The sequence below is a fragment of the Sinomonas flava genome, from assembly GCF_039531875.1.
Lineage (GTDB): Bacteria > Actinomycetota > Actinomycetes > Actinomycetales > Micrococcaceae > Sinomonas > Sinomonas flava.
In genome coordinates this window covers 138,927-254,269 of the sequence record NZ_BAAAQW010000002.1, presented here as the reverse complement: position 1 = coordinate 254,269, position 115,343 = coordinate 138,927, and the positions used below count along the sequence as shown (strand labels likewise).

100 protein-coding genes, 9 tRNA genes, 2 pseudogenes and 1 riboswitch are annotated in these 115,343 nt (G+C 71.2%); of the genes and pseudogenes, 39 read left to right on the top strand and 72 right to left on the bottom strand.

Going from position 1 to position 115,343, the window contains the following annotated elements; translation table 11 throughout:
* Positions 1-7: 7 nt before the first annotated feature.
* The 7 genes from ABD298_RS02040 to ABD298_RS02010 all read right to left on the bottom strand — a co-directional run bounded on the left by ABD298_RS02040 (position 8) and on the right by ABD298_RS02010 (position 8,792).
* Positions 8-1,054 (bottom strand): gluconeogenesis factor YvcK family protein, encoded by a 1,047-nt coding sequence (locus ABD298_RS02040; RefSeq protein ID WP_425564277.1) that lies wholly within the window; start codon positions 1,052-1,054, stop codon positions 8-10.
* Positions 1,051-1,974: an RNase adapter RapZ gene (gene rapZ, locus ABD298_RS02035; RefSeq protein WP_208712467.1), complete on the bottom strand. Its 924-nt coding sequence runs from the start codon at positions 1,972-1,974 to the stop codon at positions 1,051-1,053. The genes ABD298_RS02040 and rapZ overlap by 4 nt, the downstream gene beginning before the upstream one ends.
* Positions 1,975-2,005: 31 nt before the next feature.
* Entirely contained in the window at positions 2,006-3,937 is a 1,932-nt protein-coding gene (uvrC, locus tag ABD298_RS02030; protein WP_344297977.1) for an excinuclease ABC subunit UvrC, read from the bottom strand.
* Between the two features lie 29 nt (positions 3,938-3,966).
* Positions 3,967-4,632 (bottom strand): lysophospholipid acyltransferase family protein, encoded by a 666-nt coding sequence (locus tag ABD298_RS02025; protein WP_344297975.1) that lies wholly within the window; start codon positions 4,630-4,632, stop codon positions 3,967-3,969.
* Positions 4,626-5,339, bottom strand: coding sequence for an HAD hydrolase-like protein (locus ABD298_RS02020; protein WP_344297973.1), 714 nt, complete (start codon positions 5,337-5,339; stop codon positions 4,626-4,628). The genes ABD298_RS02025 and ABD298_RS02020 overlap by 7 nt, the downstream gene beginning before the upstream one ends.
* 46 nt (positions 5,340-5,385) lie before the next feature.
* Positions 5,386-8,271: an excinuclease ABC subunit UvrA gene (gene uvrA, locus ABD298_RS02015; protein ID WP_344298161.1), complete on the bottom strand. Its 2,886-nt coding sequence runs from the start codon at positions 8,269-8,271 to the stop codon at positions 5,386-5,388.
* A 140-nt stretch (positions 8,272-8,411) separates the two neighbouring features.
* Entirely contained in the window at positions 8,412-8,792 is a 381-nt protein-coding gene (locus tag ABD298_RS02010; RefSeq protein WP_344297971.1) for a GntR family transcriptional regulator, read from the bottom strand.
* Between the two features lie 43 nt (positions 8,793-8,835).
* Here ABD298_RS02010 and ABD298_RS02005 point away from each other — a divergent pair, with 43 nt between their 5' ends.
* Both ABD298_RS02005 and ABD298_RS02000 read left to right on the top strand, forming a co-directional pair.
* Positions 8,836-9,498 (top strand): MBL fold metallo-hydrolase, encoded by a 663-nt coding sequence (locus tag ABD298_RS02005; RefSeq protein WP_344297969.1) that lies wholly within the window; start codon positions 8,836-8,838, stop codon positions 9,496-9,498.
* A gap of 99 nt (positions 9,499-9,597) precedes the next feature.
* Positions 9,598-9,924: pseudogene (locus ABD298_RS02000) on the top strand (amidohydrolase family protein); the annotation flags it as partial.
* 45 nt (positions 9,925-9,969) lie between these two features.
* Here the strand turns inward: ABD298_RS02000 and ABD298_RS01995 are convergent.
* Positions 9,970-10,770, bottom strand: a complete 801-nt coding sequence (locus tag ABD298_RS01995; protein WP_344297967.1) for a trans-aconitate 2-methyltransferase — start codon at positions 10,768-10,770, stop codon at positions 9,970-9,972.
* A gap of 63 nt (positions 10,771-10,833) precedes the next feature.
* Between ABD298_RS01995 and ABD298_RS01990 the strand changes: the two genes are divergently transcribed.
* From ABD298_RS01990 to ABD298_RS01980, 3 genes are read left to right on the top strand one after another with little or no spacing between them, the layout of a single operon-like run.
* On the top strand, positions 10,834-13,404 hold the full coding sequence (locus ABD298_RS01990; protein ID WP_344297965.1) for a DEAD/DEAH box helicase: 2,571 nt from the start codon (positions 10,834-10,836) through the stop codon (positions 13,402-13,404).
* Positions 13,405-13,413: 9 nt separating this feature from the next.
* Positions 13,414-13,938: a GNAT family N-acetyltransferase gene (locus ABD298_RS01985; RefSeq protein WP_344297963.1), complete on the top strand. Its 525-nt coding sequence runs from the start codon at positions 13,414-13,416 to the stop codon at positions 13,936-13,938.
* Positions 13,935-15,293: an alpha/beta fold hydrolase gene (locus tag ABD298_RS01980; RefSeq protein WP_425564276.1), complete on the top strand. Its 1,359-nt coding sequence runs from the start codon at positions 13,935-13,937 to the stop codon at positions 15,291-15,293. The genes ABD298_RS01985 and ABD298_RS01980 overlap by 4 nt, the downstream gene beginning before the upstream one ends.
* Here the strand turns inward: ABD298_RS01980 and ABD298_RS01975 are convergent.
* The 3 genes from ABD298_RS01975 to coaE are packed head-to-tail and all read right to left on the bottom strand — an operon-like array spanning position 15,281 to position 19,428.
* Positions 15,281-16,636, bottom strand: a complete 1,356-nt coding sequence (locus ABD298_RS01975; RefSeq protein WP_344297961.1) for an MFS transporter — start codon at positions 16,634-16,636, stop codon at positions 15,281-15,283. The genes ABD298_RS01980 and ABD298_RS01975 overlap by 13 nt on opposite strands.
* Positions 16,629-18,740, bottom strand: coding sequence for an excinuclease ABC subunit UvrB (uvrB, locus tag ABD298_RS01970; protein ID WP_344297959.1), 2,112 nt, complete (start codon positions 18,738-18,740; stop codon positions 16,629-16,631). The genes ABD298_RS01975 and uvrB overlap by 8 nt, the downstream gene beginning before the upstream one ends.
* 52 nt (positions 18,741-18,792) lie before the next feature.
* Entirely contained in the window at positions 18,793-19,428 is a 636-nt protein-coding gene (gene coaE / locus ABD298_RS01965) for a dephospho-CoA kinase (RefSeq protein ID WP_344297957.1), read from the bottom strand.
* 43 nt (positions 19,429-19,471) lie between these two features.
* Between coaE and ABD298_RS01960 the strand changes: the two genes are divergently transcribed.
* Positions 19,472-20,149, top strand: coding sequence for an IMPACT family protein (locus ABD298_RS01960; RefSeq protein WP_344297955.1), 678 nt, complete (start codon positions 19,472-19,474; stop codon positions 20,147-20,149).
* Here the strand turns inward: ABD298_RS01960 and ABD298_RS01955 are convergent.
* The 4 genes from ABD298_RS01955 to polA form a co-directional block, all read right to left on the bottom strand.
* On the bottom strand, positions 20,146-20,577 hold the full coding sequence (locus tag ABD298_RS01955; RefSeq protein ID WP_344297953.1) for a flavodoxin family protein: 432 nt from the start codon (positions 20,575-20,577) through the stop codon (positions 20,146-20,148). The genes ABD298_RS01960 and ABD298_RS01955 overlap by 4 nt on opposite strands.
* A gap of 237 nt (positions 20,578-20,814) precedes the next feature.
* A complete protein-coding gene (gene rpsA / locus ABD298_RS01950) occupies positions 20,815-22,290 on the bottom strand; it encodes a 30S ribosomal protein S1 (protein WP_344297951.1) in 1,476 nt (491 codons plus the stop codon).
* Positions 22,291-22,490: 200 nt separating this feature from the next.
* Positions 22,491-23,852, bottom strand: coding sequence for a GNAT family N-acetyltransferase (locus tag ABD298_RS01945; RefSeq protein WP_344297949.1), 1,362 nt, complete (start codon positions 23,850-23,852; stop codon positions 22,491-22,493).
* Positions 23,849-26,620 (bottom strand): DNA polymerase I, encoded by a 2,772-nt coding sequence (gene polA / locus ABD298_RS01940; protein ID WP_425564275.1) that lies wholly within the window; start codon positions 26,618-26,620, stop codon positions 23,849-23,851. The genes ABD298_RS01945 and polA overlap by 4 nt, the downstream gene beginning before the upstream one ends.
* On the opposite strand from polA, the gene ABD298_RS01935 reads away from it, so the two are divergent.
* On the top strand, positions 26,619-27,218 hold the full coding sequence (locus ABD298_RS01935) for a hotdog fold thioesterase (protein ID WP_344297947.1): 600 nt from the start codon (positions 26,619-26,621) through the stop codon (positions 27,216-27,218). The two genes, polA and ABD298_RS01935, sit on opposite strands and share 2 nt — an antisense overlap.
* On the opposite strand, the gene ABD298_RS01930 is transcribed toward ABD298_RS01935, so the two are convergent.
* The 4 genes from ABD298_RS01930 to ABD298_RS01915 form a co-directional block, all read right to left on the bottom strand.
* A complete protein-coding gene (locus tag ABD298_RS01930; protein WP_344297945.1) occupies positions 27,203-27,742 on the bottom strand; it encodes a dihydrofolate reductase family protein in 540 nt (179 codons plus the stop codon). The genes ABD298_RS01935 and ABD298_RS01930 overlap by 16 nt on opposite strands.
* 35 nt (positions 27,743-27,777) lie before the next feature.
* Positions 27,778-27,996, bottom strand: coding sequence for a hypothetical protein (locus tag ABD298_RS01925; RefSeq protein ID WP_344298158.1), 219 nt, complete (start codon positions 27,994-27,996; stop codon positions 27,778-27,780).
* Between the two features lie 2 nt (positions 27,997-27,998).
* Positions 27,999-29,192 carry an inorganic phosphate transporter gene (locus ABD298_RS01920; RefSeq protein WP_344297943.1) on the bottom strand — a complete coding sequence of 398 codons (1,194 nt, stop codon included), beginning with the start codon at positions 29,190-29,192 and terminating at the stop codon, positions 27,999-28,001.
* 200 nt (positions 29,193-29,392) lie between these two features.
* Positions 29,393-29,474, bottom strand: a tRNA-Leu gene (locus tag ABD298_RS01915).
* A gap of 130 nt (positions 29,475-29,604) precedes the next feature.
* On the opposite strand from ABD298_RS01915, the gene ABD298_RS01910 reads away from it, so the two are divergent.
* Positions 29,605-30,228: an ANTAR domain-containing response regulator gene (locus ABD298_RS01910; RefSeq protein ID WP_208712446.1), complete on the top strand. Its 624-nt coding sequence runs from the start codon at positions 29,605-29,607 to the stop codon at positions 30,226-30,228.
* A 79-nt stretch (positions 30,229-30,307) separates the two neighbouring features.
* Here the strand turns inward: ABD298_RS01910 and pyk are convergent, their stop codons facing one another.
* The 11 genes and pseudogenes from pyk to hisI all read right to left on the bottom strand — a co-directional run bounded on the left by pyk (position 30,308) and on the right by hisI (position 45,463).
* Positions 30,308-31,816 (bottom strand): pyruvate kinase, encoded by a 1,509-nt coding sequence (gene pyk, locus ABD298_RS01905; protein WP_344297940.1) that lies wholly within the window; start codon positions 31,814-31,816, stop codon positions 30,308-30,310.
* 112 nt (positions 31,817-31,928) lie between these two features.
* Positions 31,929-33,386 carry a glutamate synthase subunit beta gene (locus ABD298_RS01900; RefSeq protein ID WP_344297938.1) on the bottom strand — a complete coding sequence of 486 codons (1,458 nt, stop codon included), beginning with the start codon at positions 33,384-33,386 and terminating at the stop codon, positions 31,929-31,931.
* Positions 33,379-37,986 (bottom strand): glutamate synthase large subunit, encoded by a 4,608-nt coding sequence (gene gltB / locus ABD298_RS01895; protein ID WP_344297936.1) that lies wholly within the window; start codon positions 37,984-37,986, stop codon positions 33,379-33,381. The genes ABD298_RS01900 and gltB overlap by 8 nt, the downstream gene beginning before the upstream one ends.
* Positions 37,987-38,455: 469 nt before the next feature.
* Positions 38,456-39,358: pseudogene (lgt, locus tag ABD298_RS01890) on the bottom strand (prolipoprotein diacylglyceryl transferase); the annotation flags it as partial.
* A 2-nt stretch (positions 39,359-39,360) separates the two neighbouring features.
* Positions 39,361-40,170, bottom strand: a complete 810-nt coding sequence (gene trpA, locus ABD298_RS01885; protein ID WP_344297934.1) for a tryptophan synthase subunit alpha — start codon at positions 40,168-40,170, stop codon at positions 39,361-39,363.
* The gene (gene trpB / locus ABD298_RS01880; RefSeq protein ID WP_344298157.1) at positions 40,167-41,501 is read right to left on the bottom strand and encodes a tryptophan synthase subunit beta; all 1,335 of its coding nucleotides are present in this window, start codon (positions 41,499-41,501) and stop codon (positions 40,167-40,169) included. Before trpB ends, trpA begins: the two co-directional genes overlap by 4 nt.
* A gap of 145 nt (positions 41,502-41,646) precedes the next feature.
* Positions 41,647-42,474: an indole-3-glycerol phosphate synthase TrpC gene (trpC, locus tag ABD298_RS01875; protein ID WP_344297932.1), complete on the bottom strand. Its 828-nt coding sequence runs from the start codon at positions 42,472-42,474 to the stop codon at positions 41,647-41,649.
* Complete coding sequence (locus tag ABD298_RS01870) at positions 42,474-42,737, bottom strand: HGxxPAAW family protein (protein WP_344297930.1); 264 nt, start codon at positions 42,735-42,737, stop codon at positions 42,474-42,476. Before ABD298_RS01870 ends, trpC begins: the two co-directional genes overlap by 1 nt.
* A 75-nt stretch (positions 42,738-42,812) precedes the next feature.
* Complete coding sequence (locus ABD298_RS01865) at positions 42,813-43,463, bottom strand: Trp biosynthesis-associated membrane protein (RefSeq protein ID WP_344297928.1); 651 nt, start codon at positions 43,461-43,463, stop codon at positions 42,813-42,815.
* On the bottom strand, positions 43,456-45,021 hold the full coding sequence (locus ABD298_RS01860; RefSeq protein WP_344297926.1) for an anthranilate synthase component I: 1,566 nt from the start codon (positions 45,019-45,021) through the stop codon (positions 43,456-43,458). The genes ABD298_RS01865 and ABD298_RS01860 overlap by 8 nt, the downstream gene beginning before the upstream one ends.
* 55 nt (positions 45,022-45,076) lie before the next feature.
* Positions 45,077-45,463, bottom strand: a complete 387-nt coding sequence (gene hisI / locus ABD298_RS01855; protein WP_344297924.1) for a phosphoribosyl-AMP cyclohydrolase — start codon at positions 45,461-45,463, stop codon at positions 45,077-45,079.
* An 89-nt stretch (positions 45,464-45,552) separates the two neighbouring features.
* On the opposite strand from hisI, the gene ABD298_RS01850 reads away from it, so the two are divergent.
* The gene (locus tag ABD298_RS01850; RefSeq protein WP_344297922.1) at positions 45,553-46,197 is read left to right on the top strand and encodes a TIGR03085 family metal-binding protein; all 645 of its coding nucleotides are present in this window, start codon (positions 45,553-45,555) and stop codon (positions 46,195-46,197) included.
* Between the two features lie 39 nt (positions 46,198-46,236).
* Positions 46,237-46,761 carry a hypothetical protein gene (locus tag ABD298_RS01845; protein ID WP_344297920.1) on the top strand — a complete coding sequence of 175 codons (525 nt, stop codon included), beginning with the start codon at positions 46,237-46,239 and terminating at the stop codon, positions 46,759-46,761.
* Positions 46,762-46,798: 37 nt separating this feature from the next.
* On the opposite strand, the gene hisF is transcribed toward ABD298_RS01845, so the two are convergent.
* The 15 genes from hisF to ABD298_RS01770 all read right to left on the bottom strand — a co-directional run bounded on the left by hisF (position 46,799) and on the right by ABD298_RS01770 (position 57,810).
* Entirely contained in the window at positions 46,799-47,572 is a 774-nt protein-coding gene (gene hisF, locus ABD298_RS01840; RefSeq protein WP_344297918.1) for an imidazole glycerol phosphate synthase subunit HisF, read from the bottom strand.
* A gap of 13 nt (positions 47,573-47,585) precedes the next feature.
* Positions 47,586-48,434, bottom strand: a complete 849-nt coding sequence (gene hisG / locus ABD298_RS01835; RefSeq protein WP_208712434.1) for an ATP phosphoribosyltransferase — start codon at positions 48,432-48,434, stop codon at positions 47,586-47,588.
* Between the two features lie 81 nt (positions 48,435-48,515).
* On the bottom strand, positions 48,516-48,779 hold the full coding sequence (locus ABD298_RS01830) for a phosphoribosyl-ATP diphosphatase (RefSeq protein WP_344297915.1): 264 nt from the start codon (positions 48,777-48,779) through the stop codon (positions 48,516-48,518).
* Between the two features lie 98 nt (positions 48,780-48,877).
* A complete protein-coding gene (gene ribH / locus ABD298_RS01825; protein ID WP_344297914.1) occupies positions 48,878-49,351 on the bottom strand; it encodes a 6,7-dimethyl-8-ribityllumazine synthase in 474 nt (157 codons plus the stop codon).
* Positions 49,352-49,408: 57 nt separating this feature from the next.
* The gene (gene ribA / locus ABD298_RS01820; RefSeq protein ID WP_344297912.1) at positions 49,409-50,086 is read right to left on the bottom strand and encodes a GTP cyclohydrolase II; all 678 of its coding nucleotides are present in this window, start codon (positions 50,084-50,086) and stop codon (positions 49,409-49,411) included.
* Positions 50,083-50,730, bottom strand: coding sequence for a 3,4-dihydroxy-2-butanone-4-phosphate synthase (ribB, locus tag ABD298_RS01815; protein WP_344297910.1), 648 nt, complete (start codon positions 50,728-50,730; stop codon positions 50,083-50,085). Before ribB ends, ribA begins: the two co-directional genes overlap by 4 nt.
* Positions 50,727-51,350, bottom strand: coding sequence for a riboflavin synthase (locus tag ABD298_RS01810; protein WP_344297908.1), 624 nt, complete (start codon positions 51,348-51,350; stop codon positions 50,727-50,729). Before ABD298_RS01810 ends, ribB begins: the two co-directional genes overlap by 4 nt.
* Positions 51,350-52,393, bottom strand: a complete 1,044-nt coding sequence (gene ribD, locus ABD298_RS01805; protein WP_344298156.1) for a bifunctional diaminohydroxyphosphoribosylaminopyrimidine deaminase/5-amino-6-(5-phosphoribosylamino)uracil reductase RibD — start codon at positions 52,391-52,393, stop codon at positions 51,350-51,352. Before ribD ends, ABD298_RS01810 begins: the two co-directional genes overlap by 1 nt.
* Positions 52,394-52,449: 56 nt before the next feature.
* The gene (locus ABD298_RS01800; protein ID WP_344297906.1) at positions 52,450-52,584 is read right to left on the bottom strand and encodes a hypothetical protein; all 135 of its coding nucleotides are present in this window, start codon (positions 52,582-52,584) and stop codon (positions 52,450-52,452) included.
* Positions 52,585-52,665: 81 nt separating this feature from the next.
* Positions 52,666-52,806, bottom strand: a riboswitch (FMN riboswitch).
* Between the two features lie 111 nt (positions 52,807-52,917).
* On the bottom strand, positions 52,918-53,583 hold the full coding sequence (gene rpe, locus ABD298_RS01795) for a ribulose-phosphate 3-epimerase (RefSeq protein ID WP_344297904.1): 666 nt from the start codon (positions 53,581-53,583) through the stop codon (positions 52,918-52,920).
* The gene (locus ABD298_RS01790; RefSeq protein WP_344297902.1) at positions 53,584-55,158 is read right to left on the bottom strand and encodes an RsmB/NOP family class I SAM-dependent RNA methyltransferase; all 1,575 of its coding nucleotides are present in this window, start codon (positions 55,156-55,158) and stop codon (positions 53,584-53,586) included. It lies immediately after the preceding gene.
* Complete coding sequence (fmt, locus tag ABD298_RS01785; protein WP_344297900.1) at positions 55,155-56,075, bottom strand: methionyl-tRNA formyltransferase; 921 nt, start codon at positions 56,073-56,075, stop codon at positions 55,155-55,157. Before fmt ends, ABD298_RS01790 begins: the two co-directional genes overlap by 4 nt.
* Entirely contained in the window at positions 56,072-56,659 is a 588-nt protein-coding gene (gene def, locus ABD298_RS01780; protein WP_344297898.1) for a peptide deformylase, read from the bottom strand. The genes fmt and def overlap by 4 nt, the downstream gene beginning before the upstream one ends.
* A 43-nt stretch (positions 56,660-56,702) precedes the next feature.
* Positions 56,703-57,641, bottom strand: coding sequence for a cytochrome (locus tag ABD298_RS01775; RefSeq protein WP_344297895.1), 939 nt, complete (start codon positions 57,639-57,641; stop codon positions 56,703-56,705).
* A gap of 97 nt (positions 57,642-57,738) precedes the next feature.
* Positions 57,739-57,810: transfer RNA gene (locus tag ABD298_RS01770), tRNA-Val, on the bottom strand.
* Between the two features lie 316 nt (positions 57,811-58,126).
* Between ABD298_RS01770 and ABD298_RS01765 the strand changes: the two genes are divergently transcribed.
* The 8 genes from ABD298_RS01765 to ABD298_RS01730 all read left to right on the top strand — a co-directional run bounded on the left by ABD298_RS01765 (position 58,127) and on the right by ABD298_RS01730 (position 59,186).
* Positions 58,127-58,199, top strand: a tRNA-Gly gene (locus ABD298_RS01765).
* A 38-nt stretch (positions 58,200-58,237) separates the two neighbouring features.
* Positions 58,238-58,308 (top strand) — tRNA-Cys (locus tag ABD298_RS01760).
* A gap of 32 nt (positions 58,309-58,340) precedes the next feature.
* Positions 58,341-58,412, top strand: a tRNA-Val gene (locus ABD298_RS01755).
* Positions 58,413-58,434: 22 nt separating this feature from the next.
* Positions 58,435-58,507 (top strand) — tRNA-Gly (locus ABD298_RS01750).
* A 32-nt stretch (positions 58,508-58,539) separates the two neighbouring features.
* Positions 58,540-58,611: transfer RNA gene (locus ABD298_RS01745), tRNA-Val, on the top strand.
* Positions 58,612-58,633: 22 nt separating this feature from the next.
* A tRNA-Gly gene (locus ABD298_RS01740) sits at positions 58,634-58,706 on the top strand.
* A 32-nt stretch (positions 58,707-58,738) separates the two neighbouring features.
* A tRNA-Val gene (locus ABD298_RS01735) sits at positions 58,739-58,810 on the top strand.
* A 145-nt stretch (positions 58,811-58,955) separates the two neighbouring features.
* A complete protein-coding gene (locus ABD298_RS01730; RefSeq protein WP_344297893.1) occupies positions 58,956-59,186 on the top strand; it encodes an antitoxin in 231 nt (76 codons plus the stop codon).
* 98 nt (positions 59,187-59,284) lie between these two features.
* Here the strand turns inward: ABD298_RS01730 and zapE are convergent, their stop codons facing one another.
* Positions 59,285-60,319: a cell division protein ZapE gene (gene zapE / locus ABD298_RS01725; protein ID WP_344297891.1), complete on the bottom strand. Its 1,035-nt coding sequence runs from the start codon at positions 60,317-60,319 to the stop codon at positions 59,285-59,287.
* Between the two features lie 276 nt (positions 60,320-60,595).
* On the opposite strand from zapE, the gene ABD298_RS01720 reads away from it, so the two are divergent.
* The 3 genes from ABD298_RS01720 (at position 60,596) to ybaK (ending at position 62,617) form a co-directional block, all read left to right on the top strand.
* Positions 60,596-61,510 carry a sulfurtransferase gene (locus tag ABD298_RS01720; protein ID WP_344297889.1) on the top strand — a complete coding sequence of 305 codons (915 nt, stop codon included), beginning with the start codon at positions 60,596-60,598 and terminating at the stop codon, positions 61,508-61,510.
* A 92-nt stretch (positions 61,511-61,602) separates the two neighbouring features.
* Positions 61,603-62,076 (top strand): SufE family protein, encoded by a 474-nt coding sequence (locus ABD298_RS01715; RefSeq protein WP_344297887.1) that lies wholly within the window; start codon positions 61,603-61,605, stop codon positions 62,074-62,076.
* A 1-nt stretch (position 62,077) separates the two neighbouring features.
* The gene (gene ybaK, locus ABD298_RS01710) at positions 62,078-62,617 is read left to right on the top strand and encodes a Cys-tRNA(Pro) deacylase (RefSeq protein ID WP_344297885.1); all 540 of its coding nucleotides are present in this window, start codon (positions 62,078-62,080) and stop codon (positions 62,615-62,617) included.
* 45 nt (positions 62,618-62,662) lie between these two features.
* Here ybaK and ABD298_RS01705 read toward each other — a convergent pair whose 3' ends face one another.
* Positions 62,663-63,940 (bottom strand): alpha/beta hydrolase family protein, encoded by a 1,278-nt coding sequence (locus tag ABD298_RS01705; RefSeq protein WP_344297883.1) that lies wholly within the window; start codon positions 63,938-63,940, stop codon positions 62,663-62,665.
* A gap of 35 nt (positions 63,941-63,975) precedes the next feature.
* On the opposite strand from ABD298_RS01705, the gene ABD298_RS01700 reads away from it, so the two are divergent.
* From ABD298_RS01700 to ABD298_RS01660, 9 genes are all read left to right on the top strand, one after another.
* The gene (locus ABD298_RS01700) at positions 63,976-64,467 is read left to right on the top strand and encodes a hypothetical protein (protein WP_344297881.1); all 492 of its coding nucleotides are present in this window, start codon (positions 63,976-63,978) and stop codon (positions 64,465-64,467) included.
* 14 nt (positions 64,468-64,481) lie between these two features.
* On the top strand, positions 64,482-64,925 hold the full coding sequence (gene msrB, locus ABD298_RS01695) for a peptide-methionine (R)-S-oxide reductase MsrB (protein WP_344297879.1): 444 nt from the start codon (positions 64,482-64,484) through the stop codon (positions 64,923-64,925).
* 185 nt (positions 64,926-65,110) lie between these two features.
* A complete protein-coding gene (locus tag ABD298_RS01690; RefSeq protein ID WP_344297877.1) occupies positions 65,111-66,505 on the top strand; it encodes a DUF6421 family protein in 1,395 nt (464 codons plus the stop codon).
* Positions 66,502-67,275 carry an SDR family NAD(P)-dependent oxidoreductase gene (locus ABD298_RS01685; protein ID WP_344297875.1) on the top strand — a complete coding sequence of 258 codons (774 nt, stop codon included), beginning with the start codon at positions 66,502-66,504 and terminating at the stop codon, positions 67,273-67,275. The genes ABD298_RS01690 and ABD298_RS01685 overlap by 4 nt, the downstream gene beginning before the upstream one ends.
* Positions 67,276-67,359: 84 nt before the next feature.
* Positions 67,360-68,445: a threonine aldolase family protein gene (locus ABD298_RS01680; protein WP_344298155.1), complete on the top strand. Its 1,086-nt coding sequence runs from the start codon at positions 67,360-67,362 to the stop codon at positions 68,443-68,445.
* 85 nt (positions 68,446-68,530) lie between these two features.
* The gene (locus ABD298_RS01675; protein ID WP_344297873.1) at positions 68,531-69,115 is read left to right on the top strand and encodes a DUF3000 domain-containing protein; all 585 of its coding nucleotides are present in this window, start codon (positions 68,531-68,533) and stop codon (positions 69,113-69,115) included.
* Positions 69,116-69,158: 43 nt separating this feature from the next.
* The gene (locus ABD298_RS01670) at positions 69,159-70,562 is read left to right on the top strand and encodes an HRDC domain-containing protein (protein ID WP_344297870.1); all 1,404 of its coding nucleotides are present in this window, start codon (positions 69,159-69,161) and stop codon (positions 70,560-70,562) included.
* Positions 70,563-70,607: 45 nt separating this feature from the next.
* Entirely contained in the window at positions 70,608-71,825 is a 1,218-nt protein-coding gene (locus ABD298_RS01665; RefSeq protein WP_344297868.1) for a thiolase family protein, read from the top strand.
* Positions 71,826-73,985 (top strand): 3-hydroxyacyl-CoA dehydrogenase NAD-binding domain-containing protein, encoded by a 2,160-nt coding sequence (locus ABD298_RS01660; protein WP_344297866.1) that lies wholly within the window; start codon positions 71,826-71,828, stop codon positions 73,983-73,985. It begins immediately after the preceding gene.
* A 36-nt stretch (positions 73,986-74,021) separates the two neighbouring features.
* On the opposite strand, the gene ABD298_RS01655 is transcribed toward ABD298_RS01660, so the two are convergent.
* The 12 genes from ABD298_RS01655 to ABD298_RS01600 all read right to left on the bottom strand — a co-directional run bounded on the left by ABD298_RS01655 (position 74,022) and on the right by ABD298_RS01600 (position 89,701).
* Complete coding sequence (locus ABD298_RS01655; RefSeq protein WP_344297864.1) at positions 74,022-74,633, bottom strand: hypothetical protein; 612 nt, start codon at positions 74,631-74,633, stop codon at positions 74,022-74,024.
* 98 nt (positions 74,634-74,731) lie between these two features.
* Positions 74,732-76,294, bottom strand: a complete 1,563-nt coding sequence (locus ABD298_RS01650) for an ABC transporter ATP-binding protein (protein WP_344297862.1) — start codon at positions 76,292-76,294, stop codon at positions 74,732-74,734.
* Positions 76,291-77,082 (bottom strand): energy-coupling factor transporter transmembrane component T, encoded by a 792-nt coding sequence (locus ABD298_RS01645; RefSeq protein ID WP_344298154.1) that lies wholly within the window; start codon positions 77,080-77,082, stop codon positions 76,291-76,293. The genes ABD298_RS01650 and ABD298_RS01645 overlap by 4 nt, the downstream gene beginning before the upstream one ends.
* The gene (locus ABD298_RS01640; RefSeq protein ID WP_344297860.1) at positions 77,075-77,896 is read right to left on the bottom strand and encodes an ECF transporter S component; all 822 of its coding nucleotides are present in this window, start codon (positions 77,894-77,896) and stop codon (positions 77,075-77,077) included. The genes ABD298_RS01645 and ABD298_RS01640 overlap by 8 nt, the downstream gene beginning before the upstream one ends.
* Positions 77,897-77,999: 103 nt before the next feature.
* Positions 78,000-79,010 carry a nucleoside hydrolase gene (locus ABD298_RS01635; protein WP_344298153.1) on the bottom strand — a complete coding sequence of 337 codons (1,011 nt, stop codon included), beginning with the start codon at positions 79,008-79,010 and terminating at the stop codon, positions 78,000-78,002.
* A 78-nt stretch (positions 79,011-79,088) separates the two neighbouring features.
* Positions 79,089-80,066 (bottom strand): aldo/keto reductase, encoded by a 978-nt coding sequence (locus ABD298_RS01630; protein ID WP_344297858.1) that lies wholly within the window; start codon positions 80,064-80,066, stop codon positions 79,089-79,091.
* Between the two features lie 40 nt (positions 80,067-80,106).
* The gene (locus ABD298_RS01625; RefSeq protein WP_344297856.1) at positions 80,107-80,664 is read right to left on the bottom strand and encodes a hypothetical protein; all 558 of its coding nucleotides are present in this window, start codon (positions 80,662-80,664) and stop codon (positions 80,107-80,109) included.
* On the bottom strand, positions 80,661-81,272 hold the full coding sequence (locus ABD298_RS01620) for a DUF402 domain-containing protein (protein WP_344297854.1): 612 nt from the start codon (positions 81,270-81,272) through the stop codon (positions 80,661-80,663). Before ABD298_RS01620 ends, ABD298_RS01625 begins: the two co-directional genes overlap by 4 nt.
* Positions 81,269-83,251 carry a 1-deoxy-D-xylulose-5-phosphate synthase gene (gene dxs / locus ABD298_RS01615; protein WP_344297852.1) on the bottom strand — a complete coding sequence of 661 codons (1,983 nt, stop codon included), beginning with the start codon at positions 83,249-83,251 and terminating at the stop codon, positions 81,269-81,271. The genes ABD298_RS01620 and dxs overlap by 4 nt, the downstream gene beginning before the upstream one ends.
* A 139-nt stretch (positions 83,252-83,390) precedes the next feature.
* The gene (locus ABD298_RS01610) at positions 83,391-86,228 is read right to left on the bottom strand and encodes an aconitate hydratase (protein ID WP_344297850.1); all 2,838 of its coding nucleotides are present in this window, start codon (positions 86,226-86,228) and stop codon (positions 83,391-83,393) included.
* A 123-nt stretch (positions 86,229-86,351) separates the two neighbouring features.
* Positions 86,352-87,731, bottom strand: a complete 1,380-nt coding sequence (locus ABD298_RS01605; protein ID WP_425564274.1) for a class I SAM-dependent RNA methyltransferase — start codon at positions 87,729-87,731, stop codon at positions 86,352-86,354.
* A complete protein-coding gene (locus tag ABD298_RS01600) occupies positions 87,728-89,701 on the bottom strand; it encodes an APC family permease (protein ID WP_344297846.1) in 1,974 nt (657 codons plus the stop codon). The genes ABD298_RS01605 and ABD298_RS01600 overlap by 4 nt, the downstream gene beginning before the upstream one ends.
* Positions 89,702-89,757: 56 nt before the next feature.
* Between ABD298_RS01600 and ABD298_RS01595 the strand changes: the two genes are divergently transcribed.
* Complete coding sequence (locus ABD298_RS01595; protein ID WP_344297844.1) at positions 89,758-90,429, top strand: potassium channel family protein; 672 nt, start codon at positions 89,758-89,760, stop codon at positions 90,427-90,429.
* Positions 90,430-91,155: a potassium channel family protein gene (locus ABD298_RS01590; protein ID WP_344297842.1), complete on the top strand. Its 726-nt coding sequence runs from the start codon at positions 90,430-90,432 to the stop codon at positions 91,153-91,155.
* Between the two features lie 6 nt (positions 91,156-91,161).
* Here ABD298_RS01590 and ABD298_RS01585 read toward each other — a convergent pair whose 3' ends face one another.
* The 4 genes from ABD298_RS01585 to dut form a co-directional block, all read right to left on the bottom strand.
* Positions 91,162-91,878, bottom strand: a complete 717-nt coding sequence (locus tag ABD298_RS01585; RefSeq protein WP_425564283.1) for a DUF3159 domain-containing protein — start codon at positions 91,876-91,878, stop codon at positions 91,162-91,164.
* Entirely contained in the window at positions 91,875-92,192 is a 318-nt protein-coding gene (locus ABD298_RS01580) for an OB-fold nucleic acid binding domain-containing protein (RefSeq protein WP_344297838.1), read from the bottom strand. Before ABD298_RS01580 ends, ABD298_RS01585 begins: the two co-directional genes overlap by 4 nt.
* Positions 92,185-92,907: a DUF3710 domain-containing protein gene (locus tag ABD298_RS01575; RefSeq protein WP_344297836.1), complete on the bottom strand. Its 723-nt coding sequence runs from the start codon at positions 92,905-92,907 to the stop codon at positions 92,185-92,187. The genes ABD298_RS01580 and ABD298_RS01575 overlap by 8 nt, the downstream gene beginning before the upstream one ends.
* 74 nt (positions 92,908-92,981) lie before the next feature.
* A complete protein-coding gene (gene dut, locus ABD298_RS01570; RefSeq protein ID WP_344297834.1) occupies positions 92,982-93,482 on the bottom strand; it encodes a dUTP diphosphatase in 501 nt (166 codons plus the stop codon).
* 60 nt (positions 93,483-93,542) lie between these two features.
* Here dut and ABD298_RS01565 point away from each other — a divergent pair, with 60 nt between their 5' ends.
* Entirely contained in the window at positions 93,543-94,025 is a 483-nt protein-coding gene (locus ABD298_RS01565; protein ID WP_344297831.1) for a DUF3093 domain-containing protein, read from the top strand.
* Positions 94,026-94,139: 114 nt separating this feature from the next.
* On the opposite strand, the gene ABD298_RS01560 is transcribed toward ABD298_RS01565, so the two are convergent.
* Positions 94,140-94,439, bottom strand: a complete 300-nt coding sequence (locus ABD298_RS01560) for a DUF4193 domain-containing protein (RefSeq protein WP_208712396.1) — start codon at positions 94,437-94,439, stop codon at positions 94,140-94,142.
* A gap of 308 nt (positions 94,440-94,747) precedes the next feature.
* On the opposite strand from ABD298_RS01560, the gene sepH reads away from it, so the two are divergent.
* Entirely contained in the window at positions 94,748-96,199 is a 1,452-nt protein-coding gene (gene sepH / locus ABD298_RS01555) for a septation protein SepH (protein WP_344297829.1), read from the top strand.
* Positions 96,200-96,250: 51 nt separating this feature from the next.
* On the opposite strand, the gene ABD298_RS01550 is transcribed toward sepH, so the two are convergent.
* The 4 genes from ABD298_RS01550 to ABD298_RS01535 form a co-directional block, all read right to left on the bottom strand.
* A complete protein-coding gene (locus ABD298_RS01550; protein WP_344297827.1) occupies positions 96,251-96,925 on the bottom strand; it encodes a thymidine kinase in 675 nt (224 codons plus the stop codon).
* On the bottom strand, positions 96,918-98,114 hold the full coding sequence (locus tag ABD298_RS01545) for an alkaline phosphatase family protein (protein WP_344297825.1): 1,197 nt from the start codon (positions 98,112-98,114) through the stop codon (positions 96,918-96,920). The genes ABD298_RS01550 and ABD298_RS01545 overlap by 8 nt, the downstream gene beginning before the upstream one ends.
* On the bottom strand, positions 98,115-98,804 hold the full coding sequence (locus ABD298_RS01540; protein ID WP_344297823.1) for a DUF5998 family protein: 690 nt from the start codon (positions 98,802-98,804) through the stop codon (positions 98,115-98,117).
* Positions 98,805-98,882: 78 nt separating this feature from the next.
* Positions 98,883-101,627, bottom strand: a complete 2,745-nt coding sequence (locus ABD298_RS01535; protein WP_344297821.1) for a bifunctional acetate--CoA ligase family protein/GNAT family N-acetyltransferase — start codon at positions 101,625-101,627, stop codon at positions 98,883-98,885.
* Between the two features lie 53 nt (positions 101,628-101,680).
* Between ABD298_RS01535 and ABD298_RS01530 the strand changes: the two genes are divergently transcribed.
* Positions 101,681-104,209 (top strand): DNA gyrase/topoisomerase IV subunit A, encoded by a 2,529-nt coding sequence (locus ABD298_RS01530; RefSeq protein WP_344297819.1) that lies wholly within the window; start codon positions 101,681-101,683, stop codon positions 104,207-104,209.
* A 196-nt stretch (positions 104,210-104,405) separates the two neighbouring features.
* Positions 104,406-104,924, top strand: a complete 519-nt coding sequence (locus tag ABD298_RS01525; protein ID WP_344297817.1) for a DinB family protein — start codon at positions 104,406-104,408, stop codon at positions 104,922-104,924.
* A 98-nt stretch (positions 104,925-105,022) separates the two neighbouring features.
* Here the strand turns inward: ABD298_RS01525 and cydC are convergent, their stop codons facing one another.
* The 3 genes from cydC to ABD298_RS01510 are packed head-to-tail and all read right to left on the bottom strand — an operon-like array spanning position 105,023 to position 111,075.
* On the bottom strand, positions 105,023-108,370 hold the full coding sequence (cydC, locus tag ABD298_RS01520; protein ID WP_344297815.1) for a thiol reductant ABC exporter subunit CydC: 3,348 nt from the start codon (positions 108,368-108,370) through the stop codon (positions 105,023-105,025).
* A 3-nt stretch (positions 108,371-108,373) separates the two neighbouring features.
* Complete coding sequence (gene cydB / locus ABD298_RS01515) at positions 108,374-109,432, bottom strand: cytochrome d ubiquinol oxidase subunit II (RefSeq protein WP_344297813.1); 1,059 nt, start codon at positions 109,430-109,432, stop codon at positions 108,374-108,376.
* Between the two features lie 11 nt (positions 109,433-109,443).
* Positions 109,444-111,075: a cytochrome ubiquinol oxidase subunit I gene (locus tag ABD298_RS01510; protein ID WP_344297811.1), complete on the bottom strand. Its 1,632-nt coding sequence runs from the start codon at positions 111,073-111,075 to the stop codon at positions 109,444-109,446.
* Between the two features lie 231 nt (positions 111,076-111,306).
* On the opposite strand from ABD298_RS01510, the gene ABD298_RS01505 reads away from it, so the two are divergent.
* Both ABD298_RS01505 and ABD298_RS01500 read left to right on the top strand, forming a co-directional pair.
* Complete coding sequence (locus ABD298_RS01505; protein ID WP_344297809.1) at positions 111,307-111,669, top strand: BlaI/MecI/CopY family transcriptional regulator; 363 nt, start codon at positions 111,307-111,309, stop codon at positions 111,667-111,669.
* A 19-nt stretch (positions 111,670-111,688) separates the two neighbouring features.
* The gene (locus ABD298_RS01500) at positions 111,689-112,675 is read left to right on the top strand and encodes a M56 family metallopeptidase (RefSeq protein WP_344297807.1); all 987 of its coding nucleotides are present in this window, start codon (positions 111,689-111,691) and stop codon (positions 112,673-112,675) included.
* A gap of 48 nt (positions 112,676-112,723) precedes the next feature.
* Here the strand turns inward: ABD298_RS01500 and ABD298_RS01495 are convergent, their stop codons facing one another.
* On the bottom strand, positions 112,724-114,829 hold the full coding sequence (locus tag ABD298_RS01495) for a DNA gyrase/topoisomerase IV subunit B (protein WP_344297805.1): 2,106 nt from the start codon (positions 114,827-114,829) through the stop codon (positions 112,724-112,726).
* A gap of 261 nt (positions 114,830-115,090) precedes the next feature.
* Between ABD298_RS01495 and ABD298_RS01490 the strand changes: the two genes are divergently transcribed.
* Positions 115,091-115,309, top strand: coding sequence for a DUF7455 domain-containing protein (locus ABD298_RS01490; protein ID WP_344297803.1), 219 nt, complete (start codon positions 115,091-115,093; stop codon positions 115,307-115,309).
* Positions 115,310-115,343 lie beyond the last annotated feature (34 nt).

Below are 115,343 nucleotides of genomic sequence, written 5' to 3'. Positions count from 1 at the left end.
GCGACGCTCATCGGCCACCCTGGGGAGCGCCGCCCCCCGTGAAGACCTCGTGGTACGCCCCGGCAAGCCGGAGCGGGTCGTGGATCGGCCTGTGGCCGGAAGACCTCACTCTATCGAAGTGGACCTCGGCGCCGAGTTCGGCTGCCACGCGCTCGAACTCCGCCCGGTCCGCCACCGTCGCCTCGTCGGCGATCACGGCGTCTGCCGTGAAGCCCGGCGCGACCCGCTGGAGGGCGCGCAGATGGTCCGCCGCGCTCATCCCCGTGGTCTCCTTGGTGTCCATCGTGAGGTTCATCGTGATGCACCTGCGGGCGGGGGTCGCGCAGAGCGCCTCGCGCATCTGGGGCAGCAGGAGGTGCGGGAGGACGGACGTGTACCACGAGCCCGGACCGAGCACGACCCAGTCCGCGAGCTCGATCGCCGACAGCGCCTCGGGGCAGGCCGGCGCATCGTCCGGCACCAGGCGGACCTCCTCGAGGCGGCCGGCGACGGCGCACGCCGCCTGTCCGCGGATCGTCTCCCGGCGGGGGGTGCCCCCGTGGGCGCCGGCCGCGGCGACTTCGACGTCGCCCTCGATCATGAGGGGCGTCCGGGACATCGGGAGCACCTCCCCGCGCGCGCCAAGCAGCGCCCCGGCCCAGCGCAGGCCGTCGACGACGTCGCCCAGCAGCTCCCAGAGCGTGACGATGAGGAGGTTCCCCAGCGCGTGGTTCTCCAGTCCGCTCATGCCGGTCGGGGACCGGAAGCGGTGCTGCATGACGTCACGCCAGGTCCTCCCCCAGTCCGTGTCGTCGCACAGTGCGGCGAGGGCCATCCGGAGGTCGCCCGGAGGGACGACGCCGAAGTCCTTGCGCAGGCGGCCGGAGGACCCGCCGTCGTCCGCGACCGTGACCACGGCGGTGAGGTCGGTGGTGAGGAGGCGGAGCGCTGACAATGACCCCGAGAGGCCATGCCCTCCGCCGAGGGCGACGACGGACGGCCCCTTGGGCGTCCCGCCGGTTGTCCCCGTGCCCGGCGGGATGAGCGGCAGCTGACCGGTGAACACCGCGTTCACTCCCTCCCGAGGTCGCGGTGCGACGTCGTCACCGTCACGCGGGGCTGCTGCGCGAGGCGCTTGCTGAGCTCCTCGGCGATCGCGACGGAGCGGTGCTTGCCGCCGGTGCAGCCCACCGCGATCGTCGCGTAGTGCTTGTTCTCCTTGCGGTAGCCGGCGAGCACGGGCTCGAGGGCCAGCACGTAGCGGTCCACGAACTCCTGGGCCCCGTTCGCGACGAGGACGTAGTCCCGGACATCGGGGTCGAGTCCCGTGTGGGGGCGCAGCTGCGGCACCCAGTGGGGATTCGGGAGGAACCGGACGTCGGCGACGTAGTTCGCGTCGGCGGGGAGCCCGTACTTGAAGCCGAAGCTCATCACGTTGAGCCTGAGCGTCACGGGGCCCTTCTCCGAGAAGAGCTCGGTGATCGCGGTGGCGAGCCCGTGGACGTTGAAGTCCGAGGTGTCGAGGACGAGGGTCGCGTGCTCCCTGAGCTCCGCGAGGATGGCGCGCTCCGCCGCGATCCCGTCCGAGATCCGCCCGCCGCCCTGGAGCGGATGGGGCCGCCGGCCCTGCTCGAAGCGGCGGATCAGCACGTCGTCCCGTGCATCGAGGAAGAGGACGCGGTACTCGGTGCCGCGCGCGCCCAGCTGCGCGAGCGCCTCGCGGATATCCGCGAAGAGCGCCTTGCTGCGCACGTCCATCACGACCGCGAGCTTCGGGATCTTCGCCGACGCGTGGCCGACCAGCTCCGAGAGCGTGCCGAGCAGCTGCGGCGGGAGGTTCTCCACGACGTACCAGCCGTGGTCCTCGAGCGCATTCGCGGCCGTGCTCCGGCCCGCGCCCGACATGCCCGTGACGATGAGCAGTTCGGAGGCGGCGGGCTTGACCGGGGTGAGTCCTGTGTCGTGGTCCGCCTCGGCGGCGCTCGTCTCCCTCATGGTCCCCAGCCTATCCAAGACCGGCGGCCAACTAGGACTCGATGATCTCGCCGGTCGCGTAGTTCACGGCAGGCGCGGCGTCGCCGAGGCCGTTCAGGCGGGCGTGAACTGCCGCGGCGAGGGCCGGACCGACCCCCTGAACCTCGGTGAGCTCGCCCAGTCCGGCGGCCTTGAGCCGCTTGAGCGATCCGAAGTGGGTCAGGAGGGCCTTCTTCCGTGCGGGCCCGAGACCGGGCACCTCGTCCAGGAGCGACGCCGTCATGCTCTTGCCGCGCTTCTGGCGGTGGAACGTGATGGCGAAGCGGTGCGCCTCGTCGCGGATCCGCTGGAGCAGGTAGAGGCCCTGGGAGGCCCGCGGCAGGATGACGGGGAAGTCGCCTTCGGGGAGCCACACTTCCTCGAGGCGCTTGGCGAGCCCGACGACGCGGATCTCGTCCCCGATGCCGAGCTCGGCCAGGGCCCGAACGGCCGCCGTGACCTGGGGCTGACCGCCGTCGACCACGACGAGGTTCGGCGGATACGCGAACTTGCCGCCGCGGTCGCGCTCCTCGACAGGCTTCTCCCGTTCGGCCAGGTAGTTGCGGAACCGGCGCGTCAGGACGTCGTGCATCGCGGCGGTGTCGTCCCGCGCGGCGTCGCCCGTGATGGAGAACCTGCGGTACTCGCTCTTCTTCGTGAGGCCGTCCTCGACGACGACCATGGAGGCGACGACGTTCGTCCCCTGGACGTGCGAGATGTCGAAGGACTCGATCCGCAGGGGCGGTTCCGGCAGCTCGAGGGCCTCCTGGAGCTCCTGGAGGGCGAGGGACCGGGTGGTGATGTCCCCGGCCCTGCGGCTCTTGTGCAGGCGCAGCGCCTGCACGGCGTTCTCGTGCACCGTCTTCATCAGCGCCGCCTTGTCCCCGCGCTGCGGGACGCGGAGTTCCACCTTCGCCCCCCGCAGGCCGCTGAGCCACGCGGTGAACTCGTCGGCGTCGTCAGGCATCGCGGGGACGAGGACCTCCCGCGGGAGCCGCCCGTCCGTCTCGGACTGCTCGCCGTAGATCTGGGTCAGCAGGTGGCCGATGAACTCCTGCGGCGTGGCCTCCTCGACCTTCTCGACGACCCAGCCCCGCTGCCCGCGGATGCGGCCGCCGCGGACGTGGAAGACCTGGACGGCGGCCTCGAGCTCGTCCTCCTCAACGGCGAAGACGTCCGCGTCGGTCTCCTCGGACAGGACCACGGCATTGCGCTCGAAGACCTTCTTCATCGCGATGATGTCGTCGCGCAGGCGGGCAGCGGTCTCGTAGTCGAGATCGGCGACGGCGTCCGCCATCCTCCGCTCAAGCTGCACGATGAAGCGCCTCGCCTCCCCGCCCATGAAGGCGCAGAAGTCCTCGGCGAGGGCGCGGTGGTCCTCCTCTGAGATGCGGCCGACGCACGGGGCCGAGCACTTGTCGATGTAGCCGAGCAGGCACGGCCGGCCGCTCTGCTCGGCCCGGCGGAAGACGCCGGCGCTGCAGGACCGGACCGGGAAGACCCGCAGGAGCGTGTCCATGGTCTCCCGGATGGCGCCGGCCGTGTACGGCCCGAAGTAGCGGGTCCCCTTGCGCCGCTCCCCGCGCATCACCTGGACCCGCGGGAACTTCTCGCCCATCGTGACCGCGAGGTACGGGTACGTCTTGTCGTCCCGGAAGGCCAGGTTGTACCGGGGCCGGAACTCCTTGATCCAGGTGTACTCGAGCTGGAGCGCCTCGAGCTCGCTGCCGACCACCGTCCACTCCACGCTCGCCGCCGCGTGGACCATCGCGTAGGTCTTGGGCAGGAGCGTCGCGGGGTTCGCGAAGTACGACGTGAGCCGCTGCCGCAGGTTCTTGGCCTTGCCGACGTAGATGACGCGCCCGTGCGGGTCACGGAACCTGTAGACGCCGGGATCGGTCGGGATCTCTCCTGTCCTGGGCCGGTAGCTCGCTGGATCTGCCACTGGTCCAGTCTAGTGAGCCGGGGCGGCTGCTACTGCGCGGGCGGCTTGTTGTAGCCAGCCGCGCGCTCCTGCCCGCTCAGGGCCGCGATGGCATCCATGATCCGGTCCGTCGCCTCGCGCCGCGCGGGAAGGGAGTGGTCCGGCCCGGTCCTGTCGAAGGAGAGCGGCTTCCCGACGATCATCTCGAAGTGCTGCGGCTTGATCCCGTTCGTGTCCGCAGGCTGGAGCTTCTCGGTCCCCCGCAGGCCCACCGGCACGACGGGCGCACCCGTCGTGAGCGCGAGCCACCCGACCCCCGTCCGCCCGCGGTAGAGGAGGCCGTCCCGTGAGCGGGTCCCCTCGGGATAGATCCCGATGCCGCGGCCCTCGTCGAGGATGTCGAGCAGCGTCTTGAGGGCGGCCACGCTTGCCGCCTGCTCGCCGCGCTCCACGGGGATCGACCCGACGCCCTCGAAGAACGACTTCATGAGCCTGCCCTTGACGCCCTTGCCGGTGAAGTACTCAGCCTTCGCGAAGAACGCCACGCCGCGCGGCATGAGGGCCTGGATGATCACCGAGTCGAGGAACGAGAGGTGGTTCGAGGCCACGATGAACGGTCCGGTCGTGGGCACGTTCTCGAGCCCAGTGACCGTGGGGCGGCACAGGCCCGCGATGAGCCCGCGGATGCTCTGGCGGGTGAGGGTGTAGATCAGCATGCGGCAGTCTCCGCGGCCGTGCCGGCCGTCTGGCGCGACAGCACAGCCGCGATCGCATCGCGGAGGGCAGCGGCGTCATCGACGATGCCGACGAGCGCGAGCGCCTCAAGCTCGCCGGCCGGGGCGAAGCCCCAGCGGACCCCGATGCAGGGGATCCCGTTGGCAGCGGCTCCGTGGGCGTCGTGGCGACGGTCGCCCACCATGACGGCCCGGGAAGCGCTGGCGTGGTTGGTGGTGAGGGCAGCGCGCACGATCCGTGCCTTGCCGTCCGGCGCCGGCGGGAGCGTCTCGTCGTCGGGCGCGCCATGGATGCTGTGGAAGTGCCGGTCCAGGCCGTGAAGCTTCAGGAGCTTCTCAGCGAGCGACTGGGGCTTCTGGGTTGCGACCGCGAGGTGCAGGCCTTCCCCGCGGAGCTGCGCGAGGAGCTCGGGGATCCCCGCGTAGGGCCGGCTCGCCGCCATGCCGTGCGAGATGTACCGCCTGCGGTAGGCGTGCACGACGGCGGGGAGCGCCTCCTCGGGCACGTCTGCCAGCCGGCGGAGCGACTCGAGGAGGGGCGGCCCGACCATGCTACCGAGGGTCGTGGCGTCCGGCACGGGCAGCCCGTGCGACTTGAGCGCGAAGGCGATGCCTGATGTGATGCTGCCCGCTGGGTCTACGAGGGTTCCGTCCAGATCGAAGATCACGAGTGCGGGGCTTTCAGTCACCGGGACAGTCTCCCATACCGGGAAACGGTGCCTGAAATCTGCGCCGTCAGCTCGCCCCGAGGATCTCCGCCAGGAACTGGCCGGTGAAGCTTCCCTCCGCCCGGGCAACCTGCTCGGGTGTCCCGGTCGCCACGACCCGGCCTCCGCCCGAGCCGCCGCTCGGACCCAGGTCGATGACCCAGTCCGCGCTCTTGATCACGTCGAGGTTGTGCTCGATGGTGATCACCGTGTTGCCCTTGTCGACGAGCGACTGCAGCACGAGGAGCAGCTTGCGGATGTCCTCGAAGTGGAGCCCTGTGGTCGGCTCGTCGAGCACGTAGGCGCTGCGGCCGTTCGAGCGCTTCTGCAGCTCGGCTGCCAGCTTCACCCGCTGCGCCTCGCCGCCCGAGAGCGTCGTGGCGGGCTGCCCGAGGCGGACGTAGCCGAGCCCGACGTCGACGAGTGTGCGGAGGTGCCGGGCGATCGGGGTGAACGCGGCGAAGAACTCGGCGGCCTCGTCGATCGGCATGTTCAGGACATCGGCGATCGTCTTGCCCTTGTAATGCACCTCGAGGGTCTCGCGGTTGTACCTCGCCCCATGGCATACCTCGCAGGGCACGTAGACGTCGGGGAGGAAGTTCATCTCGATCTTGAGCGTCCCGTCGCCGCTGCACGCCTCGCAGCGGCCGCCCTTGACGTTGAACGAGAACCGCCCCGGCTGGTAGCCGCGGACCTTGGCCTCGTTGGTCTCGGCGAACAGCCTCCGGATGTGGTCGAACACGCCGGTGTAGGTGGCCGGGTTCGACCGCGGGGTGCGCCCAATCGGGCTCTGGTCGACGTGGATGACCTTGTCGAGGTGCTCGAGCCCCTCGATGCGGGTGTGGCGCCCGGCGACCTGCTTCGCGCCGTTCAGGCGGTTCGCCAGCACCTTGTACAGGATGTCATTGACCAGGGTCGACTTCCCCGAGCCCGAGACACCGGTGACGGCGGTGAGGACGCCGAGCGGGAACGCGATGTCGACGCCCTGGAGATTGTGCTCGCGCGCTCCCACGACCTTCAGCTGCCGTTTGCGGTCGATCGGCCGGCGCTTCGCCGGGATGGGGATGGAGCGCCGGCCGGCGAGGTAGTCGCCGGTGAGGGACGCCCGGTTCTCCTTGAGCTCCGCAAGGGTCCCCGAATGGACCACCTCGCCTCCGTGCTCGCCCGCGCCCGGGCCGATGTCCACGATCCAGTCGGCCTCGTGGATCGTATCCTCGTCGTGCTCGACGACTATCAGGGTGTTCCCCAGGTCTCGCAGCCGCGTGAGCGTCTCGATGAGGCGCCGGTTGTCGCGCTGGTGGAGCCCGATGCTCGGCTCGTCCAGGACGTACAGCACTCCCACGAGCCCGGAGCCGATCTGCGTGGCGAGGCGGATACGCTGCGCCTCGCCGCCCGAGAGCGTTCCCGCCGCGCGTTCGAGGTTCAGGTACTCGAGGCCCACATCGAGGAGGAACGTGAGGCGGGCGTCGATCTCCTTCAGGACCTGTGCGGCGATCTGCTCCTCCCGGCGCGTCAGCTCCAGCGTGCTGAGGAACTCGCGAGTGTCGCGCAGCGGCAGGCGGCATGCCTCGGCGATGGAGCGTCCCCCCACGAGCACCGAGAGGGACGCCGGGTTGAGCCTGGCCCCGCCGCACTCCGGGCACGGGATCTCGCGCATGTACTCCTCGTAGCGGTCACGCGCGGAGTCCGACTCCGTCTCGAGATGCTTGCGCTGGATGTACTGCACGGCGCCCTCGAAGCCGGTGCTGTACTTGCGCTCGCGCCCGAAGCGGTTGCGGTACTGGACCACCACCTTGTGGTCCTTGCCGTACAGGACAGCGTCCCGCGCGTACTGGGGCAGGCTGTGCCACGGCGTGGTCATGGAGAAGCCCAGCTCGTCGGAGAGCCCCTGGAGGAGCCGGGTCCAGTATTCCTGGGTGGCAGTGCCGAGGGACCACGGCGCAATCGCGCCCTCGGAGAGGCTGAGGGCAGCGTCCGGGACGACGAGGTCCTCGTCGACTTCCAGCTTCGTGCCGATGCCGGTGCAGGCCGGGCACGCGCCGAAGGGGTTGTTGAACGAGAACGACCTCGGCTCGATCTCGTCGATCGCGAGGGGATGCTCGTTGGGGCACGCCAGGTTCTCCGAGAACGCACGGACGCGCGCGTCGTCGTCCGCTGCGAGGTCGACGAAGTCGGCGAGCACGCGTCCCTCGGCGAGGCCCAGCGCGGTCTCGACCGAGTCGGCGAGCCGCTGGCGGATGCCCTCCTTCACCACCAGGCGGTCGACGACCACCTCGATGGTGTGCTTGAACTGCTTGCCGAGCTTGGGCGGCTCGGCGAGCTGGATGAGGTCGCCGTCCACGCGCGCACGGGAGTAGCCCTTCGCCGCGAGCTCCTTGAACAGGTCCACGAACTCGCCCTTGCGCCCGCGTACGACCGGCGCGAGCAGCTGGAAGCGCGTGCCTTCCGGCATCTCGAGCAGCTGGTCGACGATCTGCTGGGGGGTCTGGCGCGTGACCGGCTCGTGGCAGACGGGACAGTGCGGCCTGCCGATGCGGGCCCACAGGAGGCGCATGTAGTCGTAGATCTCGGTGATCGTCCCGACGGTCGAGCGCGGGTTCTTGCTCGTCGACTTCTGGTCGATCGAGACGGCGGGCGAGAGTCCCTCGATGAAGTCCACGTCCGGCTTGTCCACCTGGCCGAGGAACTGGCGCGCGTACGCGGACAGGGATTCCACGTAGCGCCGCTGGCCCTCGGCGAAGATCGTGTCGAAGGCGAGCGAGGACTTGCCCGACCCGGAGAGGCCCGTGAAGACGATCATCGCGTCGCGCGGCAGGTCGAGGCTCACGTTGCGCAGGTTGTGCTCGCGCGCGCCCTTGACCACGAGGCGGGACTGGTCGGGGGCATGAGTGGGCTGCCGGAAGGCGTCGGGGATCTCCGCGGCCGACGACGGCAGTGGCGAGGAATCGTTCAGGGTGGAGAGACTCTGCACCTGTCCATGCTAGTCGACAGCGCTCGCATTCGAAAATGTCTTCGAAGTGAGAATGGTCGCGGCCCGCGGTGAGCCACGTCGCATCACATCGCGCGCTGGAAGGCAGCCCGCAGCAGCGCGACGGCCTCCTCGAAGGACGCGCCCTGCGAGCTCGCCACCCCGGCGAAGACCGCTGCTGCGGCCGCCAGATCCTCGTCCCGACGCGCCCTCGGGGCGACGGTCGTGCCCGCACGGCCCGCCGTCGCGAGGACCCCTGCCTCCTCGAGCTGACGGTAGGCGCGCGCGACGGTGTGCGGCGCGACGTCGAGCTCCCCGGCGAGCGCGCGGACGGGGGGCAGCTTCGCGCCGACGGCGAGCGCGCCCTCGTCGACGAGGTCGAGGATGCGGCGCCGCAGCTGCTCGAAGAGCGGCACGGCCAGCTCGGGGTTCGGGCGCCAGCGTCCCGGGAAGTCGTTCTCCGCCACACGCCCAGAGTACCTGCGACCGAGGCCCACCTAGACTGGCGCCATGAGCAGCCTCCTGCATGACCTCGACGACGTCACCGTGCGGCGGATCGCCGTGAGCTCGATGGACAACAACGTCTACCTGATCACGGCCAAGCAGTCCGGCGAGCAGGTCCTCATCGACGCCGCGGACGACCTTCCCGCCATCCAGGCCCTCCTCGCCGAGGGTGCTGCCGACGCGAGGGGCCCGGCGAGGCTCGCGCTCATCGCGACGACCCACCAGCACTGGGACCATGTCCGCGCCCTGGAAGGCCTCGTCGCCGCCACGCACGCCCCAGTGGCCGCCGGCCGCCAGGATGTCTCGGGAATCCCGGTCGGCGTCGACGTGGTGCTCGACCACGGGGACGTCCTCCCGGAGGCCGGAGCGGACTGGGGGTTCACGCTCGCGGCCGTGCACCTTCGGGGCCACACCCCCGGGTCCATCGCCTACGTCCTCGAGCCGAAGGACGTGCCGCCGCTGATCTTCTCCGGCGATTCGCTCTTCCCCGGCGGGGTCGGCAACACCCAGAACGACGCCGACCGCTTCTCGCTCCTCTACGCCGACGTCGTCGGACGGCTGTTCAACGCGTACCCCGACGACGCGGAGGTGCACCCGGGCCATGGCAGGCCCACAACCCTCGGTGCCGAGCGGCCGCACCTGGCCGAGTGGCGCGACCGTGGCTGGTAGTCCCACCGGCGCGGGCAACACCACGCCCGGGCCCCGCGCCGACCACGACGGAGCGCCGACCTCGCGCGGCGGGTCCCCGACGTCGTGCACTGCGCCACGATGTACCCCGAGCCGGAGGCAGGCGACTACGTGGGCCGGGCGCTCGCCGGCGGCGCCCGCCTCTTCAAGGTGCACCTCCAGGTCGGCCGGTTCGGGGCAGACGACCCGCTGCTCGAACCGGGGTGGGCACTCCTGGAGGACTCAGGTGTCCCGGTCGTGGTCCACGCGGGCTCCAAGCCGCTCGCCGGCGAGCACACCGGCCCGGAGGGGATCAGGCGGCTCCTGGCGGCCCACCCGGATCTGACCCTCGTCATCGCGCACCTCGGCATGCCCGAGTACTGGGAGTTCGCCGAGCTGGCCGGGCGGTTCCCACGCGTGCACCTGGACACCACGATGGTCGGGCCTCGCGCACTGACGCGGCCGGCCGCTCGCCTACGACGGCTTGCGGCCCACGCAGAAGATGCGGCGGAACGGGTACAGGGTCGTGAGGAGGCCGTCCCGTTCCACCGAGGGGTAGGCGTCGAGGAGCAGCTGGTCGTATTGCTCCTCGAACTGGGCGCCTTCCTCGGGCGAGAGCACGTCCAGCACGGGCCGGAGGCCGGTTCCGCGGATCCAGTTCAGGACGGCGTCCTCACCGACCAGCTGGTGGTAGTAGACGGTCTCCCAGACGTCCGCCTCCCAGCCGGCCTCGAGCATCAGCTCGAGGTAGGCCCGGGGCTCCGCCACCGCGTCGGTGTGGCGGAGGACCCCCCGGAGCCGGTGCTCCCACTGGGAGGACTCGGCCAGTTCGCGCATGAGCGTGTGCGACGGGGCTTGGAAGTTCCCGGGGACCTGCACCCCCAGCCACGCGCCCGGGGCCAGCTGGTCGAGCCACCGCCCCATGAGCCCGAGGTGACCGGGCACCCACTGGAGCGCCGCGTTCGAGACGACCACGTCGACGTCGCCCTCGGGCTCCCAGTGCAGGATGTCCCCATGGGTGAACGTGAGGCGGTCGCGTCCCGCGAACCGCGAGCGCGCGGCGTCGAGCATCTCCTCGGCGCTGTCGAGGCCTTCGATGAGGGCGTCCGGCCACCGCTGGCTGAGCGACGCAGTGAGCTCGCCGGGACCGCAGCCGAGGTCGACGACGCGGCGGGGAGCCTCGGCGGCGACGCGCGCGGTCAGGTCGTAGAACGGCCGCGACCGGTAGTCGCCGAACGCGGTGTACAGTGCCGGGTCCCAGGTGGGAGAGCTCATGGGACAACGCTAATGCGGACCCCGCCGGTGGGGGTAGCCCACTGCGGATAGTCTGGAGGCGCCATGCGACTCGATGCCCTCCTCCCCGCGCCCTCCTCGTCCGCCGACCGCGCCGGCCGTGACGGCTCCCTGCCCGACGCGGTCTACGAGGCCTTCGTCCGGTGGGCCGAGGGACGGGGCCTGACCCTCTACCCCGCCCAGGACGAGGCGGTGCTCGAGATCGTGTCCGGCTCGAACGTGATCCTCGCGACCCCCACGGGGTCCGGCAAGTCGCTCGTGGCGATCGCGGCGCACTTCCACGGGCTCGCCACAGGGCAGCGCAGCTACTACACCGCGCCGATCAAGGCGCTTGTCTCGGAGAAGTTCTTCGCCCTGTGCGACATCTTCGGCGCGGAGAACGTCGGCATGGTCACCGGAGACTCGTCCGTCAACCCGGACGCCCCGATCATCTGCTGCACCGCGGAGATCCTCGCGAACCACGCCCTCCGGGAGGGCTCCGAGGCAGAACTCGGGCCGGTCGTCATGGACGAGTTCCACTTCTACTCCGACCCCCAGCGCGGCTGGGCCTGGCAGGTGCCGCTCCTGGAACTGCCGCAGGCGCAGTTCCTCCTGATGAGCGCGACGCTCGGCGACGTGAGCCGGTTCGAGCGCGAGCTCACCGAGCGCACGGGGCGCACGACGGCGACGGTCGCCCACGCGGAGCGGCCCATCCCGCTGCACTACTACTACGAGGAGAAGCCTGTCCACGAGACGCTCGAGGAGCTGCTCGCGACGAAGCAGGTCCCGGTGTACGTGGTGCACTTCAGCCAGCTCGAGGCGATCGAGCGCGCGCAGCAGCTGATGAGCGTGAACATGTGCACGCGCGAGGAGAAAGACCGGATCGCCGAGCTGATCGGGCACTTCCGGTTCGCGGCGGGCTTCGGCAAGACCCTCAACCGGCTCGTGCGCCACGGCATCGGCGTGCACCACGCGGGCATGCTGCCGAAGTACCGGAGGCTCGTCGAGCAGCTCGCCCAGGCGGGGCTGCTCAAGGTCATCTGCGGCACGGACACCCTCGGTGTGGGGATCAACGTGCCGATCCGGACGGTCCTGCTCACCGCCCTGAGCAAGTTCGACGGCACTCGGACGCGGCACCTCAACGCGCGCGAGTTCCACCAGATCGCCGGCCGCGCGGGCAGGGCAGGATACGACACGGCCGGGACCGTCGTCGTGCAGGCGCCCGAGCACGTCGTCGAGAACAACCGCGCCATGGAGAAGGCCCGCGCGAAGTTCGGCGAGGACCAGCGCAAGCTGCGGCAGGTCGTGAAGAAGAAGCCGCCCGAGGGCTTCGTCTCCTGGGGCCGGCCCACCTTCGAGAAGCTCGTCGAGGCTGCCCCCGAGCCGCTGACCTCGAGCTTCACGGTCACGCACGCCATGCTGCTGAACCTCATGGCCCGCCCGGGGAACCCCTTCACCGCCGCGCACCGGCTCCTGACCGAGAACCACGAGCCGCGTCCCGTCCAGCTGCGCCTGATGCGGCGGGCGCTCGGGATCCTGCGCGAGCTCCTGGCCGCCGACGTCGTCGAGCGGATCCCCGAGGACGAGCTGACTCCCGAGCAGCGGGCCAGCGGCCACACGCTGCGCCTCACGGTGGACCTCCAGGAGAACTTCGCGCTCAACCAGCCGCTCTCGCCGTTCGCGCTCGCGGCCCTCGACCTGCTCGACCCCGAGTCGCCGTCGTACGCGCTCGACGTCGTGTCCGTCATCGAGGCCACGCTCGAGAAGCCGCGGCAGATCCTCTCCGCCCAGCTCAAGCGGGCCAAGACCGAGGCGGTCGCGGCCATGAAGGCCGAGGGCATGGAGTACGCCGAGCGCATGAACGCGCTCGACGCCGTCACCTACCCCGAGCCGCTCAAGGAGCTCCTCGAGGCGGCGTTCGAGACGTACCGGCGCCACGCCCCCTGGGTCGGGGACTTCGAGCTCGCGCCGAAGTCGGTGGTCCGGGACATGTACGAACGGGCGATGGACTTCGGCGAGTTCGTCCAGTTCTACGGGCTGGCGCGCAGCGAGGGCATCGTCCTGCGCTACCTGACCGACGCGTTCAAGGCCCTGCGGCAGACCGTGCCCCAGGACGCGCTGCGGGAGGACCTCGAGGACCTCATCGCCTGGCTCGGCGAGCTGGTCCGCCAGGTCGACTCGTCGCTCCTGGACGAGTGGGAGGAGCTCACGAGCGGCAGGGACCTGCACACCCACGATGCACCGCCCCCTCCCCCGCCAGCCCTCACCTCCAACGTCCGTGCGTTCCGGGTCATGGTGCGCAACGAGCTCTTCCGCCGCGTCGAGCTGTTCGCCGACGAGGATTCCGCGGCCCTCGCGGCGCTCGACGGGGAGGCCGGCTTCGGCGTCGAGCAGTGGGAGGAGACCCTCGACGCGTACTTCGACGAGCACGAGGACATCGGCACAGGCCCGGACGCGCGGGGTCCGCAGCTGCTCGTCATCGAGGAGAAGCCCGGCATGTGGCACGTGCGGCAGATCTTCGACGACCCGGCGGGGAACCACGACTGGGGCTTCTCTGCCGAGGTGGACCTCGGCCAGAGCGATGCGACCGGCACCGCCGTCATCCGACTGACGCAGATCGGTCGGCTCGACGGCTAGGTTAGGAGCATGAGCGTTTCCACCACGACAGTACTCCGGCGAGCTGAGCCGGCTGACGTTCCCGCGATCCTCGAGCTCATCCACGAGCTCGCGGTCTACGAGAGGGAGCCGGACGCGGTGAAGAACACCGCGGAGGACCTCACGGAGGCGCTGTTCGGCGACCACCCGGCGGTCTTCGCGCACGTCGTCGAGGACTCCGCTTCCGGATCCCCGGCCGTGATGGGCTTCGCGCTCTGGTTCCTGAACTACTCGACGTGGGAGGGCACCCATGGGATCTACCTCGAGGACCTCTATGTCCGTCCCGCCGCCCGGGGCCGGGGGTACGGCAAGGCGCTCCTCGCCGAGCTCGCCCGCATCGCTGTCGAGCGCGGGTACGCGCGCGTCGAATGGGCGGTGCTGAAGTGGAACGAGCCGTCCATCGGCTTCTACCGGAGCCTCGGCGCCCGCCCGATGGAGGAGTGGGACACCTTCCGCCTCACGGGTGAGGCGCTCGCGGCCTTCGGCACGGCGACCCGCGTGGGCGCGCCGTCGTGAGCACGACGCCGGCCCGCGGCCGTCCACGTCCGGGTGCCGCCGCCGCGGGCCACCACGTGGTGGGCCAGCACGAGTTCCGCGGGCTGCGGACGGTCGAGCACGTGTTCCAGGTTCCGCTCGACCACGGGCGGCCCGACGGAGAGCGGATCGAGGTCTTCGCGCGCGAGTACGCCGCGGCGGCCCACCCGGCGACTGCCGCCGAGCAGCTCCCCTGGCTCGTGTTCCTCCAGGGCGGCCCGGGCGGCCGGGGGAACCGCGTGACGAGCCTGGGCGGGTGGATGAAGGCGGCGGCGAAGGACTTCCGCATCCTCATGCTCGACCAGCGCGGAACCGGCCTGTCGGCACCGGCCGACCGGGTCTCGCTTCCGCTGCGGGGCGGCCCCGCAGAGCAGGCGGCGTACCTCGGGCACTTCCGCGCCGACTCGATCGTGTTCGACTGCGAGGCAATCCGGCGCGCCCTCGGCTCTGGCCCATGGACGGTGTTCGGGCAGAGCTACGGCGGGTTCTGCACCCTCACGTACCTCTCGCTCGCACCCGAGGGGGTGCGGCGGGCGCTCATCACGGGCGGCCTCGCGCCGCTGGAGGGCCCGGCTGACCGCGTCTACCGGACCACCTATGCGCGGGTCGCTGCCCGCAATGCCGAGTACTTCGGCTGGTACCCGGACGACCGTGCCAGGGTGAGCGCCGTCGTCGAGCATCTGAGGCGCCGCGACGAGCGCCTGCCGAGCGGCGAGCGGCTCTCCCCCGAGCGCTTCCAGCTCGTCGGGAGCCTCCTCGGAGGCAACACCCGCGTCGACTCCCTCCACTACCTGCTCGAGGACGCCTTCACCGGCGGACTGCGCGGTCCACGGCTCTCCGATGGGTTCCTCGCCCAGGTCCACGCGCTCGTGACGCGGGCCGCGAATCCGCTGTACGCGCTCATGCACGAGTCCATCTACGCCCAGGGCGAGGCGACCGAGTGGGCCGCGTGGCGGGTCCTCGACGAGTATCCGGACTTCCGGCCCGACGCCGAGGACCCGCTCCTGCTGGGCGAGATGGTCATGCCGTGGTACTTCGAGCAGGATCCGGCGCTCGTGCCGCTCGCGGACCTCGCCGACCTGCTGGCGCGCAGGACCGACTGGGGGCAGCTCTACGACCGGGGGCGGCTGGCCGTGAATGATGTCCCTGTCGCCGCCGCCGTGTACCGGGACGACATCTTCGTCGACCGGGACCTCTCGCTGGAGACCGCCGCCTCAGTCCGGGGCCTCCAGGTCTGGGAGACCGCGGACTTCCACCACGACGGGATCTCGGACGACGGCGAGGGCCTCTTCGCGCGCCTCCTGACGCTCGCGGATCCCGACGGTCAGGACCGGTAGGCCCTCCGGCCCACGACGGCGACGGCGAGCACCGCCACGCTGGTGAGTCCTGCGACGGCCGCGAGACCGGGGAATCCGATCAGGGCCATGACGATGCCCGACAGCCCGCCGCCCAGGGCGCCGGCGAGGCCCATGGCCGTGTCGCCGACTCCCTGCGCCTCGACACGGTGGTCCGGCGCCACGGACTCCGCCAGGAGCGCCGATCCGGCGATCGTGGCCGCGGACCAGCCGAGCCCCAGCAGCACGAGCGCCACGGTCACCGACGCCGGGCTGGCTGCGCCGAGCGCCGCGGTGGCCACTGCCCCGACGAGGGTGACGTGCCCCGCGGCGAGGACAGTGCGGCGTCCGACCCGGTCGGCGAGCCAGCCCATCAGCGGCGAGAGCGCGTACATTCCCGCAATGTGCAGCGAGATCACGAAGCCGATGAGGGCGAACGAGTCGGTGCCGACGTGGCCTCCGTGACCGCCGCCGTCCGCCACGCTGCCCACAGTCACCTGTTGGAGGTGCAGCGGCGTCATGGACATGACCGCGACCATGACCGCGTGCGCAGCCACCACCGCGGAGACGGCGAGGCCCGCGCCGGGAGACGAGCGGATCGCGCCGATGCCCGCGCGGAGGACGGCGCCCCTCGGCCGCTTCGACCCGGCCGGCTCCTGGGCTTCTCCCGAGATGCGGCGGGCCTCGAGGAGGGGGTCGGGCCGGAGACCCGTCCACAGCAGGACCGCCGCGACGGCCATCCCCGTCACCGAGATGACGAAGGGGCCCGCGGTCTCCGGCAGGCCGAGAGCCGCGCCGAGCGCTGCTCCCGGCTTGATGAGGTTCGGGCCCGCCACGGCGCCGACCGTGATCGACCAGACGACGAGCGACAGGTCGCGGCCGCGGTGCGCCGCGACCGCGAGGTCAACGGCGGCGAAACGGGACTGGAGGTTGACCGCGGTGCCGACCCCCAGGAGCGCCGCCCCGGCCAAGAGCAGGACCAGGGAGGACGCCATCGTCGCCAGCACGACGGACCCGGAGCCGAGGGCCGCGATGCCGAGGCCGGCGACGAGCGCCTTCCGACGCCCGCGGGACGCCGCGAAGCCGCTCAGGGGCAGGGCTGCGAGCGCGGCAGCGAGCGTGAGGACGGTGGTGACCGATCCGGCCCACGCCGCCGAGCCGCCGAAGTCGACGGCGAGGAGCGACCCGATCGCGAGGGTTGCCCCGTTGCCGAGGCCGCTCAGGAGCTGCGCTGCGGCGAGCACCCCGACGGTACGCCGCTGGACGCGGCGGCGGGCATCGTCGTCGTGCGTCAGGCCGTCGGTAGTCGCGGCAGACGCCTGCGCGTCTGGCTCCGGCTCAGGCATGCCCGGCCGACTGCATCTGGCGCAGCTCCTTCTTGAGCTCGGCGACCTCGTCGCGGAGCCGGGCGGCGAGCTCGAACTGCAGCTCGGCGGCGGCTCCGTGCATCTGCTCGGTGAGCTGCCCGATGAGGCCCAGCAGGTCCTCGGCCGGGGCCGCGGCGAGTCCGTCGCGGCGCAGCTCGGCCTCGGCGCGTTCGCGGGCGTTGGCTCCGGCGGCGCCCTTCGTGCGCTTGCCGGCCTTCGAGCGGCCCTCCAGCAGCGCCCGGGTGTCCTCGTCCTCGCGGGCGAGCTGGTCCGTGATGTCCGCGATGCGCTTGCGCAGGGGCTGCGGGTCAATCCCCCGCTCCTCGTTGAACGCCATCTGGATGGCGCGACGGCGGTTCGTCTCGTCGATCGCCTGGGCCATCGAGTCCGTGATCTTGTCCGCGTACATGTGCACCTGGCCCGAGACGTTGCGGGCGGCGCGGCCGATGGTCTGGATCAGTGACGTCGAGGACCGCAGGAAGCCCTCCTTGTCGGCGTCGAGGATGCTCACGAGGGACACCTCGGGCAGGTCGAGCCCCTCGCGCAGGAGGTTGATGCCCACCAGGACGTCGAAGACCCCGAGGCGCAGCTCGCGCAGGAGCTCGACGCGGCGGAGCGTGTCCACGTCCGAGTGGAGGTACTGGACCTTGACGCCGTGGCCCAGGAGGTACTCGGTGAGGTCCTCGGCCATGCGCTTGGTGAGGGTAGTGACGAGGACCCGCTCGTCCCGTTCGACCCTGTCACGGATCTCGCCGAGGAGATCGTCGATCTGGCCCTTGGTGGGCTTCACGATCACCTCGGGGTCCACGAGGCCCGTGGGGCGGATGATCTGCTGCACGAAGCCGTCGGCCTTGCCGAGCTCGTACTTGCCGGGCGTCGCGGACAGGTAGATGGTCTGGCCAATCCGCTCGAGGAACTCGTCCCACTTCAGCGGCCGGTTGTCCATGGCCGAGGGGAGCCGGAATCCGTGCTCGACGAGCGTGCGCTTGCGCGACATGTCGCCCTCGTACATCGAGCCGATCTGCGGAACCGTGACGTGGGACTCGTCGATGACGAGGAGGAAGTCGTCCGGGAAGTAGTCGAGGAGGCAGTGGGGGGCGGTGCCGGGGCCGCGGCCGTCGATGTGCCGCGAGTAGTTCTCGATCCCGTTGCAGAACCCCATCTGCTGCATCATCTCGAGGTCGTAGGTGGTGCGCATCCGCAGCCGCTGGGCCTCGACGAGCTTGTTCTGCGACTCGAGGACCTGCAGACGCTCGGCGAGCTCGTCCTCGATGCCCTTGATCGCCTTGGCCATGCGCTCCGGGCCAGCCACATAGTGCGAGGCGGGGAAGACGTACATCTCCGTCTCCTCCCGGATGACCTCGCCGGTGAGGGGGTGGAGCGTGTGGATGGACTCGATCTCGTCGCCGAAGAACTCGATGCGGAGCGCCTGCTCCTCGTACATCGGGATGATCTCGACAGTGTCGCCCCGCACGCGGAAGGTCCCGCGGTGGAAGTCGACGTCGTTGCGGACGTACTGCATGGCGACGAACTGGCGCAGGAGCGCGTCGCGGTCCATCTCCATGCCGCGGCGCAGCGTCACCATGCCCGCGACGTACTCCTCCGGCGTGCCGAGGCCGTAGATGCACGAGACGGTCGCGACCACCACGACGTCGCGGCGGGTCAGGAGGGAGTTTGTGGCCGAGTGCCGCAGCCGTTCAACCTCCTCGTTGATCGAGGAGTCCTTCTCGATGAAGGTGTCCGTCTGGGGGACGTAGGCTTCGGGCTGGTAGTAGTCGTAGTACGACACGAAGTACTCGACCGCATTGTTCGGCAGGAGCTCGCGGAACTCGTTCGCGAGCTGCGCGGCCAGCGTCTTGTTCTGCACCATGACGAGCGTGGGCCGCTGGAGCTTCTCGATGACCCACGCGGTCGTGGCGCTCTTGCCGGTTCCGGTGGCTCCGAGGAGGACGACGTCCTTCTCGCCGTTCTGGATGCGCTCGGCGATCTCGGCGATGGCGGTCGGCTGGTCGCCCGCTGGCTTGTACTCGCTGACCACCTCGAACGGCGCGACGACGCGGTTGATCTCCTGGGCAAGGCTCATGCGTCAAATCTACGCCCGGCAGCGGACAGGGCATGTCCGCATTCGCTGCAGGCTAAGCGGAGGACCCGGCCTGCGCGGACCGGGCCGCCGCCGGCACGAGGACGCCGTCCCACAGCCGGTCCACCGCGGCCCGGAGCTCCTCCACGGTGCCCGTGTTCTCCAGGACGTGGTCGGCCGCCGCGAGGCGTTCCTCGCGCGTGGTCTGGGCCGCCATGCGGGCTCGCGCCTCGGCCTCGGGCATGCCGTTCCTGGCCGCGAGCCGGGCCACCCGGACGTCGTCGGGCGCGTCCACGACCACCACGACGTCGAAGTTCCCGGCCTGCCCCGTCTCCACGAGCAGCGGTATGTCCTGGACGACGACGGCGCGCGGGTCCTGGCTGCCCGCCCGCTCGGCGATCTCGGCCGCGCGCGCCCGCACGCGTGGGTGGACGATCGCGTTGAGCACCTCGCGCCGCACGGGGTCCGCGAAGACGATGGCGCCAAGCGCAGCCCGGTCCAGGCCGCCGTCGTCGGCCACGATCCCCGGCCCGAACGCCGCGACGACCTCCGCGAGCCCCTCCGAACCGGGCGCGACGGCCTCGCGCGCGAGCACGTCCGCGTCCACGAGGACCGCGCCACGCTCTGCGAGCCTGCGCGCGACCTCCGACTTCCCCGAGGCGATTCCGCCTGTCAGTCCAACCCTCAGCACGGCCCCAGCCTAGCGCGGACGAGCCGCCGCCTAGACTTGTGCGGTGACCGAGACACCGAGCCATGCCGCGCGCTACACGACGGTCGACGGCGAGCACCGCCACGAGCTCGAGGTCAAGCGGTCCCGCTTCATCACGGTCCTGCGACGCGTCGAGACGGAAGGGGACGCGCGCGACCTCGTGGCCGGGCTGCGGCGCGAGTTCCACGACGCGCGCCACCACTGCAGCGCCTTCGTCCTCGGCCCGGACCGCACCACCCAGCGCAGCAGCGACGACGGAGAGCCCGCCGGCACCGCCGGCATCCCCATGCTCGAGGCCCTCCTGAAGAGGGAAACGCACGACGGCGCGGCGGACCTCAGCGACGTCGTGGCCGTGGTCGTGAGGTACTTCGGCGGTGTCCTGCTGGGTGCCGGCGGGCTGGTCAGGGCGTACTCGGAGTCGGTGTCCTCCGCACTCGACACCGCCCGGCTCGTGAGGCGCCAGCGGCTGCGCATCCTCGGCGTGGCCACGGAGCACGCCGTCGCGCCGCGCCTTGAGAACGACCTCCGCTCGGCCGGTGTCGTGGTCCTCGGCACCGACTACGGCCCGCGCTCCGCCACCCTGCGGATCGCCGTGGAGGACTCCGATGCGGAGGCCGCGACCCTTGAAGGGCGGCTGGCGAGCCTCTCGGCGGGATCCGCCCGGGCCGACGCGCTCGGGACTTCCTGGGTCGACGTCCCCTAGCCTGCGAGCTGTCGGCCCCAGGCCTCCGCCTTCTCGAGCTCCCCGTCGAGCAGCGGCCCCTCGGTGCCCTTGACGTAGTACCAGGTGGGATCGGCGGCACGCTGGCCGCCGGCTGCCTCGAGCGCGTGCTCGATCTTCTTGGCGGCGTCACCGTGGATGAACAGCTTGACGCGGGTGTCGAACGCGGCGGTGCGCACGCCGTCGAGGGAGCCGGGTCCAAGCGCGTCGAGCCAGGCGCCCAGTCCCTCGAGCGGCTTCCAGCCGACGATGGGACTCCCGACCACCAGCAGCGCCCCCGGCTCGAGTGTTGCCGGCGAGAACGCGGAGACGTGGACCGCGCGGGCATCGCCGCCCAGCCCCCGGGCGATCGCCTCGGCGATGCGCTGGGTATTGCCGTACTGGGACTCGTAGACCACCACTGCCGTCATTGCTGTGCCTTCCCGTCCGTGGTCTTCCCGCCTGTGGGCCTTGCCGCCTGTCGGCCTTCCTGGCGCAACAGTAGGTCTGCAGCACTGGAACCGGCGAGGGTCGAACGGCCCCTGTGTGCGGTGCGCGCCGACGGGAGCGCGCCGACCTGAGCGGGTGCGGACACGAAACGGGCGGGCCCTGCTCGCGCAGGACCCGCCCCTTCACGCCAGACGGCTGGACCGTCAGCCGGCTACAGGTCAGTTGCCGGTGAGCTTCTCGCGCAGGGCGGCGAGGGCCTCATCGGACGCGAGCGTGCCGGAGGAGCTGGTCTCGGAGGTCGACGCGGCCTCGGAGGAGTAGCTGGTGGACATCGACTCGTGGCCGGACGCCGCGGCGGCGTCGTCGGCGAGGTGCTGCGAGACCTGCTTCTTGTGCGCCTCCCAGCGGGCCTGGGCGTCGGCGTACTGCTGCTCCCACGCGGCGCGCTGCGTCTCGTAGCCCTCGAGCCACTCGTTGGACTCCGGGTCGAAGCCCTCCGGGTACTTGTAGTTGCCCTCCTCGTCGTACTCGGCGGCCATGCCGTAGAGCGCCGGGTCGAACTCGGTCGAGTCCGGGTCCACGCCCTCGTTGGCCTGCTTGAGCGACAGGGAGATGCGGCGACGCTCGAGGTCGATGTCGATGACCTTGACGAAGAGCTCGTCGCCCACGGAGACGACCTGCTCGGCGAGGTCCACGTGGCGGACCGCCAGCTCGGAGATGTGCACGAGGCCCTCGATGCCGTCCTCGACACGCACGAACGCACCGAACGGGACGAGCTTGGTGACCTTGCCGGGGACGACCTGGCCCAGCGCGTGCGTGCGGGCGAAGGTCTGCCACGGGTCCTCCTGCGTCGCCTTGAGCGAGAGGGAGACGCGCTCGCGGTCGAGATCGACCTCGAGGACCTCGACCGTGACCTCCTGGCCGACCTCGACGACCTCGGACGGGTGGTCGATGTGCTTCCAGGACAGCTCCGAGACGTGCACGAGGCCGTCGACGCCGCCGAGGTCCACGAACGCACCGAAGTTGACGATCGAGGAGACGACGCCGGGACGGACCTGGCCCTTCTCGAGCTTGTTGAGGAAGGAGGAGCGGACCTCGGACTGGGTCTGCTCGAGCCAGGCACGGCGGGACAGGACCACGTTGTTGCGGTTCTTGTCCAGCTCGATGATCTTCGCCTCGATCTTCTGGCCGATGTACGGCGCGAGATCGCGGACACGGCGCATCTCGACGAGCGAGGCCGGGAGGAAGCCACGGAGGCCGATGTCGAGGATGAGGCCACCCTTGACCACCTCGATGACGGTGCCGGTGACGACGCCGTCCTCCTCCTTGATCTTCTCGATGTCACCCCAGGCGCGCTCGTACTGCGCGCGCTTCTTGGAGAGGATCAGGCGGCCTTCCTTGTCCTCCTTGGTGAGGACGAGCGCCTCGACCTGGTCACCGACGGCGACAACCTCGCCCGGGTCCACGTCGTGCTTGATGGAAAGCTCGCGAGAGGGGATGACGCCCTCGGTCTTGTACCCGATGTCGAGCAGGACCTCGTCGCGGTCGACCTTGACGACGGTTCCTTCCACGAGGTCGCCGTCGTTGAAGTACTTGATGGTGGCGTCGACAGCGGCGAGGAAGTCCTCAGTGGTGCCGATGTCGTTGATGGCGACCTGCGGCGTGGTGGACGTCGAGGTGGAGGTGATGGTCATGTAGTAGGGGCTCCGATGTGGATAGTTGGTCGGTCAGTCAGACCCGCGTCCCGGCTGCCGGCCGCGTTGCGAAGACTGGCTGAAGTCTTAGTGTGGTGCTGCGTCCTGCACGCCGGCCGGTCAGGCCAGCAGGCAGAACGCACGCGCGTACTACGCGCCCGTCCAGTCTAGTCGCCGCGCCCAAGGTGGGTCAAAGCGGCTCAGAAGTGCGTCAGGCAATGCGCGGGCCGCTCGACGGCGAGCATCTGCGCCAGCACGAGCGCGGCCTCGGGCGCGGACTCGCCCGTGCGGATCCTTCCGGCCTGGAGGAGGGACACGGGGCTCACGCCGCCCACGTAGACCGACGAGAGGTCCGCGATGTCGAGCGACACCTGGGCCTCGCCGTCTGGCGCGCCGAGGGCCTCGACTGTCGCCGTCCCGTCCACAACCGCGAGCCGGTAGCGGCCGGCGGCGAGGCCCAGGGCGTCGTCGACGCGGAGGATGAGCTCCCCGTCGTGTGCGTAGCGGCGCGCCTCGAGCGCAGCCCGGACGTCGAGGATCCGCAGCCAGAGCATGTCTCGCGCCGTCTCGGCCCGCACCAAGCGGGAGTCCTCGAGCGCCCAGACGAGGGGGTCGTCGGCGGGCGCCTCATCCCAGACCACCCGGTCGATGAGGTCGAGCGAGCCGAGGTAGCCCCACAGCCCCAGGTACGCGTCCGGTGTGGCCGCGACGAGGTCCAGCAGCTCCATGGTGGCCGGTTCGTGGGACCATCCGCGGAACCTGTAAGCGGCATAGCCGTCCGGCGCGCCGTCCTCGGCGAGGTGCACCGCGACACGCACGGCGGCGTCCTCGCCGCCGCTGCCGCGCTCCCACTGGCCCGCCGCACGGAGCCGGTACTGCTCCTGGCGGTCCACAGAGCCGGGGACCGCGCGGTGGGCGCGGGCAAAGATCGTCGGCGCGAGCTCGAGCATCGCTCCCGGCTCGGCCGCCATCACGCGTCCGCGAGGCCGGACGGCGAGGCGGAAGCGGGGCCCGGTGGACACGGTGACGCGCCGCTCGTGGGTCGCGACGCCGTAGCCGAAGCGGCGGTAGATCGAGGCCTCGGACGCGGTGAGGGCGGCCACAGGGACGCCATCCGCCTTCGCGCGGGCGAGGTCCTCCCCCATGAGCCGGCGCAGGAGGCCCCGTCGCCGGTGGTCGGTGCGCACTGTCACCGCGGTGACGAGGTGCGCGGGCACGAGCCGGCCGTAGCCGACGTTGAGGGTTTTGCGGAACGTGGCGAAGGTCGCAACCGGGCGCCCTGCGGGAAAGGCGCCCGGCGGGCCCGGACGGGTCTCGTAGACGCCCGTGAGCTCACGGTCGTCGACGCGGTAGGCGGCCGCGGTCTTGGCCACGTGGCTGTCCGCGAGGGCCTTCTCGTAGAACCCGTAGTTCACGGCCCGGATCCACTCGGCCGTTGCGGCGAAGTCCTGGCTCTCGGAGCCTGAGGCCCGGAACCGCCGCAGCTCATAGCGGTCGGCCAGGCCGCCGGCCGGAACGCCGTCCCCGGGGACGGCGTCCTCAGACGCGGCGCCGGCGGTCAATGCCCGGCCTCGTTCCACGTCCGCCCCACGCCGATCTGCACGTCGAGCGGGACGCTCAGGTCCGCCGCCGAGCCCATCTCCTGCTCGACGACCTCCCGCACCGCGGCCTCCTCGCCCGGAGCGACCTCGACCACGAGCTCGTCGTGGATCTGCAGCAGCAGCCGCGACCCGAGGCCGCGCTCCTTCAGCTGGCCTTCCACCCCGATCATGGCCCGCTTGATGATGTCCGCCGCCGAGCCCTGGATCGGCGAGTTCAGCGCGATCCGCTCCGCGAGCTCGCGGTGCACCCGGTTGGGGCTCGTAAGGTCCGGCAGGTACCGGCGGCGGCCGAAGATCGTCTGCGTGAAGCCGTCCTGGCGCGCCTGTTCGACGACGCCGCGCAGGTAGTCCCGCACGGCGCCGAAGCGGTCGAAGTAGTCCTTCATGAGGGTGCGCGCCTCGTCGACCGAGATCTCGAGCTGCTTGGAGAGGCCGAACGACGACAGCCCGTAGGCCAGGCCGTAGGACATGGCCTTGACCTTGGAGCGCATCTCGCTCGTGACCTCCGCCGGTGCCACGTGGAAGATCCGCGAGCCGACGAAGCGGTGCAGGTCCTCGCCCGAGCGGTAGGCCTCGATGAGTCCCTCGTCCCCCGAGAGGTGGGCCATGATGCGCATCTCGATCTGCGAGTAGTCCGCCGACAGCAGCGACTCATAGCCCTCGCCGGCGACGAACACGTCACGGACGCGGCGGCCCTCCTCGCTGCGGATCGGGATGTTCTGCAGGTTGGGGTTGTTCGAGGACAGGCGTCCCGTGGCCGCGATGGTCTGGGCGTAGGTGGTGTGGATCCGCCCGTCCTTCGTGACGGCCTTCTTGAGGGTCTCGACCATCTGGCGGAGCTTGCTCGACTCCCGGTGCGCCATGAGCGAGGCGAGGAACGGGTGCCCGGTCTTGTCCAGCAGCTCCTTGAGGGAGGCCGCGTCGGTCGTGTACCCGGTCTTGATCTTCTTCGTCTTGGGCAGCTCGAGCTCCTCGAAGAGGACGGCCTGGAGCTGCTTGGGGGATCCGAGGTTGACCTTGTGCCCGATCGCGGCGTACGCGGCCTCGGCGGCGGCCTCGCTCGTGGCGCCGAGCTCGTCCATGAGCGCGTCGATCCGGGGCACGTCGACGGTGATCCCGGCCCACTCCATGTCGAGCAGGACCCGCGAGAGCGGAAGCTCCATGTCCTGCAGCAGCGCGGCCGCGCCCAGCTCCGTCAGCTGCGGCGCGAGCTCGTCATGGAGTGCGCGCACGACGGCGGCCTGCCGCGCCATCGCTGCGGCCGCGGCCTCGTCCCCCGCGAGGTCGAGCGCGAGCTGGCCCGCGGTCGGCGCCCCCGCGGCGAGCTCGATCCCGAGGTGGTGCTGGGCGAGGTCGGCCAGTGCGTACGAGCGGCGGTCCGGCTCCGCGAGGTATCCGGAGATCGAGACGTCGTCGACGACCCCTTCCACCTCCGCGCCGAGCGCCCTCAGCGCCTTGGCGCCTTCCTTGTACTCGGCCATCGCCTTGGGCACCGCCGGGTCGGCCAGCCACGCAGAGAGCGGGGCAGGGAGCGTCCCGTCGAGAGGCACGACGACGGCGGCCTCCTTCGTCGCGAGCGCGACGGACTCAGCGGCCGGCCGGGGGCTTCCGCCGTCCGTGCGCACGGCGACCGCGACGGGCGTCCCGCCCGCTGCCGCCGCACCCTCGGCGAGCGCCGCGAGCGAGGCGGCGAGGGCGTCGTCGTCCGCGGGAACGGTGTGGGGCGGGACATGGAACTCGTCCTCCCCCGCCTCGGGTCCCTCAGTGCCGAAGACGTCGTAGACGCGCGTGCGCAGCGCCTTGAACTCCAGTTCGTCGAACAGTGCCTCGACCGCGGCGCGCTCGGGGCGGGGGTCGGCGAGGTCGTCCAGCGTCAGCGGCAGCTCGAGGTCCGTCAGGAGGCGGTTGAGCCTTCGGTTGCGCTCCACGGACTCGAGGTTGGCCCGCAGGGATTCGCCCGCCTTGCCCTTGATCTCCGCCGCGTGCTCGAGGACACCCTCGATCCCGTCGTACTGGGTGATCCACTTCGCTGCGGTCTTCGGCCCCACGCCGGGGACGCCCGGGAGGTTGTCGGCGGACTCGCCCACGAGCGCCGCCAGATCCGGGTACCGTGCGGGCGGGACGAAGTACTTCTCCTCGATGGCGGCGGCGTCCATCCGGGGGATGTCGCTCACGCCCTTGCGAGGGTAGAGGACCGAGACGTGGTCGTTGACGAGCTGGAACGTGTCCCGGTCCCCCGAGACCAGGAGGACCTCGAAGCCTGCGGCCGCGCCCTGTGCGGCAAGGGTCGCGAGGATGTCGTCCGCCTCGTGGCCCGGGAGCTCGAGCGTGCGGATGCCGAGGGCGGCCATGACCTTCTTGATGTAGTCGATCTGGCCGGAGAACTCGGCGGGCGTCGCGTTGCGGCCAGCCTTGTACTCGCTGTACTCGGTCCGGCGGTGGGTGGTCTCGTCGCTGACGTCGAACGCGACTGCGACGTGGGTGGGCTCCTGGTCGCGCACGAGGTTGATGAGCATCGACGTGAAGCCGTGGATCGCATTGGTGTGCTGACCTTCGGCATTGACGAAGCTCTCGGCCGGCAGTGCGAAGAATGCGCGGAACGCCATCGAGTGCCCGTCGAGGACCAGCAGCCTCGGCCGCCCGGCGCCGGGCCCCCCTGCAGTGCTGGTGGGGACGCGCGCGGGGAGGGTTTTGCTGGTTTCACTCACGGGTGCCAGCCTAGTGGCCATGCACGACAATTTCAGCCGCGCCGCTGCGCCCACGCCCGCCCTCGACACCCCGGCAGAGGCCGGCGACGGGGACCGCTCGGCGGCGCTCGCCGCCGAGCTCGAAGCTGCCGGCGTCCCCGAGCACCTCAGGCCCTGGCTGGCCGACCGCGGCGTCGGTGCGCTCGTGGTCAAGCTCGGCATCGTGTTCGAGGAGCTCACGGCTGAGCGCGCGGTCGCGACGATGCCCGTCGCGGGCAACACCCAGGTGGCGGGCATCCTGCACGGGGGCGCCCACGCGGTCCTCGCGGAGACCCTCGGCTCGTTTGCGGCGTCGCTCCACGCCGGGCCCGGACGGCATGCGGTCGGCGTCGACCTGAACGCGACGCACCACCGCCCTGCCGTGCGCGGACTGGTCAGGGGCACCTGCACGGCGGTCCACCTCGGGCGCACACTCGCGACGCACGAGATCGTGATGACCGACCAGGAGGGCCACCGGCTCTCCACAGCGCGCATCACGAACCTGCTCCGGGACAACCCGCCGGCGGGCCGCAATCCGGAAGGCCACGGCGGGAAGCGGCAGGGGGGGCGTCCCGAGCGCGGGGGTCAGGCCGCACGGTAGGCGAGTTCCACCGTCCCGCCGCGCTCGACCACGCTCTCGAGGGTGAACCCTGCCGGCACCCCGAGGGGGTTTCCGCCGAACAGGGGCACGCCCCCGCCGAGAGCGACGGGCACGAGGGTGAGCACGATCCGGTCGATGAGCCCGGCGGAGAGGAACTCCCCGGCGAGCGACCCGCCGCCGACGATGTACACGTCCTTGTCTCCGGCGTCCCTGCGGAGCTCGTCGGCGAACATCTGTACGCTGCCCCGCACGAGCACGACGTCGGCGCCGTCGTCCGTGCCGAGTTCGTGGTGGGTGAAGACCCAGCACGGCACGTGGTACGGCCACCCGTCCTTCGCGTGGGCGCGCACCCACTCGTAGGTGTCGCCGCCCATGACCACGCAGCCCACTCCGGCTTCGAAGGCCTCGTACGCGGCCGCGACCCCCTCGACCTCGTTGAACTGCTCGAGCCATGCGAGGTCGCCGCCGTCCGAGGCGATGTAGCCGTCCAGACTGCTGCCCACGAAGTACACGAAGTCCGCCATGGGCCCAGCCTATCCGCCGGCCCGCACGGCGGGGCTCAGGAGTGGAAGTACGGGATGATCAGGTAGATCCCGAAGAGCACCGCCGCCCCGCACAGGGCGAAGCACACTACGGCGGCCGCGCGCGGAAGGCCTCCGCCCTGGGGACGGTCCCCCGCGGCGGCGGAGAGCCGGACGCCGAGCGAGTAGAGGAGGACGACGACGCCGGAGCCCACCACGGTGGCCAGTGCGACGACGGCGAGCTCAGCCCACTTGATGCTCATGCGGTCCCCCTCGAGGTGAAGCGGCGGCGCTTTCGGCGCGGGAAGGCCACGGCTTCGCCGGCCTCCTCGACCTCGACCACGTTATGGTGCGCCACCTTCTGGCGCTGGGAGACGACGAACATCCACACGACAGCGATGGTGCCGAGGACGGCGGTGGCGAGTACTCCGGGTGTGCCGAGCGCGATCAGCAGGGCAGCCAAGCCGCCCACGAGTGCCGCGGCGGGCAGCGTCAGCACCCAGCCGAGCGCAATCCTCCCCGCGGTTCCCCAGCGGACGCTCGTGCCGCGCCTGCCCAGGCCGGAGCCGATCACCGAGCCGGAGGCGACCTGGGTCGTGGAGAGCGCGAAGCCAAGGTGGGACGAGGCGAGGATCGCGGCCGCGGTGCTCGATTCGGCCGAGAAGCCCTGAGCGGGCCGGACCTCTGTCAGCCCGGTGCCCAGCGTGCGGATGATCCTCCAGCCACCCGCGTATGTTCCGACGGCGATCGCGGCGGCACATGCCGCGATGACCCAGAGGTGGGGACCGGTCCCGACCTGCTGCTCGCCGCCGGCGATGAGGACCAGCGTGATGATGCCCATCGTCTTCTGTGCGTCATTCGTGCCATGGGACAGGGCCACGAGGCTCGAGGTGAAGACTTGGCCGACCCGGAAGGTTCCCCGCCCCTGCCGCAGTTTGGTCCCTTCAGCGTCCCGGCGTGCCGTGAGCGCGTACGCCATGCGGGTCGTGAGCCAGGCTGCGAAGCCCGCGATAATGGGGGCCGCGACGGCGGGGAGGATGACCTTCGCCACGAGTGTCTCGAAGTTCACGGCGTGCAGGCCCATCCCGACGACCGCTGCACCGATGAGGCCGCCGAACAGCGCGTGGGACGAGCTCGACGGTAGGCCGCGGAGCCACGTGAACATGTTCCACATGACGGCGCCCATGAGGCCCGCGAAGATGACTTCGGGGGTGATGTGGATGCCCTGTTCCCCCTCCCTGATGAGCCCGCCGGAGATGGTCTTCGCCACCTCTGTCGACAGGAAGGCGCCGACGAGGTTCAGCACGGCAGCCAGTGCGACGGCCTTGCGCGGGGTGATCGCGCCCGTCGCGATCGGCGTGGCCATGGCATTGGCGGTGTCGTGGAAGCCGTTGGTGAAGTCGAAGAAGAGCGCCAGTACGATGACCAGCACGATCATGGCGGTGATGTCCACCCGCAGTGCCCTTCGGGGTTGAGGTCAGGGAAAGGAGCCCGTGGACCGCCCGTGTTCACGGTACGTTCATGAACAGTTCGCGTCAAAGGACTTGACGCGGCGGCTGGGCTGCAGCCTAGCCATCCTAGCGCGCCACTGCGGGCCCCCGCGCCGCCAGACGAGTGCGGGCCCCGGCTCACTGCCGGGGCCCGCACTGGACGTGCCCGAGGTGGGACTCGAACCCACACACCTTTCGATACCGCATTTTGAGGGCGGCGCGTCTGCCAATTCCGCCACTCGGGCCTGCCCGACAACTCTACCTGCTCCGGGCCTTCCCGGCGCTGCCCGCCCATCCCCTCTCACAGGGAAGCGGAGTCAGGCCGCGCGCCGGTAGGATCGACGTCAGAGTATCCCCTGACCCCGAGGAGCCCGCGTGTCCGACAAGACCCCCCAGGCAGCCCCTTCCGCAGAGAGGGCGGCCTCCGCGACGGCGCGCCGCGTCGTCGTCGCCGAGGACGAGACCCTCATCCGGCTCGACATCATCGAGATCCTTCGCGGCGAGGGCTTCGACGTCGTGGCTGAGGCGGACAATGGCGAGCGCGCAGTGCAGCTCGCCGAGGAGCTCAAGCCCGACCTCGTGCTCATGGACGTCAAGATGCCCGTCATGGACGGCATCACCGCGGCCGAGAGGATCGTCAAGGCACGCATCTCCCCTGTCGTCCTGCTCACCGCCTTCAGCCAGAAGGAGCTCGTCGAGCGCGCTCGCGATGCCGGAGCCATGGCGTACGTGGTCAAGCCCTTCACCCCGAACGACCTCATCCCGGCGATCGAGATCGCGCTCTCCCGCCACGAGGAGATCAAGGCCCTCGAGGCGGAGGTGACGGACCTGAAGGAGCAGTTCGCCACCCGCAAGCTCGTCGAGCGTGCCAAGAGCCTGCTCATCACCAAGATGGGCCTGACCGAGCCCGAGGCGTTCCGCTGGATCCAGAAGACCTCGATGGACCGCCGGCTCAGCATGCGCGAGGTCGCCGAGACGATCATCAACCAGGTCAGCTAGACCTCACCCAGACACCGCGAAGGGCGGCACCCGGACCCCCGGGTGCCGCCCTTCGCTGCAGCTGGCGCTCTCCGTGCCGTCAGATGGACTCGCGGCGCGGCTCCGTCGGGAGCGGCCACGGGCCGACCTGTTCGCGCGCAGGCGCCGCGGCACCCTCGAGGAGCTGGCCGGCGTCGGCCAGGTCGCCCACCTTGTGGACGCGCAGCGCGTTGGTCGAGCCCGCAACCCCCGGAGGGGATCCGGCCGCGACGACGACCAGATCGTTGGGCGTGGCAAGACCGGCACGCAGGAGATACTCGTCGACCTGGGCGATCATCTGGTCGGTGTGGGCCGCGAAGTCCACCATCCGGGGCTGGATGCCCCAGCACAGGCTCAGGATGTTCAGCGTGGACGTCAGCGGCGTGAAGGCGAAGACCGGCTTCTGCGGCCGCAGACGGCTCAGGCGGCGCGCCGAGTCGCCGGACTGGGTGAACGTGCAGATGTACTTCGCGTCCAGCTGGTCCGCGATCGCGACGGCGGCGCGGGTGATCGCCCCTCCGCGCGTCTTGGGCTGGGAGCCGAGCGGCGGGACGCGCTCGAGCCCGTGCTCCTCCGTGGACTCGATGATCTTCGCCATCGTCTTGACAGTCTCAATTGGGTAGGCACCTACGCTCGTCTCGCCCGAGAGCATGACCGCGTCGGCGCCGTCGAGCACCGCGTTCGCGCAGTCAGAGGCCTCGGCACGCGTGGGGCGCGGGTTGTCGATCATCGATTCGAGGACCTGGGTTGCGACGATCACGGGCTTGGCCCAGCGCCGCGCGAGCTCGATGGCCCGCTTCTGCACGAGCGGAACCTGCTCGAGCGGCAGCTCGACTCCGAGGTCGCCGCGCGCGACCATGATGGCGTCGAACGCGTCGATGATCTCGTGCAGCTGGTCCACGGCCTGCGGCTTCTCGATCTTGGCGATGACGGGGGCGCGGCGGCCCTCCTCCTCCATGATCTCGTGGACGCGGCGGATGTCGCTGGCGTCGCGGACGAACGACAGGGCGACGTAGTCGACCCCGCGCTTGAGGGCCCAGCGCAGGTCGCCCTCGTCCTTCTCACTCAGGGCGGGCACGTTGACGGCGACGCCAGGGAGGTTGATGCCCTTGTTGTTGGACACGGTGCCGCCCACCGTGACCTCGGTGACGACCTTCACGTCGTCGACCGCGGTGGCCCGCAGCGCGACCTTGCCGTCGTCGATCAGGAGGGTGTCGCCGACCTTGACGTCCTCGGTGAGGCTCTTGAGGGTGGTCGAGCAGATGTCCTTCGTGCCGGGCACGTCTTCGGTGGTGATGGTGAAGACATCGCCCACGGCGAGGTCGTGCGGCCCGTCGGAGAACCGTCCGAGGCGGATCTTGGGCCCCTGGAGGTCTGCCATGATGCCGACGGCCTTGCCGAGTTCGGCGGAGGCCTTGCGGACGTTCTCGTAGGTGATGTCGTGCACCGAGTAGTCGCCGTGGCTCATGTTCATGCGAGCCACGTCCACACCTGCCTCGATCACGGCGAGTGTCTTCTCATACGTGGAGATGGCCGGGCCGAAGGTGGCCACGATCTTCGCGCGTCTCATATACCTAACCCTAATGTCGAGCGGATTCTGCGTCGGGAGCAGAGGGGTGAACAGTCGGGGTGAAGCAATCAGGAAGGACAGGCGGGGCGGACATGACCGCCCCGCCTGATGTCTAGAGGACGGCGATAGCGCGGTCCGTGGGGGCGACCGGAGCGGGAAGGCTGGTCGTGCCCATGAGGTGCCGGTCGACGGCGGCAGCGGCCGCGCGGCCTTCGGCGATCGCCCAGACGATGAGCGACTGGCCGCGCCCGGCATCGCCGGCAACGAAGATGCCGGGGACCTCGGTCATGTACGAGGCGTCGCGCTCCACGTTGCCGCGGGCGTCGAAGGGGGCGCTGACCTGCTCCGTGATGCCCGCCGGCTCGGCACCGGTGAAGCCGAGCGCCAGGAAGACGAGGTCGGCCGGGATGACCCGCTCGGTGCCGGCCTTCGGAAGGCGCTTCCCGTCGACGTACTCGGTCTCGGCGACCTTGAGGCCCGTGAGGCGCCCGTTCTCCCCCACGAACTCGACGGTCGACGCGAGGTAGGTGCGCTCACCGCCTTCCTCGTGGGCACTGGCCACCTCGAAGAGGTTCGGGAACATGGGCCAGGGCTGGTGCGCAGGACGCTCGGACGGGGGCTGCTTGCCGATGGCGAGCGTGGTCACGGACGCCGCCTGCTGGCGGTGCGCCGTGCCGATGCAGTCCGCTCCGGTGTCGCCGCCGCCGAGGATCACGACGTGCTTGCCGCGCGCATCGATCTGGTCCGGGACCGTCTCCCCGGCGCAGACCCGGTTGGCCTGTACGAGGTAGTCCATCGCGAAGTGGACGCCGTCCAGCCCGCGTCCGGGGATCGCCAGATCCCGCGGGACAGTCGCGCCGGTCGCGACCACGACCGCGTCGTACCGGCGGCGGAGCTGGTCCCAGCTCACGTCCTGGCCGACGGCCACGCCGGTGCGGAATCGCGTCCCCTCGGCCTTCATCTGGGCGAGGCGGCGGTCCAGCACCTCCTTCTCCATCTTGAAGTCGGGGATGCCGTAGCGCAGGAGGCCGCCGATCTTGTCGTCGCGCTCGTACACCGCCACCGTGTGCCCGACCCGGGTGAGCTGCTGCGCCGCGGCGAGCCCCGCGGGGCCCGAGCCGACGACGGCGACCGTCTTGCCCGTGAGGCGCGCCGGAGGAAGCGGCTCGACCCAGCCCTCGCCGAACGCCTCCTCGGCGATCGAGACCTCGATCTGCTTGATCGTCACAGCGGGCTGGTTGATGCCGAGGACGCACGAGCTCTCACACGGAGCGGGGCACAGCCGCCCGGTGAACTCGGGGAAGTTGTTGGTCGCATGCAGGCGCTCGGAGGCGTCTGCGCCCTTCCCGCGCCACGTCAGGTCGTTCCACTCGGGGATCAGGTTGCCGAGGGGGCAGCCATGGTGGCAGAACGGCACGCCGCAGTCCATGCAGCGGCCAGCCTGGCGCTTGAGGACACCCTTCTCCTGGGCTTCGTAGACTTCCTTCCAGTCCATGATGCGGACGGGAACGGGGCGCCGCGGCTGCGTCTCACGCTGCCGGACTTTCAGGAATCCGCGTGGGTCAGCCACCGGTCACCTCCAGGATGCGAGACCAAACTTCTTCGCCGTCCGGGTCCAGCCCCTCGTCGAGGGCGGCCAGACGGGTCTGCAGGACTGCTGCGTAGTCGCGCGGGAGGACCTTCGTGATCCTCGCCGCCGTGTCGTCGAAGTTCTCGAGCAGCCGCTGGGCAAGGGCCGACTCGGTCTCCTCGATGTGCTTCGCGAGGAGGGCGCGCACGATGTCGCGGTCCTCGTCGTCGAGCGCCAGGAGCGTGAGCTCTCCGGCGTCGAGGGCCTGCTTGTTGACGCGCTCGGGCTTGAGGTCCAGGACGAAGGCGGTTCCTCCGGACATGCCGGCGCCGAAGTTGCGCCCCGTGCGTCCGAGGATGAGGGCCTGCCCACCCGTCATGTACTCGCAGCCGTGGTCGCCGATGCCCTCGACGACGGCGGTGGCGCCCGAGTTGCGCACGAGGAACCGCTCGCCCACCTGGCCGCGCAGGAACAGCTCGCCGCTCGTCGCGCCGTAGCCGATGACGTTGCCCGCGATCACATTGCGCTCCGCGGGGAACACGTTCGTGCGGTCGGGACGGACGATCACCCGGCCGCCGGACAGGCCCTTGCCGACGTAGTCGTTCGAGTCGCCGAAGAGGCGCAGGGTGATCCCTGCCGGCAGGAAGGCCCCGAGGGACTGCCCGGCCGTGCCGGTGAGCGTGATGTCGATCGTGTCCGTCGCGAGGGTGTCGGTGCCGAACGCCTTCGTGACCGCGTGCCCGAGCATCGTCCCGACCGAGCGGTCGGTGTTCACCACGGGGAGGCTGATCTTGACCGGGCTGCGGTCATTGAGGGCATCCGCCGACATCTCGATGAGCTGCGCATCGAAGTGCTTCTCGAGTTCGTGGTTCTGCCCGGTCATGTTGCGCAGCGGGGCGTCCTCGTCGAAGTCGAGGCCGGTCAGGATGGGCGAGAGGTCCAGCCCCTCCGCCTTCCAGTGGTCGATCGCCTGACGCGTGTCCAGGAACTCGGAGTGGCCGATCGCCTCTTCGAGCGAGCGGAAGCCGAGCTCGGCGAGGATCTCGCGGATCTCCTCGGCGATGAACTCGAAGAAGTTCACCACGAACTCCGGCTTGCCGGAGAAGCGCGCCCGCAGCTCGGGGTTCTGCGTCGCGACGCCGACGGGGCAGGTGTCGAGGTGGCAGACGCGCATCATGATGCAGCCCGAGACGACGAGGGGCGCGGTCGCAAAGCCGTACTCCTCGGCGCCCAGCAGCGCCGCGATCACGACGTCGCGGCCGGTCTTGAGCTGGCCGTCGACCTGAACCACGACGCGGTCGCGGAGCCCGTTGAGCATGAGCGTCTGCTGCGTCTCGGCGAGCCCCAGCTCCCACGGAACGCCCGCGTGCTTGAGCGAGTTCAGCGGCGAGGCGCCGGTCCCGCCGTCGTGCCCGGAGACGAGCACGACGTCGGCCTTCGCCTTCGTGACGCCAGCAGCCACGGTGCCGATACCGACCTCGGAGACCAGCTTGACGTGCACGCGCGCGCTCGGGTTGGCCCGCTTGCAGTCGTAGATGAGCTGGGCGAGGTCCTCGATCGAGTAGATGTCGTGGTGCGGCGGCGGGGAGATGAGGGCCACGCCAGGGGTGGAGTGCCGTGTCCGGGCGACCCACGGGTAGACCTTCTGGGCCATGAGCTGGCCACCCTCACCGGGCTTGGCGCCCTGGGCCATCTTGATCTGGATGTCCGTGGCGTTCGTCAGGTACAGGCTCGTGACACCGAACCGGCCCGAGGCGACCTGCTTGATCGCGGAGCGCCGCTCCGGGTCCAGCAGGCGGTCGACGTCCTCGCCGCCCTCGCCGGTGTTCGACTTGCCGCCGAGGCGGTTCATCGCGATCGCGAGGGTCTCGTGGGCCTCCTTGGAGATCGAGCCGTAGCTCATGGCACCCGTGGAGAACCGCTTGACGATGCTCGAGACCGGTTCGACCTCCTCGATCGGGACCGCGGGGCGGACGCCGTCCTTGAACCGCAGCAGGCCCCGGAGGGTCATGAGGTTCCTGGACTGGTCGTCGACCCCGTTCGTGTACGCCTTGAACACGTCGTACCGGCGCTCGCGCGTGGAGTGCTGGAGCCGGAAGACGGTCTCGGGGTTGAAGAGGTGGGGCTCTCCGTCCCGGCGCCACTGGTACTCGCCACCGTTCAGGAGCGGCCGGTGGGCCTGCTCGACACCTGACGACGGGTACGCCATCTCGTGCCGCGCCGCGACCTCGGCAGCAATCACATCGAGCCCGACGCCGCCAAGCTGGCTGTGGGTGCCGGCGAAGAACTCGTCCACGAGGTCCTGCGACAGGCCGAGGGCCTCGAACGTCTGCGCGCCGCAGTACGACGCGACGGTCGAGATGCCCATCTTGGACATGATCTTCAGGACGCCCTTGCCGAGGCCCTTGATGAGGTTGTAGACGCCGTCCTCGGGGGTCACACCCGGGAGGTCGCCCGAGCGGATGAGCTCCTCGACGGACTCCATCGCCAGGTAGGGGTTCACGGCCGAGGCCCCATAGCCCAGGAGCACCGCGACGTGGTGCACCTCGCGGACGTCGCCGGCCTCGACGACGAGGGCGGTCTTGGTGCGGTTGGCACTGCGCAGCAGGTGGTGGTGGACCGCGGAGAGCAGCAGGAGCGACGGGATGGGCGCCCACTGGGCGTTCGAGTCGCGGTCCGAGAGGACGACGTACTGGACCCCGCGGTTGATCGCGCCCGAGACCTGCTCGCAGATCTCTGTCAGGCGCGCGCGCAGGGCGGTCTCGCCGCCCTCGGGCCGGTAGAGGCCGCGGATCTTGACGGCGATCCGGTCGCCTTCGTCATTCTCGATGTTCGCGATCTTCGCGAGCTGGTCGTTGTTGATGACCGGGAACGGCAGGATGACCTGCTTCTCCTTGACGCGCTCCGTGTTCAGGAGGTTGCCGTTGGGGCCGATCGCGCCGTTGAGACTCGTCACGAGCTCCTCGCGGATCGCATCGAGCGGCGGATTGGTCACCTGCGCGAAGGACTGCACGAAGTAGTCGAACAGGAGGCGCGGGCGCTTGGACAGGACGGCCACCGGGGTGTCCGAGCCCATCGCGCCGATCGGTTCGGCGCCCGTGCGGGCCATCGGCCCGACGAGGATGCGGAGCTCCTCCTGCGTGTACCCGAAGGTGCGCTGGCGGACGTTGACCGACTGGGGCGTGTGGACCACGTGCTCGCGCTCCGGCAGCTCGGCGAGCCGGATCACGTTCTGCTTGAGCCACTCGTCCCAGGGGTTCGAGCCGGAGATCTCTGCCTTGACCTCTTCGTCGTCGATGATCCGCCCCGCATCGGTGTCCACCACGAACATCTTCCCGGGCGAGACACGTCCCTTCTTGACGACCTTCGAGGGCACGACGTCGACCACGCCCACCTCGGACGCGAACACGACGAGCCCGTCCTCGGTCACCCAGTAGCGGCAGGGGCGGAGGCCATTGCGGTCCAGGGTCGCACCGACGACCGTGCCGTCGGTGAAAGAGACGGCAGCGGGGCCATCCCACGGCTCCATCAGGAGGGAGTGGTACTCGTAGAAGGCCCGGCGGGCGGGGTCCATCGAGGTGTGGTTCTCCCACGCCTCGGGGATCATCATCATGATCGAGTGCGTGATCGGACGGCCCGAGAGCCACAGGAGCTCCGCGACCTCGTCGAACGACGCCGAGTCCGACGCGCCCGGGGTGCAGATGGGGAAGAGCTCCTCCGGGGCGTCGCCCAGCAGCGGACTGCCCAGCTGCGACTGGCGTGCGCGCATCCAGTTGCGGTTGCCCTTGACGGTGTTGATCTCGCCGTTGTGCGCAATCGTCCGGAAGGGCTGCGCGAGCGGCCAGGACGGGAACGTGTTTGTGGAGAAGCGCGAGTGCACGATGGCGAGCTTCGTGGCGAAGCGGTCGTCGGAGAGGTCCGGGTAGAACGGCTCGAGCTGGGCCGTGGTGAGCATGCCCTTGTAGACGATCGTGCGTGAGGAGAGCGACGGGAAGTAGACGCCGTGCTTGTTCTGGGCCCGCTTCCGGATCCGCCAGGCGCGCCCGTCAAGGTCGTTGCGGCCGAGCTCCTCGCCGGTCGCCGAGCCGATGAACACCTGCTCGAAGTGCGGCATGCACGCCCGGGCCATCGCCCCGACGAGCTCCGCGACCACCGGGACAGTGCGCCAGCCCAGGACCTTCAGGCCTTCGGCCTCGGCGAGGGCCTCGATGCCGGCGCGCGCCGTCGCCGCCTCGCGCTCCTCGGCGGGGAGGAAGGCGATGCCGGCGGCGTACTGGTCGGCGGCCGGCAGCTCGAAGTCCACGACGGCGCGGAAGAACGCGTCGGGCAGCTGCGTGAGGAGGCCCGCGCCGTCGCCGGTGCCCTCATCGGCGCCGACGGCGCCGCGGTGCTCGAGCGCCCGCAGCGCGTGCAGCGCGGCGTCGACGATGTCATGCCCGGCTTCGCCGCGCAGCGTCGCGACGATCGCGAGACCGCAGGCGTCCTTCTCGGCGTCCGAGCGGTACATGCCGGCAGAGGCGGGCATGGCCGCAAACCGTTCGAAGGGCGAAAGCGCCCTTTCGGACTCCTGCTCGGCGGCGCCGTGGGTCGGGTGAGTCATGACGGAACGTCCTTCCTCCTGGTCGATTCGCGACAGGGGACAACGTTGGCCCCGCAATGCTGTGGCACGAGTGGGCACAGCAAGGCGCTGATTACTGGAAATTGTATGGCTGGCCCCTGCCCGGCGTCACAGGACGCCGCAGCATGACAGCCACACGGTGCCGGCCGTTCGATGCACTGTCCGTCGGAGCCGGGATGATCCACGTCATTGTGGGGACGAGCCGTCCGGGCGGTGGCCCAGCATGGTCCGGCTGCGGTCCCCTCCCGCAGCCGGTCGGCTTCCTCACGTCTCCCAAGCGGCCTTTGATGCGGGCCGCGGGTCGTCAGAGCCGTCTCGACTGACCGCCAGATTATCACGCCACCGCATTGCGAGACGGTGTGGTCCGCATGCCGGACATGACTGGCAGCGTACCGGCGCGGCCGTGCTAAGCGCGCGCCTGCGGAGCACCCGCCGTCGCCGGTTCCGCCGCCTCGCGCCCCGGCAGCGCCACGCCGTCGACCTCGCGGCCGCGGCGCACCGTCAGGACGATGAACACGACGAGCGAGACCGCGAAGACGAAGATCGACGTCCACACGTTGAGACGGGCCGTGATGCCCGCAAGGGTGACCATCTCGGCGTCGTCGATGCGCATGGCCTCGATCCATACGCGGCCCAGGGTGTAGTAGCAGGCATAGAGCCAGAACAGGCGGCCTCCGCGGAACCGCAGGCGCCGATCGAGCAGCAGGAGGATGACGACGCCGGCGAGGTTCCACAGCGACTCGTAGAGGAACGTCGGGTGGAAGAGTGTGCCGGGGGCGTAGCCGGGCGGGAAGTTCGGGTTGGCCGCATCGACCTCGAGCCCCCACGGGAGGTCCGTGGGGCCGCCGAAGAGTTCCTGGTTGAAGTAGTTGCCCCAGCGCCCGATTGCCTGCGCGAGCAGCAGGCCCGGCGCAGCCGCGTCGACGAACGCCGTGAGGCGCACATCCGCGCGCCGGCAGCCGATCCAGGCCCCGATGGCGCCGAGGGCGACCGCGCCCCAGATGCCGAGGCCGCCCTCCCACACGCGCGGGATCGCGCTGAGGTCCCCGGTGCCGTTGAAGCCGGGCCCGAAGTACCGGTCCGGCGAGGAGAACACGTGGTAGAGGCGGCCGCCGACGATGCCGGCGGGGATCGCCCAGACCGCGACGTCCCAGATAGCGTCAGTGCTGCCGCCGCGGGCCCTCCAGCGCCTGGCGGTGAGCCAGAGCCCGACGACGATTCCCGCGAGGATGCACAGCGCATACGCGTGGATGCGCAGGGCGCCCCATGGGAGCGGGATGTCGAATCCGGACCAGTCAGGGCTCGGGATCACAGCCGGCACCGCTGAGGCGGCGTCGGCCAGAGCCGCCGACACGCTCAGGTCCCGGCCGGCGCGGTGCGCGCGAGCCCGGAGCGCAGTTCGGCGGCGAGGTTCCCGACGGCGTCGGGGCCGCCCTCGCGCAGTGCACTGACGATCGCCGTGCCGACGATGACGCCGTCGGCGTAGGCGCCGATCTCGCGAACGTGCTCGGCGTTGGAGACGCCGAGGCCGACGCAGACCCGTTCGGCGCCGGCCGCCCTCGCGGACTCGACGACCTCCCGTGCGGCCGAGTCGACGGCGGTCCGGGCACCCGTCACGCCCATGAGGGACACCGCGTAGGTGAACCCGCGCGTCGCGGCGACCGTCATGGCCATCCGCTCCGGCGTGGTGGAGGGGGCGACGAGGAAGACCCGGTCGAGGCCGTACTTGTCGGACACCTCGATCCACTCGTGGGCCTCGTCCGGGATCAGGTCCGGCGTGATCAGGCCCGCTCCGCCGGCCTCGGCGAGGCGGCGGGCGAACTCGTCGACGCCCATCCGCATGACGGGGTTCCAGTAGGTCATGACCAGCACCGCGGTGCCGAGGTCAGCGGTGGCCTCGGTGACCGCCCTGACGACGTCGAAGACGCGCGCCACGTGGAAGCCGCTCGCGAGGGCCTGGGTCGTGGCGGCCTGGATGACGCTGCCGTCCATGACCGGGTCAGAGTACGGGATCCCGATCTCGATGACATCGGCGCCGTTGCGGGCGAGCGCGATAGCGGCGTCGATGCTCTCCTCGACGCTCGGGTAGCCGGCAGGTAGATAGCCGACCAGCGCGGCACGTCCCTCCGCCTTGGCCTTGTCGATGACGTCGGCGACCTTGCTCACGCGATGCCCTCCTCGGTGTCGTCCTCGCCGGCGGCCGCCGCGTCCTGCCCGCCCTGCGGCATGAAGCCCTTCGGGCGCCGCGTGGAGAGGGTGGTTCCCTTGACCTGGCCGTTCTCGTCGAGCATGCCGAACCATTCGGCAGCCGTCTGGACGTCCTTGTCGCCGCGGCCGGACAGGTTCACGATGATGATCTTCTCGTGGGGGTCCCCTTCCTCGGCGGCCAGACGCTGTCCGACCTTGATGGCCCCCGCGAGGGCGTGCGAGGACTCGATGGCGGGGATGATCCCTTCCGTCCGGCAGAGGAGGCTGAAGGCATCCATGGCCTCGGAGTCAGTGATCGGCTCATAGGTCACCCGGCCGATGTCGTGCAGGTAGGAGTGCTCCGGACCGACCCCGGGGTAGTCGAGGCCTGCGGAGATCGACTCGGACTCGACCGTCTGGCCGTCCTCGTCCTGCATGAGGTAAGTCCGGGCGCCGTGGAGCACCCCGGGGCGGCCGAGCGTGATGGTCGCGGCGTGGTGCCCTGTGGAGACCCCGCGTCCGCCGGCCTCGAGGCCGTAGAGCCGGACCGACGGGTCGTCGAGGAAGCCGTGGAAGATGCCGATGGCGTTGGACCCGCCGCCCACGCAGGCGCACACGGCGTCGGGGAGCCGGCCGGTCTGCGCGAGGATCTGCTCTCGGGCCTCCTCGCCGATGACTTCGTGGAAGAAGCGCACCATGGCGGGGAACGGGTGCGCGCCGGCGGCGGTCCCGAGGAGGTAGTGGGTGGTCTCGACGTTCGCGACCCAGTCCCGCAGGGCGTCGTTGATGGCGTCCTTGAGGGTCTGGGAACCGTTCGTGACGGGCACGACCTCGGCCCCGAGGAGCTGCATGCGGGCGACGTTGAGAGCCTGCCGGCGGCAGTCCTCCGCCCCCATGTACACGACGCACTCCATGCCGAGCAGTGCGGCCGCGGTCGCGCTCGCGACGCCGTGCTGGCCCGCGCCGGTCTCGGCGATGAGACGCGCCTTGCCCATGCGCCGCGCCAGGAGCGCCTGACCGAGGACGTTGTTGATCTTGTGCGAGCCCGTGTGGTTCAGGTCCTCGCGCTTGAGGAAGACCCGGACCCCGCCGGCGTGCTCCGAGAACCGCTTCGCCTCCGTCAGGAGGGAGGGGCGGCCGGAGTAGGTGCGGTTGAGATCGGCGATCTCCGCGAGGAACTCGGGATCCGCCTTGGCCTTCTCGAAGGTGTCCTCGAGCTCGTCGAGCGCCGCGATGAGCGACTCGGGCATCCATCGCCCGCCGTACGAGCCGAAGTAGGGGCCCGGCGCGTGGCGCAGGCTTCCCTTCAGGAAGGCGTCCGCAGCCGACTCGGCGGCCGCTCCGTCCGTCCTGACGTTGGATGCGTCCCCGGTGCCCGGGGCTGACGCTGGCGTCGTGTCGCCCACCAGTCCTACCTTCCTTCAGGCACGGCCCCGTGGGGGCCCTGCCGCGTTCTCAGTGCGCGCCCGGCCTGGCGGCGATGGCAGCCGCCCCCGCGCGCTTGAATTCCTGGATGCGGGCCCGAGGGTCACCGTGCGTGACGAGCGCCTCGCCCACGAGGATCGCGCCCGCGCCGTGCGCCGCATAGTAGGCAACGTCCTCGGGGCCGCGCACTCCGGACTCCGCGACGGCCACGGCGCCGTCGGGAAGACGGTCGGCCAGCCGGCCGAAGACGCCACGGTCGACGTCGAGCGTCTTGAGGTTGCGTACGTTGACGCCCACAATGCGGGCGTCGACGGCGGCAGCGCGGTCGATCTCGTCCTCGGTGTGGGTCTCCACGAGCGCCTCCATGCCCAGCGAGCGGGTCAGCTCGAGCAGGCCCGCGAGCCGCGCGTCGTCGAGCGCCGCGACGATGAGCAGCACGAGGTCGGCGCCGTGGGCCCGGGCCTCGTGGACCTGGTACTCCTCCACCGTGAAGTCCTTGCGCAGGAGCGGGATCCCGACCGCCGCGCGGACGGCGTCAAAGTCGGCGAGGCTGCCCCCGAAGCGGCGCTGCTCGGTGAGGACGCTGATGACGGACGCGCCGCCCTCGGCGTACCGGGCCGCGAGCGAGGCGGGGTCGGCGATGTCCGCGAGGGCGCCCTTCGACGGGCTCTGCCTCTTGACCTCGGCGATGACCCGCAGCTCACCGGCGGGCTGCCCGCCGCCGAGCGCCGCCCATGCGTCCAGGGCAGCGGGGCGGGCAGCCGCGGCCGCCTGGACCTCGGCCGCCGGGAGCAGGCGTTCACGCGCGGCGAGGTCCTCACGGACCCCGTCGATGATCTCGTCGAGGACGTTGGCCATCAGTGCTGGTTCTTGAGCTTGCTGCCGCCGACGCCGTAGCCGGCCTTCTTCATGGCCCAGCCGACGACGAGGCCAGCGGCGATGACGACAATGCCGGCCCAGAACACGATGCTGTTGGCGATCGCGAACCCGATGCAGGACACGATGGCGCCGAGCATCATGACGAACACGCACGTCCACGCCGCAGGGCTGTTGCCGTGGCCGAGGTCCTCGCCGTGGAGGACCTCGTTCGTGGTGGTCTGGGAAGCACGCGTGTTGCTCATCTCTTCGTCTCCTGAAGTCGGGGTACTACTGTCATTCTGCCACCTCCGGCAGGGCGCCGAGGACGTGGCAGGGGGTCAGTCGGTGGGGTCCTCGCCGCGGCTCAGGCTGTCCCAGCCGTCGATTCCGTCGACCGCGGACCGGCTTCCGTCGCTGCCCGTCCCTCCCCCGCCAGCGGCGGCCCTGCCGCGGGAGCCGGGGACGGCGGCGTCGTACCTCGTCCGGGTGGGCCAGTGGCGCGAGGCGACGAGGAGCGCGACGCCGGCGGCGCCCAGCAGCGCGCCGGCTGCTGCCGCGAGCGCCGGGAAGGCAGTGAGGCCGACGGCCGCGTCGGTGCCGGCAAGGCCGGTCGCCTGGGCGATCGAGCCTTCGGCGGCTGCACGCGGGTCGGCGAGGACTGCGAGGCATGCCGTCACGATGCCGACGCCCGCGAGGATCACGATGGCGCCGGAGATGGTCCTCCCGATCCGTCCCGCGACCGCCACGGCCAGCGTCCCCGCGAGGCCCACGAGGGCGAGGGCGGACACCGATGTGGCAGCCTTGCTCCCCTGTACCGCCAGGTGGGCGGTCCGCACGGCGGCGCCCCGGACTTCCGCGTCCAGCCAGGTCTGGGTCGTCGCGCCGAACGCCGCCAGCGCGAGCGCGACGGCGACCGTGACGATGATGGGCTTGCGGGCCCATCGTGGCGCGCCCCGCTCGGCGCGCTGGCTCCCGGCGGTGTCAGCCACGGTCGGCTCCTGCCTCCACAGGGGCAGGGGCGGAGGCTGGCCGGAGCGCCGACGCCGTGTGCACGGCCCGCAGGGGCGCCGCCGCCTTGTTCACGGACTCCTGGGCCTCCGCGGCCGGGTCGGAGTCGGCGACGATCCCGCCGCCGGACTGGACGTACGCCCGGCCACCGCGCAGCAGGGCCGTCCGGATGGCTATGGCCATGTCCATGTCCCCCGCGAAGTCGAAGTACCCGACCACCCCGCCGTAGACACCCCGTCGCACCGGCTCCACCTCGTCGAGGAGGCGCAGGGCGCGGGGTTTGGGGGCCCCAGACAAGGTGCCCGCGGGGAAGGTCGCGGCCAGGACGTCGTAGGCGCTCGCGTCCGGCCGGAGCTTGCCGTCCACGGTCGAGACGAGGTGCATGATGTGGCTGAACTTCTCGACGGCCATGAACTCGCTGACCTCCACGGTGCCCGGCCGGCAGACCTTGGAGAGGTCGTTCCGGGCGAGGTCCACGAGCATGAGGTGCTCCGCGCGCTCCTTCTCGTCCGCGAGCAGCTCGTCGGCGAGGGCCTTGTCCGCTTCGACGGTGGCTCCGCGCGGGCGGGAGCCGGCGATCGGATGGGTGACGACCTGCTCCCCGGTGACCGTCACGAGCGCCTCCGGCGAGGATCCCACGATCGAGTAGTCGCGGCCCTGCGCATCGACAAGGCTCAGCAGGTACATGTACGGGCTCGGGTTGGTGGTGCGCAGCACGCGGTACACGTCCAGCGGCGACGCGTCGTACTCGAGCTCGAAGCGGCGGGAGATGACGACCTGGAACACGTCGCCGTCATAGATCGCCTCCTTGCCGCGCGCAATGGCCTCGAGGTAGCCCTTCTCGCCCCACGCGTGGATGACCTTGTCCTGGTAGTCGCCGACCGGGCCCAGCACGCTCAGTGCGGGGTCGGCGCGGCGCAGGAGCGCCTCGAGCATGCGGCCGACCCGGTCCACGGCGTCCTGCCACGCCTCATCGACCCGCTCGTCGCTGTTGTCGAAGTTGATGGCGTTGGCGACGAGCGTCACCGTGCCGTCGACGTTGTCGTGCACGGCGAGATCGGTCACGAGGTTCATCGCGAGCTCGGGGAGGTCCATGTCGTCCTCGGGCGGAGTGAGGAGCTTCTCCCACCGGCGCACGGCCTCCCAACCGACGAATCCGACCATTCCGGAGGTCAGCGGCGGCAGGCCCTCGAACCGCTCGGTGCTCAGCGCGGCGACGGTGTCGCGCAGCGCCTCGAGCGGGTTGCCGGACGTCGGCACCCCGGCGGGCGGCTCCCCGATCCAGTGGGCGTCGCCGTCGCGGCTCGTGAGCGTCGCGCGGGACGCCGCCCCGATGAAGGAGTACCGCGACCACGCGCCGCCGACCGCGGCGGATTCGAAGAGGAAGGTGCCCGGTCTGCCGTCCGCGAGCTTGCGGTAGATGCTGATCGGCGTCTCAGCGTCCGCGAGGAGGCGCATCCGCACGGGCACGACCCGGCGGTGGGCCGCCACCGCGCGGAACTCCTCGAGGGTGGGGCTGATGGCTCCTAGGTCGTTCATGGCTGCAGTGTCGCTTTCGGTTCGCGGGTCCGTCGTGGTTCGTGGGGCGCGGGCTTCAGGACGCGTCGCCGACGACGGCGTCGAGGCGCCGGCCGTCGAAGCAGGTCCGCGTCCCGGTGTGGCAAGCGGCTCCGACCTGGTCGACGCGGACGAGGAGGGCGTCGCCGTCGCAGTCGAGGTCCACGGACTTCACCCACTGGACGTGGCCCGACGTGTCGCCCTTGCGCCAGTACTCCTGACGCGAACGCGACCAGAAGGTCACCCGGCCGGTCGTGAGGGTGCGGTTCAGCGCCTCGTCGTCCATCCAGCCGACCATGAGCACCTCATTGGTGTCGTGCTGCTGCACGACCGCGGCGACCAGACCGGCGTCGTCCCTCTTCAGGCGCGCGGCAAGGTCGGCGGGCAGCGGGCTGGACACGGGGGAGGTTCTCTGCTCAGACATCCCCTCAAGTCTAGTGGGCGCCGCTGCATGGACCGGGCCGCCCGCGGCGCGCCTGCACGCTTCGCGCGCGCGTGCTAGTTTCGGCATTGATGCATTTCAGCCACCTGTCGCGCGAAGTCCTGGCCGAGACGCTGCTCGCGGCCGGCCCTGATGCGCCCACGCTCTGCGAGGGCTGGGCCACTCGGCACCTCGCCGCCCACCTGTACCTGCGCGAGCGGAGCGCCCGCGTGGGCCTCGGCCTCGTCATCCCGGCGTGGCACGGTGCGTCGGACCGCGCGACAGAGCGGCTCGCGGCCAGGAATGCCACCCCCGAGCGGTTCGCGGAGATCGTCACGGCGTTCCGGGCGGGACCGCCTGCCCTCTCGCCCCTCCGCCTTGCCGCGGTGGACGAGGCCGCGAACCTTGCCGAGTTCTTCGTCCACACCGAGGACGTCCGGCGTGCCACCGACCGCTGGGCACCCCGGGCTCTCGACACCGCCTACGCGGACGCGCTGTGGGCCGAGCTCATCAAGCGGGCCGCCATCCTGTACCGTGGCGTCGACCTCGGCGTCGTCCTCGTGAGCACGGCGGGACCCCGCCACGTCGCGCGCCGAGCGGCCGTCTCCGTCGCGATCGTGGGTGACCCCGGCGAGCTCCTCCTGCATGCCTCAGGCCGCACGGCCCAGGCCCTCGTCACGTTCGAGGGGCAGCCAGACGCCGTCGCCCTGCTCGCGAGCTCCGAGGTCGGCCACTGAGCGGGCTGACACCCGCGTCCGGAGTGGCAGGATGGTCCCATGACTGACTTCGAGCCCTCCTGGGAGTCCATCGCCCCTCTGCTCGCCGCGCTCCACGGCCAGGAAGCGGAGTTCGACAACGGCGCACTCCTCATCGCCCCCACCACAGGCGCCGCGGGTTCCATCCTCTCCATGCACGACGGCGACGGCGCGGCTGACGCGACCCTCCTCGCCATCGGGACGGGCGACATCCCCCAGCCGCCGAAGCTGCCGGAGGGTGGCGGGATCGCCGAGGCGCCCCTGGGGGCGTACGACGCCGTCGAGCTCACGGTGTTCGGCCGGCCGGCGGTCAAGGGCAGAATCGCGTACGGCAGCTCGGTCGCCGCGGTGGGCGGCTTCGAGTTCGCGGTCGACGACGCCGAGGGGAGCCTGGGCGCCGCGGTCGTCTCGGCCCTAGCTGAGCAGGCCTTCCTGGAGGGCGCCGAATGGCTCGTCACGCTTGTCGAGGGCGACCCGGCGGAAGTGCCGGCGTTCCTCGGCGAGGGCTGGGCGCCCGCCGCGAGGCTCCGCAGGAGGCTGCAGTGAGCCGGGGCGCGCGCCCCGAGGCCCAGCGGACGGGGGCCTAGCGGACCGGGAAGCCGGCGTCGCGGATGGCTGCCTTGACTTGGGCGATCATGTCGTCCGGGCCGAAATGGAACATCGACGCGGCGAGCACGGCGTCCGCGCCGGCCTCGATCGCCGGCGGGAAGTGCTCGGGCACACCGGCACCGCCCGAGGCGATGATCGGGACCTTGACGGCGGCTCGGATGAGCCGGATGAGCTCCAGGTCGAAGCCCTCCTTGGTGCCGTCGGCGTCGATCGAGTTCAGCAGGATCTCCCCCACGCCCCGGTCCGCCGCCTCCTTGGCCCACGCCACGGCGTCGATGCCGGTTCCCCGACGACCGCCGTGGGTCGTGACCTCGAAGCCGGACGCCGTCACGGTACCCTCCTGGACGCGACGGGCATCGACGGAGAGGACGAGGACCTGGGAGCCGAAGTGGCGGGTGATCTCGTCGATGACGTCAGGCCGGGCGATCGCCGCGGTGTTGATCGACGCCTTGTCCGCGCCCTCGCGGAGGAGGCGGTCGACGTCGTCCACTCGCCGCACGCCGCCGCCGACGGTGAGCGGGATGAAGACTTCCTCGGCGGTGCGGCGGACGACATCGAAGGTGGTCTGCCGGTCGGACGAGGACGCGGTGACGTCGAGGAACGTGAGCTCGTCAGCCCCGCCGTTGTCGTAGCGGTGGGCGAGGGCGACTGGATCGCCGGCGTCGCGGAGGTCCTGGAAGTTGACCCCCTTGACGACCCGCCCGGCGTCGACGTCGAGGCATGGGATCACACGGACGGCAACAGACATGTGGCGTCCTTCCTCAGATGCGGCAGGCGTGGATGCTGCTGACGAGGATGGCGCGGGCGCCGAGGTCGTACAGCTCGTCCATGATCCGGTTGGTCTCGCGCTTGGGCACCATCGAGCGGACCGCCACCCATTCCGAGTCCCGCAGCGGCGAGACCGTCGGCGACTCGAGCCCGGGGGTGAGCGCGGCGGCCTGCTCGACGAGGTCCTTGCGGATGTCGTAGTCCATGAGCACGTACTGGCGGGCCACGAGGACGCCCTGGAGACGGCGGATGAGAACGTCGATCGCCGGCAGGCTGTGCCCGCTGCGGCCGATGAGGACTGCCTCCGACTTCAGGAGCGGCTCGCCGAACACGTCCATGCCGGCGGCCTTGAGCGTGCTGCCGGTCTCGACGACGTCCGCGATCGCATCCGCGACGCCGAGGCGAACCGACGACTCGACGGCGCCGTCCAGCCGGACCACACGGGACGCTGCGATGCCGCGCTCACCGAGGTACCGGCGCACGAGGCCGTCGTAGCTCGTCGCGATCCGCTTCCCCTCGAGGTCCTCGAGCTTGGTGAACTGGCCGACCGGGCCGGCGAAGCGGAACGTCGAGGAGGCGAAGCCGAGGCCGAGCAGCTCCTCGGCCTCCACCTCGGCGTCGAGCAGGAGGTCGCGGCCGGTGATGCCCACGTCGAGGGTGCCGCGGCCCACGTAGACCGCGATGTCCCGGGGCCGCAGGTAGAAGAACTCGATGTCGTTGTCCGGGTCGACCATGACGAGTTCGCGGCCGCCTTCGCGACGCTGGCGGTAGCCGGCCTCGGAGAGCATCGACGAGGCGGCTTCGGACAGGGATCCCTTGTTCGGGACGGCTACACGGAGCATTGAGGGGCTTTCTGGGCGTGTGGACGTGGGGAGGGCGGCTGATGCCGCGGTTGCCCGCCGGGGATTCGGCGGGCGCCGCGGCTACAGATGACGGTAGACGTCCTGCAGCGTGAACCCCTTGGCCAGCATGAGCACCTGGACGTGGTAGAGGAGCTGGGAGATCTCCTCGGCCGCAGCCTCGTCCGACTCGTACTCGGCAGCCATCCAGACTTCAGCGGCCTCTTCGACGATCTTCTTGCCGATGCCGTGCACTCCGGACTCCAGTTCGGCGACGGTGCGCGATCCGGCCGGGCGCTTCGCGGCCTTCTCGCTGAGCTCGGCGAACAGTGTCTCGAAATCTTTCACGACCCAAGACTACTGGAGCCGGACGGCACGCCCGCCCCCCGATGGCTCTGTGAACCGCGGCCTGTGAGAGACGCCACAGCCGCGCCGAGGCGTGCGGCTCAGAGGCCGCGCAGGGTCTGGGCCGTCAGCAGGGCCGCGGTGACAGCCTCGTGGCCCTTGTCCTCGGAGGAGCCTTCGAGGCCGGCCCGGTCGATGCCCTGCTGCTCGGTGTCGCACGTGAGCACGCCGAACCCGATCGGGACCCCGGTGCGCACGCTCACGTCTGTCAGGCCCACCGTCGCTGCCTCGCACACGTACTCGAAGTGCGGGGTGCCTCCACGGATGACGACGCCGAGCGCCACCACCGCGTCGTGGCTGGCGGCGAGCTTCGCCGCGGCGACCGGGAGCTCGAAGGCCCCCGGCACCCGCACGACGGTCGGAGAGCCGATGCCGGCCTCGCCGGCCGCACGCAGGGCGCCGTCGAGGAGTCCGTCCATGATCTGGGTGTGCCAGCTCGCGGCGACGATCGCGAGCTTCAGGCCTGCGAGGTCGGGGTTGTCGAGGGCAAGGGTGGGCGCGCCGTGTCCGCTCACGTGGTGGGGCTCCTTCTGTCGTGTGGGGGTCTGGGGTCGTCGAAGGACGGGAGGCTGTCAGTCAGCCGCGCGCTGGCGTCGCGGACCGGTGGCCGCGCGCACCTCGAGGGTGAGGCGGTGGTCCATGCGGTCCTTCTTGGTCTGCAGGTAGCGGAGGTTCTCGGCTCGGGAGGGCACCTCGGTGGGCACCATCTCCACGATCACGACGCCGGCGTCTGCCAGACGGTGCTTCTTGTCGGGATTGTTGCTCAGGAGCCGGATCCGGGTGAGGCCCATCTCGGCGAGGATCTGGGCAGCGGCGCGGTACGAGCGTGCGTCGACGGGCAGGCCGAGCTGCTCGTTGGCCTCGACCGTGTCGAAGCCGGCCTCCTGGAGGGCGTAGGCCTTGATCTTGTTGGCCAGGCCGATGCCGCGGCCCTCCTGGCCGCGAAGGTAGAGCAGTGTGCCACCCTCCTGGCCGATCTTCTCGAGGGCGTAGGCAAGCTGTTCGCCGCAGTCGCAACGGTACGAGCCGAAGACGTCCCCTGTCAGGCATTCTGAGTGGAGGCGCACGAGCGGCGCCGCGCCGTCCACAGGTGCCATCGGTGAACTGACCGCGAAGTGCTCGACTCCCGTCTCCTCGTCGACCCAGGCCTGGGCGACGAAATCGCCAAAGGCGGTGGGCAACTTCACGATCGGACCCCCTGAGACGGGATGCGGTCGGTGCACGTCGTGGGGGGACTGCCGCTTGGTCATGAGACTCCTCCCTGCCCGCCGCCTGCGGCGACGAACGCTGACAGCTCCTCGATCGAGATGAGCGGGCAGCCGTGCGCGTCCGCGAACTCGCGGAGCGCCGGAAGCCTCATCATCTCGCCGTCGTCGTGCACGACTTCGGCGATGACGCCCACGGGCGCCAGACCGGCGAGGCGGCAGAGCTCGACCGCCGCTTCGGTATGGCCCGGCCGGGCCAGCACACCACCGTCAACCGCCCGCAGGGGGAATATATGCCCCGGCCGGCTGAAGTCGGCGGCCGTCGAAGACGGCGAGGCGAGTGCCGCGACGGTCTGGGACCGCGCGGTCGCGCTGATGCCGGTGCCCGTGCCGATGAGGTCGCAGGAGACGGTGTAGGCCGTTCCCTTGGCGTCCTGATTGTCGGCCACCATCGGGGGAAGCGCGAGCCGTTCCGCGGTCGCGCCGTCCATGGGCGCGCAGACCACTCCCGAGCTGTAGCGGATGGTCCAGCCCATGAGCGCTGGCGTCGAGTGCTGCGCGGCGAAGATGATGTCGCCTTCGTTCTCGCGGTTCTCGTCATCGACCACGAGGACGGGCTTCCCCGAACGGAAGGCGTCGACCGCGGCGCTGACCGGTTCGAGGCGGATGGCCTGTGCGGGGGCGCTCACAGCTGGGCCCCCTCACGCGAGAAGGAGAGCAGGCGGGCCGTGTACTTCGCGAGGACGTCGACCTCGAGGTTGACGGGTGCGCCAACCGCCTTCGCTCCGAGGCCCGTGTCGGCGAGGGTCGCCGGAATGAGGCCGACCTCGACCCACTGCTCCTTCTCCCCCGCCGGACTCACGGCAGTGACGGTGAGCGACACGCCGTCGATCGCGATGGAGCCCTTCTCGGCGATGTACGGCGCGAGGCTGGCGGGCACGGAGAACCTCAGCCGGTGCCAGGCCGCCTGGGGCTCACGCTCGACGAGCGCGCCGACGCCATCGACGTGGCCTTGGACAACGTGCCCGTCGAGGCGGCCGCCTGCCGGGACGCAGCGCTCGAGATTGACCGCGTCGCCGGCCTTGAGGGTGCCGATAGTCGTGCGGGCGAGGGACTCCCCCATCACATCGACGGTGAAGCGCTGGCCGTCGTTGGTCACGGCTGTCAGGCAGCATCCGTCGACGGCGATTGAGCCGCCGAGGGGGAGGTCGCGGGCGAGCGTCGGCGCGCTGAGCGTGAGGACCGCGCTGCCGTCGGCCGAGCGCACCTCTTCAATGGTCCCGCGCTCGGCGATGATTCCGGTGAACATCAGTGGGTCTCCTTGGAGCTGTCGTCCGCGGCGGCCGGCGCCGCGGGTGCGAGATGGAAGCGGACGTCCGCGCCGAGGCGGCGGACGGACCCGCCGTCGGCCTCGTCCCAGCGCCAGTGCTGGGCATCGGCGAGCGTGCGGACGCCGAGGTCGGCCACGGCGTTCTTGCCGGAGCCGAGGATCGTCGGGGCCTGGTAGACGATGAGCTCGTCGACGAGGCCCGCTGAGAGGAAGGCCGCGATGACGCGGGACCCGCCCTCCACCATGAGGTGCCGGACTCCGGCCGCGAAGAGCTCGACGAGAGCCTCGGCGGGGTTCTGGGTCCGGAGGTGGACGAAACGGCCGTCGGAACCGCGCACGGCTGCGTCCTCAGGCACGTCGCGCAGGCCCATGACGGCGCGCAGCGGCTGGTGGGCCAGGAGCGACCCATCCTCGGCGCGCGCGGTGAGCCTCGGGTTGTCCACCGCGACGGTCTGGCTCCCCACGAGGATCGCGTCGATGCGCGAGCGCGTCGCGTGGTTGTCCGCGAGGGACTCCGGGCACGTGATCCACTGGCTCGTCCCGTCCTCGGCGGCAATCCGCGAGTCGAGGGTCTGCGCGATGTGCAGGGTCACGAACGGCCGGCGCCCTGCGACCGCCTCGAGCCAGCGCCGGTTCAGCTCGGCAGACTCCGCTGAGAGAGCGCCCGACTCGACGTCGACGCCTGCTGAGCGCAGCGTCCGGGCGCCGCCGCTCGCGATGTCGTGGGGGTCGTCGATGGCGTAGACGACGCGCGCAATCCCGGCGCCGATGATCGCCTGTGCACAGGGCCCGGTGCGGCCTGTGTGGTTGCACGGCTCAAGCGTGACGTACATGGTCGACCCAGTCAGGTCCACGCCGTCGCGCGCGGCGTTGGCGATCGCGTCAGCCTCGGCGTGAGCGGTTCCCGCCCCGCGGTGGTACCCGGTCGCCAGCGTCGTCCCGTCGCGTCCGACGGCGACCGCCCCCACGAGCGGGTTCGCTCCCCTGACGCCGTGGGAGGCGAGCGCGAGCGCCCGCTGCATGTGTGCGAGGTCCTCGGCCGGCCAGTGGGCGCGGAGGGCCTCGGGAGATAGGGCGCTCACGCGGCCACCTCCCGGCTGTGCCACGTCATGGGCCCGACGCCGGATCGGGGCCTGAGGCCCACCTCGCGTGCGTGGAAGGCGGATCCCATCAGGGGGATCCGCGCTGTCAAGAGCCACTGCATGAAGTCCATCGCAACCTCCTTTTCCTTCACCGCAGCGGCTCCGGGGTTGCGACAGATGCGGCGCCGCCGATGACGGCGCACCGCACACTGCACGTGCTTCTCCCATCCAGACTCTAACTGTCGGTGCCGGAATTCCACCGGCTCAACCGACGTCCCTGCTCGGATGAGCTGGGCCGCCGGGTCGCGGACTGTCACCGCCGGTTCGGACTTTCACCGACCCCGGAGCACGTTTCGTTTGCTATCTGGCCGTGTGGCGCCTGCTTCGATGACAGTTCAACCAAACGACCAGTGACATTCTGACATATCAGGAGCGCTTTTACGCATGCGCCACGTCACAGAGGGTCAGCGGCGAGCGGCGGCCCGGGCGAGTCCGCGGAGCTTCTCGACGGCGGCGCCGGGATCGTCAGCGCCGTAGACCGCGGAACCAGCCACGAAGACATCGGCTCCGGCCTCCGCCGCGCGCTCGATGGTCGCCTCGGAGATGCCGCCGTCGACCTGGATCCCCACCTTCGCCCCGCTGCCGTCGACGGCGGCGCGGGCGCGACGGATCTTGGGCAGGGTCACGTCGAGGAACGATTGGCCTCCGAAGCCCGGCTCGACGGTCATGACGAGGAGCATGTCAAGCTCGGCCAGCATGTCGAGGTAGGGCTCGACGGCGGTGGCGGGGCGCAGTGCCATGCCGGCCTTGGAACCCCGGGCGCGGAGTTCGCGTGCAAGCTTGATGGGGGCCGTGGCGGCCTCGGCGTGGAAGGTGACCGACGCGAGGCCGAGGTCCGCGTAGAGCGGCGCCCAGCGGTCGGCGTCGGCAATCATCAGGTGGGCGTCGAGCGGGACCGGGCTGACCGCTTGGAGCCGCTGGACCACCGGAAGGCCTAGGGTGAGGTTCGGCACGAAGTGGTTGTCCATGACGTCCACGTGGACGGCGTCCGCCGTCGAGATCCTGGCCAGTTCGGCCTCGAGGTTCACGAAGTCGGCGGAGAGGATGCTCGGGTGGATGCTGCAGGTCACTCAGGACTCCTTGGTCGGCGCGCCGGTGGATGAGCGGCTCGTGGACGGATCGCTGGACGGAAGCTTGCGGAAGAGCGCCAAGAACATCGCATCGGTCGCGTGGACGTGCGGCCACAGCTGCGCGGTGCCGTCGTGGCCGGCTTCCAGGGGCCGCAGCGCCACCGCGTCCAGCGCTTCGCCGGCGTCGAGGAGTTCGACGTCCGATCGGCGCCTGAGTGCGTCCTGGACGACGACCGTAGTCTCGGCCGGGTGCGGCGAGCACGTCACGTAGCCCACGACGCCGCCCGGTGCCGTAGCGTCGATCGCCGAGTCCAGCAGGGCCCGCTGGAGCGGACCCAGTTCGGCGAGGTCGTTCGGGGTGCGACGCCACCGTGACTCCGGCCGTCGGCGGAGGGCTCCGAGCCCGGTGCAGGGCACGTCTGCGATGACGCGGTCGAACTGGGCCGGCTGTTCGCGCCCGAGCTCGCGGCCGTCGCCCAGACGCACTGCCCATGACTCCCCCGGTACGGGCCGCAGTGCCTGCCGCACGAGGTCGGCCCGGTGGGGCGCAGCCTCGTTCGCGAGCAAAGTCGCCCCTCGCTGCGCGGCGAGGGCCCCGAGCAGCGCGGCCTTCCCGCCCGGTCCGGCGCACAGGTCGAGCCACCGCTCATGGTGGGCTGCGGCGTCCTCCGCGGCCTTGCCCGCGAGGGGCGCCGAGGCGACGGCGCGGGCAACGAGCTGCGACCCGACGTCCTGGATGCGCAGCGTCCCCGTGCGCACGGACGACCACCGTCCGAGGTCTCCCCCGCCCGAGAGGGCGGAGTCGTCCACGAGGCTGCCTCGCTCGGCACCGTCCTCGAGCGCTTCAGCCAGCGACCCGAGCCCGGGAAGGGCGACGAGGTTGACGACCGGAGCAGCGTTGTCGGCTTCGAGGAGTTCGTCAATCTCGGCGGGCGGGCGCCCGTGGGCGACGAGGGACTGCCTCAGCGCTCGGACGATCCATGCGGGGTGCGCATGGCGGAGCGCGTCCCGCTCGGTGTCGTCGGCCACGTCCGCCTCGAGCTCGTGGAGCCACCCGTCCAGCGTGCGCTCGCTCACGCGGCGCAGGACAGCGTTGACGAGGGAAGCAGGGCCGGCGCCGACGACCGCGCGGACGAGGCCGACGGTCGTGTCGAGGGCCGCATGCGGCGGCACCCGCATCCCTAGGAGCTGGTGGGCCCCGAGGCGGAGGGCGTCGAGGACCGCGGGATCGAGCTGTGTGAGGGGCCGGTCCACGCAGCGCGCCAGCACGGCGTCGAGGGTGCCCCGCCCGCGCAGCGCGCCATAGGCAAGTTCAGTGGCGAAGGCGGCATCCCTCCCGGCGAGCCGATGGTGCCGGATGCGTGCGGGGAGGACGAGGTTCGCGTAGGCATCCTCGGACGAGACGGCGCGGAGGACCTCGAAGGCCACGAGGCGGGCCGGATCCGCGCGGCGTGTACGCTGGCTCGGCGCCGTCCGGCTCTGCTGCCGCTGTCCCTGGCCCCGGTTGCGCTCGCGGCCCTGGGCGTCACGGCGCGACGGCCGGCCGCCTGACCCCCGGTGTTCCCGTTCGCTCATCCGAGCACCTTCCCTTCGATATCGCCGGCGCCCCGCGCCCAGTCAGCCGCGCCCATCATCTTCTTTCCGGCCGGCTGGACCCTCGTGAGCTCGAGGGCGTGCGTGCCCGTCCCGACGACGAGCGCCTTCCCGGCCCACGCGAGGCGTCCCGGCGCCACCCCCTCCACGTCGGGACGGAGGCGGGGCGGCTCGAGCTTGAAGCGCTGCCCGTCGAGGAGCGTCCATGCCCCGGGCTCCGGGGTCACTCCGCGCGCCCGGCGGTGCAGGGCGACAGCCGGCTGAGACCAGTCGAGGTGCCCGTCCTGGAGCGTCAGCTTGGGCGCGAAGGTCGGATCTCCGGCCTGTGCCTGAGGTTCGAGCCGGCCCGACGCAATGCCCTCGAGCGTGGCCACCAGGAGCTTCGCGCCGCTCGACGCGAGCTCGGCGAACAGCTCGCCGCTGGTCGCCTCAGGACTGGGGGTCACCGCGAGCGTGCCGTAGACCGGCCCGGTGTCCAGCCCTTGCTCGAGCCTGAACGTCGAGGCACCCACTACGTCGTCGCCGTGGATGACCGAGTGCTGCAGGGGTGCTGCGCCACGCCACGCAGGCAGGAGGGAGAAGTGCAGGTTCACCCATCCGTGCGGCGGAACGGCCAGTGCCGACGGGGGAATGATGCCGCCGTACGCGACGATCGCTGCAGCCTCGGGTGCCCACCCGGCGATCTTGCGCGTGACCTCCTCGGTCACGCGCGCGGCCTTGACCACGGGGATCCCGAGCTCTGCGGCACGGGCGGCGACCGGCGACGGGGTCAGAACCCGCTTCCGGCCGACGGGTGCGTCCGGGCGCGTCAGCACGCCGGCGATGTCGAACCCGGCCGCCGCGAGTGCGTCGAGCGAAGGGACGGCGACCTGCGGGGTCCCGGCGAAGACGATCCTCATGCGGTGGCGCCAGCGCCGAAGGCTGCGCCCTGGCCGGAGCCGAACGCTGATCCCACGTGCGACGCGCGCTTCGTCACCGTGGCGTTGGCCACCGAGCGGTAGTCCAGGGCGCGGATGGCCCGCAGGGCAGCCTTCCGGTCCTCGCCCTCGAGCCTGTCCGGGAAGAGGATCCCGTCGAGGTGGTCCGTCTCGTGCTGCGCGATCCGTGCGAGGAGGCCCTCGGCGTCGAACTCGAGGGGGTTGCCGTCTGCATCGGACCCCTTCACGTGGGCCCTCGCACGGCGGCGGACCGGGAAGGCGACGCCGGGGATGCTCAGGCAGCCCTCGACGGCGTCGTCCTGGTCGTCGTCGGAGAGTTCGAGGACGGGATTCACGATGTGCCCACGGCGGCCATCGCATTGGTAGGTGAACACGCGCTGGCTCACACCCACCTGCGGGGCGGCGAGTCCGGCCCCGTCGACGTCCTCCATCGTCTCCATCATGTCGTCCACGAGGCGGCGCAGGCCTGGGCCGAAGTCGGTGACGGGCTCCGCAACGGTGCGCAGCACTGGGTCGCCGATGATCCTGATGGGCAGGATGGCCATGCAATCAAACCTTTCGGGTGGTATAGGGAGACGCCTGTCCAGTCTAGGCGCCGGGGGTGTGCGCGAGGATCTGCTCACGAGCCTCGGCCTCGGCCTCGGCCCCGGCCTCGGCTGGCGCGGGCGTGGCGACCCGTGCCGGCGGCGGTGGCGGCAGCGGCAGGAGGGTGCGGCCGGCGGCCGAGACATCCACACGCGCGGCCCAGACCCGCCGCAGGTGGCAGAAGGTGAGCCAGTGCTCCCGCCTGACCTCGGGGTTCACCCTGACCGCGGCGGCCTCCGTCTCGCCGACCGCGACGGCGATGAGGAGGGGGTCCTCCCCATACGCCCAGGGGTCCCAGGATCCCGCCTCCGGGTCGACCAGGCTTTCCTCGGCCTTCATGCCTGCCACGAGCTGCATGGCAACCTTCTCGTCTGGCATCTTGACGCGGCCGTCCCGCGTCGTGCCCTTCGTCTTGTAGTCGACGAGGCAGATGCGCCCATTGATCCGCGCCACGAGGTCGAGGGTGCCCGCGTACCCCAGGGTGTGGTTCCAGACGGTGAGCTCAGTGGCGATGGGCTCGACGCCGAAGTCGGCCCACCACTTCTCCACACTCGCCGCGAACCCCTCCTCGCCGTGCTCGTGGAGGGTCTCCCGGGCCTCCCGCAGGGTGTTGGGGCGACCAAGTGCCTCGAGTCCGAGCTGCTCGGCGAAGGTGTGGACCCGGTCCCCCCGTTCGGCGGCGGAGCGGGTGTAGGACTCTGAGGCGTCGACGGCCGTGCGCACGAGCGCGCGCATCTTTGCCGGGTTGTCGAGGACATTCCTGAGCTCGGGGTGGTCCGCGATGTGCTTCGCCGCCATGTAGCTGCGCCAGCCATCGAGCTCGACAGGCTGCTGGGCGATCACGGTGGTGATGGAAGGGACGGTCGGCGGCGTGCTGAACGACCTCCGGTACATGCGTCCGAACCCATCGGGCGAGGCTACTGCGAGCTGCGGAGCTGTCATGGTGGCACCCTTTCACAGCGGTCCGACACTCGTGCCGCCCACCCGCCGTCGTGATACGAGAAGGACCCCCGGACTCGCGTCCAGGGGTCCTGAAGTGTGGGCGATACTGGGTTCGAACCAGTGACCTCTTCGGTGTGAACGAAGCGCGCTACCACTGCGCCAATCGCCCGTGCTGCCTCGCGGACCGGGATGACCCTGGCCCCTGCGGCGCTCTACGACTCTAGCCCAGAGAGACCCGCACCGCCAAATCCCGTCGAGCGCAGGGCGGACGCGCCCATACCGTCGAGGCCGGCAGGCCACCACCGGCAGAATCCGCCGGGGTGAAGCCCGGGTAGAAGAGGACGCGCACCCCGCGCGAGGCGGCCGGGACGGATTTGTGCATTGGCCTGCCGTCCTATAGAGTCGTTACTCGTTGAAGCGCGCCTCAAGGCCTCGAACGACCCCTGATCAGGGGCCGTGATGGCCCGAGGCCGTGGATCACCCCCGCGGACGTAGCTCAGTTGGTAGAGCACCACCTTGCCAAGGTGGATGTCGCGAGTTCGAGTCTCGTCGTCCGCTCGCAGGACACTGTCGAAGCATCCTCGTGATGCCAACACGGTGGGGTGGCCGAGAGGCGAGGCAGCGGCCTGCAAAGCCGTATACGCGGGTTCGAATCCCGTCCCCACCTCGGTGGTCATACTGGCTCCCTGACGGGAGTGAGGGCGATTGGCGCAGCGGTAGCGCGCTTCCCTGACACGGAAGAGGTCACTGGTTCGATCCCAGTATCGCCCACGGAGGAGCCCAGGCTCCCCCTGCGGACGTAGCTCAGTTGGTAGAGCACCACCTTGCCAAGGTGGATGTCGCGAGTTCGAGTCTCGTCGTCCGCTCTCTCCCTGTTAAAGGGGACACAACAGAACACGGGCGATTGGCGCAGCGGTAGCGCGCTTCCCTGACACGGAAGAGGTCACTGGTTCGATCCCAGTATCGCCCACGGAGGAGCCCAGGCTCCCCCTGCGGACGTAGCTCAGTTGGTAGAGCACCACCTTGCCAAGGTGGATGTCGCGAGTTCGAGTCTCGTCGTCCGCTCTCTCCCTGGTAAACGAGACACAACAGAACACGGGCGATTGGCGCAGCGGTAGCGCGCTTCCCTGACACGGAAGAGGTCACTGGTTCGATCCCAGTATCGCCCACGTCGAGCGGCGCACTGCGCCGCTTTTTTGTGCCCGTACGCTCTCAGCGCAACCGGCCCCGAGCGGGTTGGTTTGGCCTCCCGGGCTGGCTACCATCGATTCCAGCAGGGGCGAATCTGGCCCCGCGGAGTGAAAGGAGGTGGCCGTGTCATTTCTCGACGACGTCAAGGGCAAAGCTGAGGAACTGATCAGCGGCAACGCCGAAGCCGTCAAGGGCGGCATCGAGAAGGTCGGCGACTTCATCGACGAGAAGACCGGTGGCAAGTTCTCCGGACAGGTCGACGGGGTCCAGCAGTCCGCCTCCGATTACGTCGACGGCTTGGACAGGGAAGATGCCCCTTCCGAGCCCTCCGAGGCTCCCGCACACCAGGCCTGAGCTTCCCTTCGTTTCGTCACTGAGTGCCGGTACCGCCGCGAGGCGGGACCGGCACTCGGCGTTTCCAGGCGCCTAGGCCCCGCGGCTCGCCCGTCCTGTCAGGACGGCTCGTGCGTCTGGCCCTCACGCGCCAGCGCGGTCAGGCGGGACACCGCCCGGAAGTACTTCTTCATGTACCCCCCGCCCATCATGTCCGGCGTGAAGAGCTCGTCGAATGGCACGCCGGAGGCCAGGATCGGGACGTCCTTGTCGTAGAGCCGGTCCGCGAGCACGACGAACCGGAGGGCCACGGCCTGGGACTCGATGGTGTGGACGTCCTTCCACACCACGCCGTCGATCCCGTCGATCAGCTGTCGGTACCGGCTCGGGTGGACACCCGCAAGGTGCTTCATGAGATCCGCGAAGTCGTCGACGGCGACCACTCCGCCGTCGAACTCGGCATTCATCCGGGAGTCGAGCTCATGGGTGGGAATCGGCTGGGGCGCGGCCGGGAGCCCGCGGTGGCGGTAGTCCTCCCCATCGATGCGGACGACGTCGAACTGGTCGGCGAGCACCTGGATCTCGCGCTGGAAGTCGACGGCGGCGAAGCGGCCCTCGCCGAGCGCGCCGGGCAGCGTATTGGACGTGGCAGCAAGCTTGACCCCGGCGTCGGCGAGCTCGCGCATGAGGCGGGACATGAGCACTGTGTCCCCCGGGTCGTCGAGTTCGAACTCGTCGATGCAGACGAGCCTGTACGAGCTGAGCGCGTCAACGGTCTTGCGGAACGAGAGCGCGCCGACGAGGTTCGTGTACTCGACGAACGTCCCGAAGGCCTTGGGCCCGGGCGCAGCGTGCCAGAGCGATGCGAGGAGGTGTGTCTTGCCGACGCCGAACCCGCCATCGAGGTAGATGCCGGCACGGGAGGTTGGCTTGGAGCCGAATATCCTGGAGAGGAAGCTTCCGTTGGACGCTCCGATCGTGCTGCCGAAGCTCTGGAGTGCCCTGACCGCGGCGGCCTGCGACGGCTGTGCCGGATCCGGACGGTAGCTGTCGAAGGACACTTCCCCGAAGCGCGGAGACGGATGGAATCCCTTCAAGAGCTCCTCGACGGAGACTCTGGGCGTGCGGGTGGTGAGGTGTGCGACAGTCGCCAAGGATTTCCGTCCAGGGGGTGGGCTCTCAGAAGGGGCAGGGACAAGGATATCGTTCCGGTCCGGCCGCGGAGGGCGGTATGTGGGAGACCGCACACGTTTGGCCCTTCGCCCCTCGCCGCAAGGTGCCTCCATGTTGCGCACCGTGACAGGTCCGACGGCGGGCGCGAGCGCGCACAGGGAACGCTGGCTAGGCTTGATTCGACCACTCAGGAGCGAGGACTTCCCGGGCATCCCGGCTGCCCCCGCGCCCTGGCTCAGCCGAGCGAAAGGCACACCATGAGCTACCCCGTCGACAGCAGCGAGAAGTTCGCTGCCTATGCCCACCCCGAGCGTCTCGTGTCCACCGAGTGGCTTGCCGAGCAGATCGCCTCCGGCGCTGTCGGCGACGGCAAGCTGGTCGTCGTGGAGTCCGACGAGGACGTGCTCCTCTACGAGACGGGCCACATCCCCGGTGCCGTCAAGATCGACTGGCACACCGACCTGAACGATGAGGTTGCCCGCGACTATGTCGACGGCCCCGCCTTCGCGAAGCTGCTTGCCTCCAAGGGCATCTCCCGCGACACGACCGTTGTGATCTACGGCGACAAGTCGAACTGGTGGGCCGCCTACGCCCTCTGGGTGTTCACGCTGTTCGGCCACGAGGACGTTCGCCTCCTCGACGGCGGCCGGGACAAGTGGATCGCCGAGGGCCGCGAGCTGACGACGGAGGTGCCGACCCCGGTCGAGGGCGACTACCCCGTGGTCGAGCGCAACGACGCACCGATCCGCGCGTTCAAGGACGACGTCCTGGCGCACCTGGGCAAGCCGCTCATCGATGTGCGCTCCCCCGACGAGTACACCGGCAAGCGCACCCACATGCCGGCCTACCCTGAGGAGGGCGCGCTGCGCGGGGGCCACATCCCGACCGCGGCGTCGATCCCATGGGCGCGCGCCGCCGCCGAGGACGGCACGTACAGGTCCCGCGAAGAGCTCGAGGCGCTCTACCTCGGCGAGGCGGGCCTCACGCCGGGCGACGACGTGGTGGCGTACTGCCGCATCGGCGAGCGTTCGAGCCACACGTGGTTCGCACTGAAGTACCTTCTGGGCTTCGACACCGTCCGCAACTACGACGGCTCGTGGACCGAGTGGGGAAACGCGGTGCGGGTTCCGATTGTGAAGGGGGAAGAGCGAGGCACGTGGCCGCTGCCCTGAACCGCGGCGCTGCTGCAACCCGACGTCACACTGGGCCCCGCCCACGGCGAACACGCGCCGTGCGGCGGGGTCTTGCGCGTACCCTTGAGGGGATGAGCACGAACACCATGCCCGCTGCACTGGCGGAGATCGTCGAAGACTTCCAGGCCGTGGACGAGCGCGAGCGGCTGCAGCTGCTGCTCGAATTCTCCCGGTCGCTCCCCGACCTGCCGGACCGGCTCAAGGACCACCCCGAGATGCTCGAGCAGGTGGTCGAGTGCCAGTCGCCGCTCTTCATCGCGATCGAGACGGAGGCGCCCGCCGAAGGGACCGCCCAGGCGGCCGGGCCGGTCGTCCGGCTGTTCTTCTCGGCCCCTGCGGAGGCTCCGACCACACGCGGCTTCGCTTCAGTGCTGCACGAAGGCCTCGATGGACTCACGGCCGCGGAGATCCTCGCAGTCCCCGACGACATGCCGGAGGAGCTCGGCCTCACGCGCGCGGTGACACCGCTGCGCATGCGCGGGATGTCGGCCATGCTCGCCCGGATCAAGCGCAAGGTCCGCGGGGAGTGCCCGATCGGCGTCTGACGTGGGCAGGAAGTCCAAGAAGGCGCAGGAGGCGGACGGACCCGCGCACCACGGTCCCGCCACGCCGGCCACGACAGCCCTCGATGCTGCCGGTATCCCGTACACGGCCCGCACTTACGACCACGACCCGTCGGCGGGCAGCTACGGCCTCGAGGCGGCCGATGCCCTCGGGGTGGAGCCCGGGCGGGTGTTCAAGACGCTGATGGTTGAGGTGACCGCAGGCAGCGGGAGCCGGCTCTGCGTCGCCGTCGTGCCCGTCTCCGGCAGCCTGGACCTGAAGGCGGCCGCCGCAGCCCTCGGGGGGAAGAAGGCGGCGATGGCCGACTCCGCCGCCGCCGAACGGCGCACGGGGTACGTCGTGGGCGGGATCTCGCCCCTGGGGCAGCGCCAGCCCTGCCCGACCGTCATCGACGACTCGGCCCTCGAGCATGCCACCGTGCTCGTGTCCGGCGGCCGGCGGGGCTTCGACATCGAACTCGCCCCCGATGATCTCGTCAGGCTCACGGGCGCGGTTGTCGCCACGGTCCGCAGCATGGGCTGACGGCGCAGGCGTGACCTGACGCGTCGGCGGTGCATCAACGGCATGTCAGACGGTGCCTCCGGGCGCCCGCCGCGGCGCGAGCTGCTCCCTGAGCCACGTGCGCACCGCCCGTTCCCATCGTTCGGGGTCCACGTTCCACTCCTTCGTGTGCCGGGCGTGCCGGAACGTCTCCAGAGTGACCATCTCCGGGTTCCGCTTCGCAAGCTCGAGCGAGGGGGCTACGGGCACGAAGTCGTCGTCGACGCTGTGCAGCACGAGGGTCGGCGTCCGCAGCTCGACGGCCCGCGTCACCCAGTCCATTGCCTTGAAGTCCAGAGGTGCCGCGAGCCCAGTGAGCCGACGTCCCCACGGATGGCCGAGGAGCACCTGGCCGAACCGCCCCACCCGTGAGGGGATGCGGTTGAGCTTGGCCTGGAACGCCAGGACATGCACCCAGTCCACCACCGGCGCGTCGAGCACCAGGGCCCGCACGTTCTCCCTCAGCGTCGAGGAGTCGGCGGCCCGGAGGGCGATGGCGCCTCCCATGGACCATCCGAAGAGCACCACGTCGCGGGCACCGGCGTCGAGCGCGTACTGGATGGCGACCTCGACGTCGCGCCACTCGGTCATCCCGAGCCCGTAGCGGCCATCGGGGGTCGAGGGGGCCTCACCGTCGTTGCGGTAGGACATGACGAGGCTCGTCAGCCCGAGTTCCTGCGCCGTGGGGAGCGCGCGGAGGCATTCGCCGCGCGTCGCTCCCCGTCCGTGGACCATGATCGCCCATGTGGGCGAAGGGTGGCTGGCCGGGACGAGCCACGCCGGTGCGGCGCCCACGTCGAGGGGGAGCTCGATGTCGCGGAAGTCGAGCCCGAGGTCCGCCGGCGAGCTGTACACGAAGCCGCTCCAGCGCGCGCGGACCGCCTTCGTGAGGTCGCCCGAGTACTCGGCGAGCACCGGTCTGGTCACGGTGGACTCCTCGGGGGCGTAGTCCTCGAGATGCCCCAGGCGGACGTGCCCGGCGCCGCGGTCGAAGAAGAGGCTGTACTCGCCGTCGACCGTCGTCTCCGCCGTGGCGCGGAGTATCACCCGGCGCGACTCCCCCTCCCCCTGGACGGCGAGGACCTCCTGGTCCTCCGCCTTGACCCGTTCCGGGGTCACGATCCGGCGCGCGAAGTACGCGGCGAGGGCCGAGCTGGATGCGGCGGCCGCCGAGGCGGCCAGGAGCGCGGCGCCGGCGCCCGCGGCTGCCCAGAACGTGCGCGGGAGCGGCTCGGCGGCGGACGACGGCGCGGGGCGGCCCGAGCGGGCGGCGCCCGCCTTCGCGGGACGATCACGGTGAGGCATGCTCTCATTGTGTCGCGTGCGGCTAGTCTGTGTGCATGAGCGCGCCGATCCTCATCCTGACCGAAGTGGCACTGGGCCCCAGCGAGCGCAAGGCGGTCGAGGGCCTCCTCGAGAACGGCGTCGCCCGTCTCGAGATCCTTGTCCCTGCCGGCCGCAAGCGCCGCCTCGTGGTCGACTTCCTCGACCACCTCTCGATGCTCGAGTTCGGCAAGGCCGTCGGCGGCCTCACGGACAAGGGGCCAGGCCCCGAGTCGGCGCGCGCGCTCGCCCAGACGGCACTCGCCACGTCCCTCGCCGCCCTCGAAGGACTCGGAACGGACGTCTCGGGGAGCATCATCGAGGGGGACCCGGTACAGGCCCTCGCCGACCGCGCCTCCGCCACGGCGGCAGAGCAGGCCGTGGTGGTGACGCTCCCCCACGCCATCGAGGACACGTTCCACACCGACTGGGCGAACCAGGCCCAGCGCAGGCTCGGCATCCCGGTCCTGCACCTGTACGCGGGAACGGGATTCATCGGGGACTCCTGAACGTTGTTCTGAGCATGGACACCACCCCGACAACACCCTCCCCCGATCCGGCCCGCGAGAAGGTCCGCAAGTCGGACGCCGAGTGGCGTGCCCAGCTGAGCCCCGAGGAGTACCAGGTTCTCCGGCAGGCCGGGACGGAACGCGCCTTCACCGGCGAGTACTGGGACACCCATACCCAGGGCTCCTACCGGTGCCGGGCCTGCGGCGCCGAGCTCTTCACCAGCCGTGAGAAGTTCGACTCGCACTGCGGCTGGCCCTCGTTCTGGGCGCCGCTCGCCGAGGACGCGGTCGTGTACCTGCACGACAGGACCCTCGGCATGGAGCGGATTGAGGTCCGATGCGCCACCTGCGACTCGCACCTCGGCCACGTGTTCGAGGGTGAGGGCTACGCGACGCCCACCGACCAGCGGTACTGCATCAATTCGATCTCCCTGACGCTCGTCCCCGACGAGGGCTGACGGCTCCGCGTCAGAATCCTGCCCCTCTGCGGCGGGCCACGCCTGGTGAGGACCAGCGCGCGGCCCGCCGCTGGGCCTTCGCACAGGCCCGAGACCAAGACTTCCTGATGCTCGGCTCCCCCGAGGCCCAGCGCATCCGCCCTCTCGCTACGCTCGACTCACCAGCACAAGAAAGCGAGAGTGACATGTCCGCCATCGCCGTCGCGACTCCCAGCGCGTCCGCTCCCCATGCCCCAGTCCAGAACGATCCCGCGTGGCTCTCCCTCAAGAATGCGGCCATCGAGCTCCAGGGCCTCCAGGCGCAGGACGGTTCGGTCCCGGAGAACAGCCGGGAACGCGCGGCAGCGCTTGTGGAGCCGATCGTGGCCGGCGTCGAGGCACTTTCACCACGCTTCCCGCACGACGCCGAGTACCTCCGCCTGCTCGCAGCCGACTTCCGCGCGTGGTCCGCGGGCGGCTTCGGGGTGCCGGACTTCCTGGACTCGCTCGTCGCCTTCCAGCCGCAGCTGGAGAGGGCGGACGGCCGCCAGCACCTCGTCGTCTTCCCGATGTACACCCAGAACGGCAGCAGGAACCGCTTCGTCGAGGCCGTCCTGGTGGAGGTCGTCTGGCCCGACTTCATCGCGGAGCTCGAGGCCGGCGAGTACAGCAACAGGCTGTTCGTGCCGATCCGCTTCCTCGACTTCACGCCGGGCTACGCGACGAACTCCGCGGTGCTGTTCCCGGAGACCGTGGCGATGCGCGAGGTCCCGACGTTCACCTGGGGGGCGATCTTCGCGGACCGCGAGGCCGCCCGGTTCCGCCGGGTCCTCGATGCCGCGGCGCGGATCACGAACCTCGACCTGCCCGATGAGGCCGCCGAGCTCATCGCGGACCAGGGGCTCGCGCAGGAGACTTTCGTCATGTGGGATCTCATTCATGATCGCACGCACATGCGCGGCGACCTCCCGTTCGACCCGTTCATGATCAAGCAGCGCATGCCGTTCTTCCTCTACTCGCTCGAGGAGCTCCGCTGCGACCTCACCGCCTTCCGGGAGTGCGTCAGGATCGAGCGTGACGGCGCCGCAGACCCGGCAGCCCGGAAGCACGCGAAGCTCGTGCAGTATGCCGTGGTCTTCGACCGGATCTTCCGGTTCGCCATCACGGGCGGCCGCGTGCGCAACTATGACGGCCTCGGCGGCCAGCTGCTCTTCGCGTGGATGCACCAGCACCGCGTCCTGAACTGGACCGACACCAAGCTCACGATCGACTGGGCGGAGGTGCCCGACGTCGTGAGCGCCCTCGGCGACGCCATCGATGAGCTCTACTGGCGTTCCATCGACCGGCCGAAGGTGGCACACTGGCTCGCAGCGTACGAGCTCGTCTCGGGCACCGTGACGCCGCACCCGGCCTCCGTGTGGGCCAAGGGCCCCGACGCCCTGCCCCTGACGGGCACCGCACGCGAGCTCACGGACCAGGTCCTCGACGACGAGTTCCCGCTGTCGATGTTCTACGAGGCCCTGGAGAAGAAGATGCGCACCGTCATCGAGTCGACTGCCGGGATCACCGGAGAGACCGCCCTGCCCCCGGCGGCCGCGTGAGCACGGACAGCCAGGCTCCGCAGGCGCAGTCCGCCGGCGCGCAGGGTGCGGTGGTCGTCGTCGCCGGGGCCACCGCGGCCTCGGGGGTGGCGGCCGTGCGCGCCCTGCGCGCCGCCGGCGCGACCGCGATCGCCGTGGGCAGCAGGACGGGCCACCTCGCCGAAGTGTTTGGGGACCCCGCGCACGACGCCGGAGTTCCCCAGTTCGCGTGCGACCTCGCCGACTTCGCAGCCGTCCAGCGGCTCTCCGCGGACGTCAGCGCCCGGTTCGGGGCGGTGGACGGTGTCATCCACCTCGTCGGCGGGTGGCGCGGAGGCGGCACCCTCGCGGACCAGGACGACGCCGACTGGGACTTCCTGGCACGGGGCGCCATCACGACCCTGCGGAACACCTCGCGCGCCTTCTTCGATGCCATCGCGGCCTCGCCGCGCGGACGCTTCGCCATGGTCTCCACGACCACGCTCGCGCGCCCCAGCGCGGCCAACGCGAACTACCAGGCGGCCAAGGCCGCTGCCGAGGCCTGGACGCGGGCCATGGCCCAGGGGCTCGCCGCCGTGCAGTCCGCGCGGAAGGAGGGGCCGCTCCCCCAGACGAGCGCCGCCGTCGTCCTGGCCGTCAAGGCCCTGCTCGACGAGGGGATGCGCGCCAATAGCCCCGAGCGGAGCTTCGCCGGCTACACCCATGTGGACGCGCTCGCAGCGCGCGCCGTCGAGCTGTTCGCCGACGACGCCGCCGCCGTCAACGGCGCGCGCCTCGACCTCACGGCCTGAGCCGTCCGCGGCTCCCCGAGACCCCCTGTAGACACCGAAACCCTTAGGCATACTGTGACTGTGACTGACTCCCCTGCTCCGACCATGCCCGCCTCGGTGCCGCTTCCCGCCGCCCCGTCCGGGTGGCCGCTCCACGATCCGGACGTGCGCGGCTTCGCGTCGGACAACTACTCCGGAGTGCACCCCGAGGTGCTCGCCGCGCTTGCCGCCGCGAACGGCGGCCACCAAGTCGCGTACGGCGAGGACGACTACACCGCGAGGCTCCAGGAGGCCGTCAAGGGCCTGTTCGGAGAGGCGGCCGAAGCGTACCCGGTGTTCAACGGCACCGGCGCGAACGTCGTCTCCCTCCAGTCGCTGCTCCCGCGCTGGGGCGCCGTGGTGTGCGCGACGACCGCCCACATCAACGTGGACGAGAACGGCGCACCGGAGCGTGTGGGCGGGATCAAGCTCCTTGCCGTCCCGGCGTCGGACGGCAAGCTCACCCCTGGACTCATCGACCGGGAGGCCTGGGGCTGGGGCGACGAGCACCGTGCACAGCCGCTCGCCGTCTCGATCACCCAGACCACCGAGCTCGGGACCCGCTACTCGGTGGAAGAGGTCCGGGCGATCACCGAGCACGCCCACGCCCGCGGCATGAGCGTGCACATGGACGGTGCCCGGCTCGCGAACGCGGCGGCCGCCCTCGGAGTGCCGGTGCGCGAATTCACCTCGGGCGCAGGGGTCGACGTCCTCTCCTTCGGAGGGACGAAGAACGGCATGCTGTTCGGCGAATGCGTCGTCGCCCTCAACCCCGAGGCAGCGCGCGGACTCACGTACCTGCGCAAGATGGACATGCAGCTCGCCTCCAAGATGCGCTTCGTCTCGGCCCAGTTCCTCGCCCTGCTCGAGGACGACCTCTGGCTGCGCTCGGCGGCACACGCCAACGCGATGGCCGCCCGCCTCCGCTCGGCCGTCGAAGGCCTCGACGGCGTCGAGCTCACCCAGCCCACCGAGTCCAACGGGGTCTTTGCGATCCTGCCCGAGGGCGTGGCTGACCGCGTGCGGGAGAAGTTCCGCTTCTACGACTGGAACGCCTCCCGCCGCGAGGTCCGCTGGATGTGCTCCTTCGACACGACCCCCGAGGATGTCGACCGGTTCGCGGAGGCGCTGCGGGCGGAACTGGGGCGGTGACACTGCGCCGGACGGCGGCGCTCGGCCCCTCTGGACCGGCGTGCCGCTCCAGAGGGGCCACGGGGCCCGAGCGTACGCTGGTGAGGTGACCGCACTAGCACACCTGCCTGCGGATTTCGTCAGCGCCCTGCGCTCACTCCGCAGCGCGTCGAACCGGCGCGAGCTGGGGCTCAAGGAGATTCCGGCTCCGGCCCGTCTGGCCCCGTACGCCGTGGCCCTCGAGGCCGAGGTGCGCGACGACGACGAGGAACTGGCGACTGGCAGGTTCATCCTCCTGCACGACCCCGAGCCGCCCGCGGTCTGGGAGGGCACGTTCCGGATCGTCACCTACATCCGCGCCCAGCTCGAGCCCGAGATGGGGAACGACGCCCTGCTGGGCTCCGTCGCCTGGACATGGCTCGTGGAGTCGCTCGAGAAGCACCACGCCGACTATGCGGCCGCGGGCGGGACCGCGACACGCGTGCTCTCGGAATCCTTCGGGACCCTCGCCGGGCGCAGCGACGCGATCGACATCGAGCTCAGGGCATCGTGGACTCCCGCCGGCCCGCAGATGAAGGACCACCTCGAGGCATGGTGCGACATGGTCTGCAGCTTCGCAGGCGTGCCGCCTCTCCCGCCGGGTGTCGCAGCGCTTCACTGGCGCCGTCCCCGCCCAGCGGAGAAGCCGTGAGCGCCGCCGGCCCCGCCTGCACCGGCGGTACACTGACGTCACCATGACCGCTCAGCCCCAAGACGCTCCCCACCCGAAGGACGACGACGCTCCCACAGCAGCGTCAGGGCGGCGGTCCGATGCGGCGCTCGCCGAGGCCGGGTCCGACGTTCCCGCGGCGTCCGTGGTCCGACGAGCCGCGCACATCGCCGTCGAGGGCTTCGAGGTGCCGGTCCCCGCTGTCGTCGACCTCGACGCGCCGCGGGACGGTGTCCCGCTCGTCATCTCCACCGAGGAGGGGCTCACGCGTGCAGCCCGGGCGATTGCTGCCGGAACGGGACCCGCTGGCGTCGACGCCGAACGCGCCTCGGGATTCCGCTACGGGCAGCGGGCCTTCCTCGTCCAGATCCGCCGCGAGGGCGCGGGCACGTGGCTCATCGACCCGGAGCCCTTCGAGGACCTGAAGATCATCAACGAGGCCCTGCGCGGCGTCGAATGGATCATCCACGCCTCCACCCAGGACCTTCCATGCCTCGCCGAGCTGGGGATGTGGCCCGACAGGCTCTTCGACACCGAGCTCGCGGCCCGGCTCGCGGGTCTCCCGCGCGTGGGGCTCGCCGCCGTTGTCGAGCAGATGCTGGGGTTCGGCCTCGCCAAGGAGCACTCGGCCGCCGACTGGTCGACGCGTCCGCTCCCCGAGCCGTGGCTGCGGTATGCGGCGCTCGATGTCGAGGTCCTGGTCGAGCTGCGTGAGGAGCTGATCGAGCTGCTCGAAGGCGAGGGCAAGCTCGGCTTCGCCGAGGAGGAGTTCGCAGCCATCCTGGCGGCGGGCGTCCCGGAGCCGAAGCAGGACCCCTGGCGCCGCACCTCGGGGGTCCACCAGATCCGTGACCGGCGCCAGCTCGCCGCCGTCCGCGAGCTGTGGCTCGAGCGCGACGCCCTCGCGGCGAAGCGTGACATCGCCCCCGGCAAGCTCATCCCCGACTCGGCGCTCGTCGCGGTGGCGCGTGCCATGCCGACCACCGTCCCCCAGCTGCTGACCACCAAGGGCTTCCATGGGCGCGCCGCCCAGCGCGAGGCGCCCCGGTGGCTGCGCGCCATCGCCGCAGCGCGTCGCCTCGAAGAGCTCCCTCCGCTGCATGTTCCCAGCTCCGCACCGCCCCCGCCGCGGGTCTGGGACGAGCGGGACCCCGAGGCGGCGGCGCGGTTCAAGACCGCCCGCCCGCGCGTCGCGGCGGCCGCCGACGCGCTGCACATGCCCACCGAGAACCTCCTGACGCCGGACCACCTGCGACGTGTCGCGTGGCGCCCCCCGGAGCCGCTGACCATGGAGTCGCTGACCGATGCGCTTCGGGGACTGGGGGCGCGTGAGTGGCAGATCAAGCACGTTGCCCCGCTCATCCTCGACGCCTTCGAACACCCCGAACCGCTCGCCGCGAAGGCCAGGAAGGATGCCGTCGAGGACTGACCGACCCCATTGCCACAGATGTTACCGGTCAGTAACATTGGCGGTATGAGTACCACACGTCACATCAGGGATGTCGTCTTCGTCGACGGCGTCCGCACCCCCTTCGGCAGGGCCGGCGAGAAGGGGATCTACCACGGCACCCGCGCCGACGACCTCGTCGTCAAGACCATCCGCGAGCTGCTGCGCCGCAACCCGTCGCTGCCGGCCGAGCGCGTGGACGAGGTCTCCATCGCGGCCACCACCCAGACCGGAGACCAAGGGCTCACGATCGGGCGCACTGCCGCACTCCTCGCGGGCCTTCCCCGCAGCGTCCCCGGCTTCGCCGTCGACCGCATGTGCGCCGGTGCCATGACGGCCGTGACGACGACGGCGAGCGGCATCGGGGTGGGCGCGTACGACGTCGTGATCGCCGGCGGCGTCGAGCACATGGGCAGCCACCCGATGGGTGCGGGGGCCGACCCCAACCCGCGCTTCATGTCCGAGAGGCTCGTGGACCCCGCAGCGCTGAACATGGGCAACACGGCCGAGAACCTCCACGACCGCTTCCCGGCCATCACCAGGGAGCGCGCGGACGCCTACGCCGTCGCCTCCCAGGCCAAGCTCGCGTCGGCGTACGGGGCCGGGAAGATCCAGCCGGATCTGGTCCCCGTCGCCACGCACCGGCCCGGCGAGGGGTTCGGCCTCGCGACCACGGACGAGCCGCCGCGGCCGGGCACCACGCTCGAGGACCTCGCCGGGCTGCGGACCCCGTTCCGTCCGCATGGCAGGGTCACCGCGGGCAACGCCGCGGGCCTCAACGACGGTGCGACAGCGTGCCTGCTCACGTCGGCGGAGACCGCCGAAGAACTCGGACTCGAGCCGAAGATGCGCCTCGTCGCCTTCGCCTTCGCGGGCGTCGAGCCGGAGGTCATGGGCATCGGCCCGGTTCCGGCGACCGAGAAGGCCCTCACCAAGGCCGGTCTGGCAATCGAGGACATCGGCCTGTTCGAGATCAACGAGGCCTTCGCCGTCCAGGTCCTGAGCTTCCTGGACCACTTCGGGATCGCCGACGACGACCCGCGCGTCAACCGCTACGGCGGCGCGATCGCCGTCGGCCACCCGCTCGCATCCTCAGGCGTGCGCCTCATGACCCAGCTCGCCCGCCAGTTCGCCGAGGACCCGAGCGTCCGCTACGGCATGACCACGATGTGCATCGGCCTCGGCATGGGCGGCACCGTCATCTGGGAGAACCCCCACCACCCCGACTACCGGAAGGGCGAGTGAATGAGCGCCACCACCCCCACCTCGCGGTTCGACGCCTTTGCAGGGCTCGCCGCCCAGGTGCCCGACGAAGTGGTCACCCACTCGCTCGTGAAGGACGTCGAGGTGCACACGGACGGCGGCACCGTCCGGATCGCGCTGATCACGCTCGACAACGGCCTCGACCACACTAGGCCGACGACGCTCGGCCCCAACACGCTCATCGAGCTCGGCCGGACCCTGGAAGGGCTGCGAGCGCGGGCGGCGGCGGGAGAGATCCACGCCGTAGCGGTCACGGGCAAGCCGTACTTCCTCGTCGCCGGCGCCGACCTGACCACGGTCAAGACCCTGCGCGATCCCGCGGCGGGAGAGCAGATGGCACGCCTCGGCCATGCCGCCTATGACCTCCTCGCGGACGGAGTCGGCGTGCCGACCTTCGCCTTCATCAACGGAGTCGCCCTCGGCGGCGGCCTCGAGATCGCGCTCGCGTGCACGTACCGCACAGTCTCCGCGGGCGCCCAGGGCATCGGGCTGCCGGAGGCGTTCATCGGACTCATCCCGGGCTGGGGCGGAGTATGGCGCCTCCCCCGGCTCACGGGACCCGAGGCCGGGCTCAGGGTGATGATCGAGAACCCGCTGAACAACAACCGCACCCTCCGCGGCACAGAGGCGTTCGCGCTCGGGATCGCCGACGCCCTCTTCGAGCCGGCCGACTTCCTCGAGCGTTCCCTCGTGTGGGCCGCCTCGGTGCTCTCCGGCGGCACCGCTGTGGATCGGCCGCACGCAGTCGAACCCCGTGAGGACGCTGCCGCAGCGCAGCGGTGGGCCGAGGCTGCGAAGGCCGCACGCGCCGTCGTCAGCGCGAAGACATCGGATGCCGCTCCGGCCCCCGGCAAGGTGCTCGAGGTGTTCGAGGCGGGGGCGCACGCCACGCAGGAGGAATCCGCCGAGCTCGAAGTCGCCGCACTCACCGGGCTCATGCAGTCCCCACAGTTCCGCGACACCGTGTACGCCTTCCTCGACCTCGTCCAGAAGCGCGCCAAGCGGCCCGCTGGGGCGCCGGAGGCGAAGCTCGCACGGCCCGTGGCCAAGGTCGGGGTCGTCGGAGCGGGACTCATGGCCGGCCAGCTTGCCCTCGTGTTCGCGCGGCAGCTGAAGGTCCCCGTCGTGATGACCGACGTCGACCAGGCCCGGGTCGACAGGGGCGTGGGGCACGTCCACGCCGAGGTGGACAGGCTGGTCGCCAAGGGCCGGATCTCCGCCGACGCCGCCAACCGCACCAAGGCGCTGGTCACCGGCTCAGTGTCGAAGGCCGAGTTCGCCGACGCGGACTTCGTCATCGAGGCCGTGTTCGAGGAACTCGCGGTCAAGAAGCAGGTGCTCGCCGAAGTGGAGGCGGTGGTCAAGCCGGAATGCATCCTCGCCACCAACACGTCCTCGCTCTCCGTCACGGCGATAGCGCAGGATCTGGCCCACCCCGAGCGCGTGGTCGGATTCCACTTCTTCAACCCGGTCGCCGTCATGCCGCTCATCGAGGTTGTGCGCGCCCCGCAGACCGACGACGCGGTGCTGGCCACCGCGTTCGCCCTGGCCAAGGGCCTGAAGAAGACCGCCGTGCTCGTCAAGGACGCCCCGGCCTTCGTCGTGAACCGGGTGCTGCTGCGCCTCATGGGCGAGGTCACGGCGGCGTTCGACGAGGGCACGCCCGCCGACGTCGCGGATGGCGCCCTGGCCCCGATGGGCCTGCCCATGACTCCCTTCACGCTCGCCGAGATGGTCGGGCTGCCCGTCGCGCAGCACGTGGCCGAGTCCCTGCACGCAGCCTTCGGCGACCGCTTCCATGTCTCGGCGAACCAGCAGGCGCTCATCGACGCAGGCGTCAAGGGCCTCTGGGCTCCGGCGGCCGACGGCGGGCGGGAGGTCCCTGAGTCGACGCTCGCCCTCCTGGACGTCGGCAGCACACCGTCCACGGCCGAGCAGGTCCTCACCCGCTGCCAGGACGCGCTCGCCGAGGAGATCGGCCTCATGCTCGCCGAGGGCGTGGTGGCCGGCCCGGAGGACGTGGACCTGTGCATGATCCTGGGGGCCGGGTGGCCCATGCACCTGGGCGGGATCACGCCCTACCTGGACCGGGTCGGCGCGTCGGAGCGCATCAACGGGAAGCGGTTCCACCCGGCGATCTGAGACGCGGCTCGCCCGGCTTGTCCGGGCGGAGGCGGATCAGCCCCCGAAGCCCTCGCGGAGGAACGCGCCCAGTCGCGGCGCGATCCCCGCGAGGGCTTCTCTGTCCCCCGGGCAGGCGAAGGCCAGGGTGCCGGCAGAGGCGGTCCGCACGACCCCGCCGTCGTCCGCCCAGTAGGTGGCCACGCGCATCCCGCCAGCGGTGACGTCGAGCCGCTCGGCGCGGACGCTGCGTCCATCCGGCAGGTCCACGGGCTCGGCGCGGCCGCGGCGCAGCTGCGCGGGAGCGGGTGCTGCCTCGGGGCAGGCCTCGTCGACGCGGAGGTATGTCGCCATGCCGCGTGAGGAGGCCGCGAACCGGGCGACGAGGAGGTACTCGCCACTTGCCGGCAGCGTATCGACGCCCAGGCCGGACTCGTCGCGGCGCACACCCTCGCCGAGCCCACCCGGCTCCTGGCGGTAGCGGTACGCCCGCCACGTCTCCCCGTCCTCCGTGAGGCGCACGAGCGATTCCGAGGCGAAGGGGGTTCCGGTGGCATCCTGGAACGCGACGCGCGTGGTGAGGAGGCCGCCGTCGAACGCCCGGAACACCGCGCCACGCCGGACACCTGCCACCCAGAAGCTGTCCCAACGCTCCCACGCCGCGTGCACGCATCCTCCTCTGGCACTCCCGCCCCGCTGGGGGCGCCGGGCGCAGACGCCCCTAGCCGAGAACACTACCGGAACGGCAGCCTCCCGACGCTGGCGAGTCACCCCGCGACGAAGCGCCCGTCCGCGATGGCCATGGTGCGATCAGCCCGGGCGCGCGCCCACGCGGCGGCGTGGGTCGAAAGCACGACGGCGGCGCCCGACTCCGCCGCGCTGGCGACGAGGCGCTCGAGGCAGGCGAGCCCGTGCCGGTCAAGGCCGACCGTGGGCTCGTCGAGGAGCAGGACACGGGGCCCGCGGGCAATGACCGCGGCCAGCGCGGTGAGCCGCTGTCCGGAGGCGGTGAGATCGTAGGGGTGCTCCCCCGCCCGGGAGCCGAGGCCGACGTCGTCGAGCGCCGCGAGCGCCCGACGACGGACCTCGGCGCGGGACCTCCTCGCGCCGTCCCGCGGCCCCAGGCGGAGGCCGAACTCGACCTCGCGCAGGACGCTCCGGGCGAAGAGCTGATCGCGCGGATCCTGGAAGAGGGTACCCACCGTGTCCGCGACCCGTCCTGCGGGGACGCGCGCGATGTCCTGGCCAGCGATGCGCACGGTCCCCCGGATGGGACGCGCGATGCCGGCGAAGTGCTTCAGGGCCGTGGACTTCCCCGCGCCGTTGGGCCCGGCCAATGCGACCACCTCGCCCGGGCGCACCCCGAGGTCCGCGTGGTCCAGCACCCATGACGGGGCACCCGGGTAGGCGAACGAGACCGCTGCGAGCTCCGCAATCGCTGCGGCAGCCGGTGCCGTCGCGGAGAGGGCGCCTACGGAAGCGCTGCCGGCTGCTGACCGCTGGGAGGGGGCGTTCGGCGCGGCGTCCGCGGGGTCCTGCGGCAGGACTCCGGAGAGACGGAACGCCTCCGTGGCCAGGACGTGCTCGGGGGGTCCCTGTGCTGCAGGGGTCCCGGCGGCCAGGAGCACCCAGTGGTCCGCGCGGCGGGCGAGCCGATCGGCGCAGGTCCCGACAACGACGACGGCCGTCGCCGCGGCGCGCAGCGTGTCGATGAGCTGCCCGAGATCCGCGCGGCCGGCGGCATCGAGCGACGCCGACGGGTCGTCCAGCACCATCACGCTCGGACGTCCGACGAGGGCGCAGCCGAGCGCGAGGCGGCGCTGCTCCCCGCCGGACAGCTGGGCCGGGTGCCTCCCGAGGTGGGCCGAGAGCCCGACCGCGCGCGCGGCCTCGTCGACGCGGTGGCGCATCTGCTCGCGGGGCATCCCCCGCTGTTCGAGGGCGAAGGCGAGTTCCTCGCCGACGGTCTGTGCCGCACCGGTCAGGAGGTCCGTCGCACGCTGCGGGACGTAGGCGACATGCTGTCCCCAAGCCCCGAGCCTCAGCCTGGGATCGTCCGGGCTGCCCCGGAACTCGAGCGTGGTGCATTCCCGGGAGCCAGCCGGCCTGAGGGCAAGCGTCCCGTCGAACACGCCGTGGCCGCCGGACACTGCCCAGCCCGAGAGCAGCTTCGCGAGCGTGGACGTCCCGCTGCCCGACCCGCCCAGCACGGCGGTGAGCGAACCGGGCGGCAGCTCGAGCCCGACCCCGCGCAGGACCGGGGCCGCGCCCTCGTAGGAGAAGGAGCGGATGTCGGCGGCCAGCACCGGCTGCGCAGCGCGCGGCGTCATCCTCCCGCCGTTCCCGCGACAGCCGCGACGACTGTCCCCACCGCCACAGTCGCGGCCGTCAGGAGGAGCGCCCAGCGCAGGGCGCGCTGCGCTGCGGAGTCCGGCTCGTCGACATACGAGGTGCGCGGCCCAGGCAGGGTCTGGCCCCGCGCATCGAGTGCCATGGCCCGCTCTCCGGCCTCGTCGAGGAGGCCGAGCACGAGCGGCACGATCTGGAGCCGCGCCGCGACCAGCCGTGACCACGGACCCGCTCCGACGACGAGTCCGCGCGCCTCCTGCGCCTCGCGAATGCGACGGAGGCGGTCCCCCACGACGCCCGCGAGGCCGAGCGAAGCAGCGAGGACGTACCCCAGCTGCGGTGGGACTCTCCGGCGCACGAGGGCGGCGCGGAGCACCGCCACATCGACCCACAGCGAGAAGGCGAGCATCACCACCACGGCCGCCGCGGTCCGGAGCACGAAGGACCCGGCGTAGGCCAGCCCCTCGGCGGTGACCCTCAGCGGTCCGGCCGCGAGCAGCACGGTGCGCCCCTCGGGGAAGAAGAACCCGTGGATGACGAGCGCCCAGAGGGCGAAAGGCGCGACGACCACGCCGGCAGCAACCGCCACCCGTCCCAGCGTCCCGGCCCTTGCCGAGGCCGCCGCGGCCAGCACCATCGTCCCGGCCCACACCGCCCAGTGCGCCACGGCAAAGCAGAGCACGAGCGCTGCCGCCGCGAGCGCGAGCCCGGTGAGGGGATTGACGCTCCCCGGGGCGTCGCGCGCAGGGAGACGAGGATGGTCAGACAGCAGGCGCCGCCTCGGAGTCCTGCCTCCGGGCAGCCAGGACGCGGTGGCGCCGCACAAAGCCGAAACGTCCACTGGTGCGCCGGGGAAGGGCGTAGGCCAGCAGCGCCGCCACCGTGAACGTGATCGGCTTGTCCCACAGGTCCGAGAAGATCGATCCCTTCAGGACCGCATCCACGAGGCTGTCGCCGGTGGCCCTGAAGAAGGCGATGACGGCCCCGGTCGCGCCCGTCGAGGTCCCGCCGAACACCGCGACCGCGACCGAGGCACCGATCACGGCCGCCACGGCTCCCGTGACGAGGCCGGCAACCGGAACCCACCAGAAGCGGCGGACCGCGCCGAGCCGCGCGGCGAGCCCTGCCAGGGCCCCGATGGCCGCCGCCCCGGCGGCGAACGGGATGAGTGTCGGGTTGAAGAACGACCACACGATCGTGCTCAGGAGACCCGTCGCGGCACCGGCGGCGGGTCCTGCGAGGAATCCGACGAGCACCGTGCCGATCGAGTCGAGGTAGATCGGGACGAGGCTCGAACCGACGAACTGGCCGAGCACAATATTCAGCACGAGCGCAACGGGGAGGAGCACGAGGGTCGAGGTCGGCAGCGTCGGGAGGATCCCAGCGAAGAGGAGCGCCGTCGCGATCCCGTAGCCGGTGAGCGCCACGAGGGCGGCGGACGAGGAGGGCACGTCCGCGGGCTCCGCCGGGGACGTCGCGACAAGGTAGACGAACGTGGCGACGATGGCCGCGGCGCCGAGGACGATGAGCACAGTCCTCAGGGGCGTTCGGCGCGGTGCGTCTTCAGTCAGGGGGTGCGACATGGCCGGGCGAGGTCCTTTGCGAGTGCGTCGTGGTGCGTGGATGGGGCGACGCCGCCTATGTCACCTCGGCGGTTGTCCCGGCGCTGCCGGGGCACAGTGCAGTCTAGTCCAGCCGCCGCGCCAGGGCGCCGAGGGATGCCACGAGCTCGGCGAAGGCCTCGTCGGGGTGGTTTTCCGAGACGATCCGCGCGTTGGGGGGCTCGCCCCACAGGCCGCGGTAGTCGGCAACCGTGGTGCCCGCGAGGCGGGGCGAGCCGGTCTCGACGTGGACTGTCGCGGCGCGCGTGGCGTAGCGGGCGGTTCCGGCCGCGACGCTCGCCGCGAAGTAGTCGTGCACGTGGGCAACATATCCCTGGTCGTAGTGGCGGTGGAATTCGAAGTAGAAGCGCAGCATGTCGCTCACGTGCCGCACGAGGGGGCTGGATGCCCGGCTGCGCGCGCCCTCGGGCTGGTCGGGCAGGACCTCCTCCGGCTCCGCGCATCCCGCCGCCTCCGCGAGGGCAGCGAGGTGCTCGGGGTGCATCTCGATCCGCTCGGTGGTCTCGAGAGCGCACACGACAGGGAGCCGGTCCGCGGGCTCGCCTGCGTACGCGGCGAACACCTCGGCCGCGGCGTGCGGGTCAACGTGCGTGTTCCACTCCGCGGTCGGCGTGGTGTTGCCCTGGTAGTTGTACGCGCCGCCCATGATCACCACTCCCGCGAGCAGCTCGGGCAGCCGCGGCTCGGCCCGCAGCGCGAGCGCGAAGTTGGTCAACGGCGCAGTGATGAGGGCCGTGAGCTCGCCCGGGCGTGCGCGGGCCGCCTCCACCCAGAGCGCGACGGCGTCGCGCGCCTCGGGTGCCCGCCGCGCCGGGGGAAGCGCCGCGTACCCGATTCCCTGGGGACCGTGGGTCTCGGGGGTCGTCACTAGCGGGATGGACAGCGGCGCCCGGGCCCCGATGGCAACGGGGACATCGTCGCGGCCGCAGAGTTCGAGGAGCGCCAGATTGTTCGCGGCGACCTGCTCGGCGTCGACGTTGCCGGGCGTGCTCGTCACCGCGACGAGCTCGACGTGCGGCTGGCTGCACAGGTAGAGGAGCGCAAGCGCGTCGTCGATCCCCGTGTCGCAGTCCATGAGGACGGACACGGGACGGCGGGTGGGCTCGTGCGGGACGGGGCGGGACTGCTCGTGCACGTCGGTTCGGTGCGCGGCTCAGAACAGCGCGATGCGAGGCGTCTTGGGGAAGATGTCGTCCAGCTCGTCGAGGTCCTCGGCGCTGGGCTCCCACGAGGCCGCCTCGGCGTTCTCGCGGATCTGCTCAGGTCGCGTGGCGCCGGCGATCACCGAGGCGACCGAGGGCTGCGCCGCGAGCCAGGAGAAGGCGACCTGCAGCTCGGTGAGGCCGCGCTCCTCGGCGAAGGCGGAGAAGCGGTCGAGCTGGTCCCAGTCCGCGTCGTGGACGAGATTGGTGCGCGTGTGCGACAGGCGGGACCCTTCCGGCGCACTCCCGCGGGAGTACTTGCCGGTGAGGAGCCCGTTGGCGAGCGGGAAGTACGGCAGGACGCCGAGCCCGTAGGCCTCTGCTGCCTCCGTGACCTCGAGCTCGGCGCGCCGGTCCAGCAGGTTGTAGTGGTTCTGGCTCGAGACGAAGGGCGTGTACCCGCCCATGCGTGCGACGAACTCCGCCTCGGCGATCTGCCAGCCGGAGCGGTTCGAGTGGCCGATGTAGCGGACCTTGCCCTCGTGGACGAGGTCGTCGAGGGCCGAGAGCGTCTCCTCGATGGGGGTTCCGGGGTCCGGCGTGTGGAACTGGTACAGGTCGATCCATTCCGTTCCGAGCCGCCGCAGGGACGCCTCGACGGCCTTGCGGACGTAGCGCCGCGAACCGCGTGCGCCGAAGTCCCTTCCGTTGGCCCCGTGCATGTCCATGCCGAACTTGGTGGCGACCACGACGTCGTCCCGTCGGCCGGCGAGGGCCCTGCCGAGCATCTCCTCGCTCAGCCCGGGCGTGGCCCCGTAGACATCGGCGACGTCGAAGAGCGTGATCCCGGCGTCGATGGCGGCATGCACGACCGCGTCGGTGCCCTCCTGCGTCGCGGTCGGCGTGTTCGCGCGGCCGAGGTTGTTGCAGCCGAGTCCGACGGTCGAGACGGTCAGGCCGGAGTGGCCGAGACGGCGGTAGTCAGTCATGCCGCCAGCCTACCCGCGCGATCCGCGGGCAGCGCCGGTCCTACAGCGAGAAGCCGCGGACCCCGGCGGGTGCGTGCTTGAGCTTGAAGTTCTCCGGGTCCGTCGCCGGCGCGACGGCGATCGAGAGCTTGGTGAAGTCGCTCGTGGCCTCGCGCAGGCAGGTCTTGACCGCCGTGACGGCCTTGCCGGCGTCAACGCAGGTCGCGAAGACGTTGAGCTTCCCGGCACCGATCGAGCTGCCCTCGACCGTCCCGAGGCCCCGCCAGGCCAGATGGGCCGACAGCGCCTGGACCGCCTGCCGCTCGAGGTGCCTGTCCCGCTCGGTGCCCTCGGCCGTCTTGAGTGCGAACTGGGCGACGACCCGCCACAGCTGGTCGTCGGGCACTGGGCTGTAGCCGTCCTCGGCGCACTGGGCCTCGAAGGCGGCCAGGAGCGCCTCGCCGGCGTCAGCGCCGACGTCGTCCGTCTCCTGGGTCTTCGACTGGTGGCCCACCGTGCCGTGGTTGACCACGAACTGGGCGGCCTCGTCGTCGTACCAGGCCTCTCGGAACTCGAGCGTCCCGTCCCCGGTGCGCCTGTACAGCCTCGTGTAGCTCATGGGTTCTCCTTCCGGCCGCGCGCCATCCAGGCGTCGGCGGTTCCGTCGAAGGGGCCGGTGCCGTCCAGCACCGCCCGGTGGATGCGCGCGCACTCCGCGCGGACAGCGGCCACGAGCTCCTGGGGGTAGGCGAGCTCGCGGCGGTGCACTTCGAACTCGTCCTCGTCGTCGACGAACACCCCGTGGTGGGCGGACCGGATCACGTCCAGGTCCATGTCGACCATGTGGAACTCGACCACGCCCGGGTGGCCCGGGCCCGCGGGCTCGCCGACGCGGTGCCACGCGAGGTCCCAGGCGAGGTCCACGTAGACGCGGAAGTCGCCCGGGTTGGTGTCGTCGTAGAAGGTGGCCGCGTAGCCCCCGGCCCGGGGCACGAGCAGGACCGCGTCCGAGCGCGTGTGCAGCGCGGCGCCCGGGCGGGAGATGAACTCTCCCCTGCCCTGGTAGATCCACCAACCGTGCTCGTCCTCGCCGAGGCTGAAGCCGGGCACCACCCAGTGCCCCCTGCCGTCCCACTTGCGGTTGCGCGCGACGACGAGCTCGCCCGGTCGGGGCGTGTCCGCGCCAGCGGGCGGGGCAGGCGTCCAAGGCCCAGACGGGATCGTCACAGCGTGGGCAGGCTGCCGGTGGAAGGCGCGGGCTGCCCGGGCAGCGGGCGCGCGAAGGGGACCTTCGTGCCGAGGACCTGCGCGACGATGTCGTGCGTGATCTGCCGCGGTGTCAGACCCACCCGCTCGAGGACCTGCGCGCGGGTGCCGTGGTCGAGGAACTCCGCGGGCAGGCCCACCTCGTTCAGCGCCGTGTCCACTCCCGCGGCGCGCATCTCCTGCCGGATGCGCGAGCCCACTCCGCCCGTGCGCACGCCGTCCTCGAGGCACACGACGATGCGGTGGCGGGCCGCGAGCCGGATGAGGCTGCGCGGGACGGGGAGCACCCACCGCGGGTCGACGACGGTCGAGCTGATCCCCTGGTGCTCGAGGCGCCGCGCCACATCGAGCGCGATCTCGCTCATGGCGCCCACGGACACGAGCAGGACATCGGGGCCGGCCTCGCCCGGCACGCCGTGTCCGGCCCGGGCGAGCACGTCGACGCCGTCGTCGAGCCGCTCGATCGCCTCGGTCTCCGGGCCCACGGCGCCCTTCGAGAAGCGGACCACGGTCGGGGCGTCGTCAATGGCGACGGCCTCGCGGAGCTCCTCGCGCAGGCGGGAGGCGTCCCGGGGCGCGGCGAGGTGCAGGCCCGGGATGCTCTGCACGAGCGCCATGTCCCACTGCCCGTGGTGGCTTGCCCCATCGGGGCCCGTGACCCCGGCCCTGTCCAGGACAAGTGTCACGCCGGCCTTGTGCAGGGCGACGTCCATGAGGAGCTGGTCGTAGGCGCGGTTGAGGAACGTCGCGTAGAGGGCGACGACGGGGTGGAGCCCGCCGAAGGCCATCCCGGCAGCGGAAGCAACCGCATGCTGCTCGGCGATGCCGACGTCGAACACCCGGTCTGGGTGCCGCGCGGCGAACTTGTGCAGGCCGACCGGGATGAGCATGGCCCCAGTGATCCCGACGACGTCCTCGCGCTCGTCCGCGATCGCGGCGATCTCGTCGGCGAAGACGCTCGTCCACGACGTGCCCCCGCCCGTCTCGGCGGGCGCCCCGGTCTCGGGATCGATCACACCGACCGCGTGGAACTGGTCGGCCTCGTGGTTGCGCGCCGGAGCGTAGCCGTGGCCCTTCTCCGTGATGGCGTGGACGATCACGGGCCCGGCGAAGTTCTTCGCGGTGGCGAGCGCCTCCTCGAGGGCGCGCAGGTCATGGCCGTCCACCGGGCCGACGTACTTCAGGCCCAAGTCCTCGAACATGCCCTGGGGAGCCCACCAGTCTTTGAGGCCCTTCTTGGTGGCGTGCAGGCTCTTGTAGACGAACTGGCCGAGGAGCCCACCGTTCTTGAGTCGGCGCTTGGCGAGGTCGAGCATGCCCTCGTAGGCGGCCGTGGTGCGGACCTTGTCGATAGCCGGCCGCATCGACGCGAGGTAGTCGGCGACTCCGCCGACCGTCGGGGCGTAGGAGCGGCCGTTGTCGTTGACCACAATCACCACGCGCCGGTCCTTGTCGGCGGCGATGTTGTTCAGCGCCTCCCACGACATGCCGCCCGTCAGCGCGCCGTCTCCGATCACGACCACCGTGTAGCGGTCGCCCTCGCCCGTGAGCTTCCGGGCACGGGAGATCCCGTCTGCCCAGGACAGGGACGACGACGCGTGGGATGACTCGACGATGTCGTGGACGCTCTCCGTGCGCGACGGGTACCCGGAGAGGCCGCCCTGCTGGCGCAAGGTCGAGAAGTCCTTCCGGCCGGTCACGAGCTTGTGCACGTACGACTGGTGCCCGGTGTCGAAGACAATGCTGTCCCGGGGCGAATCGAACACGCGGTGGAGCGCGAGCGTGAGTTCGACGACGCCGAGGTTCGGTCCGAGGTGGCCTCCGGTCTGGGACACGGTGCGGATCAGGAACTGCCGGATCTCCTCGGCGACGTCCTCGAGCTCGGCCGCGCTGAGGCGGTTCAGGTCCTTCGGACCCTCGATGGACTCCAAGATGCCCAAGGGCGACTCCTTGCTCGAAATGTGCACGAACAACTGTAGCGCCTCCTCGCCCCGGCCCGCCGGACGCCGCAAGGGCCCCCACCGAAATCGGTGGGGGCCCTTCGTGCTCAGGTCCGACGCCGGAGGGGCGTCAGTCCGCTCAGTTCGCCGAGATCTGGCGCAGCACGTACTGCAGGATGCCGCCGTTGCGGTAGTAGTCCGCCTCGCCGGGCGTGTCGATGCGCACGACGGCGTCGAAGGACTTCGCGGAGCCGTCCTCTGCCGTCGCGGTCACCTTCACGGTCGCCGGGGTCGTGCCGTCGTTGAGCGCCGTGATGCCCTCCACGGAGAACACCTCGTTGCCCGTGAGGCCGAGGGTCGCGGCCGACTCGCCCGCCGGGAACTGCAGCGGGAGGACGCCCATGCCGATGAGGTTCGAGCGGTGGATGCGCTCGTAGCTCTCGGCGATGACGGCCTTGACGCCCAGGAGGGCCGTGCCCTTGGCCGCCCAGTCGCGGGACGAACCGGAGCCGTACTCCTTGCCCGCGAGGACCACCAGCGGGGTGCCGGCCTTCTGGTAGTTCATGGCGGCGTCGTAGACGTAGGCCTGCGGCGCGCCGTCCTGCGTGAAGTCCTTCGTGAACCCGCCCTCGACGCCGTCGAGGAGCTGGTTCTTGATGCGGATGTTCGCGAAGGTTCCGCGGATCATGACCTCGTGGTTGCCACGCCGGGAGCCGTAGGAGTTGAAGTCCTTGCGCTCCACTCCGTTGGCCAGGAGGTACTGGCCCGCGGGCGTGTCCGACTTGAACGAGCCGGCCGGGGAGATGTGGTCGGTGGTGACCGAGTCGCCCAGCTTGAGCAGCACGCGGGCGCCCGAGATGTCCGAGACCGGGTCCGGCTGCGCCTTCATGCCCTCGAAGTACGGGGGCTTACGGACGTAGGTGGACTTGTCGTCCCACTCAAAGGTGTCGCCGGTCGGCGTCGGGAGAGACTGCCAGCGCTCGTCGCCGTCGAAGATCGTCGCGTACGAGTTCGTGAACATCGCCTGGTCGATGGAGGCGTCCATGACCTCCTGGACCTCGCGCGGGTTCGGCCAGATGTCCCTGAGGAACACGTCGTTGCCGTCCTGGTCCTTCCCGAGGGCATCGGACTCGAAGTCGAAGTCCATGCTCCCAGCCAGGGCGTAGGCGATGACGAGCGGCGGGGAGGCCAGGTAGTTCATCTTCACGTCCGGGTTGATCCGGCCTTCGAAGTTGCGGTTGCCCGAGAGCACGGCCGTCACGGCAAGGTCGTTGGACTGGATCGCCTCGGAGATCTCGGGCTCGAGCGGACCCGAGTTGCCGATGCAGGTGGTGCAGCCGTAGCCGACCGTGAAGAAGCCCAGCTTCTCCAGGTAGGGCACGAGTCCCGACTTCTCGTAGTAGTCAGTGACCACCTTGGACCCGGGCGCCACCGAAGTCTTCACCCACGGCTTGGAGGTGAGCCCCTTCTCGACCGCATTGCGTGCCAGGACAGCCGCCGCCAGCATGACCGACGGGTTGGACGTGTTGGTGCACGAGGTGATCGAGGCGATCGTCACGGCGCCGTGGTCCAGGTCGAACCTGCGCCCGTCCTCCATCGCGACGGAGACCGGCTTGGACGTCCGGCCGGCCGCACCGTGGGCAGCGGAGTACACCGGAGGCTCGCGGTCGGAGTCCGTCACGTGGGAGGAGCCCGTGGTGAAGGACGGCGCGTCCGACGCCGGGAAGCTCTCCTCGAGCGACTCGTCGAGGGATCCTGCATCGGCCTCGTGGGCGACGTAGTTCAGGAGGTCGTGGCGGAACTCGTCCTTCGCCTCGGTCAGCACGATGCGGTCCTGGGGACGCTTGGGGCCGGAGATCGAGGGGACTACGGTGGACAGGTCGAGCTCGAGGTACTCCGAGAAGCGCAGCTCGCGGGACGGGTCGTGCCAGAGCCCCTGCTCCTTGGCATACGCCTCGACCAGTGCGACATTCTCTTCCGAGCGGCCCGTGAGGCGCAGGTAGTCGAGCGTGACGTCGTCGATCGGGAACATCGCGGCGGTCGACCCGAACTCGGGGCTCATGTTGCCGATGGTCGCGCGGTTTGCCAGCGGCACGGCAGCGACGCCCTCGCCGTAGAACTCCACGAACTTGCCGACCACGCCGTGCTTGCGCAGCATCTCGGTGATGGTGAGCACGACGTCGGTCGCGGTGGCGCCCGGGGGGATCTCGCCGGAGAGCTTGAAGCCGACGACGCGCGGGATGAGCATCGAGACGGGCTGGCCGAGCATGGCAGCCTCGGCCTCGATGCCGCCGACGCCCCAGCCGAGCACGCCGAGTCCGTTGACCATCGTCGTGTGCGAGTCGGTGCCGACCAGCGTGTCGGGGTAGGCCCTGAGGACCTTGCCCTCCGGGCCCTCGACCTCGCGGGTCATGACCGTGCGCGCCAGGTACTCGATGTTCACCTGGTGCACGATGCCCATGCCCGGGGGAACGACCTTGAAGTCCTCGAACGCGGTCTGGCCCCAGCGCAGGAACTGGTAGCGCTCGCCGTTGCGCTGGTACTCGATCTCCATGTTGCGCTCGATCGCTCCGGCGTTGCCGAACACGTCGATCTGGACCGAGTGGTCGATCACGAGCTCCGCCGGGGCAAGCGGGTTGACGCGCTTCGGGTCGCCGCCGAGCTCCTTGACGGCCTCTCGCATCGTCGCGAGGTCAACGACGCAGGGAACGCCAGTGAAGTCCTGCATGATGACGCGTGCCGGGGTGAACTGGATCTCAGTGCTCGGCTGGGCGTTGGGGTCCCATCCGGCGAGGGCGCGGACGTGGTCCGCGGTGATGTTGGCGCCGTCCTCGGTACGGAGAAGATTCTCCAGCAGGACCTTGAGGCTGAAGGGGAGGCTTTGGACGCCTTCCACGGAGTTCAGCCGGAAAATTTCGTACTCGGTTCCGCCGACGTTCAGGACGCCTTTGGCTCCGAAGCTGTCCACAGTGCTCAATGCAGGACTCCTCTCGCAACACTGCCATCTTTGTCCCGGCCTCAGTGAGGTTCTAGTTAGGCATGCCTTACCGGCGTGAGTGGGGCAGGCAGGTCTCGGCCGCGATGGCTCTCGCGGCCCATCCTAGTTCGCGTGCGCCGGAGGCAGCAGGAGAGCGACGGATTCGACGTGGTGCGTCATGGGGTAGAGGTCGAACGCCCTCAGGCTCCCGAGCGTCCAGCCGGCGTCCCGGAACCAGCCGAGGTCCCGCGCGAACGAGGCCGGGTCGCACGCGACGTAGGCGATCGCCTTCGGCTCCGCCGCGACCAGCTGCCGCACCGCCTCCCGGCCCGCTCCGGCCCTGGGCGGATCGAGGACGACGGCGTCGAACGCGCCCGGTCCCCCCTGGGTGCGCAGCACCCGCTCCACCCGGCCCTGGACGACGGCGACCTCGGGCTGCCGCTTGAACGTCCGGCGCGCGTCGCGACTCGTCCCCGGCGACCCTTCGACCGAGAGGACATAGCCGCCGGGGCCCACCGCGGCGGCCAGGGGCGCCGTGAAGAGGCCCGCGCCGGCATAGAGGTCGGCGACCTGCGCGCCGGCCGCCAGCACACCGCCGAGCGCGTCGAGGACGGCCGTGACGAGCGTCTCGGGGGCCCGGCGGTGAATCTGCCAGAAGCCCTCCCCGGTGACGGTGTAGTGGTGGCCGAGGACGTGCTCGGTGACGGATCCACGGCCTCGCACGGTGAGCGGCGAGCGCGCGGCACCGGGTCCCAGGGCGGCGGAGCCGACCGCGCTGGCCGACACGGCAGGGTCGAGCCCGTCCAGGATCTCCGTGAGCCGCGCCGGTGCGACGCCGTCTGCCAGGGTGAACACGACCAGCGGCGCCGAGCCAGACGCGGGCGCCGCGACCTCGACGCGTTCGACGCCGCGCAGGTCCAGCTCCCACAGGTGCAAGGCATCGATCTCATCCGTCGCGAGCGGCATCCCGGTGATCGGGATGAGCTCCTCGGACCGGTGTGCGTGCATGGCGAGCCGCCCCTCGGGCGTGACCGCGAAGCTGCAGCGCGTGCGCCAGGCCAGCCCGCCGCCGTCGTCCGCCGCACCCGGTCGGAGGGGCACCGGCTCGACCACGATGTCCCGCTCGAGGTGGGCGAGCCGCTCGAGCTGCTCGCGGATGACGGCGGCCTTGAGGCGCCGCTGCTCGTCGAGGGCGATATGGCCGAACTCTGCCCCGCCCACGGGAAGCCGGCCCTCGGAGTGGGCGCGCAGCGAGTCGGCGAGGTCCCAGACGTGCTCCCGCCGGTGGGGGGACGCTTCGAGGACCTCGACGACGTCCCCGCGCCAGAACTTGGCGCCCTCGTCGGCGTCGGTGAGGGCCACGCGCGCGAGCTCGCTGGGGATCCCGTGGCGCACGAACACCACCCTCCCCTCGTGCCGGGCGACGACGTGCCCCCCGTGGGCAACGGGTCCCAGCCGCAGCTCGATAACACGCTCCTGCCGTGCTGTCTCTGTCACACTCACAGCTCCTGCAGCCTCCTGGCTTCCTCGCTCGACTTCAGCTGCCATGGAACGGACGCCACCATGACCCCGGGTTCGAAGTGCAGCCGCGCCTTGATCCGCAGCGCCGTCTGGTTGTGCACGAGCTGCTCCCACCACTTCCCCACCACGTACTCCGGGATGTACACGACGATGAGGTCCCGCGGCGACTCGCGGTGGATGTTGCGGATGTAGTCCATGAGCGGGGTGATCGTCTCGCGGTAGGGGCTCGCGAGGACGGTCAGCGGGACGGGGATCCCCAGCTTCTCCCAGTCGGCCACGGTCTGGGCCGTCTCCTCGGCGCTGATGTCCACGGTGACTGCATCCAGGCGCGAGGGCCGCGACGCACGGGCGTAGGCGAGGGCACGGAGCACTGGCTTGCGGATGTGCGAGACGAGGAGGACGGCGTGGACACGGCTGGGGAGCGCACGGGCCGACACGTCGTCGCCGACGGCGAGCTCCCTCGCGACGTTCGCGTAGTGGGCGTGGATGCTCCACATGATGAGGAACAGCGCGAACATCGCCAGGAGCGCGATCCAAGCCCCGTGCTCGAACTTCGTGATGAGGACGATCACGAGCACCGTGGCCGTCATCGCGAAGCCGATCGTGTTGATCACGCGCGACCGCTGCATCCGCACGCGGACCCCCCGGTCCTTGACCCGCTTGAGCTCGCGCGTCCAGTGCCGGATCATGCCGAGCTGGCTTGCGGTGAAGGAGACGAACACTCCCACGATGTACAGCTGGATGAGCCGCGTCACATCGGCGTCAAATGCGACGATGAGGATGATCGCGCCGGCCGCGAGCGCCAGCACGCCGTTGCTGAAGGCAAGACGGTCGCCGCGGGTGCGCAGCTGCCGCGGGAGGTATCCGTCCTGGGCCAGGATCGAGCCGAGCACCGGGAAGCCGTTGAAGGCCGTGTTGGAAGCGAAGACGAGGATCACGCCCGTCGCGGCGACGACGATGTAGAAGGCGATGCTGCCAGCCCCGAAGACCGAGTCGGCAATCTGGCCGATCACGGGAGTCTGGATGTAGTCGGCGGCGAGCGGCCTGCCGTCCTGGAGCAGCTCTGTGGCGGGATCCTGGACGACGTGGACGCGGGTCGCGTTGGCCAGGAAGATGATGCCGGCCAGCATGGACGCGGCGACGGCACCGAGCATGAGGAGGGTCGTCGCGGCGTTCCTGCTCTTGGGCGGGCGGAAGTTCGGCACGCCGTTGCTGATCGCCTCGACGCCGGTGAGCGCCGCGGCGCCCGAGGAGAACGCGCGCAGGAGCAGGAACCCTCCGGCCAGGCCCACGAGCCCCTGGTCGAACTCGGGCACCGGCACGATCGTGAAGTCGGCGCTCTGGGAGGGCCGGAGGGTGCCCGTGAGCCACTGGACGATCCCCACGGCCGTCATGCCCAGGATCGAGATCATGAAGAGGTAGGTCGGAACGGCGAATACCGTGCCGGCTTCCCTGATGCCGCGCAGGTTCACGAGGGCGAGGATCAGGACGCCCACGACGGCGACGATCGCCTGGGTGCCGTGCAGGGACGGGATCGCGGTGGTCAGGTAGGTCGCGGCGGAGGACATTGACACCGCGACGGTGAGCACGTAGTCCACGAGGAGCGCACTCGCGACGGTCAGGCCCGCGAACCGGCCCAGGTTCTCGGTGGCGATCTCGTAGTCGCCGCCCCCGGACGGGTAGGCGTGGACGTTCTGCCGGTACGACGCGACGACCGTCAGCAGCACGAGCATGACGGCGAGCCCGACCCACGGGGACAGCGCGACGGCGGAGACTCCCGCGAGGGCGAGGGTGAGGAAGATCTCGTCCGGCGCATAGGCGACCGAGGAGAGCGCGTCGGAGGCGAAGATGGGCAGCGCGATGCGCTTCGGCAGGAGGGTGTGCGAGAGCCGGTCGTTGCGCAGCGCGCGGCCGACGATCACGCGCTTGACCGAGTTGAGAATCGTCAGCACCCTGACACGTTATGCGCAAAGGGCCGCGGATGTCATGGCGCGGTAGATTTGGCAGCATGGCGCACTACGTGATCATGGGCTGCGGGCGCGTCGGCGTCACGCTCGCCCACACGCTCGAGGACTCCGGGCACTCCGTCGCGATCATCGACCAGGACGACCGGGCCTTCCGGCGGCTGCGCCGGACGTTTGCGGGCCGCAAGGTCACGGGCATCGGCTTCGACCGGGACACGATGAAGCAGGCCGGCATCGAGGAGGCGTACGCGTTCGCCGCCGTCTCGAGCGGAGACAACTCGAACATCCTCGCCACCCGCGTGGCCCGCGAGACGTTCCACGTCCCCCACGTCGTCGCGCGCATCTACGACCCGGGCCGGGCCGAGATCTACCAGCGCCTCGGGATCCCCACCGTGGCCGCAGTGCGCTGGAGCGCCGACCAGGTCCTGCGCCGGATCCTCCCGGAGTCGGGGATCTCAGGAGACTTCCGCGAGCCCTCCGGCCGTCTGGTGCTGACCGAGGTGGACCTCGCGCCCGAATGGCTCGGGCACCCGCTCTCGGCGATCGAGAAGGCGGCCCGCGTCCGGGTCGCCTACCTCACGCGCTTCGGCGAAGGCATGCTGCCCACGCCGACCACCAGCTACCAGGAGGGCGACACGGTCCACGTCATGATGAACATGGCGGATGCCGCAGAGGTGACCCGCGCCCTGTCCATGGCCCCCGTGAAGGAGTCGTAAGTGAAGGTCATCATCGCCGGGGCGGGCAGCGTCGGCAGCTCGATCGCACGGGAGCTCCTCGCGCACCGCCACGAGGTCCTCCTCGTCGACCCGAAGCCCGAGGTGATCGGCCGCAGCGGTCTGAGGGGGGCCAAATGGCTCATCGGCGACGCGTGCGAGCTGTCGACCCTGAAGGAGGCGCGCGTCGATGAGGCAGACGTCGTGGTCTCGGCGACCGGCGACGACAAGGTCAATCTCGTCGTCTCGCTCCTTGCCAAGACGGAGTTCGGGGTGGGCCGCACGGTGGGCCGCGTGAACAATCCGAAGAACGACTGGATGTTCGACGGCTCGTGGGGCGTGGACGTCGCGGTCAACACGCCGCGGCTCATGACCGCGCTCGTCGAGGAGGCGGTGGAGATCGGCGACGTCGTGCGCCTCCTCACGCTCCAGACCGGCGTCTCATCCCTCGTCGAGTTCACCGTCCCGGGCGGGTCGGCCATCATCGGCAGCACTGTCGGGCAGATCGACTGGCCGTCGGACTGCACCCTCGTGGCCATCCTGCGCGACCAGGCGCCGATCGCGCCGAGCATCGACGACGTGATCGACCACCGCGACGAGCTCTTCTTCCTCACCACGATCCAGGCGGAGGACGAGCTCCGGGCCCTGCTCGCGCCCGCCGCCGATGCCCCGGTCCGTGCCCGAGAAGCCGAGGAGACGGCCGACGAGGACGACGCCTTCGACGGGTGAGGGCGCCTACCGCCCCGGGATCGGCCGCGACACGAGCCAGGCCACCCACACGCCGAGCGCGTACAGGGGGACGCCCATGAGGAGCCGCGTGGTGCCGAGGGCGACGAGACCGGCGTCGCCCATGAAGTAGAGCGGGACCTGGACCACGAGCCGCAGAGCGAGGACCGCCGCCATGATCCACGTGGCGAGGCGGTACTGGCGGGCGCGGACGGGGTTGTCCCGCCATCGGACGCCCTCGTTGCGCAGGAAGCCGAAGACGACCCCCATGAGTGGCCACCTGAGGGCTATGGACAGCACGAGCGCGGCCGCGTATCCCGCGTTCGTGAAGAACCCGGTGACGTAGAAGTCCTCGGCGCGCCCCGTGAACAGCGCGAGCGCCGCCGAGACGGCGATGCCGACCACGCCCGCAAATGCCTGGGTGGGGCGCGTGCGTCCCACGAGCCGCACGACGACGAAGACGGCCGCCACCGCGAGGGCCAGCACAGCCGAGAGCACGAGGTCACGGGCAACCGTGAACGCCACGAGGAACACGAGGCCCGGCAGGATGCTCTCAGCGAGGCCCCGGACGCCCCCCGCGCTGCGGAGCACGTCGATCCGGCCGTCGTCGTGGCGGTGCAGGCCGGCCTGCGCCGCGTAGGCGGCAGCAAGGTCCGCGGCGCTGGGCGCCTGCGGGCGGGGGTCCGGCGTCTGCGGGCGGTCGTCGTCGGCTGCGCTCACCCTCAGTCCTCCTTGGCCAGGATCTCGTAGCGGGGGTTGTAGACGGTCGGCATGGCGTTCTCGTGGGCGAGCATCCCCGAGAATCGCAGGCGTGTCCCGGCGGCGATCCCGCTGATCCGTCGCCTGCCCAGCCAGATCAGGCGGAGCGCACGGCCGTGGCCAGGTCGATGGCGGTCGTCCTCGAGCATGGCCGTCAGCCGCGGCGTGGCGTCCGCGGGGACGAAGGTGAGCGACCTCACGGTGCCCTCTCCGGCCACGAGCCCCCTGTCTGGCGCGTCGCCGAAGTCCTCGAGCCAGCGCGGACCGGCGCCGTCAGCCAAGATGGGTGATCTCCGGACCGCGCTCCGGGGCCTGCGGAGCCGAGGTCCCTGCTGCGCCGCCGTCGTTCGGCGAGGCGTCGGCAGGGATCCGCAGCGGCAGGAGCTCGCGGGGCGGGAGCGGGGACTCGCCGCGGTCGACCACGACGTGGCGGAACAGCTCCTCGAGCGGGGCTGCGGCCTCGCGGTTCTCGGCAGCCGGGCCGCCGATCACGCCGCGCAGGAACCAGCGGGGGCCGTCGACCCCCATGAAGCGGGCGGCCCGGTACGACCGGCTCCCGCCCGACGCGTCCGCGGGCAGCCGCGCGAGCAGCTCGGTGCCGAACGAGCCCTCGGCCTCCTCGACGGTGCCGCCCTGGCTGGCCACCGACTGGGCGATCTGCGCCCTGATCTCCCCCCACAGTCCCTCGGACCGGGGGGCCGCGAAGGCCTGGAGCTGGAGGCTCGAGCCGTTGAGGTCCATGGTCACGGCCACCACCCGCTGGGTCGCCTCCTCGAGTTCGAGGCGCAGCTGGAGCCCGTCGGCCGGACGGACCAGAATCGAGCCGAGGTCGACATAGCCGGAGTCCGTGTCGGCCTCGCTCGCATCGAACGGGCCCTTCCGCGACCTGCCGTAGCCGCTCTTGTCCGGCTCGGCACGGCGGTCCTTGGGCTGGCCAAGCACCGAGGGGTCCTCGGCCGTCAGCTTGGTGTTCTTGCCACGTCCGAACAGCGCCACTCAATACTCCTTAGTCATGCCGGCCCCTGCGGGGTCGGGGCCGGCCCCCATCGCGTCCCTCGTGCAGGGCCTGCCTAGGTGGCCGCGAACCCGCCGGTCGAGCCGAAGCCCCCTTCGCCGCGCACGGACGCGGACAGGTCGTCGACAGGGACGAACCGCGCGTGCTCGACGCGCTGGATCACCATTTGGGCAATTCTATCGCCGCGCCGCAGCGCCACCGGTGCGGCGAGGTCGGTGTTGAGCAGGGTCACGGCGATCTCGCCCCGGTACCCGGCGTCGACCGTCCCGGGGGCGTTGACGACGGTGAGGCCGTGCCTCGTCGCGAGGCCCGAGCGCGGGTGGATGAGCGCGACGTACCCGAACGGGAGCGCGATGCTGACCCCCGTCGGGACGAGCGCGCGCTCACCCGGGCCGAGGGTGACGTCCACCCGGGCACGGAGGTCTGCGCCCGCATCCCCGGGGTGGGCGTACGACGGCGGCTCGAGCCCGTCGTCGAGCATCCTCAGCTGGACGTCGAGGGTCGGCTCCCAGACGGGGTCCTGGACGGTCGGCGTGGTTTCGTGCACCTGGCTCACCCGTCCACTCTAGCGGGGCACCGGTTTGGCCGCCGGGCGCCCGGGTGGAAAGCTGGATCCATGCCTGACGCCACCACCCCCGCCCCGGGCGACCGCCCGAGCCCTGCCGACACCGTCCTCTACAGGGAGCGGCTGTGGCCGGCGTGGTGGGTCTGGGTCGTGGCCCTGGGCGTGTCCGCTGCGGGAATCCTCGTCTTCGCCCCGATCAGCCTCGCCGCCGGCTTCACCGCGGCCGTGATCCTGCTTGCGGTCCTCGTGGCCGCGCTCATCGCCACGACGCCGGCCATCACCGTGACAGCCGAGGCCTTCACGGCGGGGCGGGCCTCACTCCCCCGGCGGTTCGCCGGGTCAGCGGAGGCATTCGACGGCGACGAGGCGACCGCCCAGCGCGGGCCGGCGCTCAACGCCCTCGCCTACCTCTGCATCCGCGGGTGGATCTCCCCCGTCGTCAGGGTCGAGCTCACGGACCCGGAGGACCCCACGCCGTACTGGCTCGTCTCGACCCGCCACCCGGACAGGCTTGTGGCCGCCCTCGCGGCCTGACGCGCGCTGCCGGCGGGAGGCGCGACCTTCAGCGGACGCGGTCGGAGACAGGAGCGGCCCCGGTGCTCAGCACCGGGGCCGCGCTGTCCGGCAGGGAGCGGTCCCTGCGCGGTGTCAGCCTTCGCATTCCTTGCAGTACAGCAGTCCGTTCCGTTCCCTCGCGATCTGGGAGCGGTGGCGGACCAGGAAGCACGAGGCACACGTGAATTCGTCTGCCTGTGCCGGCAGCACGCGCACGAGGAGCTCCTCGCCGGAGAGATCGGCACCCGGGAGCTCGTAGCTGTCCGCGGCCTCCGCCTCGTCCTCGTCCACCGATGCAGACTGCTTGTCGGTGCGGCGGGTCTTCAGCTCCTCGATCGAATCCTCGTTGAGCTCTTCCTCGTTCTTGCGCGGCGCATCGTAGTCGGTCGCCATAGTTCTTCGTTCACGCTCCGGTAGCTAGCAATGTCACGTGGCATTCCACGTAGTTCCGTTCCAACGCACTCGGCCCCCGTTTTGTGCCCAGTGACGGGGAGATTGTTCCCGATGTCGGCCCAAAACGCCACTCCGCCCCGGAACATTCCCGATCGCGGCTCCTCGTGGGCCGAGCCCCGCGTGCCGGACAGGGCACGCCGGAGGCGCCAGAGTGCCGGAAAATCGCGGCACACCGGCTACCTACCCTCGGAATCGCGTGGCAGGATGGCACAGTTCTTCTCAAGGACTGAGCAAGGGTGGAGGCTTCAATGCGGGACCTGGCGCACGGGAATGTGCAGGAGCTGCGGCTCGTCGGCGTCCACGAGGACGGCGCGCACCTCATATTGAGCGGCGCGAACGGGGAGACCTTCCGGCTCTCCCTCGACGAGGCCCTGCGCCGCGCCGTCTCGCGTCCCGCACCCCAGCGGCCCCTGCGTGCGGGTGGCGAGGGCACGGAGCTGTCGCCGCGCCAGATCCAGACGGAGATCCGGGCAGGTGCGACAGCCGAGGAGGTCGCCGAGCGCTTCGGCGTCCCGCTGGCCCGCGTCCAGCGCTACGAGGGGCCGGTGCTGGCGGAGCGGGAGCACATCGTGCGCCGCGCCCAGTCGGTTGAGGTCCCGGGGCATCTGCCCTCCCATGACACCCTGCGCGGCCCGGCCGCCTACGAACCGGCAACGCTCGGGGAGATGGTGGCCTACCGGCTCTCGCTCTACGGCGTGGACGCCGCCCAGGCCGAGTGGGACTCGTGGCGCCGTCCCGACGGCCAGTGGACTGTGGCGGCCCGATTCGCCCTGCCCGCGGGGGCGCCCGCCTCGATCGGCGAGGAACCCCCTGCGCTGTGGACCTACCACCCCGTCCATCGGACGATTGCGAACGCGAACCGCTGGGCACAGCAGCTCAGCGAGCTGGAGCCGCTCGATGGTCCTTCCCCGCGCCGCCGGCTGTCCGCGGTCTCCGACCACCCGTTCGACATCGAGGCCCCAGAATCGCTGCGGGCCGAGCCGGCCCTGGACCGCGAGGGGGAGCTCCTGGACATGCTCCGCGCCCGACGCGGCCAGCGACTCGGCGTTGACGAGGACGCCGACGACGCCCTCGCCCTGCTCCTCACGCACGGCATCCCGGCGGCTCATCCGCGGCCGTCCGAGGTGCGGGACGCCGACGAGGGTGAGAGCGCCGGGGACGGCGCTGGCCTCACCCATGCTCAGGCCACCGAGGACGAGGCAGTGCGCGTTCCCGGCCAGACGCCGCAGCCCGCGACACCAGAACCGCCGGAGCGCGCCCCAGTCCAGCGGGGCGGGATCACCTCGCTGCTCTCCCGGCTCAACGGCCGTGCCCCGGAGGACGACCAGGGGCACCTCGGCCTCCGGCCCGGGCTGAGCACCGCCACGCGCGAGATCACACTGGTCCCCACCGCGCCACCCCGGCGAGACGGCGCCCCGGAGCCTGGCGAGCCAGAGGGCAGCGCGCCCGATGCGGAGGACGGCCCAGACAGCGCACGCTCGCCTGGCCGCGACGAGCCGGCTCACCGGACGGCTCCGGAGCCCCCAGAGCGCCCCGAACCCCCAAGGCCTTCGGACGCTGGCCGATCGAGCCCCGCCGAGCGTCCCGCGCCCACGGGCAGCGCGGCTGCCCCCGAGCCGCAGCCGCGCAGGTCGTCGCGGCCCAAGCGGTCCTCGGTCCCCAGCTGGGACGAGATCGTCTTCGGGACCAAGGGCGACTGACGCCCGCAGCCCCCTCAGGTCCAGCCCCCTGAGGTCGAGCTCCCGAGACGCCTAGTCTCCGAAGGGCAGGAGCTGCTCCGCCTCCCCTAGGAGGTTCGCGTCCGACGCCGTCCGGCCCGCCATGTAGTGCCGCCGGCACAGGGTCTCGTACCCCACGGTCCCCTGGTCGGCGCCGTCCGCAGGGGCGGGTCCGCGACCGGCGATGTCCGCGACGACCACTTGCTCCCCTGTCAGGACCAGCCGCCCGTCCACGGTGCGCGCATTGTGCGTCGCCCGCCGCCCGCACCAGCACAGCGTCGGGACCTGGAGCGTCTCGATGCGGTCCGCGAGCTCGACGAGCCTCCGCGACCCCTCGAACAGCCGCGCCCGGAAGTCGGTGCCGATCCCGAACGCGTACACGTCAACCTCGAGCTCGTCCACGACCCGTGCGAGCTCCTCGACCTGGGCCGCGGTGTAGAACTGGGCCTCGTCGCAGATGAGGTAGTCGACCTCGGCGGCATGCGTGCGCCGCCGGACCACCTCGTCCCAGAAGCTCGTCGCCGCCGCGACCTCGATGGCGGGGGTGCGCAGGCCGAGCCGACTCGAGATGACCGCCTCGCCCGAGCGGTCCCGGCTCGTGAAGAGCAGTCCCCGGCGGCCGCCCGCACGGTGGTTGTAGTCCATCTGGAGGGCCAGGGTCGACTTGCCGCTGTCCATCGTGCCCGTGAAGAAGACGAGCTCAGCCACGGCGCCTCCGCTTCGACGTGAGCGGACCGCGCGCGCGGAACGCCACGAGCGGCACCTGGCGCTCGGCCTTCGTCCACGACCCGTGCTGGCCGACCATGTCGAAGGCCTGCGGACGCACGCGGCGGCCGTCGAAGAGCGCGATGTCGCCGTGCGCGGCCACGATGACGTCGCCGATCCTGGGCAGCACCGTCTCGGACACTTCGCCGAAGAAGCCGTGTCCCACCGCCTCGTCGCGCGTGAGCACCCACGCTTGGTTCCCGAAGCGTTCCTGCCACCGCCCCACGACGGCCGCGCGGGCGGCGTCGTCCGTCCCGTCCTCGAGGTGGAGGTGCACCATGCGGGGCTCGCCGGCTGTGTGCCGGATCCCCGCGGTGAGCTCGGGCTCGGCACCGAAGTCGACCCGGCGCGGCGCGGCGATGTCCACCATGCCGTGGTCTCCCACGACGAGCACGAGGGCGCCCGCGGGCAGCTGGGCGTCGAGGCGCCGCACGCACGAGTCCACCTCCTCGAGCGCGACCTCCCATTCGGGAGAGGCGCAGCCGAACTGATGGCCCGCCTTGTCGAGCTCGTTGAGGTAGAAGTAGCCCAGCATGCGGGGGTGCCGCGCCATGGCCCCGGCGGCCGCCGTCGTGCGCTCGTGGAGGCTGCCGGCGCCGATGAACTCGCCGCCCCGCAGCGCGGCGCGCGTCATGGCCGAGCCCTCGAACTGCGGCAGGCTCACGGTCGCGACGTGGATCTCGGGGTGGAGCCGCTCGAACACCGTGGGGAAGGGCTGCCAGCGGTCCGGGTCGACCTCCGGGTCCCAGCCGTTGAGCTGGTTGACCACGCGGTCGAGGTGCGGGGCGAGTACGTCGTAGCCGACCATGCCGTGCTGGCCCGGGGGAACGCCGGTGCCGAGGCTCGCGAGGGACGCAGCCGTGGTGGAGGGGAAGGCCGCGTCGAGCGCTGTGGGGATGGAGCCCTGCCCCGCGGCCATCTTCTCGCGCAGGAACGGGGTGTGCGCGGCCTTGCGCGTCAGGAGGGCCCGTCCCAGCCCGTCCACCATGACGAGGCAGATCTGGGGCACGCCGGGCAGCCCGAGGACGTTGTCGAAGCCCTCGGCGCCGAGCGCGGCGGCACAGCTGGGCAGGAGGTCGGCGATCGAGCGGGAGCCGTAGGCGGGAGGCGGCGGGAGCGGTGTTCCGGCCATCTACCGGCCACCGTGGCCGCGCAGGCCCCGAGGGGAGAACGGGGAGGCGAGCCGCGGGCGGCCCACGGGAGCGGGGGGCGTGCCGGTGTTGACGGCGCGCAGGAGCCGCGCGAACTCCCTGGCGTCGTCCACGGCGCGCGGCCCGTCCGCCTCGGCGCTGATCCGCAGGACGAGGTCCTCCTGGGCGATCGTGCCGGTGTAGCCGTGGTCGGCCTCGCACTGGGGGTCGCCGCACCCGGCGGGCACGAGGTCCACTCGCTGGCCGCCGCTCCAGGCGATCGCAAGGGTCACCTCGCGCACCGGGTCCCCGGGACCGTACTCGGCGGGCTGGGCGTAGACGTAGGAGAGCACGACGCTGGCGATCTGCGAGACCGGAACAGACTCGGTGGAGACCTGCGCGGACATGCGGTGCCCCGCATCGTCGAGGGGGGCCTCGTCGACATGGGTCACGACGAGCATGTCGTCGGTGAGGACCAGCACCGTCACGTGGCGGCGGACCTCGGAGCGCTCGAAGTGGGTCTCGAGGTGGGTCAGGTGGGACAGCGGGACCCTGCCGCCGAGGGCGTCCTCGACGACCTCGCCGACGAGGCGCGGGTAGAACCCCGTCCTCTCGAGGGCAGACGTGAGGGTCTCCCCCGGGGTTCCGCGGAACTGCTGGCCTGCGGGACCACCGGACGCGTTGTGGGTCATGGGCGACATTCTCCCAGACGCCTCCGGGGCTTCCCAAAACCGCCCGCCGTCTCCCGCTCCGGCGCCCGACGGCGCGGGCTACTGCGCGATCATGGCCCGCCGCGCGCTGTCCATGCGCCGCGCGGCGTTCCCGACCCAGACCTCCGCGGACAGCACCGTGAGCCCCGCCTCGCTCACGACGACGGGCTTGAGCTCGAGCAGCGACACTTCCGGGTGCCGGTCCTTGAGCAGGGACACGCGGCCCACGAGGTCCTCGACCGCCGCGACGTCGAGGGCGGGGAGGCCCTCGTGGCCGAACAGCTTCACGGCGGCGCGGGGCGAACGGACAATCTCGCGGATGTCCCCGCTGGTGAGCGGCGTGATGCGGTGCGCCCAGTCCTCGAGGAGGGACACGGCGTCCCCCGCGAGGCCGAACGAGAGCACCGGCCCCAGCAGCGGGTCCTCGATCGCGCGCACGACGCAGGCCTGGCCCACCGGCGCCATCCGCTGGATCTCGAAGTGGCCGCCGCCGTACGGCGCGAGCGACTGGCCCATCTGCGCGAACGCGGCGCGCAGCGCGTCCGCGTCGGTGATGTCGAGGCGCACCGCCCCGAGGTCGAGCCGGTGCCTGAGGTTCGCGGCGGCGGACTTGATGGCGACCGGCCAGCCGAGGGCGTCGGCGGCCGCGACCGCCTCGTCCGCGCTCGTGACGGGGCGGGCGGCCAGCACGGGGATGCCGTAGCACCCGAGGAGGCGCGCGGCGTCGTCCGCCTCGAGGCGCACGAGCTCCGTCCCCTCGACCCCAGTGAGCCGGGCCTCGATGAGCGCGTCCGCGGCGTCGTCGTCGTGCTCCGCCTCGAAGGGGGCCCCGGGGTCCCGGGCGAGCCACTCGGTGTAGCGGACGACGGCGGCGAGCGCCGCGACGGCCTCCCCGGCACTCGAGTAGCTGGGGACCTGGGGCGAGCCGACCGGGGCGTCCGCGGCACCGGTCGGGGCCGGCAGGAGGCCGGCGGTGTCCACGCGACGGTCCAGCACACCGGGGAAGGCCGCGACGACCGTGGTCCCCGAGCTCTCCGCCGCCTCGGCGAGCGTCGCGGCGACCTGCGGCACGCGGAGCCCTTGGACGGGGAGGATCGCCACGACCACGGCATGGACGTCCTCGCGGGCGGCGAGTGCCACGAGCCGGCGCTTGAGCACCGGCAGGGCCAGCGAGAGCCCCTGGGACAGGTCGAGGTCGCCCTCGGAGGCGACGACGCGCAGCCCGTCGGCGTCGGCGCCGTCGGCCACGACCCGCGCCAGGGCGAGCGAGTTGGACAGCACCGCGACGTTCGGACCCGCCGGGAGGGTGCCCACGGCGATCTGGGCGACATCGACGAGCTGCTCGACCGTGCTCACACGGATGACGCCGGCCTGGCGCAGCATCGCGTCGAGGGCTCCGGGCGGCGCCTGGGTCGTGCGGACCGAATGCCCCGGCGGCAGGCGCAGGCCCGTCACCTCGCTCTTGGCCACGATGACCGGCTTGCTGCGGGCGAGGCGGCGGGCGATCCGGGAGAACTTGCGCGGATTGCCGAACGACTCGAGATAGAGGCCCACCGCGCCCGTGGCGACATCGTCCTCCCAGTACTGCATGAGGTCGTTGCCGGAGACGTCGGCGCGGTTGCCCGCGGAGACGATCGAGGAGAAGCCGAGGAACCGCCGGTCCGCAGCCGCGTAGAGGGCGACCCCGATCGAGGCCGACTGGCTGAACAGCCCGAGGCTGCCCTGGCGCGGCAGGTGGGGGGCGAGGGAGGCGTTGAGCCGCACGTCCGGGTCGGTGTTGGCGATCCCGAGGGACTCGGGACCCACGACGCGCATTCCCTGCGAGCGGGCTTGCCGGACGATCTCGCGCTGCGCGGCGAGGCCCTCCTCCCCGCGCTCGGCGAAGCCGGCCGAGGCGATCACGACTCCCTTCACGCCCGCGGCCCCGCACTGCGCGACGACGTCGGGGACTTCCGCGTACGGCACGGCGATGACCGCGACGTCGACCGGGTCCGGCACTTCCGCGATCGTCCCGTACGCCATCATCCCGCCCAGCTCGAGCGCCTCCGGGTTGACCGCGTGCACGCGCCCGGCGAACCCTCCCTCGACCACGTGCTCGAGGAGCTGGTAGCCGAGCGTCCCCCACGTGCGGCTGGCACCGATCACCGCAATGGACGACGGCGCGAGGAGGCCGAGCACGCTGCGCGCCTCGGCGCGGTGCTCCCGGGATTCCATGACCGCGCGCGACTTCTCCGTCGGGTCGATCTCGAACTCGACGCTGACGACGCCTTCGTCGAAGTGCCGGTTCAGGGCGTACCCGGCCTCCGCGAACACCGTGAGCATCTTGCGGTTCTCGGGCAGCACCTCGGCGGTGAACCGCCGGATGTGGTTCTCGCGCGCGGCGGCTGCGAGGTGCTCGAGCAGGATCGAGCCGAGGCCGCGTCCCTGGTGGCGGTCGGAGATGTTGAAAGCCACCTCGGCTTCGGCAGGGTCCGAGAGCCTGTCGTACCGTCCCACGCCGATGATCTCGTCGCCGACCGTGATGACGAGGGCCACGCGGTCGCGGTAGTCGACCTCGGTGAAGCGCTTGAGCTCCGCGGCGGTGAGGCGGGCCTTGTAGCTGAAGAAGCGGAGGTAGATCGACCCCTCGGACTGATGGACGTGGAAGTCCTGGAGCGCCTCGGCGTCCTCGGGCGTGATGGGGCGGAGATGGGCGGTGCCGCCGTCCCGCAGCACCACGTCGGCCTCCCAGTGGTGCGGATACGCTCCGTTCAGGGGAACGACGCTGTGCAGAGGAAATCCGGTGTCAGAGCCCTGGTCCGCCATAGGCTTAGCCTAGTTCAGGCCCGTCTCAGCAGAAGCGAAGGATCCACCCAGTCTTGGCACGTCGACAATCTCCCCGCTCCACCGGTGCGGACACTCTCCCCGAACCCGACGACTTCGCGGAGAACATCACCGACATCGATGTCGCCGAGGAGATGGAGACCTCCTTCCTCGAGTACGCCTACTCCGTGATCTACTCCCGGGCCCTCCCGGACGCCCGCGACGGCCTCAAGCCCGTCCAGCGCCGCATCCTCTACATGATGAGCGAGATGGGCCTGCGGCCGGACCGCGGGCATGTGAAGAGCGCCCGGGTGGTGGGCGAGGTCATGGGCAAGCTGCACCCGCATGGGGACGCCGCGATCTACGACGCCATGGTGCGCCTCGCGCAGGACTTCGCGCTCCGGCTGCCGCTCATCGACGGCCACGGCAACTTCGGCTCGCTCGACGACGGCCCCGCGGCCGCGCGGTACACCGAAGCGCGGATGGCCGCGGCGTCGCTCGCGCTGACGGACAGCCTGGACGAGGACGTCGTCGACTTCGTCCCGAACTACGACAACCAGCTCACCCAGCCGGAGGTCCTCCCGGCTGCGTTCCCGAATCTCCTCGTCAACGGGACGACGGGCATCGCGGTCGGAATGGCGACCAACATGGTGCCGCACAACCTCACCGAGGTCGTCGCCGCGGCCCAGCTCGTGATCGCGAACCCGGAGGCCACCCTCGAGGAGGTCATGGAGCTCGTGCCCGGGCCGGACCTGCCCTCGGGAGGCCGCATCGTGGGGCTGGACGGCATCCGGGACGCCTACCGGACCGGGCGTGGGTCGTTCAAGACGCGCGCCAAAGTCACCGTCGAGCAGGTCTCCGCCCGCCGCACCGGCCTGGTCGTGACGGAGCTGCCCTACATGGTGGGCCCGGAGAAGGTCATCGAGAAGATCAAGGATGCGGTGGGCTCCAAGAAGCTCGCCGGCATCTCGGACGTCACCGACCTCACCGACCGCAAGCACGGGCTGCGGCTCGTCATCGAGGTCAAGAACGGATTTAACCCGCAGGCCGTGCTCGCGCAGCTGTACCGCTACACGCCCCTCGAGGACTCCTTCGGCATCAACAACGTCACGCTGGTCGACGGCCAGCCGCAGACCCTCGGCCTGCTGGGGCTGCTGCGCGTGTACGTGGACCACAGGCTCTCCGTGGTGCGTCGCCGCACCGCGTTCCGCCTCGGGAAGCGGAAGGACCGCCTGCACCTGGTGGAGGGCCTCCTCGTCGCGATCATGGACATCGACGAGGTCATCCAGATCATCCGCACCTCGGACGAGGCGTCGGCGGCGCGCGAGCGGCTCATGTCGATCTACGACCTGACCGAGGTCCAAGCCAACTACATCCTCGACCTGCGCCTGCGCCAGCTGACGAAGTACTCGCGGGTCGAGCTCGAGAAGGAGCAGGACGAGCTCCGCCGGGAGATCGCCGAACTCGAGGCCATCCTGGGCTCCGACACGCTCCTGCGCCAGGTCGTCTCGGATGAGCTCGGCGAAGTGGCGGCGAAGTACGGCACGCCGCGCCGCACGGTCCTCCTCGAGAAGGAGGACGACACCCCCAAGGGCTCTGCCGCCGCCCTGCCGGCCCCGAAGGGGAAGGCCGCCCCGCTGGCCCTCGAGATCGCGGACGAGCCCTGCTGGGCCATCCTGTCCGCCTCCGGCCTCATCGCGCGGACCGCGCACGCCGAGCCGCTCGCCGAGTCGGGGCCGCGCGTCCGGCACGACGTGTTCCGCTCCGTGGTGCGCACGACGGCGCGCGGCGAGCTCGGTGCCGTGACGTCCACCGGCCGCATGCTGCGCCTGCAGGCGGTGGACCTCCCGCTCCTCGAGCCCTCATCCGGCCTGCCCAACATGGCCGGAGGCGTCGCGGCCAAGGAGTTCATGACTCTCGCCAAGGACGAGTCCTTGGTGGCCCTCGTGCCGCTCGACACCGTCATCGCCCTCGGCACCGCCCAGGGCGTCGTCAAGCGGGTGACCCCGGAGTACCCGCTCAATCGCGAGGACTGGGACGGGATCGCGCTCAAGGACGGGGACAAGGTCATCGGCGCGGCTCCGGCGGCGGACGAGGACACGCTCGTCTTCGTCACCGCCCAGGGGCAGCTGCTGCGGTACCTCGCCTCGTCGGTGCGGCCACAGGGCCGGGCCGCAGGCGGCATGGCCGGCGTCAAGCTCGCAGCTGGCGACTCGGCGGTCTTCTTCGGCGTCGTCGCTGCTCCCGACGCCGGCGACGGTTCCGGCGAGGGCGGCGGCGGGAGCGCCGTCGTCGTCACAATCGCCGGAAGCGGCTCCGCGCTGCCCGGGACGTCCCCGGGAACGGCGAAGGTCACTCCGTTCGACGAATACCCGGCCAAGGGTCGCGCCACAGGCGGGGTCCGGTCGCACCGATTCCTCAAGGGCGAGGACCGGCTCGTGCTGGCGTGGGTGGGCCGCGGTCCGGCCAAGGCCTCGTCGTCGGCCGGCGTGGCCCGCTCCCTGCCGAGCGAGCACGGCCGCCGCGACGGCTCCGGCGTGCCGCTCACGCAGTCCGTGGACGCGGTCGGCCCGAGCTTCGCCTGACCCCCCGTCTCGGGTACACCAAGTTCGCCCCACCGCCGTCTCGGGTACGCGAAACGCGCCTCGGGAGCATCTCGGGTACACACGACGGCGCGGGGGCGGCCTGCGCAAGGCGCGTCGCCGACGTCGTGCGTACCCGAAACTCCCGCAAGTGACCCGCGAGGACTCAGTGCCCGTGGGCCGGGGCTAGACTGCGGCCATGGCGATCACCCCTGACACGAAGGACTGGACCTGGGTGCTCGAGCGGCCCTGCCCGGAGTGCGGCTTCGACCCGGGCGAGCTGACGCCTCAGGACGTCGCAGGACGCATCGACGCGGCGCTTCCCCGCTGGGACGCCGCGCTGCAGCGGGCGGACGTGCGCAACCGGCCGAATGAGTCGACGTGGTCGCCCCTCGAGTACGGCTGCCACGTGCGGGACGTCTTCGGGCTGTTCCGCACCAGGCTGCGGCTCATGCTCGCCGAGGACGGCGCGCGATTCGCGGACTGGGACCAGGACGCGACTGCGCTCGAGAAGGACTACGCAGCCTCTGACCCGGACGCCGTGCGGGCCGAGCTCGCCGAGGAGGGTGCGCTGGCCCGCGACGCGTTCGGCGCCGTACCCCAGGACGCCTTCGGGCGCCGGGGGCTGCGCAGCAACGGGAGCGAATTCACGGTGGTGACGCTCGCCCGGTACTTCCTGCACGACGTCGAGCACCACCTCCACGACGTCGCCGGCTGACCGCCACCCCCGCCGGCGTCACCCCCTCTGCCGCCGACGTCACCCCCTCTTGGCCGCGACATCACCCCTGGCTCCGCCCTACCCGCAGGATGTGACCCTCAGGACGTGACCCCCAGAGGGACGGCACTCAGCTGAAGGAGTCGGTCGCCGGGCATGAGCTCGGTCGCGTGATGGCTGACCATGATCACGGTCCGGTCGGACAGCGCCTCGTGGAGCGCGGCGACCAGCTCGAGCCCTGACTCGGGGTCGAGGTGGGCGGTGGGCTCGTCGAGGAGCACGATCCGAGCCCCAGCCAGGAGCGTCCGCGCGACCGCGAGCCGCTGGCGCTGGCCGCCCGAGAGGAACGAGCCCCGGCTGCCGATGCGCGCATCGAGCCCCCCGGGAAGCGACCTGACGTGCTCGAGCAGCCCGACCCGGCCCAGGACGTCCTCGATCTCCCCGTCCGACGGCGCGTGGTCGCGGCCCCGCGCGACGGCAAGGTTCCCCCGCACCGTCGAGTCGAACAGGTGGGACTCCTGCGGGCACCAGGCAACCGCGCCCTCGATCCGGACCGTCCCGGCGCGCGGAGCCAGGAACCCGGTGAGGAGCGCGAGCATCGTGGACTTGCCGCTGCCTGAGGGCCCTGCCACGACCACCCAGTCCCCCGCGTGCGCCTCAAGATCGAGTCCCGTGAGGATGTCCGGTCCTCCGGGCCAGCCGAGCGTGACGCCGTCGAGCCGCACACTGCCGGCGCCCTGGTCGCGCGCATCCGTCTGGGCTCGCCCCGGAGTCCGCTCGGGCCCCCGCTCCGCCCCGTCCTGCTCTGACCGGTCCTGCTCCGCCGCGATGCCCGCGAGCGCCGACCGGAGGGCGGGCAGCTGCTGCACGGCCGTGCTCGCGGCGGCGAGGGGCTCCACGAGGGCCAGCTGCAGCAGGAGGACGGCGGCCGCCGTCGTGCCTGCCGCTCCGGCGCCCTGAGCCGTTGCGAGGGTGAGGGCCGCCGCGACCCCCAACGCGGCGATGACGATGGCCTGTGCCAACCCCTCCGCCGCGGCGCCGCGGCGTTCGAGCCGGGTGAGGCCGGCGTCCTCCGCGCGCAGCCCCGCCAGCACCGTGGCCGAGCGCGCGTTGCCCTGCAGGTCCCCGGCGGCGGCGAGCGCCTGGCCGATCCGGGCGAGGAACCGCGCACGGCCCGTCTGGACGCGCGTGGCCGCGCGACGGTCCGCGACCAGCGCGACGGCGGGTGCAACGAGGAGCGCCACGGCGAGCCCTGCGACCAGGACGGGCAGGTGGCCCGGGAGCAGTGCGCCGACGGCGACGAGCGCTCCGAGGGCGACCAGCGCCGCGGTGGCGATCGGGTGGAGGACGCGCGGGAGCTGGTCCCTCACCGCCTCAACGTCCCCGACGAGGGCCTCGAGCGCCGCACCGGGCACGAGAAGCCGCCGCGCCGCGAGGCCACGGGAGGCCAGGAGGCGCCAGAGCCGGTCGCGCAGGAGTGACAGCGTCGAGAGGACGGCCGAGTGCAGCGCGAGCCGCTCGCAGTACCGCAGCACGGCGCGGCCGATCCCGAAGAACCGCACCCCCACGATCGCCGTCAGGAGGTACAGGATCGGAGGCTGCTCGCTCGCCCGCACGATGAGCCACCCGGAGAGCGCGGACAGCGCGACGCCGGCGGCCGCCGTCCCGAGGCCCGCAAGCGCGGCGAGGACGTACCGGCCGGCATCGGGCCGCACGAGGCCTGCGAGGACACGCACCCAGGCTGCCCGCGGGGCCTGGGCGCGCACCGGTGAACGCCGGGCCGGGGCGGCGGTGTCCGGGATGTCCGCCCGGAACCGCTCTGAGGCGGCGTCACCGGATGGCGCGAGCACCACGACGTGGTCGGCGAGCGTGGCTGTGCCCGGCTCGTGGGAGACGAGGACCACGGTGGCGCGGCCCTTCAGGGACGCCAGGGCCGACTCGACGAGCGCGGCGGACCGCTCGTCGAGGTGCGCGGTCGGCTCGTCGAGCAGGACCGCGTCGGCGCCGTCGGCGACCCGGGCGAGTCCCCGCGCCACCGCCACCCGGCGCTGCTGGCCAGGGCTGAGCTCGGCGGGGTCGGCGTCTGCGAGGGCGGACAGGCCCAGCTGGGCGAGAAGACGACCGGGCAGTGCCGGGTCGCGGCGGACGGCCTCGCCCGCGTAGAGCCCGAGCTCGGCGGCCACGCTCGGCTCGGTGAACTGGGGGTGCTGCGGGACCCACGCGATCCTCTCGGCGCCCGGCCCGCGGACGCTGCCGGCGACGGCCGCGCCCGCGCCGTCGCGGACGAGGCCCGCAATCACGCCGAGCACTGTCGTCTTGCCGCTGCCGCTCGGCCCGGCGAGCAGGGTCACCGCGCCGGCGGGCGCGGTGAAGGAGACGGGCGCGCCGGCGTCGAGCGCGGCGCCGTCGTACCTCACCCCGAGCGCGTCGACGGTGATCTCCGCCGGGGCGGCATCGCGATCGCCGGTGACCACGGAGGCGCCGCGGGCAGCGGCGATGCGCTCACGGGTGCGGCGCAGCGCCTCCGCCCCGTCCTCGCTCGCGTGGTGGGCGGCGCCGAGGTCGCGCAGGGGCTGGAAGCATTCGGGCGCGAGGATGAGCGCGACGAGCCCTGCCTCGAGCGGCATGGAGCCGTCCACGAGGCGGACGCCGATGAACACCGCGACTACCGCAACGGAGATCGTCGAGATGAGCTCGAGCGCCATGGCGGACAGGAACGCGACCCTGAGCGTCGCCATGGTGCGTCCCCTGTAGGCAGAGGACAGCCCGGCGAGCGCCTCACGCTGCTGCGCCGCCCGGCCGAGCCCGACCAGGACGGGCAGGCCTTGGGCAAGCTCCACCAGGTGCGAGCCGAGGCGCAGGAGCGACTGCTGCGCCTCGGCGACCCTCTCCAGCGTGTGCCGTCCGATGAGGACCATGAACAGGGGCACGAGCGGGAGGGTCAGTGCGACGATGAGCGCGCTCACCCAGTCCGCGCCCAGGATCCGGGCCCCGAGGAGCAGCGGGACGGCCGCGCTCTGGACGACCGCGGGCAGGTACTGGGTGTACATCGAGTCGAGGGCGTCGAGCCCGCGGCCGGCGAGCACGGCGGTCGCGGCGGCCGACGACGCGACGCGCGCCTCGCCGTCGTGCTCGCCGCCCCCGCTGCTGCCGGCGAGCCCGGCCTCGATGAGCTCACCGCGGAGCTCCTCCTTGACCCCGACAGCAGCCCAGCGGCCCACCGCCGCAGCTCCCCACTGTGCTGCCGCGCGGATCAGGATGCCCGCGGCGGCCAGCCACGTGGCGCCGGCGAGTCCGGCCCCGCCGGCGCCCCCTGCCGCGATCGCGGCGAGGCCTGCCGCGATCCCCTGGGCCATGAGCACCAGGCCTGCGGCCTTGGCCACCGCGAGGACGCCGAGGAGGACGAGGGCCCGCCGTGTCGCGGGGCCGAGGGGGATGTCGGGCTTCATGGGCTACTTCCCGGCCGGCTGGCCGGTCACGAGGCGGGACACTGTCGCCGGGATGACCGAATGCGCGGTCGGGATGCTGCCCACGCTCAGGCGCCGACGGAACACCCAGTACGTCCACGTCTGGTACGCGAGGACGAGCGGGAGCCCGATGAGCGCGACGACGGTCATCAGTCCGAGCGTGTAGTCGGACGACGACGCGCTGGTCACCGTGAGGCTGTAGGCCGAGTCGAGCGTGGAGGGCAGCACGACGGGGTACACCGCCGAGAAGATGGCGGCTGCACCCATGGCGAGGAACGCCGAGAGGGCGATGAAGGCGCGACCCTCCGACCCAGCCCGGCCGAGCGCCCAGGCGACGAGGGCCGCTGCCGCCGCGACGGCCGTGAGGGCCCAGCTCCACCACTCGCCGGTGCGGAGCTGGACGGCGAGCACCCATGCCACGAGGGGCAGGATGGCGAGGGGCAGCCAGCGGACGAAGGCTGCGTGGGCTCGGGCACGGATCCCGCCGTCCGTCTTGAGGGCGAGGAACGCGAGGCCGTGGACGAGGGCGAAGCCGACCACGGCGGCCCCGCCGAGGAGCGCGTACCCGTTGAGCCAGGCGAAGGGGCCTCCGACCCGGTCGCCGTTCGCGTTGAGCGGCAGGCCCGTGGTGGTGAGGGCGAGCATCGCGCCGACGCAGAACGCGGCGACGCCGGAACCGAGCGCGAGCGCCCAGTCCCAGGCGCTGCGCCAGCGGTCGGAGTGGACCTTGCCGCGGTACTCTATGGCGACGGCGCGGAAGATGAGCGCGACGAGGGCGAGGGTGAGCGGGAGGTAGAGCGCCGAGAACAGGGAGGCGTACCAGAGGGGGAACGCTGCGAACGTCGCCCCGCCCGCGGTGAGGAGCCACACCTCGTTGCCGTCCCACACAGGGCCGATCGTGTTCAGCAGGACGCGGCGCTCGGCCTCGCCGCGGGCGAAGAGCTTCATGTGCATGCCGACGCCGAGGTCGAAACCCTCGAGGAAGAGGTAGCCGACCCAGAGGACGGCGACGGCGCAGAACCAGACAGTGGGAAGGGTTTCCATGGTGCGCGCTCCTAGTAGGCGAAGGCCAGGACGTCGTCGGCGGCCTTGCCGCCCGGGTGGGACTCGTCGTCGTGCTTCTCGTGGTCCGCCCCGTGGGCGAGCTCAGGCATCGCGGAGGCGACGCCGCCGCGCGTGTAGGTCCACAGGAGTCGGACCTCGACCACCATAAGCGCCGCATAGATGAGCGTCAGGACGATGAGGGAGGTCAGGATCTCCCCCGCGCTCACCCCGGGCGAGACGGCCGCGGCGGTGAACATGAAGACCTGGTCCACGCTTCCGGCCATGGCGGGGTTCGGGGCGACGACGAAGGGCTGACGGCCCATCTCTGTGAAGATCCAGCCTGCCGCGTTGGCTCCGAACGGGGCGAGGATCCCGACGACGGCGAGCCGCATGAGCCAGCGCGACTGCGGGACCGTCCCCTTCCGGGTCAGCCAGAGGGCGACGGCGGCGGCCGCCGCGGCGAGCCCGCCGAAGCCGATCATCGCCCGGAAGCCCCAGTAGGTGACCTCCATGACGGGGACATACTGGACGTCGCGGCCGGCGCGGTCACCATACAGGGGGTTGTCGGGCAGGTTCGTGCCGTAGGCCTGCTCGTACTCGGGGATGAGCGTGTTGACGCCCTTCACCTCGGTGGTGAAGTCGCCCTTGGCCAGGAAGGACAGGAGCCCGGGGACCTCCATGACGGCTACGACGTCGTCGCAGTTGCGCGAGCCGACGTTGCCGACCGACAGGATCGAGAAGCCCGTGCCGTCGTGGCACGCGGCCTCGGCGGCGGCCATCTTCATGGGCTGCTGCTCGAACATGAGCTTGCCCTGGAGGTCGCCCGTGATGGCTGTGCCGGCGAAGGAGATCATCGCGACGACGGCGCCGATCCGCAGGGACTTCAGCCACACGGCGTGGTCGGTGCGGTCGCGGCCGGGCACCCCGGGGGCCTCGCCGACGACGACGCGCTCCTTGCCGCGGGCCTTGCCCCTCTTGGCTGTGCCATCCACGACGGCGACCGTGTCGATCCCGTCGTGCCGCCGCTGCCACAGGTGGTACCAGGCGATGCCGAGCAGGAAGGCCCCGGCCACGCCGAGCGCTCCCATGACGGTGTGCGGGAACGCGACGAGCGCCGTGTTGTTGGTGAAGACGGCCCATGCGTCAGTCATGACGGGGCGGCCGTCGACCACGGTGACGCCGACAGGGTGCTGCATCCAGCTGTTGGCCACGATGATGAAGTAGGCGGAGACGACCGAGCCGATCACGGCACACCACAGCGCCGTGAGGTGCAGGCCCGGGCGCAGCTGCTTCCAGCCGAAGATCCACAGGCCCAGGAAGGTGGACTCGACGAAGAACGCGAGTAGGGCCTCCATGGCCAGGGGGGCGCCGAAGACATCGCCGACGAACCGGCTGTACTCGCTCCAGGCCATGCCGAACTGGAACTCCTGGACGATGCCGGTGGCCACGCCCATGATGAAGTTGATGAGGAAGAGCTTCCCCCAGAACTTGGTCATCCTGAGGAACTCGACCTTGCCCGTGCGGTGCCAGACGGTCTGCAGGATGGCGACCACGAGGCCGAGCCCGATGGTGAGGGGAACCATCATGAAGTGGTAGACCGTGGTGATCCCGAACTGCCAGCGTGCTATCTCGAGTGCGTCCACGCATGCTCCCGGTTGCTTGTGCGGGATCTTCTACATCGCGTAGAAGATCTGACTTCTACAAAGTGTAGAACATTCACCGACGCTCCAGCGGCCCGTGAACACCCTCAGCGAACAGCGCGGCACGGCGCGACAGAATTGTTCTACCTCACGTAGAATGAACGTGGGTGTACGAACCCCCCGCACCGCGCCAGTCGGGCGCAGTGCCGGTGCACGCAAAGGACTCTCGACACGATGGCAAGCCTGGGTGAACTCGAGCGCTCGGTCATGGACCTCCTGTGGTCCTCACCGGAAGCCGCCACCGCCAATGATCTGCGCGACCGTCTGGCACAGAACGGGCAGGAGGCCAAGGACTTGGCCGTCACCACCGTCCTGACCGTGCTGTCCCGTCTGGAGAAGAAGGGGCTCGTCGAGCGCGAGCGCGGGACCCGTCCCCACCGCTACCACGCCGTCTCGACCCGCGAGGACCACACCGCGCGCCTGATGCACGAGGCCCTCGGCACGGCGCCGGACCGCGAGGCCGTCCTGGCCCGGTTCATAGGCTCCGTCACCGAGGCCGAGGCCGCGACGCTGCGCAGGCTCCTGGCGCGCGGCTGAGCCGCAGCGGGGCACGCGCGTGCTCGTGACCGCCTACCTGCTGGCGCTGCTGGCACTGCTGCTCGCGTGGCCGGTGCCGGTGGCGCTCTCTCGCGCGCGCTGGACCTCCCGATCCCCCTTCGCCGCCATGGTCCTCTGGCAGGCCATCGCACTAGCCGGTGGGCTGTCGATGATCGGTGCCATGCTCGTCTACGGACTCGAGCCCCTCGGAGGCACCCTCGTCGGGGCCCTGCGCCGGGCGGCCACCATCGTCCTGGGCAATGAGTCTGCCGACGAACTGCACTTCTGGCACCTCTTCGCCCTGAGCGCGGCCGCCCTCCTGACGGTCCATCTCCTCTTCACCCTGCTGCTGACGTACGCCCGCATCGTGAGCCAGCGCCGCCGCCACCGCGATCTGTTGTCGCTGCTGAGCTCCCCCTCCGGCGCCCTCGAGCGAACCTGGGTGATCAACCATCCCGCGCCCGTCGCCTACTGCCTGCCCGGCGGCTCCAGGTCGGTGACCGTCCTCTCGGACAGCCTCGTGGAGACCCTCGCGCCCGAGGAGCTCGCCGCCGTCGTGCGCCATGAGAAGGCGCACCTCACCCAACGGCATCACCTGCTCCTGTGGGCGTTCGAGGCCTGGCGCGCGGCCCTCCCCTGGCTGCCCACGAGCCGGCTCGCACGGCAGGCCGTCAACTCCCTCGTCGAGATGCTGGCCGACGACGTGGCGCGTCGCTCGACGCCGGACGACGTCCTCGTGCGCGCGATCGCACTCGTCGCCGTCGGCGGGGAGACCGCCCCGGACGTCGTTGCGGGCGACGGCGGCGGCTCGCGGGCGGGCACCGCGCCTGCAGGGCTGGTCCCCGACCGGGGGGATGCGGACGACGCCGGTATCGCGGCCCGCCTCAGCCGCCTCCTCACGCCCAGGCCTCCGCTGGGGAGGGGAGCCACCGCCGTCGTCCTCGCCGCGGCCCTGATGCTCCTCGCCCTCCCCACCGCGCTCCTCATCGCCCCGGGACTGTTCTAGCCGCGGCTGTTCTGGCCGCGGGGGCTCCCGGGCGCCCCGGGAACAGCGCTAGGCGTCGATCTGCTCGCGGTCCAGCTGGGCGCTCCCCGCCACGATGAAGTCCTTGCGCGGGGCGACGTCCGAGCCCATGAGCAGCTCGAAGATCTCCTCGGCCCGCTGCGCGCTCTCAATCGTGACGCGGCGCAGGCTGCGGTGGCGCGGGTCCATCGTCGTCTCCGCGAGCTGGTCGGCGTCCATCTCGCCGAGGCCCTTGTAGCGCTGGATCGGCTCCTTGTACCGCCGCCCGTCGGCTTCGAGACTGCTCAGGAGCCGGCGCAGCTCGCTGTCGGAGTACGTGTACACCATCTCGTTGGCCTTGGCGCCCGGGTTCACCACCTCGACCCGGTGCAGCGGCGGCACGGCCGCGAAGACGCGGCCCTGCTCGATCATGGGGCGCATGTAGCGGAAGAACAGCGTCAGCAGGAGCGTGCGGATGTGCGCGCCGTCGACGTCGGCGTCGGTCATGAGGATGACCCTGCCGTAGCGGGCCACCGTCGGGTCGAAGCTGCGCCCTGACCCCGCCCCGATCACCTGGATGAGTGCTGCGCACTCGGCGTTCGAGAGCATGTCCCCCACCGAGGCCTTCTGGACGTTGAGGATCTTGCCGCGGATGGGCAGGAGGGCCTGGAACTCGCTCGAGCGCGCGTGCCGCGCGGTGCCGAGCGCGGAGTCGCCCTCGACGATGAACAGCTCGGAGCGGTGCGTGTCGTCCGTACGGCAGTCGATGAGCTTCGCCGGCAGCGTCGACGACTCGAGCGCTGTCTTGCGCCGCTGGGTCTCCTTGTGGACCCGCGCGGTGATGCGCGACTTCATCTCGTTGACGACCTTCTCCAGCAGCACGGAGCTCTGGCTCTTGTCGCCGCGGGCCGTGGAGCCGAGCTTCGCACCGAGTTCCTTCTCGACCACCCGCGAGACGATCTGCCGGACGGCGGGAGTGCCGAGGATCTCCTTGGTCTGCCCCTCGAACTGCGGCTCGGCGAGACGCACGGTCAGGACCGCGGTCATGCCCGCGAGCACGTCGTCCTTCTCGATCTTGTCGTTGCCCGCCTTGAGCTTGCGGGCGTTGGACTCGATGGCCTTGCGGAAGACCTTCAGCAGCGCCGCCTCGAAGCCGGACTGGTGGGTGCCGCCCTTGGGCGTGGCGATGATGTTCACGAACGTTCGCATCGTGGTGTCGTACCCGACGCCCCAGCGCAGGGCGACGTCGACCTCGCAGGAGCGCTCCACCTCGGCGATGCGCGAGTGGCCGCGCTCATCGAGCACCGGGACAGTCTCGGTGAACGTGCCCGCGCCGTGCAGGCGCCAGACGTCCGTCACGGGCGCGTCGATGGCCAGGAAGTCGACGAACTCCGAGATGCCGCCGTCGTGGTGGAACACCTCCTCGTGCGGCCCGTCGGCGCCCGGGGTGCCCGGCAGGCGCCGCTCGTCACGGACCGTGATGCGGAGCCCCGGGACGAGGAAGGAGGTCTGGCGGGCGCGCCCCACGAGGTCGTCGTAGGAGAACTTCGCGTCCGGGGTGAAGATCTGCGAGTCCGCCCAGTAGCGGATGCGGGTGCCCGTCACCCCGCGCTTGGCCTTGCCCACGACGTCGAGCACGGAGTCCTCGACGAACGGCTCGAAGGACGCAGTGGGGCTCAGGTGGCCAGCGTCCTTGAAGCGGCCGGGCTCCCCGCGCCTGAACGACATCTGGTAGGTCTTGCCGCCGCGGTCCACCTGGACGTCGAGGCGCGCGGAAAGAGCGTTCACCACAGAGGCGCCGACACCGTGCAGGCCTCCCGAGGCGGTGTAGGAGCCGCCGCCGAACTTGCCGCCGGCGTGCAGCTTCGTGAACACGACCTCGACACCGGTGAGCCCAGTCTTGGGTTCGACGTCCACGGGAATCCCGCGGCCGTCGTCGTGGACCTCCACCGACCCGTCGGCGTGGAGGATGACCGCGATCTCGTGGCCGAAGCCGGCGAGAGCCTCGTCGACGGAGTTATCGATGATCTCCCAGAGGCAGTGCATGAGGCCGCGCGAATCCGTCGAGCCGATGTACATGCCCGGGCGCTTCCGGACGGCCTCGAGACCCTCGAGGACGGACAGGTGCCGGGCGGTGTATTCAGAACTCGGTGCCACGCGCTGGGGACTCCTTTGGGATGCTGCAAATGGTCATGCGAGGAAGGCAGGGTACAGGCCAAGGTTAGTCATCGAGCCGGGACAATGCCGCACCGGCGCTCCGGATGTGGCCGAAGCGGGGCCGTGGAGCCGGGCAGGCGTTGCCGAACTGCAATACGCCCCGAGCGAAAGTTGCCCATTCCTGACTCCATTCCTTGATGCCGCGGTGTTAGATGGAGTGACCGCGCAAGCCCCGCCGGTTACTTGAGAAGGAGGCCTCAGATGACTGCAGCACTCGCGGAGCGCACCCTGACCGCTACGGACCGCTGTGATCGCTGCGGCGCCCAGGCCTACGTTCTCGTGGTCCTGGAAGCGTCCGGCGGCAAACTCCAGTTCTGCGCCCACCACGCGCGCGCCCTCGAAGAGACGCTCCGGCCGCTCGCCTCGGTCTGGCACGACGAGTCGGGCCGCCTGACCGAGAAGGCCGACGTAGCCGACTGAGCCCAGCACGCTCCTCGACATGACGGAGGGCCCG

Coding starts and splice junctions, on each gene's coding strand:
- uvrB (WP_344297959.1), bottom strand. CDS start 18,740: ATGAGCCTTGCCCAGGAGATCAACCGCGTCGTCGCGCCGTTCGAGGTG.
- ABD298_RS01775 (WP_344297895.1), bottom strand. CDS start 57,641: ATGACAGCTCCGCAGCTCGCAGTAGCCTCGCCCGATGGGTTCGGACGC.
- ABD298_RS01810 (WP_344297908.1), bottom strand. CDS start 51,350: ATGTTCACCGGAATCATCGCCGAGCGCGGGACCATTGAAGAGGTGCGC.
- ABD298_RS01535 (WP_344297821.1), bottom strand. CDS start 101,627: ATGGCGGACCAGGGCTCTGACACCGGATTTCCTCTGCACAGCGTCGTT.
- rpsA (WP_344297951.1), bottom strand. CDS start 22,290: ATGACCATCACCTCCACCTCGACGTCCACCACGCCGCAGGTCGCCATC.
- ABD298_RS01850 (WP_344297922.1), top strand. CDS start 45,553: ATGCATTTCAGCCACCTGTCGCGCGAAGTCCTGGCCGAGACGCTGCTC.
- rapZ (WP_208712467.1), bottom strand. CDS start 1,974: ATGAGGGAGACGAGCGCCGCCGAGGCGGACCACGACACAGGACTCACC.
- ABD298_RS01625 (WP_344297856.1), bottom strand. CDS start 80,664: ATGAGCTACACGAGGCTGTACAGGCGCACCGGGGACGGGACGCTCGAG.
- ABD298_RS02005 (WP_344297969.1), top strand. CDS start 8,836: ATGAGCAGCCTCCTGCATGACCTCGACGACGTCACCGTGCGGCGGATC.
- ABD298_RS01665 (WP_344297868.1), top strand. CDS start 70,608: ATGAGTACCACACGTCACATCAGGGATGTCGTCTTCGTCGACGGCGTC.
- ABD298_RS01490 (WP_344297803.1), top strand. CDS start 115,091: ATGACTGCAGCACTCGCGGAGCGCACCCTGACCGCTACGGACCGCTGT.
- ABD298_RS01670 (WP_344297870.1), top strand. CDS start 69,159: ATGACCGCTCAGCCCCAAGACGCTCCCCACCCGAAGGACGACGACGCT.
- ABD298_RS01995 (WP_344297967.1), bottom strand. CDS start 10,770: ATGAGCTCTCCCACCTGGGACCCGGCACTGTACACCGCGTTCGGCGAC.
- ribD (WP_344298156.1), bottom strand. CDS start 52,393: ATGCAGCGGGCGCTCGCGCTCGCCTCCCACGGCGTCAGGGGAGCGAAC.
- ABD298_RS01505 (WP_344297809.1), top strand. CDS start 111,307: ATGGCAAGCCTGGGTGAACTCGAGCGCTCGGTCATGGACCTCCTGTGG.
- trpC (WP_344297932.1), bottom strand. CDS start 42,474: ATGGCCAACGTCCTCGACGAGATCATCGACGGGGTCCGTGAGGACCTC.
- ribA (WP_344297912.1), bottom strand. CDS start 50,086: ATGACCAAGCGGCAGTCCCCCCACGACGTGCACCGACCGCATCCCGTC.
- pyk (WP_344297940.1), bottom strand. CDS start 31,816: ATGAGACGCGCGAAGATCGTGGCCACCTTCGGCCCGGCCATCTCCACG.
- ABD298_RS01545 (WP_344297825.1), bottom strand. CDS start 98,114: ATGGCCGGAACACCGCTCCCGCCGCCTCCCGCCTACGGCTCCCGCTCG.
- ABD298_RS01870 (WP_344297930.1), bottom strand. CDS start 42,737: ATGAGCAACACGCGTGCTTCCCAGACCACCACGAACGAGGTCCTCCAC.
- ABD298_RS01660 (WP_344297866.1), top strand. CDS start 71,826: ATGAGCGCCACCACCCCCACCTCGCGGTTCGACGCCTTTGCAGGGCTC.
- ABD298_RS01705 (WP_344297883.1), bottom strand. CDS start 63,940: ATGCCTCACCGTGATCGTCCCGCGAAGGCGGGCGCCGCCCGCTCGGGC.
- ABD298_RS01800 (WP_344297906.1), bottom strand. CDS start 52,584: ATGGACTTCATGCAGTGGCTCTTGACAGCGCGGATCCCCCTGATGGGA.
- ABD298_RS01540 (WP_344297823.1), bottom strand. CDS start 98,804: ATGACCCACAACGCGTCCGGTGGTCCCGCAGGCCAGCAGTTCCGCGGA.
- ABD298_RS01560 (WP_208712396.1), bottom strand. CDS start 94,439: ATGGCGACCGACTACGATGCGCCGCGCAAGAACGAGGAAGAGCTCAAC.
- fmt (WP_344297900.1), bottom strand. CDS start 56,075: ATGAGGATCGTCTTCGCCGGGACCCCGCAGGTCGCCGTCCCTTCGCTC.
- ABD298_RS01845 (WP_344297920.1), top strand. CDS start 46,237: ATGACTGACTTCGAGCCCTCCTGGGAGTCCATCGCCCCTCTGCTCGCC.
- ABD298_RS01650 (WP_344297862.1), bottom strand. CDS start 76,294: ATGACGCCGCGCGCTGCGCAGCCGGTGCTGGCCGCCGACATCCGCTCC.
- ABD298_RS01635 (WP_344298153.1), bottom strand. CDS start 79,010: ATGGACTGCGACACGGGGATCGACGACGCGCTTGCGCTCCTCTACCTG.
- ABD298_RS01790 (WP_344297902.1), bottom strand. CDS start 55,158: ATGAGCGAACGGGAACACCGGGGGTCAGGCGGCCGGCCGTCGCGCCGT.
- gltB (WP_344297936.1), bottom strand. CDS start 37,986: ATGACTCACCCGACCCACGGCGCCGCCGAGCAGGAGTCCGAAAGGGCG.
- ABD298_RS01860 (WP_344297926.1), bottom strand. CDS start 45,021: ATGAACGACCTAGGAGCCATCAGCCCCACCCTCGAGGAGTTCCGCGCG.
- ABD298_RS01935 (WP_344297947.1), top strand. CDS start 26,619: ATGCACGACAATTTCAGCCGCGCCGCTGCGCCCACGCCCGCCCTCGAC.
- ABD298_RS01565 (WP_344297831.1), top strand. CDS start 93,543: ATGCCTGACGCCACCACCCCCGCCCCGGGCGACCGCCCGAGCCCTGCC.
- ABD298_RS02025 (WP_344297975.1), bottom strand. CDS start 4,632: ATGCTGATCTACACCCTCACCCGCCAGAGCATCCGCGGGCTCATCGCG.
- hisG (WP_208712434.1), bottom strand. CDS start 48,434: ATGCTCCGTGTAGCCGTCCCGAACAAGGGATCCCTGTCCGAAGCCGCC.
- ABD298_RS01955 (WP_344297953.1), bottom strand. CDS start 20,577: ATGACGGCAGTGGTGGTCTACGAGTCCCAGTACGGCAATACCCAGCGC.
- hisF (WP_344297918.1), bottom strand. CDS start 47,572: ATGTCTGTTGCCGTCCGTGTGATCCCATGCCTCGACGTCGACGCCGGG.
- sepH (WP_344297829.1), top strand. CDS start 94,748: ATGCGGGACCTGGCGCACGGGAATGTGCAGGAGCTGCGGCTCGTCGGC.
- ABD298_RS01595 (WP_344297844.1), top strand. CDS start 89,758: ATGGCGCACTACGTGATCATGGGCTGCGGGCGCGTCGGCGTCACGCTC.
- ABD298_RS01720 (WP_344297889.1), top strand. CDS start 60,596: ATGAGCTACCCCGTCGACAGCAGCGAGAAGTTCGCTGCCTATGCCCAC.
- ABD298_RS01525 (WP_344297817.1), top strand. CDS start 104,406: ATGGCGATCACCCCTGACACGAAGGACTGGACCTGGGTGCTCGAGCGG.
- ABD298_RS01715 (WP_344297887.1), top strand. CDS start 61,603: ATGAGCACGAACACCATGCCCGCTGCACTGGCGGAGATCGTCGAAGAC.
- ABD298_RS01690 (WP_344297877.1), top strand. CDS start 65,111: ATGTCCGCCATCGCCGTCGCGACTCCCAGCGCGTCCGCTCCCCATGCC.
- cydC (WP_344297815.1), bottom strand. CDS start 108,370: ATGAAGCCCGACATCCCCCTCGGCCCCGCGACACGGCGGGCCCTCGTC.
- ABD298_RS01975 (WP_344297961.1), bottom strand. CDS start 16,636: ATGCCTGAGCCGGAGCCAGACGCGCAGGCGTCTGCCGCGACTACCGAC.
- ABD298_RS01990 (WP_344297965.1), top strand. CDS start 10,834: ATGCGACTCGATGCCCTCCTCCCCGCGCCCTCCTCGTCCGCCGACCGC.
- msrB (WP_344297879.1), top strand. CDS start 64,482: ATGGACACCACCCCGACAACACCCTCCCCCGATCCGGCCCGCGAGAAG.
- ABD298_RS01700 (WP_344297881.1), top strand. CDS start 63,976: ATGAGCGCGCCGATCCTCATCCTGACCGAAGTGGCACTGGGCCCCAGC.
- ABD298_RS01680 (WP_344298155.1), top strand. CDS start 67,360: ATGCCCGCCTCGGTGCCGCTTCCCGCCGCCCCGTCCGGGTGGCCGCTC.
- ABD298_RS01930 (WP_344297945.1), bottom strand. CDS start 27,742: ATGGCGGACTTCGTGTACTTCGTGGGCAGCAGTCTGGACGGCTACATC.
- cydB (WP_344297813.1), bottom strand. CDS start 109,432: ATGGAAACCCTTCCCACTGTCTGGTTCTGCGCCGTCGCCGTCCTCTGG.
- ABD298_RS01985 (WP_344297963.1), top strand. CDS start 13,414: ATGAGCGTTTCCACCACGACAGTACTCCGGCGAGCTGAGCCGGCTGAC.
- ABD298_RS01640 (WP_344297860.1), bottom strand. CDS start 77,896: ATGTCGCACCCCCTGACTGAAGACGCACCGCGCCGAACGCCCCTGAGG.
- def (WP_344297898.1), bottom strand. CDS start 56,659: ATGGCCATCCTGCCCATCAGGATCATCGGCGACCCAGTGCTGCGCACC.
- ABD298_RS01630 (WP_344297858.1), bottom strand. CDS start 80,066: ATGACTGACTACCGCCGTCTCGGCCACTCCGGCCTGACCGTCTCGACC.
- polA (WP_425564275.1), bottom strand. CDS start 26,620: ATGGCCACTAGGCTGGCACCCGTGAGTGAAACCAGCAAAACCCTCCCC.
- hisI (WP_344297924.1), bottom strand. CDS start 45,463: ATGTCTGAGCAGAGAACCTCCCCCGTGTCCAGCCCGCTGCCCGCCGAC.